The 115,343-nt window shown below is 71.9% G+C and carries 104 protein-coding genes (2 of these 104 only partly in view); 35 read left to right on the forward strand and 69 right to left on the reverse strand.

Going from position 1 to position 115,343, the window contains the following annotated elements:
- Together KZQ38_RS07335 and KZQ38_RS07340 are read right to left on the reverse strand one after the other, a co-directional pair.
- Positions 1-323 carry the beginning of a hypothetical protein gene (locus KZQ38_RS07335; RefSeq protein ID WP_308258290.1) on the reverse strand. The gene continues 568 nt to the left of window position 1, outside the view, so the window shows 323 of its 891 coding nt (coding positions 1-323); it begins with the start codon at positions 321-323; its stop codon lies beyond the left edge, outside the window.
- A 210-nt stretch (positions 324-533) separates the two neighbouring features.
- Positions 534-1,310 (reverse strand): alpha/beta fold hydrolase, encoded by a 777-nt coding sequence (locus KZQ38_RS07340; protein WP_219439876.1) that lies wholly within the window; start codon positions 1,308-1,310, stop codon positions 534-536.
- 206 nt (positions 1,311-1,516) lie between these two features.
- On the opposite strand from KZQ38_RS07340, the gene KZQ38_RS07345 reads away from it, so the two are divergent.
- The 3 genes from KZQ38_RS07345 to KZQ38_RS07355 all read left to right on the forward strand — a co-directional run bounded on the left by KZQ38_RS07345 (position 1,517) and on the right by KZQ38_RS07355 (position 9,568).
- A complete protein-coding gene (locus KZQ38_RS07345; RefSeq protein WP_219439877.1) occupies positions 1,517-3,796 on the forward strand; it encodes a Tex family protein in 2,280 nt (759 codons plus the stop codon).
- 1,113 nt (positions 3,797-4,909) lie between these two features.
- Positions 4,910-6,487 (forward strand): phytoene desaturase family protein, encoded by a 1,578-nt coding sequence (locus KZQ38_RS07350; protein ID WP_219439878.1) that lies wholly within the window; start codon positions 4,910-4,912, stop codon positions 6,485-6,487.
- 261 nt (positions 6,488-6,748) lie between these two features.
- Entirely contained in the window at positions 6,749-9,568 is a 2,820-nt protein-coding gene (locus KZQ38_RS07355) for an ATP-binding protein (RefSeq protein ID WP_219439879.1), read from the forward strand.
- Between the two features lie 43 nt (positions 9,569-9,611).
- Here the strand turns inward: KZQ38_RS07355 and KZQ38_RS07360 are convergent, their stop codons facing one another.
- Together KZQ38_RS07360 and KZQ38_RS07365 are read right to left on the reverse strand one after the other, a co-directional pair.
- The gene (locus KZQ38_RS07360) at positions 9,612-10,103 is read right to left on the reverse strand and encodes a LuxR C-terminal-related transcriptional regulator (protein WP_308258291.1); all 492 of its coding nucleotides are present in this window, start codon (positions 10,101-10,103) and stop codon (positions 9,612-9,614) included.
- 156 nt (positions 10,104-10,259) lie between these two features.
- Complete coding sequence (locus KZQ38_RS07365) at positions 10,260-10,727, reverse strand: GNAT family N-acetyltransferase (protein ID WP_308258292.1); 468 nt, start codon at positions 10,725-10,727, stop codon at positions 10,260-10,262.
- Between the two features lie 77 nt (positions 10,728-10,804).
- On the opposite strand from KZQ38_RS07365, the gene KZQ38_RS07370 reads away from it, so the two are divergent.
- Positions 10,805-11,590, forward strand: coding sequence for an enoyl-CoA hydratase/isomerase family protein (locus tag KZQ38_RS07370; protein WP_219439881.1), 786 nt, complete (start codon positions 10,805-10,807; stop codon positions 11,588-11,590).
- On the opposite strand, the gene KZQ38_RS07375 is transcribed toward KZQ38_RS07370, so the two are convergent.
- From KZQ38_RS07375 to KZQ38_RS07385, 3 genes are all read right to left on the reverse strand, one after another.
- Entirely contained in the window at positions 11,587-13,155 is a 1,569-nt protein-coding gene (locus KZQ38_RS07375; RefSeq protein ID WP_308258293.1) for a serine/threonine-protein kinase, read from the reverse strand. The genes KZQ38_RS07370 and KZQ38_RS07375 overlap by 4 nt on opposite strands.
- Positions 13,156-13,251: 96 nt before the next feature.
- Positions 13,252-15,294, reverse strand: a complete 2,043-nt coding sequence (locus tag KZQ38_RS36930) for a glycosyltransferase (RefSeq protein WP_219439883.1) — start codon at positions 15,292-15,294, stop codon at positions 13,252-13,254.
- A 2-nt stretch (positions 15,295-15,296) separates the two neighbouring features.
- On the reverse strand, positions 15,297-16,076 hold the full coding sequence (locus tag KZQ38_RS07385; RefSeq protein WP_219439884.1) for a WecB/TagA/CpsF family glycosyltransferase: 780 nt from the start codon (positions 16,074-16,076) through the stop codon (positions 15,297-15,299).
- Between the two features lie 107 nt (positions 16,077-16,183).
- Between KZQ38_RS07385 and KZQ38_RS07390 the strand changes: the two genes are divergently transcribed.
- The 3 genes from KZQ38_RS07390 to KZQ38_RS07400 all read left to right on the forward strand — a co-directional run bounded on the left by KZQ38_RS07390 (position 16,184) and on the right by KZQ38_RS07400 (position 18,944).
- Entirely contained in the window at positions 16,184-17,383 is a 1,200-nt protein-coding gene (locus tag KZQ38_RS07390) for an MFS transporter (RefSeq protein ID WP_219439885.1), read from the forward strand.
- 132 nt (positions 17,384-17,515) lie between these two features.
- Positions 17,516-18,097, forward strand: coding sequence for a hypothetical protein (locus KZQ38_RS07395; protein ID WP_219439886.1), 582 nt, complete (start codon positions 17,516-17,518; stop codon positions 18,095-18,097).
- Positions 18,098-18,107: 10 nt separating this feature from the next.
- The gene (locus tag KZQ38_RS07400; protein WP_219439887.1) at positions 18,108-18,944 is read left to right on the forward strand and encodes a transporter substrate-binding domain-containing protein; all 837 of its coding nucleotides are present in this window, start codon (positions 18,108-18,110) and stop codon (positions 18,942-18,944) included.
- Between the two features lie 9 nt (positions 18,945-18,953).
- Here KZQ38_RS07400 and KZQ38_RS07405 read toward each other — a convergent pair whose 3' ends face one another.
- Both KZQ38_RS07405 and KZQ38_RS07410 read right to left on the reverse strand, forming a co-directional pair.
- Complete coding sequence (locus tag KZQ38_RS07405; RefSeq protein ID WP_219439888.1) at positions 18,954-20,195, reverse strand: hypothetical protein; 1,242 nt, start codon at positions 20,193-20,195, stop codon at positions 18,954-18,956.
- Position 20,196: 1 nt separating this feature from the next.
- Entirely contained in the window at positions 20,197-21,048 is an 852-nt protein-coding gene (locus KZQ38_RS07410) for a glycosyltransferase (RefSeq protein WP_219439889.1), read from the reverse strand.
- A 96-nt stretch (positions 21,049-21,144) separates the two neighbouring features.
- Between KZQ38_RS07410 and KZQ38_RS07415 the strand changes: the two genes are divergently transcribed.
- The 5 genes from KZQ38_RS07415 (at position 21,145) to KZQ38_RS07435 (ending at position 26,260) form a co-directional block, all read left to right on the forward strand.
- On the forward strand, positions 21,145-22,194 hold the full coding sequence (locus KZQ38_RS07415; protein WP_219439890.1) for a glycosyltransferase family 2 protein: 1,050 nt from the start codon (positions 21,145-21,147) through the stop codon (positions 22,192-22,194).
- Positions 22,191-23,618, forward strand: coding sequence for a lipopolysaccharide biosynthesis protein (locus KZQ38_RS07420; RefSeq protein WP_219439891.1), 1,428 nt, complete (start codon positions 22,191-22,193; stop codon positions 23,616-23,618). Before KZQ38_RS07415 ends, KZQ38_RS07420 begins: the two co-directional genes overlap by 4 nt.
- Positions 23,615-24,826, forward strand: coding sequence for a rhamnosyltransferase WsaF family glycosyltransferase (locus KZQ38_RS07425; protein WP_219439892.1), 1,212 nt, complete (start codon positions 23,615-23,617; stop codon positions 24,824-24,826). Before KZQ38_RS07420 ends, KZQ38_RS07425 begins: the two co-directional genes overlap by 4 nt.
- A 256-nt stretch (positions 24,827-25,082) precedes the next feature.
- Complete coding sequence (locus KZQ38_RS07430) at positions 25,083-25,874, forward strand: DddA-like double-stranded DNA deaminase toxin (protein ID WP_308258294.1); 792 nt, start codon at positions 25,083-25,085, stop codon at positions 25,872-25,874.
- Complete coding sequence (locus KZQ38_RS07435; protein WP_219439893.1) at positions 25,844-26,260, forward strand: Imm1 family immunity protein; 417 nt, start codon at positions 25,844-25,846, stop codon at positions 26,258-26,260. Before KZQ38_RS07430 ends, KZQ38_RS07435 begins: the two co-directional genes overlap by 31 nt.
- Positions 26,261-26,347: 87 nt before the next feature.
- On the opposite strand, the gene KZQ38_RS07440 is transcribed toward KZQ38_RS07435, so the two are convergent.
- A complete protein-coding gene (locus KZQ38_RS07440) occupies positions 26,348-27,202 on the reverse strand; it encodes a TolB family protein (RefSeq protein ID WP_308258295.1) in 855 nt (284 codons plus the stop codon).
- Positions 27,203-27,387: 185 nt separating this feature from the next.
- Here KZQ38_RS07440 and KZQ38_RS07445 point away from each other — a divergent pair, with 185 nt between their 5' ends.
- Both KZQ38_RS07445 and KZQ38_RS07450 read left to right on the forward strand, forming a co-directional pair.
- Entirely contained in the window at positions 27,388-28,332 is a 945-nt protein-coding gene (locus KZQ38_RS07445; protein WP_219439895.1) for a hypothetical protein, read from the forward strand.
- Positions 28,329-29,660: an O-antigen ligase family protein gene (locus KZQ38_RS07450; protein WP_219439896.1), complete on the forward strand. Its 1,332-nt coding sequence runs from the start codon at positions 28,329-28,331 to the stop codon at positions 29,658-29,660. The genes KZQ38_RS07445 and KZQ38_RS07450 overlap by 4 nt, the downstream gene beginning before the upstream one ends.
- 3 nt (positions 29,661-29,663) lie before the next feature.
- Here KZQ38_RS07450 and KZQ38_RS07455 read toward each other — a convergent pair whose 3' ends face one another.
- The 12 genes from KZQ38_RS07455 to KZQ38_RS07510 form a co-directional block, all read right to left on the reverse strand.
- Positions 29,664-30,224: an acyltransferase gene (locus KZQ38_RS07455; RefSeq protein ID WP_219439897.1), complete on the reverse strand. Its 561-nt coding sequence runs from the start codon at positions 30,222-30,224 to the stop codon at positions 29,664-29,666.
- Positions 30,221-31,315 carry a DegT/DnrJ/EryC1/StrS family aminotransferase gene (locus KZQ38_RS07460; protein WP_219439898.1) on the reverse strand — a complete coding sequence of 365 codons (1,095 nt, stop codon included), beginning with the start codon at positions 31,313-31,315 and terminating at the stop codon, positions 30,221-30,223. Before KZQ38_RS07460 ends, KZQ38_RS07455 begins: the two co-directional genes overlap by 4 nt.
- Complete coding sequence (locus KZQ38_RS07465; RefSeq protein ID WP_219439899.1) at positions 31,312-31,959, reverse strand: NeuD/PglB/VioB family sugar acetyltransferase; 648 nt, start codon at positions 31,957-31,959, stop codon at positions 31,312-31,314. Before KZQ38_RS07465 ends, KZQ38_RS07460 begins: the two co-directional genes overlap by 4 nt.
- Before the next feature lie 43 nt (positions 31,960-32,002).
- On the reverse strand, positions 32,003-36,823 hold the full coding sequence (locus tag KZQ38_RS07470) for a DUF4082 domain-containing protein (RefSeq protein ID WP_219439900.1): 4,821 nt from the start codon (positions 36,821-36,823) through the stop codon (positions 32,003-32,005).
- Positions 36,824-37,139: 316 nt separating this feature from the next.
- Positions 37,140-38,255: a DegT/DnrJ/EryC1/StrS family aminotransferase gene (locus KZQ38_RS07475; protein ID WP_219439901.1), complete on the reverse strand. Its 1,116-nt coding sequence runs from the start codon at positions 38,253-38,255 to the stop codon at positions 37,140-37,142.
- Positions 38,252-39,247: an NAD-dependent epimerase/dehydratase family protein gene (locus KZQ38_RS07480; protein WP_219439902.1), complete on the reverse strand. Its 996-nt coding sequence runs from the start codon at positions 39,245-39,247 to the stop codon at positions 38,252-38,254. Before KZQ38_RS07480 ends, KZQ38_RS07475 begins: the two co-directional genes overlap by 4 nt.
- The gene (gene rfbC, locus KZQ38_RS07485; RefSeq protein WP_219439903.1) at positions 39,244-39,846 is read right to left on the reverse strand and encodes a dTDP-4-dehydrorhamnose 3,5-epimerase; all 603 of its coding nucleotides are present in this window, start codon (positions 39,844-39,846) and stop codon (positions 39,244-39,246) included. Before rfbC ends, KZQ38_RS07480 begins: the two co-directional genes overlap by 4 nt.
- The gene (locus KZQ38_RS07490; protein WP_257900955.1) at positions 39,843-40,916 is read right to left on the reverse strand and encodes a Gfo/Idh/MocA family protein; all 1,074 of its coding nucleotides are present in this window, start codon (positions 40,914-40,916) and stop codon (positions 39,843-39,845) included. Before KZQ38_RS07490 ends, rfbC begins: the two co-directional genes overlap by 4 nt.
- 154 nt (positions 40,917-41,070) lie before the next feature.
- Positions 41,071-42,519, reverse strand: a complete 1,449-nt coding sequence (locus tag KZQ38_RS07495; RefSeq protein WP_219439904.1) for a sugar transferase — start codon at positions 42,517-42,519, stop codon at positions 41,071-41,073.
- Positions 42,520-43,225: 706 nt separating this feature from the next.
- Positions 43,226-43,459: an RNA-binding S4 domain-containing protein gene (locus KZQ38_RS07500; RefSeq protein ID WP_219439905.1), complete on the reverse strand. Its 234-nt coding sequence runs from the start codon at positions 43,457-43,459 to the stop codon at positions 43,226-43,228.
- A gap of 7 nt (positions 43,460-43,466) precedes the next feature.
- Positions 43,467-44,006 carry a G/U mismatch-specific DNA glycosylase gene (gene mug / locus KZQ38_RS07505; protein WP_219439906.1) on the reverse strand — a complete coding sequence of 180 codons (540 nt, stop codon included), beginning with the start codon at positions 44,004-44,006 and terminating at the stop codon, positions 43,467-43,469.
- 104 nt (positions 44,007-44,110) lie between these two features.
- Entirely contained in the window at positions 44,111-44,764 is a 654-nt protein-coding gene (locus tag KZQ38_RS07510; protein ID WP_219439907.1) for a hypothetical protein, read from the reverse strand.
- 367 nt (positions 44,765-45,131) lie between these two features.
- On the opposite strand from KZQ38_RS07510, the gene KZQ38_RS07515 reads away from it, so the two are divergent.
- From KZQ38_RS07515 to KZQ38_RS07535, 5 genes are all read left to right on the forward strand, one after another.
- Positions 45,132-45,860 (forward strand): response regulator transcription factor, encoded by a 729-nt coding sequence (locus KZQ38_RS07515; RefSeq protein WP_219439908.1) that lies wholly within the window; start codon positions 45,132-45,134, stop codon positions 45,858-45,860.
- Positions 45,838-47,256: a sensor histidine kinase gene (locus KZQ38_RS07520; protein ID WP_219439909.1), complete on the forward strand. Its 1,419-nt coding sequence runs from the start codon at positions 45,838-45,840 to the stop codon at positions 47,254-47,256. The genes KZQ38_RS07515 and KZQ38_RS07520 overlap by 23 nt, the downstream gene beginning before the upstream one ends.
- Positions 47,257-47,320: 64 nt before the next feature.
- On the forward strand, positions 47,321-49,063 hold the full coding sequence (locus tag KZQ38_RS07525; protein WP_219439910.1) for an ArnT family glycosyltransferase: 1,743 nt from the start codon (positions 47,321-47,323) through the stop codon (positions 49,061-49,063).
- 38 nt (positions 49,064-49,101) lie between these two features.
- On the forward strand, positions 49,102-50,292 hold the full coding sequence (locus KZQ38_RS07530; RefSeq protein ID WP_219439911.1) for a bifunctional glycosyltransferase family 2/GtrA family protein: 1,191 nt from the start codon (positions 49,102-49,104) through the stop codon (positions 50,290-50,292).
- A complete protein-coding gene (locus KZQ38_RS07535) occupies positions 50,289-52,013 on the forward strand; it encodes an ArnT family glycosyltransferase (RefSeq protein ID WP_219439912.1) in 1,725 nt (574 codons plus the stop codon). Before KZQ38_RS07530 ends, KZQ38_RS07535 begins: the two co-directional genes overlap by 4 nt.
- Here KZQ38_RS07535 and KZQ38_RS07540 read toward each other — a convergent pair.
- From KZQ38_RS07540 to KZQ38_RS07560, 5 genes are all read right to left on the reverse strand, one after another.
- Positions 52,006-52,800: an SGNH/GDSL hydrolase family protein gene (locus KZQ38_RS07540; RefSeq protein ID WP_308258297.1), complete on the reverse strand. Its 795-nt coding sequence runs from the start codon at positions 52,798-52,800 to the stop codon at positions 52,006-52,008. The genes KZQ38_RS07535 and KZQ38_RS07540 overlap by 8 nt on opposite strands.
- Positions 52,801-52,851: 51 nt before the next feature.
- Positions 52,852-54,051: a hypothetical protein gene (locus KZQ38_RS07545; protein WP_219439913.1), complete on the reverse strand. Its 1,200-nt coding sequence runs from the start codon at positions 54,049-54,051 to the stop codon at positions 52,852-52,854.
- A 146-nt stretch (positions 54,052-54,197) separates the two neighbouring features.
- A complete protein-coding gene (locus KZQ38_RS07550; protein WP_219440385.1) occupies positions 54,198-55,139 on the reverse strand; it encodes a DUF389 domain-containing protein in 942 nt (313 codons plus the stop codon).
- 9 nt (positions 55,140-55,148) lie between these two features.
- Complete coding sequence (gene aspS / locus KZQ38_RS07555) at positions 55,149-56,930, reverse strand: aspartate--tRNA ligase (protein WP_219439914.1); 1,782 nt, start codon at positions 56,928-56,930, stop codon at positions 55,149-55,151.
- 510 nt (positions 56,931-57,440) lie between these two features.
- Positions 57,441-58,631, reverse strand: coding sequence for a S8 family peptidase (locus KZQ38_RS07560; RefSeq protein WP_219439915.1), 1,191 nt, complete (start codon positions 58,629-58,631; stop codon positions 57,441-57,443).
- A 238-nt stretch (positions 58,632-58,869) separates the two neighbouring features.
- Here KZQ38_RS07560 and KZQ38_RS07565 point away from each other — a divergent pair, with 238 nt between their 5' ends.
- On the forward strand, positions 58,870-59,340 hold the full coding sequence (locus KZQ38_RS07565; RefSeq protein ID WP_219439916.1) for a GNAT family N-acetyltransferase: 471 nt from the start codon (positions 58,870-58,872) through the stop codon (positions 59,338-59,340).
- On the opposite strand, the gene KZQ38_RS07570 is transcribed toward KZQ38_RS07565, so the two are convergent.
- From KZQ38_RS07570 to KZQ38_RS07580, 3 genes are all read right to left on the reverse strand, one after another.
- Complete coding sequence (locus KZQ38_RS07570; RefSeq protein WP_219439917.1) at positions 59,319-60,443, reverse strand: S8 family peptidase; 1,125 nt, start codon at positions 60,441-60,443, stop codon at positions 59,319-59,321. The genes KZQ38_RS07565 and KZQ38_RS07570 overlap by 22 nt on opposite strands.
- Positions 60,444-60,498: 55 nt before the next feature.
- Positions 60,499-61,626, reverse strand: a complete 1,128-nt coding sequence (locus KZQ38_RS07575; protein ID WP_219439918.1) for a S8 family peptidase — start codon at positions 61,624-61,626, stop codon at positions 60,499-60,501.
- A 65-nt stretch (positions 61,627-61,691) separates the two neighbouring features.
- The gene (locus KZQ38_RS07580; protein WP_219439919.1) at positions 61,692-62,861 is read right to left on the reverse strand and encodes a S8 family peptidase; all 1,170 of its coding nucleotides are present in this window, start codon (positions 62,859-62,861) and stop codon (positions 61,692-61,694) included.
- 342 nt (positions 62,862-63,203) lie between these two features.
- On the opposite strand from KZQ38_RS07580, the gene KZQ38_RS07585 reads away from it, so the two are divergent.
- Positions 63,204-64,166: a hypothetical protein gene (locus KZQ38_RS07585; RefSeq protein ID WP_219439920.1), complete on the forward strand. Its 963-nt coding sequence runs from the start codon at positions 63,204-63,206 to the stop codon at positions 64,164-64,166.
- Positions 64,167-64,710: 544 nt separating this feature from the next.
- Here the strand turns inward: KZQ38_RS07585 and KZQ38_RS07590 are convergent.
- From KZQ38_RS07590 to KZQ38_RS07605, 4 genes are all read right to left on the reverse strand, one after another.
- The gene (locus KZQ38_RS07590; RefSeq protein ID WP_219439921.1) at positions 64,711-65,454 is read right to left on the reverse strand and encodes a TIGR03084 family metal-binding protein; all 744 of its coding nucleotides are present in this window, start codon (positions 65,452-65,454) and stop codon (positions 64,711-64,713) included.
- A gap of 76 nt (positions 65,455-65,530) precedes the next feature.
- Positions 65,531-65,932, reverse strand: coding sequence for a nuclear transport factor 2 family protein (locus tag KZQ38_RS07595; protein WP_219439922.1), 402 nt, complete (start codon positions 65,930-65,932; stop codon positions 65,531-65,533).
- Between the two features lie 179 nt (positions 65,933-66,111).
- Positions 66,112-68,013 carry an intein-containing Rv2578c family radical SAM protein gene (locus tag KZQ38_RS07600; protein ID WP_219439923.1) on the reverse strand — a complete coding sequence of 634 codons (1,902 nt, stop codon included), beginning with the start codon at positions 68,011-68,013 and terminating at the stop codon, positions 66,112-66,114.
- Between the two features lie 91 nt (positions 68,014-68,104).
- Complete coding sequence (locus KZQ38_RS07605; protein ID WP_257901078.1) at positions 68,105-68,731, reverse strand: nitroreductase family protein; 627 nt, start codon at positions 68,729-68,731, stop codon at positions 68,105-68,107.
- A gap of 316 nt (positions 68,732-69,047) precedes the next feature.
- On the opposite strand from KZQ38_RS07605, the gene KZQ38_RS07610 reads away from it, so the two are divergent.
- The 3 genes from KZQ38_RS07610 (at position 69,048) to KZQ38_RS07620 (ending at position 72,028) form a co-directional block, all read left to right on the forward strand.
- The gene (locus KZQ38_RS07610; RefSeq protein WP_219439925.1) at positions 69,048-69,647 is read left to right on the forward strand and encodes a hypothetical protein; all 600 of its coding nucleotides are present in this window, start codon (positions 69,048-69,050) and stop codon (positions 69,645-69,647) included.
- 67 nt (positions 69,648-69,714) lie between these two features.
- Positions 69,715-71,157, forward strand: a complete 1,443-nt coding sequence (locus KZQ38_RS07615) for a YibE/F family protein (RefSeq protein WP_219439926.1) — start codon at positions 69,715-69,717, stop codon at positions 71,155-71,157.
- A gap of 7 nt (positions 71,158-71,164) precedes the next feature.
- Positions 71,165-72,028, forward strand: coding sequence for a spermidine synthase (locus KZQ38_RS07620; protein WP_219439927.1), 864 nt, complete (start codon positions 71,165-71,167; stop codon positions 72,026-72,028).
- A gap of 12 nt (positions 72,029-72,040) precedes the next feature.
- Here KZQ38_RS07620 and KZQ38_RS07625 read toward each other — a convergent pair whose 3' ends face one another.
- The 3 genes from KZQ38_RS07625 to KZQ38_RS07635 are packed head-to-tail and all read right to left on the reverse strand — an operon-like array spanning position 72,041 to position 74,630.
- Complete coding sequence (locus tag KZQ38_RS07625; RefSeq protein ID WP_219439928.1) at positions 72,041-72,667, reverse strand: hypothetical protein; 627 nt, start codon at positions 72,665-72,667, stop codon at positions 72,041-72,043.
- Positions 72,664-73,926, reverse strand: a complete 1,263-nt coding sequence (gene hisS, locus KZQ38_RS07630; protein ID WP_219439929.1) for a histidine--tRNA ligase — start codon at positions 73,924-73,926, stop codon at positions 72,664-72,666. Before hisS ends, KZQ38_RS07625 begins: the two co-directional genes overlap by 4 nt.
- Positions 73,927-73,931: 5 nt before the next feature.
- Positions 73,932-74,630 (reverse strand): MBL fold metallo-hydrolase, encoded by a 699-nt coding sequence (locus tag KZQ38_RS07635; protein WP_219439930.1) that lies wholly within the window; start codon positions 74,628-74,630, stop codon positions 73,932-73,934.
- Positions 74,631-74,775: 145 nt separating this feature from the next.
- On the opposite strand from KZQ38_RS07635, the gene KZQ38_RS07640 reads away from it, so the two are divergent.
- Positions 74,776-75,639 (forward strand): peptidylprolyl isomerase, encoded by an 864-nt coding sequence (locus tag KZQ38_RS07640; protein ID WP_219439931.1) that lies wholly within the window; start codon positions 74,776-74,778, stop codon positions 75,637-75,639.
- Between the two features lie 63 nt (positions 75,640-75,702).
- Here the strand turns inward: KZQ38_RS07640 and KZQ38_RS07645 are convergent, their stop codons facing one another.
- From KZQ38_RS07645 to KZQ38_RS07670, 6 genes are all read right to left on the reverse strand, one after another.
- Positions 75,703-76,929, reverse strand: coding sequence for a cytochrome P450 (locus KZQ38_RS07645; protein ID WP_219439932.1), 1,227 nt, complete (start codon positions 76,927-76,929; stop codon positions 75,703-75,705).
- 28 nt (positions 76,930-76,957) lie between these two features.
- Entirely contained in the window at positions 76,958-77,782 is an 825-nt protein-coding gene (locus KZQ38_RS07650) for an ABC transporter permease (RefSeq protein ID WP_219439933.1), read from the reverse strand.
- On the reverse strand, positions 77,782-78,738 hold the full coding sequence (locus tag KZQ38_RS07655; RefSeq protein ID WP_219439934.1) for an ATP-binding cassette domain-containing protein: 957 nt from the start codon (positions 78,736-78,738) through the stop codon (positions 77,782-77,784). The genes KZQ38_RS07650 and KZQ38_RS07655 overlap by 1 nt, the downstream gene beginning before the upstream one ends.
- Positions 78,739-78,758: 20 nt before the next feature.
- A complete protein-coding gene (locus KZQ38_RS07660) occupies positions 78,759-79,601 on the reverse strand; it encodes a DUF4097 family beta strand repeat-containing protein (protein WP_219439935.1) in 843 nt (280 codons plus the stop codon).
- Positions 79,602-79,674: 73 nt separating this feature from the next.
- On the reverse strand, positions 79,675-80,181 hold the full coding sequence (locus tag KZQ38_RS07665; RefSeq protein ID WP_219439936.1) for a YlcI/YnfO family protein: 507 nt from the start codon (positions 80,179-80,181) through the stop codon (positions 79,675-79,677).
- A 79-nt stretch (positions 80,182-80,260) separates the two neighbouring features.
- On the reverse strand, positions 80,261-81,589 hold the full coding sequence (locus KZQ38_RS07670) for a helix-turn-helix domain-containing protein (RefSeq protein WP_504739553.1): 1,329 nt from the start codon (positions 81,587-81,589) through the stop codon (positions 80,261-80,263).
- On the opposite strand from KZQ38_RS07670, the gene KZQ38_RS07675 reads away from it, so the two are divergent.
- Positions 81,546-82,385: a tetratricopeptide repeat protein gene (locus KZQ38_RS07675; RefSeq protein ID WP_219439938.1), complete on the forward strand. Its 840-nt coding sequence runs from the start codon at positions 81,546-81,548 to the stop codon at positions 82,383-82,385. The genes KZQ38_RS07670 and KZQ38_RS07675 overlap by 44 nt on opposite strands.
- A 458-nt stretch (positions 82,386-82,843) precedes the next feature.
- Here KZQ38_RS07675 and KZQ38_RS07680 read toward each other — a convergent pair whose 3' ends face one another.
- The 8 genes from KZQ38_RS07680 to ruvC form a co-directional block, all read right to left on the reverse strand.
- Positions 82,844-85,144 (reverse strand): RelA/SpoT family protein, encoded by a 2,301-nt coding sequence (locus KZQ38_RS07680; protein ID WP_219439939.1) that lies wholly within the window; start codon positions 85,142-85,144, stop codon positions 82,844-82,846.
- 380 nt (positions 85,145-85,524) lie between these two features.
- A complete protein-coding gene (locus tag KZQ38_RS07685) occupies positions 85,525-86,043 on the reverse strand; it encodes an adenine phosphoribosyltransferase (RefSeq protein ID WP_219439940.1) in 519 nt (172 codons plus the stop codon).
- On the reverse strand, positions 86,040-87,218 hold the full coding sequence (secF, locus tag KZQ38_RS07690; RefSeq protein WP_219439941.1) for a protein translocase subunit SecF: 1,179 nt from the start codon (positions 87,216-87,218) through the stop codon (positions 86,040-86,042). Before secF ends, KZQ38_RS07685 begins: the two co-directional genes overlap by 4 nt.
- 3 nt (positions 87,219-87,221) lie before the next feature.
- Positions 87,222-89,039, reverse strand: coding sequence for a protein translocase subunit SecD (gene secD / locus KZQ38_RS07695; protein ID WP_219439942.1), 1,818 nt, complete (start codon positions 89,037-89,039; stop codon positions 87,222-87,224).
- Positions 89,040-89,558: 519 nt separating this feature from the next.
- The gene (yajC, locus tag KZQ38_RS07700; RefSeq protein ID WP_219440386.1) at positions 89,559-89,915 is read right to left on the reverse strand and encodes a preprotein translocase subunit YajC; all 357 of its coding nucleotides are present in this window, start codon (positions 89,913-89,915) and stop codon (positions 89,559-89,561) included.
- A 105-nt stretch (positions 89,916-90,020) separates the two neighbouring features.
- Positions 90,021-91,064, reverse strand: coding sequence for a Holliday junction branch migration DNA helicase RuvB (gene ruvB / locus KZQ38_RS07705; RefSeq protein ID WP_308258298.1), 1,044 nt, complete (start codon positions 91,062-91,064; stop codon positions 90,021-90,023).
- Positions 91,061-91,651 (reverse strand): Holliday junction branch migration protein RuvA, encoded by a 591-nt coding sequence (gene ruvA, locus KZQ38_RS07710; RefSeq protein WP_219439943.1) that lies wholly within the window; start codon positions 91,649-91,651, stop codon positions 91,061-91,063. Before ruvA ends, ruvB begins: the two co-directional genes overlap by 4 nt.
- Positions 91,648-92,229, reverse strand: coding sequence for a crossover junction endodeoxyribonuclease RuvC (gene ruvC, locus KZQ38_RS07715; protein ID WP_219439944.1), 582 nt, complete (start codon positions 92,227-92,229; stop codon positions 91,648-91,650). The genes ruvA and ruvC overlap by 4 nt, the downstream gene beginning before the upstream one ends.
- A gap of 181 nt (positions 92,230-92,410) precedes the next feature.
- On the opposite strand from ruvC, the gene KZQ38_RS07720 reads away from it, so the two are divergent.
- Both KZQ38_RS07720 and KZQ38_RS07725 read left to right on the forward strand, forming a co-directional pair.
- Positions 92,411-93,934: a GGDEF domain-containing protein gene (locus KZQ38_RS07720; protein ID WP_219439945.1), complete on the forward strand. Its 1,524-nt coding sequence runs from the start codon at positions 92,411-92,413 to the stop codon at positions 93,932-93,934.
- Complete coding sequence (locus KZQ38_RS07725; RefSeq protein ID WP_219439946.1) at positions 93,931-94,377, forward strand: cupin domain-containing protein; 447 nt, start codon at positions 93,931-93,933, stop codon at positions 94,375-94,377. Before KZQ38_RS07720 ends, KZQ38_RS07725 begins: the two co-directional genes overlap by 4 nt.
- Positions 94,378-94,381: 4 nt before the next feature.
- Here KZQ38_RS07725 and fgd read toward each other — a convergent pair whose 3' ends face one another.
- Positions 94,382-95,386 (reverse strand): glucose-6-phosphate dehydrogenase (coenzyme-F420), encoded by a 1,005-nt coding sequence (gene fgd, locus KZQ38_RS07730; RefSeq protein ID WP_219439947.1) that lies wholly within the window; start codon positions 95,384-95,386, stop codon positions 94,382-94,384.
- Between the two features lie 70 nt (positions 95,387-95,456).
- The gene (locus KZQ38_RS07735) at positions 95,457-95,945 is read right to left on the reverse strand and encodes a DinB family protein (protein WP_219439948.1); all 489 of its coding nucleotides are present in this window, start codon (positions 95,943-95,945) and stop codon (positions 95,457-95,459) included.
- A 116-nt stretch (positions 95,946-96,061) separates the two neighbouring features.
- Here KZQ38_RS07735 and KZQ38_RS07740 point away from each other — a divergent pair, with 116 nt between their 5' ends.
- Positions 96,062-97,084, forward strand: coding sequence for an ATP-dependent DNA ligase (locus KZQ38_RS07740; RefSeq protein ID WP_219439949.1), 1,023 nt, complete (start codon positions 96,062-96,064; stop codon positions 97,082-97,084).
- Between the two features lie 53 nt (positions 97,085-97,137).
- On the forward strand, positions 97,138-97,896 hold the full coding sequence (locus KZQ38_RS07745) for an NAD(P)H-binding protein (protein ID WP_219439950.1): 759 nt from the start codon (positions 97,138-97,140) through the stop codon (positions 97,894-97,896).
- Between the two features lie 87 nt (positions 97,897-97,983).
- Here KZQ38_RS07745 and KZQ38_RS07750 read toward each other — a convergent pair whose 3' ends face one another.
- The 3 genes from KZQ38_RS07750 to KZQ38_RS07760 form a co-directional block, all read right to left on the reverse strand.
- Positions 97,984-98,193: a hypothetical protein gene (locus KZQ38_RS07750; protein WP_219439951.1), complete on the reverse strand. Its 210-nt coding sequence runs from the start codon at positions 98,191-98,193 to the stop codon at positions 97,984-97,986.
- A 121-nt stretch (positions 98,194-98,314) separates the two neighbouring features.
- Positions 98,315-98,929, reverse strand: a complete 615-nt coding sequence (locus tag KZQ38_RS07755; RefSeq protein ID WP_219439952.1) for a uracil-DNA glycosylase — start codon at positions 98,927-98,929, stop codon at positions 98,315-98,317.
- A gap of 101 nt (positions 98,930-99,030) precedes the next feature.
- Positions 99,031-99,783 (reverse strand): DUF427 domain-containing protein, encoded by a 753-nt coding sequence (locus KZQ38_RS07760; protein WP_219439953.1) that lies wholly within the window; start codon positions 99,781-99,783, stop codon positions 99,031-99,033.
- 133 nt (positions 99,784-99,916) lie between these two features.
- Between KZQ38_RS07760 and KZQ38_RS07765 the strand changes: the two genes are divergently transcribed.
- Positions 99,917-100,342 (forward strand): nuclear transport factor 2 family protein, encoded by a 426-nt coding sequence (locus KZQ38_RS07765; RefSeq protein WP_308258299.1) that lies wholly within the window; start codon positions 99,917-99,919, stop codon positions 100,340-100,342.
- Here the strand turns inward: KZQ38_RS07765 and KZQ38_RS07770 are convergent, their stop codons facing one another.
- The 9 genes from KZQ38_RS07770 to KZQ38_RS07810 all read right to left on the reverse strand — a co-directional run bounded on the left by KZQ38_RS07770 (position 100,343) and on the right by KZQ38_RS07810 (position 109,328).
- Complete coding sequence (locus KZQ38_RS07770) at positions 100,343-101,455, reverse strand: DUF418 domain-containing protein (RefSeq protein WP_257900960.1); 1,113 nt, start codon at positions 101,453-101,455, stop codon at positions 100,343-100,345.
- Between the two features lie 207 nt (positions 101,456-101,662).
- Entirely contained in the window at positions 101,663-102,871 is a 1,209-nt protein-coding gene (locus KZQ38_RS07775; RefSeq protein WP_219439955.1) for a DUF6923 family protein, read from the reverse strand.
- Positions 102,868-103,626, reverse strand: coding sequence for a bestrophin-like domain (locus tag KZQ38_RS07780; RefSeq protein WP_219439956.1), 759 nt, complete (start codon positions 103,624-103,626; stop codon positions 102,868-102,870). Before KZQ38_RS07780 ends, KZQ38_RS07775 begins: the two co-directional genes overlap by 4 nt.
- Before the next feature lie 265 nt (positions 103,627-103,891).
- The gene (locus KZQ38_RS07785; protein ID WP_219439957.1) at positions 103,892-104,989 is read right to left on the reverse strand and encodes a hypothetical protein; all 1,098 of its coding nucleotides are present in this window, start codon (positions 104,987-104,989) and stop codon (positions 103,892-103,894) included.
- The gene (locus tag KZQ38_RS07790; protein ID WP_219439958.1) at positions 104,986-105,306 is read right to left on the reverse strand and encodes a hypothetical protein; all 321 of its coding nucleotides are present in this window, start codon (positions 105,304-105,306) and stop codon (positions 104,986-104,988) included. Before KZQ38_RS07790 ends, KZQ38_RS07785 begins: the two co-directional genes overlap by 4 nt.
- Positions 105,303-106,079, reverse strand: a complete 777-nt coding sequence (locus tag KZQ38_RS07795; protein ID WP_219439959.1) for a hypothetical protein — start codon at positions 106,077-106,079, stop codon at positions 105,303-105,305. The genes KZQ38_RS07790 and KZQ38_RS07795 overlap by 4 nt, the downstream gene beginning before the upstream one ends.
- Complete coding sequence (locus KZQ38_RS07800; protein ID WP_219439960.1) at positions 106,076-107,098, reverse strand: hypothetical protein; 1,023 nt, start codon at positions 107,096-107,098, stop codon at positions 106,076-106,078. Before KZQ38_RS07800 ends, KZQ38_RS07795 begins: the two co-directional genes overlap by 4 nt.
- Before the next feature lie 74 nt (positions 107,099-107,172).
- Positions 107,173-107,811 carry a response regulator gene (locus KZQ38_RS07805; RefSeq protein WP_219439961.1) on the reverse strand — a complete coding sequence of 213 codons (639 nt, stop codon included), beginning with the start codon at positions 107,809-107,811 and terminating at the stop codon, positions 107,173-107,175.
- Positions 107,799-109,328: a sensor histidine kinase gene (locus KZQ38_RS07810; protein ID WP_219439962.1), complete on the reverse strand. Its 1,530-nt coding sequence runs from the start codon at positions 109,326-109,328 to the stop codon at positions 107,799-107,801. Before KZQ38_RS07810 ends, KZQ38_RS07805 begins: the two co-directional genes overlap by 13 nt.
- A 141-nt stretch (positions 109,329-109,469) precedes the next feature.
- Here KZQ38_RS07810 and KZQ38_RS07815 point away from each other — a divergent pair, with 141 nt between their 5' ends.
- The 4 genes from KZQ38_RS07815 to KZQ38_RS36940 all read left to right on the forward strand — a co-directional run bounded on the left by KZQ38_RS07815 (position 109,470) and on the right by KZQ38_RS36940 (position 112,494).
- A complete protein-coding gene (locus tag KZQ38_RS07815; RefSeq protein WP_219439963.1) occupies positions 109,470-110,411 on the forward strand; it encodes a helix-turn-helix domain-containing protein in 942 nt (313 codons plus the stop codon).
- Between the two features lie 32 nt (positions 110,412-110,443).
- A complete protein-coding gene (locus tag KZQ38_RS07820) occupies positions 110,444-111,010 on the forward strand; it encodes a TetR/AcrR family transcriptional regulator (protein ID WP_308258300.1) in 567 nt (188 codons plus the stop codon).
- 86 nt (positions 111,011-111,096) lie between these two features.
- Positions 111,097-111,846, forward strand: coding sequence for a phosphotransferase (locus KZQ38_RS36935; RefSeq protein WP_219439965.1), 750 nt, complete (start codon positions 111,097-111,099; stop codon positions 111,844-111,846).
- 33 nt (positions 111,847-111,879) lie between these two features.
- Positions 111,880-112,494: a pentapeptide repeat-containing protein gene (locus tag KZQ38_RS36940; protein ID WP_219439966.1), complete on the forward strand. Its 615-nt coding sequence runs from the start codon at positions 111,880-111,882 to the stop codon at positions 112,492-112,494.
- 3 nt (positions 112,495-112,497) lie between these two features.
- On the opposite strand, the gene KZQ38_RS07835 is transcribed toward KZQ38_RS36940, so the two are convergent.
- The 4 genes from KZQ38_RS07835 to KZQ38_RS07850 form a co-directional block, all read right to left on the reverse strand.
- Positions 112,498-112,974: an EF-hand domain-containing protein gene (locus tag KZQ38_RS07835; protein WP_219439967.1), complete on the reverse strand. Its 477-nt coding sequence runs from the start codon at positions 112,972-112,974 to the stop codon at positions 112,498-112,500.
- Between the two features lie 77 nt (positions 112,975-113,051).
- Positions 113,052-114,359 (reverse strand): ABC transporter permease, encoded by a 1,308-nt coding sequence (locus KZQ38_RS07840; RefSeq protein WP_308258301.1) that lies wholly within the window; start codon positions 114,357-114,359, stop codon positions 113,052-113,054.
- Entirely contained in the window at positions 114,356-115,054 is a 699-nt protein-coding gene (locus tag KZQ38_RS07845) for an ABC transporter ATP-binding protein (protein ID WP_219439968.1), read from the reverse strand. Before KZQ38_RS07845 ends, KZQ38_RS07840 begins: the two co-directional genes overlap by 4 nt.
- Positions 115,051-115,343, reverse strand: the 3' portion of a protein-coding gene (locus tag KZQ38_RS07850; RefSeq protein ID WP_257900961.1) for an efflux RND transporter periplasmic adaptor subunit. The gene runs 592 nt beyond the window's last position; the window shows 293 of its 885 coding nt (coding positions 593-885); its start codon lies off the right edge, out of view — the gene reads right to left on this strand; its stop codon occupies positions 115,051-115,053. Before KZQ38_RS07850 ends, KZQ38_RS07845 begins: the two co-directional genes overlap by 4 nt.

Consider the following 115,343-nt stretch of genomic DNA (forward strand, 5'->3'; position numbering starts at 1 on the left):
TCGTTCTCGTGCGTGAACTGCCCGAACGGGTCGGGGAAGTCCACCCAGTCCCGCGGGTGGTAGAAGCTGTAGGTGATGAACCAGTGGGTCGACGTCTCCACCACCGAGTAGTACGCGGCCCCGGTCAGGCGGGACGGGTCGTCGTCCTGGTTCTCCCAGTTGTTCGACGTGTTCCACTCGCCGTCGAAGTCCACAGTGGACAGGTAGTCGGCGTCGTGGTCGGAGGAGTCGGTGTCCTGGTGGTGGATCGGCGCCCAGTGGAACGCCAGCGCGGCGTCCTCGGTGGCCGATGCGGGTGCGGCCGTCAGCACTGCCAGCGACACGGCCGCGCACAGGACCGCACCCGCTTTCCGTAACGGGGATGACATGCTTCGCCTTTCGTCGGGAACGTGGCCCATCGGGACCACGCGAGACCCTGTGGCGGAGCACCGGTCGGCACAAGCGGTTCGCGTGATGAGCAACCAAATCGGCATGTGCCGAGGACCTTCGGCAACCCGGCTCGACGCGGACCGCCGAAGCGGGTACGGCCGCGATCAGACCGCCGGGAACATGCGGGCCATGCCGGGAGGCGGCGTGAACGGCCGCCACTGCCCGACGGGCTGCGCGAGCCGGTCCGCCACGACCCACCACACGGTCGCGTTGTGGCCGTACCCGAGGTGGCTGGACGTGACGGCCACGTTCTCCCGGTGCGCGGCCGGCTCCTCCACGCAGGTCCGCCACGCCACGATGCCGTCGGACTTCGAGTAGACCGACGTCGCGGGCACCGGGAACGGCGGCCGGGTGTGCTCCGGCGGCGGCATCCCCGCACCCGCCACGTAGAACCGGGCCAGCAGGCGGTACACGGGGTTGACGCGCGTCTGCCGCAGGTCGGTCATCGCGTACGGGCTGCCCAGCGTGACGACCAGGCGCACCAGCTCCGGCATCTCACGCGCCAGCTCCCGGGCGAAGATGCCGCCCAGGCTCCAGCCCACCAGGCTCACCGGCCCGGCGGCGGCCAGGTCCCGCAGCAGGACGCGCATCCCGCGCACCGCGTCGACGGACGGGCCGATGTTGCGCCCGAGCCCCCAGCCGTGCACGTCGTACCCCAGGCCGACGAGGAACCTGCGCAGCAGCCCCGTGGTCCCGTCGCCACCGCCGAGACCCGGTAGCACCAGCACGGTGTGCCCATCACCGCTCGGCGCGGCCCGCAGCAGGGAGCGCGCGGCGGCGAACTGCCCGATGTCGACCACCGCGCGGGTCGGTTCGGTGAGGTACCAGAGCAGGCTCGGCGCGTGCCGGTCCGGCGGTGGGATGTCCGGTAACGCCGACATGACCCTCCCCCGGCTCGTCGGTGAGCGCCCTCGTTCCCATGATGTTTCCCGGGAGGCGGATGCGCCACCCCCGGGCGGGACACGGCTTGCCACCAGGTGTGACGAACGGCCCAACGCGTTCACCCGAACGGCGGGGACGACGCGCGACCCGCCCATATCCGCCCCTGCACCCCCGCACGGGGCGCTTGCGGGCAGAATGGCCGACCGTGACCACAGCCATCCACCAGAGGATCGCCGAAGAGCTGGGCGTGCGTGCCGGACAGGTCAGTGCCGCCGTCGATCTGCTCGACGGGGGCTCGACCGTGCCGTTCATCGCCCGCTACCGCAAGGAGGCGACCGGCGCGCTGGACGACGCCCAGTTGCGCGCGCTGGAAGAGCGGCTTGGCTACCTGCGGGAGCTGGAGGAGCGGCGGACCGCCGTGCTGGACTCCATCCGGTCGCAGGGCAAGCTGGACGACGCCCTGGAAACCGCGATCCTGGCCGCCGACTCCAAGGCCCGCCTCGAAGACCTCTACCTCCCGTACAAGCCGAAGCGGCGCACCAAGGCGCAGATCGCCCGCGAGCAGGGCCTCGAACCGCTCGCCGACGCGTTGCTCGGCGACCCGTCGCTGGACCCGCGCGAGACGGCCGCCGCGTACGTCACCGAGGAGGTCGCGGACGTCGCCGCGGCGCTCCAGGGCGCGCGGGCCGTCCTGGTCGAGCGGTTCGGCGAGGACGGCGACCTGATCGGCGAGCTGCGCGAGCGGATGTGGGCGCAGGGTCGCGTGGCGTCGAAGGTCCGCGAGGGCAAGGAGCAGGACGGCGCGAAGTTCGCCGACTACTTCGACTTCTCCGAGCCGTTCGGGAAGCTGCCGTCGCACCGCATCCTCGCGTTGTTCCGGGGCGAGAAGGAGGAGGTGCTGGACCTCCAGTTCGACCCGGCCGACGAGGACGAGCCGACCGGTTACGAGGCGCGCATCGCCGCCCGCTTCGGCGTGGACGACCGGGGCCGCCCGGCGGACCGCTGGCTCGCCGACACCGTGCGCTGGGCGTGGCGCACCCGCATCCTCGTGCACCTGGGCATCGACCTGCGTGCCCGGCTGCGGCAGTTCGCCGAGGACGAGGCGGTCCGCGTGTTCGCCTCCAACCTGCGCGACCTGCTGCTGGCCGCGCCCGCGGGCACCCGCGCCACGATGGGCCTCGACCCCGGTTTCCGCACCGGCGTGAAGGTGGCCGTGGTCGACGCGACCGGCAAGGTCGTCGCGACCGACACGATCTTCCCGCACGTGCCCGCGAACCGCTGGGCCGAGTCGATCGCCAAGCTGGCGGCGCTGGCGCGGGCGCACGACGTGGAGCTGATCGCGATCGGCAACGGCACCGCGTCGCGCGAGACCGACAAGCTGGCGGCCGAACTGCTGCGCGAGCACCCGGACCTCAAGCTCACCAAGGTCGTCGTGTCCGAGGCGGGCGCGTCGGTGTACTCGGCGTCGGCGTTCGCGTCGGCCGAGCTGCCGGGCATGGACGTGTCGCTGCGCGGCGCGGTGTCCATCGCCCGCCGCCTCCAGGACCCGCTGGCGGAGCTGGTGAAGATCGACCCGAAGTCGATCGGCGTCGGCCAGTACCAGCACGACCTGTCCGAGACGAAGCTGTCGCGCTCGCTGGACGCCGTGGTCGAGGACTGCGTGAACGCGGTGGGCGTCGACCTGAACACCGCCTCCGTGCCGCTGCTGACCCGGGTGTCCGGCATCACCGCCGGGCTCGCCGAGAACATCGTGCAGCACCGCGACTCCAACGGCCCGTTCCGCACCCGCACGGCGCTCAAGGCCGTGCCCCGCCTGGGGCCCAAGGCGTTCGAGCAGTGCGCGGGCTTCCTGCGCATCCCGAACGGCGACGACCCGCTGGACGCGTCCGCCGTGCACCCCGAGGCGTACCCGGTGGTGCGGCGCATCCAGCAGCACGCAGCGGCCGAGCTGATCGGCAACACGGCGGTGCTGAAGTCGTTGCGCCCGCAGGACTTCGTGGACGACAAGTTCGGCCTGCCCACCGTGACGGACATTTTGCGGGAGCTGGAGAAGCCGGGCCGCGACCCGCGACCGGCGTTCAAGACGGCGACGTTCGCGGACGGCGTGGAGAAGATCGCGGACCTCAAGCCGGGCATGGTGTTGGAGGGCGTGGTGACGAACGTGGCGGCGTTCGGCGCGTTCGTCGACATCGGCGTGCACCAGGACGGTCTGGTGCACATCTCGGCGTTGTCGGAGAACTACGTCAAGGACCCGCGGGACGTGGTGAAGTCCGGTGACGTGGTGCGGGTGAAGGTGTTGGAGGTCGACATCGCGCGCAAGCGGATCGGCCTGACGCTGCGGTTGCGGGACGAGCCGGGGCGCAAGGCGCCGCAGCAGCAGCGGGACCAGCAACGCGGCCGAGCGAACCGCCCCCAGCGCCAGGAACGCCCGCCCGCCAACAACGCGATGGCCGAAGCCCTGCGCCGCGCGGGCCTCGGGAAGTAGCTGCCGCCTTCCGCGCCTCGCCGCTTCGGCGAGGCGCGGAAGGCGGAGTGCGGACGGTGTGCGCCCGTGACCTGACGGATTATGAGTCCGCCGCTCCGACCAGCCGGGCTACCCGCCTCTCGCCAAGTGACGTTGCCGCCTTCCGCGCCTTCCAGGTTGCCCACTTCGAGCGGGCGAAAGGCGCGGGACGTCGGCGCTCGAACCGGGCGACGGCGCGCTGCGGCGTCGGACTTCCTCCGTCGCTCGGGTCGTGCACGGCGTGCACGCCCCCGGCAGCCCCGGCGTGCTCAGCGCTGACGGCGTCCTCAGCGCTCACGGCACCCCTTGCCCTCCGGCGCACTCGGTACCCCCGGCGACGGCCATGCCGGATTCGCCTACCCACCCGCTTGATCCGCTCGAACCCCAGGGGACCTGGAGGCCGGCGATTATCTTTCAGGGAGCCTGCCTGATAGATCTGCGGTTATCCATCAAAGACCACCCCCGCTCCACATCGGCGCGACCTGGCCACAGCGGCCTGGGAACTCGGTACCAGGCGCACGCCCGCCGGGGCGGGAAGCAGCTCCCGCGGCCTTCCCGATTGCTCTTTTGGGGCGGCAGGGAAGGCGCGGTGCTCGCGCGGCACGCAGCGCTCGCCCGGCCCGGCACCGGGGGGAAGCGCCGGCACTCGGACCTGGTGGCGGCGCACCGCGGCGTCGGCCCCCCTGCCCCGCCTGGTCGCACACGGCGTGCACGCCCCCGGCGGCCCCGGCGCGCTCAGTGCCCCCGGCGTACTCGGCGCTCCCGGCGACCTCTGCCCCCGGCACCCTCTGCCCCTCGGCGCTCCCGGCGGCTGCCATGCCGGATTCGTCTTCCCGCCCGCTTGATCCGCTCGAACCCCAGGAGACCTGGAGGCCGGCGATTATCTTTCAGGGAGCCTGCCTGATAGATCTGCGGTTATCCATCAAAGACGGCCTCCACCCCACATCGGCGCGACCACTCGCAACCCGGCCACCCGGCGGGGCGGCGGCCGGGGTTCTCGGCTGTCCGTCCACACTGGACCGGCGGTTCGGGGTCGGCATCCGAGGTCGGCCGGCGTACCGTGGCGCGTACCGGACGTGGAGCCGAGGGGGCCTCGTGGATGACGTGGACGCGGTGGTGGTCGGTGCCGGCCCGAACGGGCTGGTCGCCGCGAACCTGCTGGCCGACGCGGGCTGGGAGGTGCTGGTCCTGGAGGCCGCGCCGGAGCCCGGTGGCGCGGTGCGCACCGCCGAGCTGACCGCACCGGGCTTCCGCAACGACCTGTTCAGCGCGTTCTACCCGCTCGGCGCGGCGTCGCCGGTGCTCGCCGGGCTCGACCTCGCGCGCCACGGGCTGCGTTGGCGGCACGCGCCCGAGGTGCTCGCCCACGTGCTGCCGGACGACCGGGCGGTGCTGCTGTCACGCGACGTCGACCGGACGGCGGCGTCCGTCGAGTCGTTCGGCACCGGTGACGGCGCGGTGTGGCAGGCGCAGTACGCGCTCTGGCAACGCGTCCGCGACCACCTGCTGGAGGCGTTGCTGCGCCCGTTCCCGCCGGTGCGGGCGGGCGCGGGGCTGGCGGGCGCGCTGGGCTCGGCCGACCTGCTGCGGCTCGCGCGGGCGGCGGTGCAGCCGGTGCGGGCGTTCGGCGGCGAGCGGTTCACGGGTGCGGGTGGGCCGCTGCTGCTGGCGGGCAACGCGATGCACACCGACCTCGGCCCGGACGACGCCGGCGGCGCGGCGTTCGGCTGGCTGCTGTCCATGCTGGGGCAGGACGTGGGGTTTCCGGTGCCGGAGGGCGGCGCGGGCGAGTTGACCGGCGCGCTGGTGCGGCGGCTCCGCGGTCGGGTCGAGTGCGGCCGGCCGGTGGGGCGGGTCGTGGTGGCGAACGGGCGCGCGCTGGGGGTGCGGGACGCGGCGGGTGGTTTCGTGCGGGCACGCAAGGCGGTGCTGGCCGACGTGCCCGCGCCCGCCCTGTACCTCGACCTGGTCGGCCCGGCGCACCTGCCCGCGCGGCTGGTCGCCGACCTCGCGCGCGTCCACTGGGACGACGCCACGGTGAAGGTGGACTGGGCGTTGTCCGGACCGATCCCGTGGACGGCGGCGCAGGCGCGCGGCGCGGGGACCGTCCACCTGGGCGGCGACCTGAACGGACTGTCGGCCACCCGCGCGGAGATCGCGGCCGGGAAGCTGCCGCGCACCCCGTTCCTCCTCCTCGGCCAGATGACCACGGCCGATCCGACGCGGTCGCCGGAGGGCACCGAGTCGGCGTGGGCGTACACGCACGTGCCGCGTGGCGAGAAGTGGTCGGCGGACCGCGTGCGGCGGCGTGCCGACCGCGTCGAACAGCTCGTCGAGCAGCACGCGCCGGGCTTCCGCGCGCTGATCACCGGTCGCGTGGTGCAGGGACCGGCCGAACTGGAGTCCCGGAACCAGAGCCTGGTGGGCGGATCGGTCAACAACGGCACCGCCGCCCTCCACCAGCAACTGGTGTTCCGGCCCGTACCGGGCCTCGGCCGGGCGGACACCCCGGTGGACCGGCTGTTCCTGGCGGGCGCGGCGGCGCACCCCGGCGGTGGCGTGCACGGCGCGGCGGGTGCGAACGCGGCGCGGGCCGCGTTGGCGCGCAACGGTTTGGCGGGCGACGCCTACCGCCTCGCGGTGCGCGGGCTGCACCACCTGCTGTACCGCTGACACGAGCCGCCGGGCACGCGGCACTCGGCACGCGACCCGCCGTCGCCTAGTGTTGTGACCTGTCCCACGTCCCCGGACCGCCGCGCGACCATCCGCACCGCGCGCGGGGAAATGAGGTCTCGGCATGTGCTCCGCACCGCTTCTCGACATCCCGTCCACCCCCACCGGCACCCGGGACAACGCGCCCGGCACCGCGAACGCCCGACCCTCGCCCCTCGCCCGGCGCAGGCCCGAACCCGGGAGCGCGCCGGGCGTCACCGCATGACGCCGCGGCGCACCAGCTCACCCGTGCTGGTCGGCCGGGGTGACGAGTTGGCCGCGCTGATCGGCGCGGTCGGCGCGCAGCCCTCCGTGGCACTCGTCGCCGGTGAGGCGGGCGTCGGCAAGAGCCGCCTGGTGCGGGAGTTGCTGCGCCGGCCCGAGATCGCCCCGCTGCGCGTGCTGACCGGCTTCTGCCAGCCGCTGCGCGAGCCCTTCCCCTACGGCGCGGTGCTGGACGCGTTGCGCACGGTCGGCGGGCTGCTCGGCCGGGTGCCCCTGAGCCCGGTGACCGGGGTGCTCCGGCCGCTGCTGCCGGAGATCGCCGACAAGCTCCCCGAACCACCGCCGCGCCCGGAGGACCCGAGGCACGAGCGGCACCACCTGTTCCGCGCGGTGCGCGAGGTGTGCGCCGCGCTCGGACCCGCGCTGCTGGTGGTGGAGGACCTGCACTGGGCCGACGACGGCTGCCGCCACCTGCTGCGGTTCCTGATGGCCGACCCGCCGCCGAACCTCACCGTGCTGGTCACCTACCGGCGCGAGGACGCACCCGGCGGCATGGCGCTGGGCTCCGCGTACCGCCCGCCCGCGGGCGTCACCGGCGTGGTGGTGGAGCTGTCGCCGCTGGACGTGGAGCAGGTGCACGACCTGGCGGCGGCGATCCTCGAAGGGGTGGCCGGGGTCCCGGCGGAGTTCGCGGCGCGGCTGCACGAGCGCACCGCGGGCATCCCGTTCGTGGTGGAGGAGGTGTTGCGGTCGCTGCGCGACCCGGACTGGCGGCTGCCGGACGAGGTGGAGGTGCCCGCGCTGCTGCGTGACGCCATGGCGGAACGGCTGGACCGGCTGCCCGTGACGGGTCGGCGCATCGCGCAAGCGGCGGCCGTGCTGGAGGTCCCGGCCTCGGCCGACCTGCTGGCCGAGGTGGGCGGCGTGGCGCCGGACCGCGCTCGGTCGGCCCTGACGCACGCCCTGCACAGCGGCGTGCTGCACGAGGCGGCCGGGATGCGGTACGGGTTCCGGCACGCGTTGGCGCAGCAGGCCGTGTACGACACGCTGACCGGCCCGGAGCGGCAGAACCTGCACCTGCGCGCGTTGCGCGCGTTGCGGAACGTCGTGCCGCGCCCCCACGTGCGGCTCGCCGAGCACAGCCGCCACGCGGGCCTGGCGGCGGACTGGTTGCGGCACGGCGAGGCCGCCGCGGACCGCGCGCTGGAGGTCGGCGACCCGTCCACCGCGACCCGCCTCTACCGCCGGCTGCTGGACGAGGCGTCGCTGACGCCCGCCGACGTGGACCGGCTCGCGGTGAAGCTGGGACGGGTCGCGCGCGGCGGCCTCGACCAGCACGACCCGCGCACCACGCTGGAGCGCCTGCTGGACGACCGGCGGCTGTCCCGGTCGGCACGCGGCGAGGTGCGGATGAACCTCGGCTTCCTGCTGATCCGGCAGTTCGAGAGCACCGACCAGGCCCGCGCGGTGCTGGCGCGGGCGGTGGACGAGCTGGCCGACCGGCCCGACCTCGCGATGCGCGCGCGGGCCGTGTTGGGGCAGCCGTTCATCGGTGACACGCCGGTCGACGAGCACCTGCGGTGGATGCGCGTGGTCGACTCGTACCTGGAGTCCTGCGAGCAGCCCGAGGTCCGGTACTCCCTGCTGGCCAACGAACTGGGTTCCCGGCTGTCGATCGGCGACCCGGCGGTGGTGGCCGAGTTGGGCCGCCTGCCCACCGCGGCGAACGACGTGGAGACGCGGCGGCACCTGGCACGCGCCCACTGCAACGTCGCCGACGCGGCCATGCTGGTCGGCCACTTCGCACCGGCCCGCGAGTTCCTGGCCAAGGGCCTGCGGTTGACCGTCGGCGCGGGGGTGCCGTTCACCGCGAGCACCGGCCAGTCCACGCGCATCCACCTGGACTGGTACTCCGGCGACTGGGGCACGCTGGCGGCGCGGGCCGGCCGGCTGCTGGAGGAGTACCGCGAGCTGCTGCCGGTGGCCAGCGAGATCTCCCTGGTGCTGGGCTGCCTGGCGGTGACGCGGGGCGACTGGGACGGCGCGGAGCGGCTGCTGGCGGACAGCGGCGTGCGGTCCGTGGAGAACTCGATCACGCCGATCGCGCTCGGCGGTTTCGCGGCGCTGTGCCGCCTGTGGCGTGAGCGCGGCGATCCGGCCCGCGCCTGCGCGGAGGCCGACCGCGGGCTGGACCTGTTGCGCCGCAAGGGCGTGTGGGCGTGGGCTGGTGAGCTGGCGCCGGCCGCCGCCGACGCGTACTGCGTGGCGGGCCGGGTGGACGACGCGGTGGCGCTGGTGGCGGAGCTGGCGGCGGGCATCGCCGACCGGGACGCGCCGCTGGCGCGGGTGGCGTTGGCGATGTGCCGTGCGCTGGTCGCGGCGGCGCGGGGCGAGGACGCGGTGCGCCGGTTCCGGGAGGCGCGGCGCGCGGCGGACGGGCTCGGGCTCGCCTACTACTCGGCGGTGCTGTCCGAGCGGATCGCGCGGTGCGGGCTGGGCTCGGGTGACGAGTCGGCCGCGGCGGCGCTCGGCGAGGTGGCCGACCGGTTCGACGTGCTCGGCGCGAGCCGGGACGCGGCCCGCTGCCGGCACCTGGTGCGTGGCGCGGGGGTGGCGGTCCCGTCACGGCGCGGGCGGCGCGGCTACGGCAACGCGCTGTCACCACGCGAGCAGGACGTGGCACGCCTGCTCGCGCGGGGCCGCACCAACCGGGAGATCGCCGACGTGCTGTTCCTGTCACCGCGGACGGTCGAGCAGCACGTGGCCCGCGTCCTGCGGAAGCTCGGTGTCGCGTCACGCGCCGAGCTGCGCCCGTGACCGGTGGCGCGCGGGTGGGCGACCGCCCGCGCGCCACCGGCGGCTACAGGTAGGACCGCTGGCCCCACGGCATGGCGGCGGCCAACTGGGCCCGCCGGCCGATGTCGAGCTTGCGGTAGATGCGCGTGATGTGCAGCTCGACCGCCCGCGTCGACACCGAGAAGTGCTCGGCGATCTGGCGGTTGGTCATGCCCTCCAGCATCATCAGCGCGATGCGGTGCTCGTGCGGCGTCAGCGGCTCCCGGGCACGGGCGTCGGCGCTCTGCCCGTCACGCGGCCGGACCATGCCCGGCACGCGCTCGCCCTCCGGCACGCCCAGCAGCACGTGCCACTGGCGGATGCGCACCTCGGCGATCGCCTGCGACCGCACGTAGGGGTCACCGCGGACCAGGTCGCGTGCCGCGGCCTCGTCGGCGACCTGGCAGATCAGCAGCACCCCGGAGCCGTCCGCCCAGGGTCCCGTGCCGACCAGCACGCCCTGCTCGGCGAGCGGGCGCCAGTATTCGCGATGCGCCAGATGAATGGATCTACGCACCTGCCGCGCATCACGAAATGTCAACTCAACGGCGAAAGCCACTGGACTGATCCCCATTTCATATCCGCGGCCGACTTTCGCCACACACTCAACTGGGGGCGTTATTCACTGTCAAGTGGGAGAGGTCACACGGCTGATGCCGAAACCTGATAGCTCCTATAGCCGCTTCTCGAACCAGTGGTCCGCATAGCGGTCGCTGTTGAAGGGTGGTACCTCACGGTAACCGTGCCGGGCGTACAGCGCGCGGGCTTCGACCAGGTCAGCGCGGGTGTCCAGCCGAATGGCGGAAGCACCAACTGAGACGGCGGCCTCCTCGACCGCCGCCAGGAGCGCTGCTCCGCCACCCGTCCCGCGTGCGTCCGAATGGACGAACAGCCGTTTCAGCTCGGCGGTTTCCGAGGTCACCAGGCGGAACCCCGCGCAGCCCGCCGGCACGCCCGCCAACGCGCCCACGAAGAACGCCCGGAGGTCGTCGGTCGGGTCGTCGGCGATCGCCTGATCCACCTCGGCCGGGGTCGCCGGGCGGCCGTGGTAGCGGCCGATGATGTCCGTCAGGTAGGTGCGGACGAGTCGACGCGCCACCGGGCCGTCCGGTGGTGCGGGCTGAACGGTCCAAGTCGTCACATGCGCAATTCTCAACCCGATTGGTCCGTTCGGACACCTGGTTTTCACCATTCCGGACGCGTGTAAAGTCCACGCCCGTGGCAGCGCAACAGGTCCGCGTCGAGCGGGACGCGGCGGGTCTGGCCGTGCTCACCGTCGACGCTCCCCCGTTGAACCTCTACACCGCCGAGTTGCAGGACCTGCTGGACGCCGCGATCGGCGACCTGGAGGACCGGCCCGCCCGCGCCCTGCTGGTGCGTGCCGAGGGCCGGGTGGTCAGCGGCGGCGTGGACGTCAACCTGTTCGCCGCGCAGCCGACCCGGACGCGGGCCAAGGCGTTGTTCGACCAGATGCTGGACCTGCCGGACCGGGTGGCGGCGCTGCCGTTCCCCACCGTGTTCGCCGCGCACGGGCTGTGCCTGACGTGGGCGTTCGAGGTGGCCGTGGCGTGCGACGTCCTGCTGGCCGCCGAACGGGCGACGTTCGGCCTGGTGGAGAAGGTCATCGGGCTCACGCCCGCCGCGGGCGGCACGCAGCGGATCGCCGCACGTGCCGGGGTCGGCCGGGCCAAGGAGCTGGTGATGACCGGCGACCGCTACGACGCGGTGACGCTGGAGCGGTGGAACGTGGTGAACCGCGTGCTGCCCGACGAGGGCTTCGACGACGCGGCGCTGCGGTTCGCGCAGGACCTCGCGAGCGGGCCGACGATGGCGCACGCGGCCACCAAGCAGGTGTTGGAGCACTACGAGCGCGGCGGTGTCGCCGAGGCCAACGAGCACGTCGCGGCGATCGCGGCGGACCTGTTCGAGACCGAGGACCTCCGGCACGGCGTGCGGTCGTTCCTGGCCGACGGACCCGGCCACGCCGTGTTCAACGGCCGCTAGCGGGCGTCGTAGGCGTCGGGCGCGTACCAGGCGAGCGCGGACCGGATCTCCGCCACGTCGCGCTCGCGCCGCTTGCGGTAGCGCTCGTGGGAGATCGGGTAGACCCGCAGGTTCCCCTTGTGGTTGCGGAAGCTGCCGCGGCCCAGGGTCTTCGGGGTCTGGGCGGCGCTGACCAGCCGCACCACCACCCACGGGTGGGCCGCCGAGCCCTCGACCTTGACCCGGGAGACGGCGTACCAGGGCAGCCGCCGCTGCTCGCCGTCACCGGACACGGTCATCCCGTCCGGCCCGATGTCGAGGGTCAGCGGCGGGCGGGTGGCGCCCGCCAGCAGGCGGATCGCGAGCAGGGCGAACAGCAGGAACGCGAGGCCCGCCGCGACCCGCACGCCGGTCTGCGCGCCGGACGTCGCGTTCGCGACCGCGCCCGACACCACCGCGGCGGCGCCGTGCGCGGTGGCCCAGGCCAGCCCGACCAGGCGGGAGGTCCGGTACCGCACGCCGGTCCTGCGCGCCGGCGGCGTGTAGGGCTTGATCGCCGGCGGCACCTGGCTCGACGCGGCCTGGACCCGGGTCGGCTTCGGCGGCACCCGGTCCGGCGCGGACGGCGGGTCCTCCACCAGCACCCGCGTCGGCGGCTTCTCCGCACGGGTCGGCGGCTTGTCCGGCAGCACCCGCGTGGGCGGCTTCGCGGGCAGCTCGCGCAACTCGGTGTGCCGCTGCTCGACCAGCGTGCGCACCTGCGCGGGCAGCCACGACGGCTCGTGGGACGGCGGGCCGATCAGCTCCAGCAGCCGGGCGGGCGTCGGGCGGTGCGCCGGTTCGCGCACCAGGCACGGCACGATCAACGGCACCAGGCCCGGCGGCACGCGGGACAGGTCCGGTTCCTGGTGCACGACCCGGTAGACCAGCGCGGACGTCGCGCCCTCGCCGAACGGCCCGGCGCCGGTCGCCGCGTACACCAGCACCGACCCGAGCGCGAACACGTCGCTCTGCGGCGTGATCGCCGAGCCGACGACCTGCTCCGGCGACAGGTAGCCGGGCGTGCCGAACACGATGCCCGCCTCGGTCAACGCCGAGTGCTCCAGGGCGCGGGCGACGCCGAAGTCGATGACGCGCGGGCCGTCGTTGGCCAGCAGCACGTTGGACGGCTTGAGGTCGCGGTGCACCAGGCCCGCGCCGTGGATCGCCACCAGCGCCTCGGCCAGGCCCGCCGCGAGCCGCCGCACGGCGCGCTCCGGCAGCGGCCCGTAGTCGTGCACGGCCTGCTGGAGCGTCGGGCCCACCACGTACTCGGTGGCCATCCACGGCCGCTCGGCGTCCGGGTCCGCGCCGACCACGGTGGCCGTCCAGAAGCCGCCGACCGACCGGGCCATCTCGACCTCGCGGCGGAACCGCTCGCGGAACTGCGGGTTGTCGGCCAGCTCGGCACGCGCGACCTTGACCGCTACGGGGCGACCACCGGGCGAACGGGCGAGGTACACCGAGCCCATCGCCCCGCGGCCCAGGGCGGCGAGCAGCGTGTAGTCGCCGATCCGCGCAGGGGCGTTCGGGGGCAGTGGCTGCACGCCCCCCACACTAGATGCGCGCGCGGCCCCGGTCCGCCGGGTGTGCGAGGTCGTGACGCCGCACGCGGCCACAACCCGCGCGCACCGTGGGCGAACTCACCCTTCCGCCAACGCCACCAGCTCCGCCGCGCGGGACCGCCACGAGTACCGCGCCACCGACGCGCGCAACGCCGACGCGGGCCGCAACCCGCCTTCGGCGAGCGTCACGCGGACCGCCTCCACGAACTCGGCGGCCCCGGACGCCGCACGCACCCGGTCCCGGTAGGCGGCCAGCTCGGCGAAGTCGGTGCTCACCACGGGCAGGCCGAGCGCCAGGTACTCCTTGAGCTTGATCGGGTTGGAGTGCTTGATCCAGTTGTTGTCCTGCCACGGCATGATCGCCACGTCGAACGCCGAGCCGTAGGCGGGTATCGCGTCGTAGGGCCGGAAACCCAGCCAGTGGACGTTCGGGAGCCGGTCGAACCGACCCATCGGGTGCGTGGCGTCGCCGATCAGCACCAGCGACGCGGCGGGCAGCTCGACCGCGAGCCGCTCCAGCAGGTCGAAGTCGACCACGAAGTCGTCCAGCGCGCCGAAGAAGCCGATCCGCGGGCCGTCGACGGCGCGGATGTCGTCCGGCCACTGGTCCTCCGCGCGGGCGGTGAAGTGGTCCACGTCCACGCCGTGGTCGAGGAAGTGCGCGCGGTCGCCCGTGCGGTGCCGTTCCTCGTCCATCAGGGCGTGGCTGACGTAGACGACGTGGTCGGCGTGCGTCAGCAGCTCGTGCTCCAGCGCCTCGATGGCCGTGCGGTCGGCTTCCGGGAAGTCCGAGTGCCGGTCCGAGCGGTTGAACACCAGGCTGCGCTTGCGCATCGGCGCGACGACGTCCCACGCGGTCGGGATGGTGACCATGATCACGGGCGCCTTGATCCGCAGCGCCCGCGCGACGAGGCGGACCTGCGTGCGCACCAGGACGGCGTTGACCTTGCGCAGCAACGGCGATCCGTAGAACGGCAGCGGCAGCGGCGACATCACGTAGAAGTTCGGCAGCGGACGCCGCACGAACTTCGCCACGCTGCGCAGCTTGCGCAGGACGCGCCGCGCCACGTGGGTGCTGTTGCCGGGCGTCGGCATCCGCATCCCGATGCTGTTGACCACCAGCACCTTCCGGCGCTCGGCGACCGACCGCATGAGCTGGAAGTCCGAGTGCGCCCGGTTGTGGTACCACCAGTCCTGGGCGGAGAAGCAGATCCACCCGGGACCGCCGCCGGCGCCGGGCCGCGCGGGCCAGCGCCGCCACCGCAGCAGGTCGCCGATCGCCCGGCGGTGCTTGGCCTCCCGCGGCACGCGCAGCAGCTCGTTCAGCAGCACCGCCAACCACATCGCGATCGCGGCGAACCGGCCACGCCGCTCGCGGACCAGGCGGACGCGGTTGGTGGTGGCCATCGACCACAGGACGGGTGACGTGGACTGCTCGCCGCCCAGGTGGACGGCGCGGGCACGCGGCTCGTAGCGGACGGCGAAACCCCGGTCGCCCGCGCGGAGCATGTACTCGGTCTCCTCCGAGTACAGGAAGTACCGCTCCTCCAGGGCGCCGGTCGCGGCGCGGCACGTGCGGGACACCAGCCAGGCAGCGCCGGTGACCCAGTCCGCCGTGCCCGCCGAGGCGTAGGCACGCGGGTCGACGACGAGTTCGCCGAGCGCCGCGGACCGGCCCGCGCGCGTGCCGCCGAGCACGGCTTCACCCAGTGCCCGCAACGGGTTCGGCGCGCGACGCAGCGAGAGGTGCGGTTCGCCGTCGGCGCCGCGCAGGTTCGGCGCGACGATGCCGGTGCCGGGCCGGGCGAGCGCGGCGCGCAACGCGAGCACCGCGTCCGGCGCCAGGCGGATGTCCGGGTTGAGCACCAGCACGTCGTGGTCCGGCGCGGCGGCGAACCCGGCGTTCACGCCCGCCGCGAAACCGTCGTTCGTGGACCGCGCCACGATCCGCGCGTCGGGCGCGACCCTGGCCACGACGTCCACGGTGTCGTCCGTCGACGCGTTGTCCACCACGATCACCTCGGCGTCCGGCACGGGTTCCAAGGCGACCGCGACGGACCTCAGGCACTCCTCGATCACGTCGGCGCTGTGGTAGGTCACGATGACCACGGCAAGCGGCACGGTCACTTCTCCCGGCTGAAGCGGATGCGGACGGCGTCGGACAGCAGGCGGAACGCGAACGGCAGGTCGTCGCGCAGGTAGCGCTTCGCGAGCCGGCGGGGCTCCAGGGCGAGGCGGTGCAGCCACTCCGCACCCATCTTCTGCACCACGCCCGAGGCGCGGCGGAACTCGCCCGCCGCCATCGGGATGCCCGCGCCGCAGCCGAGGTGCCAGGCGGCGGGCAGTTCGGCGCGCAGCAACCGGATCAGCTTCTCCTGCCGGGGGAATCCGAGGCCGACCAGCACCAGGTCCGGTTCGGTCGCCACCGCGCGCGCGACGGTCTCGGCGGTCGCCGCCTCGTCCGCGTCGAACCCGAACGGCGGCGAGTCCACACCCGCCACGCGCAAACCCGGGAACCGCGCCCGCAACGCGTCCGCCGCCTTCTCCGGCGTGCCGGGCTTCCCGCCGAGCAGGTACACCGAGCGGCCTTCCCGCGCGGCGGCGCCGGACAGCGTGAACACCAGCGACGCGCCGGTGACCCGTTCCGGCAGCGGCACACCCGCGATGCGACCCGCCCACACCACCGGCATCCCGTCGGCGACCACCAGCTCCGATTCCGCGATCAACGCGGCGAGGCCGGGTTCCCGGGTGGCGGCGCGGACGATGTCCACGTTGGCGGTGACGATCGCGCCGCCCTCGCCCCGCCGCCAGGCCGCGACGACGTGGTCGGCGACCCCGGTTTCGCGGACGGACCACACGTCGACGGCACCCACCCGGACCACGGGCGGTGGGATCTGCGGCATAACCGCGTCATCGGGTTGCGCGGCGTCGCCGTTACCGGCCGGCGGTGTGATCGACAACGCGAGCGCCCCTCGGGTAACGACGACCGGCCCCACCCGATAACGAGGGCATGTACGTCGCGTCCGCCCGGCCGACCGAGCGGGTCAAGGGCAAGGTCCCGGGCACCGTGATCGCGTTGGGCACGGTAAGCCTCCTCACCGACATCTCCGCCGAGATGATCACCGCGTTCATGCCCGTGTACCTGTTGTTCACGCTCCAGATGGGCTACGCGCAATTCGGTGTCCTGGATGGCCTGTACACGGGTGCGACGGCGGTGCTCCGGCTCGTCGGCGGGCACCTGTCCGACCGCACCCACCGGCACAAGGCGGTCGCGGCCGTCGGCTACGGGCTGTCCGCCGTGACCAAGCTGGTGTTCCCGGCGGTCGGGGCGAACGCGTTCGGCATCGGCGCGGCGATGGCCGCCGACCGGGCGGGCAAGGGCTTGCGCACCGCGCCCCGCGACGCCCTGATCTCCCTGGCCACTCCCCCGGACCGGCTCGGCGCGGCGTTCGGCCTGCACCGCGCCATGGACACGGTCGGCGCGCTGCTCGGCCCGCTGGTGACGTTCCTGCTGCTGTACCAGGTGGGCATCGTCGCCGGGCCGGTGTTCGTGGTCAGCGCGTGCTTCGCCGTCATCGGGCTGATCGTGCTGGTGGCCTTCGTCCGGGAGAACCGCGCCGAGAAGCGCCCGGGACCCAAGCCCTCCGTGCGCGCCGGGTTGGCGCTGTTGAAGGAGGCGGGTTACCGGAAGGTGGCGCTCGCGGCGGCCGTGCTGGGCCTGGCCACGCTGTCCGACGCGTTCGTGTTCATCCTGGTGCAGAAGGCGACCGACGTGCCGCAGGCGGCGCTGCCGCTGATGCCGCTGGGCACCGCACTGGTGTTCCTGGCCGCCGCCGCGCCCGTCGGGCGGCTCGCGGACCGGGTCGGCCGGTGGTGGGTCTTCCTCGGCGGCCACGTGCTGCTGCTCGCGGTGTACGTGCTGCTCCTCGCGCCCGGCAGCGGTTACTTCGGCATGGGCGCGGCACTGCTGCTGCACGGCCTGTTCTACGCCGCGACGGACGGCGTGCTGTCGGCACGCGTGAGCACGCTGGTGCCCGAGTCGTTGCGCGCGTCGGGCCTGTCCGTGGTCCAGACGGGGCAGGCCCTCACCCGCCTGGTCTCCTCGGTCGGCTTCGGCTTCCTGCTCCAGTTCGCGGCGTTCGGCACGGCCGTCTACACCGCCATCGGGGCACTGGTGGTGGCGGTCGTGCTGGCTTGGCGAATGTCCTGAGGCGGGGGCCTCCCAAGCTATATCGTGGTCGCTTCACAGCGGAGCGATTCGGAGCCTCCATTGAAGCGTCCGTGGTGGGTCAGACAACTGTTATGGGCGGTCCCGCTGCTGCTCGGCGTATCGGGGTTCGTCGTGTGGTTGCTGTTGTTGGGCAACAAGGGCCAGGGCATCGCCGACGCGGTGTCGTTGCTGGTCGGCACGGCCTCGCTGGTCGTGACCCTGCTCGGCCTCCAGCACTCCGCCGTCCGCAAGGGTGCGGAGAGGCCGCGCAAACCACTGCCGCGGTGGGTGTTCGCCGCGGTCGGCGTCGCGGTCGGCGCGATCGCCGGCGCGTTCTTCTGGTTCCTGGTCGTGAAACCGGACGTGCCGGTCACCGACCTGGTCGACATCGGCAACGGCGACCGGATGGCCGACGGGGAGCAGGCCAGTTTCCGGGTGCCGGGCCTGCCGCCCGAGCGGCGGTACCTGTTCTTCGTCCCGACGCTGGTGAACCACGACTCCGTCGGTGACTGCGTAGGCGCGGCGCGGCTGTCCGTGACGCTGGTCCGCGACGGCCGCAAGGACGCGGTCCGCGAGGACCTGCTGCCCAACCGGGAGATCCGCCTGGACCTCGACGGCACCGCCCGGGAGGCGCGGGTGCTGATCGCCTTGGCCATGCCCGACCCCGCCTGCGTGGTGGACCTCGACGTCACCGAAGCCGTGCTCTACAACTGAGGAGACCAGGATGTCCCGCCGAGTTCCCGCCGTGCTCGCCGCGGTGGTCCTGCTGGCCGCGTGCCAGGGCCCGATCAACCCGTCGCCGACGTCCACGGGCCGCAGCGCGCTGATCCGCTCGGTCAACGTCGGCGTCGGCACCGACATCCCCGGCCTGGCCGTGCTGAACCCGGACACGCACGAGCGGCGCGGGTTCGACGTGGACCTGTACCGGTGGCTGGCCAACAACACCGAGCCGAAGTTCGAGCCGGTCGAGGTGGACGTGCTCATCCCGGACCGGGTCAACGAGCTGGCACTGGGCCGCGTGCAGATGCTGGTGCACACGTTCTCGATCACCGACCAGCGACGCGGCAAGATCGGGTTCGCCGGTCCCTACCTGGTGACCCAGCAGGGCATCATGGTCCGCGCGGGCGACGAGCGCATCAAGACCATCGACGACCTGACCGGGAAGACGGTGTGCAGCCAGGCGGGCAGCACGTCCTACGAGCAGCTCACCAGCGGGGCGCTGAAGGGCAAGGTGACCACGACCAGCGAGGTCGGCACCCGCCAGTGCGTGGACCGGCTGCTGCGGCAGGAGGTGGACGCCGCGTCCACCGACGAGATCATCCTGCGCGGCTTCGCCCACCAGACGCCGGGCCTCAAGGTGCTGGACCTGACGTTCGGCACGCAGGAGCGCTACGGCGTCGGCCTGCCCAAGGGCGACCGGGCGCTGTGCGAGCGGATCACCGAGGGCATCAAGGAGTTCATCACCAACGGCGCGTGGGACCAGTTCTTCCGCTCCAACTTCGGTGATCTCCCCGTCGAGGGGCACAAGCCGAACCCGTACCGGCTCGACCCGTGCCCGTAGCCGACGTGGTCAGAACCGGTACACGTGCACCTGGTACGGGCCGAACGCGTCGACGATCCGGCCGTTCTCGATGGGCACGGTCCGGTTCTCGTCCACCACCACGGCCGTTCCGGAGCGCACCGGCACGGTGATCTCGACCCGGGCGGCGCCGCTGCGGGGCAGCGCGGTGTTGCCGTCGGTCTGCGCGAGCACCCAACGCGCGCCCTCGGCCTGCTTGTGCAGCACGGACACCGGGACGTCGTGGTCGCTCCTCGCCGTCACGCCCGGCAGGCTCGCCGCGTTCAACACGGGGGCGAGCGACGTCAACCGCGCGTTCACGGCCTTCACCCGCTCGGTGATCTCCGGCCTGGTCAGCACGCTGGAGTATTCACCCCTGCCCTCCGGGTAGAAGCTGTGCGCGAAGTAGTTGATGCCGGTCGCCCCGTGCAGGACGGTGTTCCACACCGCGGACTCCAGTTGGTCCGGCGTGATGGTCTCGCCCTTGTCGTGGGGGTGCCCCGTCTCCACGAACCCGTACAGCGGTTTGTCCGGGCCGCACCACTTCCGCATCACGTCGAGGACCTCGCCGTAGCTGAACGCACCGACCCGGTCACCGCGGTCCGGGTGCGTCCACCCGTAGTAGTCGGCGGACGCGATGTCCGCGGCGGCGCAGTACGTGCGCATGTCCTCTTCGTACGACTTCTCGATGTGGCCGTACCCGACGCCGCCGCCGGGGGTCCCCATCCACACGCCGAAGTTCAGGTACGTCGGCCGGGTCGGGTCCTGGGCCCGCGTCCGGTCCGCCTTGGCCAGGATCGCGGACGGCTGCATGTCCGGGTGGAACACGTCACCGTAGACCTTGTTCATGTCCGGCTCGTCCGCCACGAGGTAGCCCACGTAGTTGCGCGCGTGCTCGGTGTCCCGCAGCACGTCGTCCACGCGCTTGGCGTCCACGTACACCCGCCAGCCGGTCTCGACCAGCCCTTCCCGCCGCAGGTACCACCACTCGTCCTCCCACAGCCCGAGGCCGGCGCCGATGCCGATCGCCGGGTAGGCCGTCCCGAGCTTCACGCCGTTCTCGACCGAGGACGGGTCCTGCATCCAGACGTTGATCGGGAACACGTTCGGGTCGCCGGTGGGGTTGGGGCCGTTGGGCCACTTGCGGTACTGCTCCACCACCGGAGCGGGCACGGGCGCGGGCGGCGGCTCGGCCTCCGCCGTGCACGCGGCGGTGAGCAGGACGAGGACCGGCAGGAACCGGGGTCGGGACACGTCAGCCCGCCCGACCGCGTGCCGCGATGATCCGCTTGGCCCGCTCGAAGCCGTCCGCGCCGAGCACCCTCAGCGCCGCGGTCTTCGCCAGGTACCGGGCGCCGTCACGCGCGACGCGCTTCGGGTGGCCGACGTACCGGTCCCGCGCCAGCACCCGCCGGTCCGGTTCGGCCACGTCGTCCAGCGCGTCGCCGAACAACGCGCGGTACGGCGCGGGCGACACCAGCCGGCCACGCGTGCGGTTGCTGACGTTGCCGCCGTGCACCACCTGGAGCCAGCCCGGCGCGCCACCCAGCGACACCCACCGGCCGTGCCGGTGCAGCCGGTTGTGCCAGTCGGCCCAGCAGGTGACCGGGTCGTCCCAGGGCTCCCGCATGGACGCGAACGCGTTGTCCTTGTCGTGGTGCGCGTACACCCCGGTGGGACTCTTGACCAGGCCGTTGGCCAGGTAGAGCGCCGTGCGGCCACCGGTCGGGCGGTCCGCCTGGAGCCGGGCGACGAAATCGGCGGCGAGCGCGTCGTCGTTGTCCAGGTTGCTGGTGATCAGCCCGTCGCCCTTGACCGGGAACAGCTTCCCGATGTCCTCCAGCAGCTCGTCGCGGCTGACCTGCTCGCGGAACACCGGCGTGTAGGCGTCGCCGTGCGAGGCGATCCGGTCCTTGAGCCACTGGGGGCTCTCCGGGTCGAAGTAGATGATCCACCGGTAGTTCGCGGACGTCTGCGCGCGCACCGACGGCAGGCAGTACCGCTCGAACAACCCGACGCGCTCGGTCAACCAGCCCTCACGTGCCCGCACGACGCTCTCGGCCCCGACGGACGGCAGGTTGAAGCGCGTCAGAATGACGTGGTCCATCACGTCCCCTTCCCGTTGTCCCGTACATCGGGATCGCGCGGTCATCGTTATCCGATCGCCTGCTAACGCTCCGTCGCGGGGACCGATGTGTAGGACGTGACTGAAGCCCCGACACGACCTACGGTCGACGTCGTCATCCCGTGCTACAACTACGCGCGCTTCCTCCGCGCCTGTGTGCGCAGCGTGCTCGACCAACCGGGCGTGGACGTCCGGGTGCTCATCATCGACGACACGTCGACCGACGAGACGCCCGAGGTGATGGCCGAACTCACCGAGGACCCCCGGGTCGAGGGCCGCCGGCACGAGGTGAACCAGGGGCACATCGCCACCTACAACGAGGGTTTGCTGGAGTGGGCGAAGGCCGACTACACGGTCCTGCTGTCCGCGGACGACCTGCTCGCCCCGGGCTCGCTCGCCCGCGCGGCGGAGGTGTTCGAGGCCAACCCGAACGTCGGCATGGTGTACGGGCGCGTCGTGTACTACTCCGACCACGACGACCTGCCCTCGGTGGTGACGCCGCCCGCCGGCCACACCGTCTGGTCCGGTGTGGACTGGATCGAGAACCGCTGCCGCACCGGGCAGAACGTGTTGTCGTCACCGGAAGCCGTGGTCCGCACGTCGGTGCAGCAGCAGGTCGGCGGCTACCGCCCGGACCTGCCGCACGCGGGCGACCTGGAGATGTGGATGCGCATCGCCGCCGTCTCCGACATCGGCTACGTGCGCGGCAAGCCCGCTGCCTTCTACCGCGTGCACCAGCAGAGCATGTTCCGCACGCAGTTCTCCTCGGTCTTCGCCGACCTGGAGCAGCGGCGGGCGGTGTTCGAGCGGTTCTTCGCCGAGCACCCCGACCTGCCGCCACGCCTCAAGCACCTGGCCGACCGGTCCATCGCGAAGGACGCGTTGTGGCGTGCCGTTCGCGCGTACGACCGGGACAAGCTCGCGGAGATCCCCACCGAGGAGCTGGTGGCGTTCGCCCGCGCGGTCTACGCGCACACCGAGCACCTGCCCGAGTACCGGGCGCTGCGGCGGCGCAAGGCGCTGGGCCCCAAGCTGTGCAGCCGCACCCAGCTGTTCGTCGGCGCGCACCTCGCCAAGCGCGGCCGCGGCCTGGTCGGCAAGCAGGTCTGGAAGTGGCGCGGCCAGTGACCACCCTGGAGGGCGAGGTCACGCGGGCGATCCGGTGGAGCGCGGTCAACAGCCTGGTGCAGCGGGTCTCGCAGGTCGGCGTCGGCGTCCTGCTCGCGCGCCTCATCGCGCCCGAGCAGTTCGGCGTCTTCGCCGTGGCCCTCGTCGTGCTCAACATCGTGCTCAGCGTCAGCGAGATGGGCGTGAGCGTCGCCCTCGTGCGCACCGACGAGCCGGTCGAGGAGATCGCGCCGACCGTCACCACCCTGTCCGTGCTGTCCGGCTGCCTGCTGTGCCTGGTGTGCGTGGTGGGCGCGCCGTGGTTCGCCGACACCATGGGCACCCCGCAGGCGACCGGCGTCATCCAGCTCATGTCGGTGGCGCTGGTGATCGCGGGCGCGTCAGCGGTGCCGGGCGCGTTGCTGCAACGGGAGTTCCGCCAGGACCACAAGTTCGCGGCGGACACCTCGGCGTTCGTCGTGGGCACCGCGGTCGTCGTCGTGCTGGCCCTCCTCGGCTTCGGCGCGTGGAGCCTCGCGTGGTCGAGGATCGCCACGAACCTCACGGCCGCGGTGGTCATGTTCGCCTTCACCAAGGAGCGCTACCGCCCCGGCTTCAACCCGGCCAGGGCCCGCGAGGTGCTGGCCTTCGGCCTGCCGCTGGCGGGCGCGTCGCTGCTGGTGTTCGGCGTCCTCAACGTGGACGGCATCATCGTCGGCAGCCTCCTCGGCACCGTTCCGCTGGGGTACTACCTGCTGGCGACGAACCTGGCGAACTGGCCGGTGGGCGCGTTCTCCCAGCCGGTGCGCAGCGTGTCGCTGGTGGCGTTCTCGAAGGTGCGCGACGACCCGGACCTGTTCCGGCGGACGTTCGCCCGCGCGCTCGGCCTGCTCGCCCTGTTCACCGTCCCGGCCTGCGTCCTGCTGGCGTCCCTCGCGGACCCGTTGGTGCGCACCGTGTACGGGGACCGGTGGGCTCCCGCCGCCGCCGCGCTCGCCGCCCTGGTGCTGCTGGGGGCCATGCGCGTGGCGCTCGAACTGGGCTACGACTACCTGGCCGGCGCGGGCCGGTCGAGAGCGATCCTGGTGATCCACGTCATCTGGCTGGCGGCGCTGGCGCCCCTGCTGGCGCTCGGCGCGCACCTGGACGGCATCCGCGGCGTCGCGCTCGCGCAGAGCTTCGTGGTGCTGGTCTTCATCGTGCCCGCCTACCTCGTCGCGTTCCGGCCGTACGGCTTGCGGGCGCGTGCCCTGGGTGCGGCCGTGGCCCGACCGGTGGCGGGCGGCGCGGCGATGGTCGCCGTCGCCTTGGCCGTGCAGTGGTTCGTGACGGACCCGTTGTGGCGCTTGGTCATCGGCGGCGCGTTGTCACTGGCGGCCTACACCGCCGTCGTCTTCCCCCTCCGCCACGAGGCGCTGGGGCTGCTGCGAAGGGGTCGGCGTTGAGCGCATTCCAGCGGCGCGCGCACCAGGTGTCGCGCATCGTCCGCGAGCAGGGCGTCAAGCACCTGGGCGCACGGGCCCTGCGGCACGCGGCGAAACGCCTGGGCGCGGAGGCCGAGGTGTTCCCGGTGCGCCTGGAGGACGTGCGGGCGGCCGACCTCACCCGTCCCAGGCCGCCTGCTCATGCCCTCCCGGTCCCACCGGACGGTTCGTTGACGGTGAACTGGATCAGCACCCCGCCGGCACCCAACTCCGGCGGCCACACCACGATGTTCCGGCTCATCCAGCACCTGGAGCGATCGGGCCACACCTGCCGGCTGTACCTGTACGACGTGTACGGCAGTCGCGCGGTCGACCACGAGCCGGTGATCCGCGCCGCCTACCCCGGTTTCCGCGGCGAGGTGCGGGACGTGACCGCCGGCATGGCCGACGCGCACGCCGTCTTCGCCACCGCTTGGATGACCGCCTACCCCGCGTTCAACGACCCGTGCGCCGGCAAGCGGTTCTACCTGGTGCAGGACTACGAGCCGTGGTTCTTCCCGGTGGGCGGGCTGTCGGCGCTGGCCGAGAACACCTACCGGATGGGCTTCCACGGCTTCACCGCGGGCCGTTTCCTGGCGGAGAAGCTGCACGCGGACCTCGGGATGTCCGCCGACTGGTTCGACTTCGGCTGCGACACCGAGCGCTACCACCTCCAGGAAGGCGCGAAGCGCGACGGGGTGGTCTTCTACGCGCGCCGCCTGGCACCACGCCGAGCCATCGAGGTCGGCCTGCTGGCACTGGAGGTCTTCGCCGAGCGGCACCCCGACATCAAGATCCACACCTACGGCGAGAAGATCGGCTCGATCGGCAGGAACCACATCGACCACGGCTTGGTTAAGCCGGACCAGCTCAACACCATCTACAACCGCTGCTACGCGGGCCTGACGCTGTCGATGACCAACGTTTCCCTGGTGCCGCACGAAATGCTGGCGGCGGGCTGCATCCCCGTGGTGAACGAGGCGGAGCACAACCGAGTCGTCCTGGACAACCCCCATGTCCGCTACGCGCCCCCCACCCCCCACGACCTGGCCCGCGCACTGTCCGACGTGGTAACCGCACCGAACCACGCGACAACCGCCAAAACAGCGGCAACCAGCGTAACCACCAGGTCCTGGGACACCGCGGGCCACAAACTGGAGAAGGTACTCAGACAGCACCTAAACGCCTAGCTCCACACCGCCACCCTGCTGCGTGTCATCCCCGTATGGCGGCTCGGGTAACCTGGGCCGACCTGCACTCGCTGGTCAGCGTGTCCTGTGACGACCAGGGGTGGCCTGGTGTCGCGGGTAGCGGCCGGGCGGTGATCCCACGGGAACACGGGTTGGCCGCTGTTGTCACTACTAGCACAACGCAACACGCCATCCTACGGGCGTCGCTGTCTGATCACCCATCGTGACACTGTGACGCCATGGGAGAGGGGGCGGTGTGGTGTCGGTCGGGGGTGTGATCGCGCGGATTCAGGCAGCGTGCGCAAAAGGCGAGCAAGCACGGACGGCACTGGAACGGGCAGAAGACCTGGCCGGGGCAGCCCACGCCATGTTGGCCCGCGCCTTGGAAGGCTCGACTCACCTGGAGTCCGAGGTGGCCGCGATGCTGTCGCAGTTGACGCAAGTGGCGGACGGGTGCAAGGGGTACCTGTGGCCGCTGCTCAACGAGGCCATCAGAGCCGCTGAGGGCTACGCGGACCGCTTGACGGCCCAGGGCACGCCGACACCGGGGCTGGACGCCCGACAACCGGCACAACCGCCCCAACGACCCCCGGCCCACCAGTCCGAACCCGACGACCCGCCCGAGCGGATCGAACAGCTACGGCGCGAGCTGCCCCCGCCGGTCGTGCCCAGTACCGGGCAGAGGACTCACGGCCGGTGGATAGGCCCGGACGGCCAGGCCCGACCGATCACCAGCGGGAAGGACGCGCGATCGGACCTGGCCGAACGACAGTTGGCGGCGAAAGGACTGCCCAGCCGAACCCTCCGTTCCGGTGACGTTGAAATGAAACTGGCCGCAGACATGGCCGCGAACGGGATCAAACACGCAACCGTGGTGATCAACCACGTCCCGTGCAAAGGCCGGATGAACTGTGACACCCTCGTTCCGATCCTTCTCCCCGAGGGGGCCACACTGACGGTGTACGGCATCAACGCCAACGGGACACGCACCCGCGTCCGCTACAGAGGAGCACAGCCGTGGTGGACCTGGAACTCTGGTACGACCTAGAAAGCGACGAACCCACCATCGTCCGCGACCCGGCCGAGTTGGACGCCGCCCTGGACATCGTGGCCGGTTGGCCCGGTCGGATCATCGTGGACGTGTACGTGGCCGCGAATCCCGCGCGTGCGGTGTTCAACGTCGGTGTTCACGGTGAGGCCGGGCGCGGTGCGCTCTACTACTCGGGCGACGGTGGCGCGTGGTTCAGCCAGGGCGCTCCCGGCCCGGACCGGAGTCCGGTCGAAACAATCCTGTACTACTACATGAATTCGGACACCGAATACCCGGCCGATTCCGAAATCCCGCTGGACGTGGTGCGCCGGGCCGCCCACGAGTACATGACCACGGGTGGGAACCGGCCCACCGTCACCGACTGGCAGGTACGCCGGCCATGACCACCCCGGCCCGTCCCGAACAACGACACGCAGCCCGCTTGTAACGTCATCCTTGGCGGTCTGCCGAGCGAGCGTCGTTTTCCATCCTCACACCGGCGACGGCGAAGCAGCATCCGGGATCAGCAGCGCAGCCGCCGCCGACCCGTCCACCGGCACCACGTGGATCGCCGACAGCTTCGACCCCTTGGGCACCGCGGCGAACGCGATCCGCTGGTCGTCCAACCACGTGGCCTGGTCGTCGACTCCCGCCGTGCCCGGCAGTCGCCGCTCCTCCCCCGTCTTCAGGTCGAGCACCGCGAGATCCCACGGCCCCAACCGCCCGATCCGCTTCTTGTAGGCGATCTTCGTGCCGTCCGGTGACAGCGACGGGCACTCCGCGTCACGCCGCAACGACGTCAGCTTCCGGTCCACCAGGTCGCCCTTGACCAGCCACGTGTACCCGCCGGACGCCAGGGTGGCGTAGAACGTCCGGTCGTCCGAGGCAACGGTCAGGCCCCAGTAGTTCACGTCCTGTGCCGTGTGGACCTTCCCCTCGACCTCGGCCGTGAAGCCCTCCAGGGACTCCACGTCCTCCCCCGTCCTCAGGTCCAGGAACCCCGTGCGGGTGGAGAACCCGCCGGGCACCAGGTACGAGTCGCCGGTGACGAACGACGTCCACGACACGACCTGACCCGACGACGAGACCTTCGCCCGGCTGGGCACGCCCGGCAGGGGCACCTTCCGCACCTCGCCACCGCGGGTCACCTCGGCGGCGTACGTCGGCCCGGGTCCGGCGAGCTTGAGGCACACCGTCGTCCCGGCCGCGCGGTACACCCGCTGGCACGTCAGATCGGTCCCGCTGCGGGCTTCCGGGGCCGCCAGCGCGGCCTGCTCGACCCGGCTGCGGCCGTCGGCCAGCTCCACGAACATCAGATCCGCCCCGGCCGCCGCCACGGGGGCCACCGGTTGATCTCGAACGACCGACGCCACATACACCACACCGGCCGCGACGACCAGTACGATGGCACCGATGGCGAGCGCGACGCGCCGCGAGCCCAAAGTCCATCACCACCTGTAACGACAAGGCGCAAGTCGGCCGATTTCAGAGTAACAACACCTGCTCGGGGTGAACGTGGATCGGGGAGCGGATGGATTTCTGGGGCGCCGTGCGGACGCTGCGGAGGCGCTGGTACATCGCCGTTCCGTCAGCTCTGGTCGCCGTCGCGGTGGCTGCGGGCATCTTCCTGTCGATCCCGACCCGGTACCAGTCGACGGGCGTGATGGTGCTGACCACGCCGGCGGCGGGTGGCACGTTCTCGCAGAAGGTCACGCCCGAAGAGGCGGTGAAGATCAACCCTTTACTCGCCTTCGACGCCAGCCTGTCGACCACGTCCCAGATCCTGGCGCAGATCCTGGCCGACCCGAAGACCCGCGAGCAGCTCGGCATCACCAAGGACTCACCGCAGAACTACACGGCGACCGGTGGTGGGCAGAACGGCCCGTTCCTGTTCGTGACCGGTGACAGCGACTCGCCGGCGGCGGCCGAGAAGATGGTCACCACGGTCATGGAGTTCGCGGCGAAGCAGCTCGACGACCAGCAGCGCAAGCTCAAGGCGCCCGAGTCGACGTTCATCACGTCCCAGGTGATCGTCAACCCCACCGAGGCCGAGGCGCAGATCGGGGGCAAGGTCCGGTACGCGGGCGCGGCGTTCGTGCTGCTGTTGTTGCTCACCACCGCGGCGACCTTCGGGACCGACAGCATCGCGAACCACTTGAAGCGGCGCTCCTCCGGCCGCGCGCAGGCCACCGGCGACCCACAACCCACGGCCGGCGACCAACGCGCACAGCCCAAGGCCAACGAACAACGCGCACAGCCCACAGCCGGCGAGCAACGCGCACAGCCCACCGCCAGTGAACAAACGGTGAAGGTCCAACCCAAGCAACCCACCGCCAGCGAACGCACCGTGAAGATCGCGGTGCCCCTCCGGAACGGCCAACCTCCCCAGAACGGCCAACCGGTCCCGCCGAACAACGCGCCGCGCGCCACCACCCCCCACAAACCCACCTGGCCGAGCAGCGAAGACAGACGTTGACCGAACGGCTCAGGACGAAACAGCGGGCGGATGGCGCGACCCTGGTCTGCGTCTACCTGCTGGCGCTGCTGATCATCCCGGCACGCCTGGTCCTCTCGTTCGTGCCGATGACGTTGCCACCCGCGCTGGTGGTCGCCCTGCTGCTGGGCGTCCTGTGGCTGGCGACGCAGATGGTCGACACGCTCGGCATGGGCAAGGGCCGCAACATCGTCCGCACGGCGGTGGCCCTCTACCTGGCCTCGCACCTCGCGACGTACGGCGTCGCGACCCGCCGCTGGCTCCCGATCGACGAGCTGACGGTCGCCGATTCGAGCATCATCCGGATCGTCGCCTCCCTCAGCGTGGCGGTCTTCATCTGCGACGCGGTGCGGACGAGGGAGCGCTTGGACAAGGTCCTCAAGCTGATCCTCACGTGCTCGGCGGTGATCGCCTTCGTCGGCTTGACGCAGTTCGGCCTGGGCATCGACCTGGCGGGGTACGTCAGCCTCCCGGGCCTCCGCGCGCAGGAGAACGGCTACGCGGTGATGGAGACGCGATCGATCTTCCGCCGGCCGACCGGCACCACGAACCACCCCATCGAGTTCGGCCTGATCTGCGCGATGGCCGTGCCGCTCGGCACGCACTACGTGTTCAAGGCGCGGGACGAGGGGACGCCGCACGTCCGGTGGCTGGTCTGCCTGGCCCTGGTGGGCCTGGGCGCGATGACCGCGCTGTCCCGGACCGCGATCCTGGGCATGGTGGTGGCCGGTGTGGTCATGATCATCACGTTGCCGCGCAAGCGCAAGGTCACCGCGCTGGTGGTGGGTGGCGGGTTCTTCCTCGGCGCGAGCCTGGTGGTGCCGGGCTTGTTCGGCACGTTGCGCGGCATGTTCTCCAACATCGAGGACGACCCGAGCGTGAAGGCCCGCACCGCGGACTACGCGGCGGCGGGTGAGCAGATCGACCAGAACCCGCTGTTGGGCCGGGGGTTCGGGACGTTCCTGCCGACGAAGTACACGATCCTGGACAACCAGTTCCTGCTGACGCTGATCGAGAACGGCTACCTCGGCCTGTTCGCCCTGATCGGCATGTTCCTGGCGGCGGGTTTCGCGGTGGTGCGGGTCCGGATGATCAGCCGGGACGACCACCTCCGGGGTTTGGCGGCGTGCGTCCTGTCGGCGGTTCTCGCGGGTGGTATCGCGGCGATCACGTTCGACCTGCTCGGCTTCAGCGTGGCTACCGGCATGGTGTTCGCGATGATCGGGCTCTCGGGGGCGATGTTGCGGATCGCGCGGCTTGAAGCCGCGCAAACCCGACAAAACGCGAAAAGCGCGGAAGGCACGGGCTGACACTCACCCCGCGGCCACCAACCCCTTGTCCCCCTCCACGTACCGCTCCCCACACCCCGAACACACCAACGCGTCGTCCAACCGCTGACCACAAGAGCACACCCACCCCTTGTGCCGCGCGGGGTTCCCGGCGACGAACGAGTGCGCCACGACGTCCTTGGTCACCACCGACCCGGCCGCGGCGAACGCGTACTCCCCGATCTCGACCCCGCACACGACCACCGTCCCGGCCCCCAACGACGCGCCCCGCCGCACCACGGTGGACAACAACTCGTCCCCACCACGACGAATGGCCGCCCGAGGCCGCAGATCGTTGGTGAACAACACGTTCGGCCCGAGGAACACCTCGTCCTCGCACACCACCCCGTCGAACACGAGCGTGCCGTTCTTCACGGTGACCCGGTCCCCGAGCACCGCCTTGCCCTCCACGAACGCGTTGTCGCAGATGTTGCAGTCACGTCCGACACGCGCGCCGGGCAGCACGTGCGCGAAAGCCCACACGCGCGTGCCGTCGCCGACGTCGTCGCTCTCGCACAACCCCTTGGGGTGGACGAACACGCTCACCGAACCGCCTCCACCAACGCCGTCACGACCCGCTCCTGCTGCGCTGCCGTGATCTCGGGGAACAGCGGCAGCGAGATGATCTCGTCGGCGAGACCCTCGCTCACCGGGAAATCGCCCTCGGCGTGCCCCAGGGACACGAACGCATCGGTGAGGTGCACCGGCGTCGGGTAGTGGACACCCGCACCGATCCCGGCCTCGTGCAACGCCTTGAGCACGCGGTCCCGGTCGGGCACGCGCACCACGTACAGGTGCCACACCGGCAGGTTCCCCGCCAGCACCACCGGGGTGGCTACGCCGGCCACGCCGGACAGCAGCTCGGTGTACCGCGTGGCAGCCGCGCGCCGCTGCTCGTTCCACCCTTCGAGGCGACGCAGCTTCGCCGACAGCACCACGGCCTGGAGGGTGTCCAACCGGCTGTTGAACCCGACCACGGTGTGCTCGTACTTGCGCGGCGATCCGTGCTCGCGCAACAGCCTCACCGTCGCGGCCAGCTCGTCCGACCGCGTCAGCACGGCGCCGCCGTCGCCGTACGCGCCCAGGTTCTTCCCGGGGTAGAAGCTGGTCGCCGCGATGTCGCCGAGCCCGCCGACGGCCACGCCGTGCCGCCGCGCGCCCTGGGCCTGCGCCGCGTCCTCCACGACCGGCACGCCGAACGACCGCAGCTCCTCGACGGGCGCGGCCTGCCCGTACAGGTGGACGGGCAGGATCGCCCTGGTGCGCGGGGTGATCGCGTCGGCCACCAGGGTCGGGTCGATCAGCCCGGTCTCGGCGACGCAGTCGACCAGGACCGGCGTCGCACCGGCCCGCACGACGGCTTCGGCGGTGGCGATGAACGTGTTGGCGGGCAGCACGCACTCGTCACCGGGGCCGATGTCCAGCGCCCGCAACGCCAGTTCGACGGCGTCGGTGCCGTTGCCGACGCCGACGCAGTGCGGGACCTCCTGGTAGGCGGCGAACGCCGCCTCGAACTCGGCGACCTGCCTGCCGTTGATGAACGCCGTCGTCTTGAGCACCTCGGCCCACCCGTCGGCGACTTCCTCGGCGACCTGCGCGTGTTGCGCACGCAGGTCGACCAGCGGGACCTCGTTCACGAACCGCTCCCCTCTCGCAGTCGTCGGGCGGGGACCCCCGCCCAGACCTCACCCGCGGGCACGTCCGTGAGCACCACCGAGCCCATGCCCACGACCGCCCCCGCGCCGATCGCCACGCCTTCCCGGACCGCGGAACCCTGTCCGAGGTAGGCGCTTTCCCCGACGCGCACCGCACCGCCCAGCGACGCGCGGCCGGCGAACGTGACACCGTCGCCGACCTCGTCGTCGTGGGTGATCAGCACGTGCGGCATCGCGACGACGTGCGCCCCCAAGCGCAGCGGCGTCGTCACGACGACCCCGGCGAGCAGGACCGTGCCCGGTCCCACCGCGCTGCCCGGCGGCACGGACGCCGCCGGGTGCACGACGGTGGCCCACCGGTCATCCGGCAGGCCCAGCCGCCGCACCACGTTCATCCGGCCGAGGGGCCGCCGCGCGCTGGCGACGCACACCAGCACCGCGGCGTCGGGCATGTCGTGCACCAGCTCCGAACCGCCGAGCACGGGCAGGCCGTCGAGGTCCGCGCCGTGCCGGGTCGGGTCGTCGTCCAACGCGCCCAGCGGGTGCCACTCCGGCAGGAGGCGGACGGCGGCCAGCACTTCACGTGCCAGCCCTCCGCCACCGACCAACAACAACGGCCGTGTCACGCTTCCCCGCTCTCTCTGCTCCACGAACCGGTCCGTGCCCCGGTCACCCCGTCGAGAACACCACGTCGACCCAGTAGTGGTTGCCCTGGTAACTGTTGTCCGGGAATCCCGACCCGGTCCGGTAGAGACCGTTCAGCGCACCCTCCGCGGTGGCAGGCGCGGCCAACACCTCCGACGCGACGCCGTATCCCGCGAAGTACCCGTGGTTCACGGCGTAGTGCCCGTTGGGCGCGGTGTAGGACGCGACGTACGACGTCCCGGCGGTGACCGCCAACGGCGAGGCGAACGTCAGGGTCTGCCACCCGGACGCCGTCTCGTCGCTGAACGTCCCGGTCTTGAGCGCGACCCCACCCGCGGACCACACCGTTCCGGTGTGGGTGCCGGTGTTCCCGTTGCCCTTGTAGAACTTCACCCCGGTGATGAACCCGTCCACCGCGGGCGTGAACCGCACGCCCAACTCGTACGGACCGCTGTCGTCCGCCGACGGCACCGTGGGCACGGTCGCCGAGCTGAACAACGAGCACGGGCACGTCGTCGCCCCGGCCGCGGTGAACGACCACGTCAGCGGCGTCGCCATGATGTTGCCGCCGGTGTCGGCGGCCCGCACCCGCACCGTGTACTTGGTGGACGGGGCGAACGGCGCGGCCGGTGTCCACACCACCGTCTGCTGGTCCGGCGAGCGGGTCAGCGTGCCGTCGAGCGTCGCGCCACCCGGGTCGGCGACCGAGAACACCGTGTTGGTCAGGTCGACCGGCTCGTCGAACGTCGCGGTGACCGGTGTGGTCGGCGGGACGTCGACCGCGTCCGTCAGCGGCGTGTGGCCGGTGCTGACGGGCGGCGTCGTGTCGCTGTTGGGCGTGTAGAGCACGTCGACCCAGTAGTTGTTGCCCTGGTGCGACGTGGTCGGGAACCCGCCGCCGGTCTGGTACACGCCGTTCGGGTTGCCCTCGCCGGTCCGCGGCGCGGTCAGCGGCGGCGCGTCGACGCCGGTGGCCTGGAAGTAGCCGTGGTCGATCGAGTAGTGCCCGTTGGGCGCGAAGTACGACGCCGTGTAGGTCAGGCCGGGCGCGACGGTCACGGGTGTGGCGAACGTCAGGGTCTGCCACCCCGACGCCGTTTCACCGGTGAACGTGCCGGTGGCGAGTCGGACACCGGCGGAGGACCACAGCGACCCGGTGTGCGTGCCGGTGTTGCCCTCGCCCTTGTAGAACCGGATGCCGGTGATCTGCCCGCTCTGCGTGGGGCTGAAGCGGACACCCAGTTCGTACGCACCGCCGTCGTCCGCCGACGTCACCGTCGGCACGGTCGCCGAGCTGAACAGCGAGCACGGGCAGGACGCGTTGGTGGACGTGGTGAACGACCACGTCGCCGTGGACGTCATCGCGTTGCCGTTGACGTCGGCCACCAACGCGCTCGCCGTGTACCGGGTGTTCGGTTTCAAGGCGCCGGACGGGGTCCAGGTCAGCGTCTTCTGGTCACCGGACAGGGACACCGCGCCGGTCAGCCTGGCGCCGCCCGGGTCGGTCAGCGAGACCTGCGCGGAAGCCGGGTCCACCGGTTCGGAGAACCCGAGCGCCAACGACGAGTTCAACCCCACGTTGGTGGCGTCCGCGTTCGGCGTGCGGGTGTTCAGCGTCGGCGGCGTCGTGTCGCCGTTGAGCCCGTTGCGGTACACCACGTCGACCCAGTAGTTCGCGGCGTTGAAGGACGCGTTCGGGAACCCGCCGCCCGCGCCGTACCGGTAGAGCCCGTTCGGCCCGTCCGCGCCGTTCGACAACGCGCGGATCGCGCCGTAACTGGCGCTCTGCCCGTCGAAGTAGCCCGGTGTCACGGCGTAGTGGCCGTTCGGCGCGTAGTACGACACCACGTACGTCGTGTTCGCCTGGACGACGACCGGTGAGGGGAACGTCAGGGTCTGCCAACCGGATGCCGTCTCACCGGTGAACGTGCCGGTCGCCAGCAGCAGGCCGTTGGACGACCACAGCGAACCCTTGTGCGTGCCGGTGTTGCCCGCGCCCTTGTAGAACCGGACGCCGAGCACTTCACCCTTGCCGTTGAACCGGACCTTGGTGCCGACCTCGACGGGGTTGGCGTCGTTCGCGCTCGGCTCGGCGGGCACCGCGAAGTCGTCCCACACCGTGCAGGGGCACGTGGCGGGCCGGTTCGAGCCCGTGGTGAACGTCCAGTTGTACAACGCGGTCTGGTTGCCCGCCGCGTCCTTGACCCGCAACGAGGCGGTGTACGCCGTGCCCGCGGCCAACGCCGCGTTCGGCGTGAACCGCACGGTCTTGCCGTCACCGGTCACCGATGGCGTGCCCGCGACCGCGATCCCGCCGGGGCCGCGCACGGTGAACTGGACCGAACCGGGGTTGACGGCCTCGTCGTAGGTCGCGCTGACCGCCGGCGTGAGGGCGACGCTCGACGCGCCGGCCAACGGGTTGGTGCTCACCAGCTCCGGTGCGCGCGTGTCGGGGCCGGGGTCCGGCGCCCACACCACGTCCACCCAGTAGTTGCTGTCCTCCGCGCCGGGTCGGTCGGGGAAGCCCGCGCCCGAGCGGAACACGCCGTTGGGACCGTCCACACCGGTTTGCAGGGCCGTCAGCGGTTCCAGGTACTTGGACCGGCGGCTGAAGTATTCGGTGTCGGCCGAGAAGTGTCCGGTGGGTGACAGGTAGGACACGACGTAGGTGGTGTTGGCCGACACCGCGACGGGCACGGGGAACAGCAGTGTCTGCCAGCCGGACGCCGTCTCGTTGGTGAACGTGCCGGTCGCCAGTTGCTGGCCGGTCGAGGTCCAGAGCGTGCCGGTGTGCGTGCCGGAGTTGTTGGGCCCCTTGTAGAAGCGGACGCCACGCACGTACCCGTCGGTGTTCGCCCGCCACTTCACGCCCAGCTCCAACGCGGAGCCGTCGAGGATGTCGAGGTTCTTCGGGGTGTCGCCGTCGGTCCAGATGCCGCACGGGCAGGTTCGCGTCGCCACGCCGGGGGACGCCGAGACGGGCGTGGACAGGTTCAGCGAGTCGTCCACCGCGCGGACCCGCAGTTGCGCCGGACCGGACTGCGGCGGCGTGTACGTGTAGCTCCACGACGTCTGCCCGGCCTGCCACACCGCGGGGTGCCAGCGCACGCCGCCGTCGGTCGACACCTCGACCCCGGTCACCTGTCCGCTGTCGGTCACGGTGCCGGAGAACGTGTAGGGCTGACCGACCGACGAGAGGGCCGGGACGTTCGTGTAGGTCACGGTGGGCGGCGTCTTGTCGGTGATCCCGGCGGCCTGCACCAGACCCGGCATCAAGGACGCGGCCTGGACACCCATGTCGGCCAGCAGGTTCACCGTCGCCTGCTGCATCCGGATATCGGACGTCGGCGTGTTGGTCAGGAACGCGTGCTCATCGTCCAAACCCCACGCCCACTGCACCGTGCCCGCACCGAACACCAATGAGCCCGACGGGTACTTGTAGTAGGTGATGGCGTGGGTCTTGGTGTCGGGCGTGTAGTAGTCGCCGTGGTTTTGGAGCACGTACGGACCGTCGAGCATGGCGACCGTCGTGCGGGAGAACTGACCGACGCCCGCGGGCTGGTAGCCGTTGTCCTCCACCGAGTTCCACTCGTAGCCGAGGGTGCCGGGCTGGAAGGTGTACGTGCTGCCCGCGGCCATGCTCTGCAACGACGTGTGCCGCCACAACCGCATCCTCCCGTACGCCGCCGGAACCTGAAGCGAATCGTCCCGACGACCGTTCACCGTGAAGATGTTGCCCAACAACGCGTTCTCCGGCCGACCACCATCCTGCGGCGGGCTGTACCGCGGATCACGCCACGTACCCGTCCAATCCGCCAGACCGTCGTTCTGCGTGCCCTTCGTCTCCTTGAAGCACGCCACCGTCCGCCAATCCGTCCGCGACGGATCGATGCTCTTCTCCCACCGCGTCTTCCAGAAGACCTCGTTACCCGTCAGGAACGCCAAGTGCACACCCGCGTCCCGCGCCGCCTCCACGTTCGCCCGCTGCTCGTTCGACCAATACTCGTCATGACCCACCGCCATGAAGACCTGGTGGTTTTTGATCAGGTGCCCACGCCGCGCGCTGTCCACATCCGTCGTGTAACTCAGGTCGTACCCATTGCGCTCCAGGAACCGCAACATCGGGTACTCCGCGTTGAAGATGAAGTTCTCATCCCCGTCCCCACCCGTGTACGGCCGGTTGTAACTCACCTTGTACGCCTGACCACCCTGACCAGGCCCATCACCGAAGTACAACGAGTTCCCGCCGTACCGGTTGTACGCCACCCACGTCGCATCCGACGTCTGGAAGAAAATCTTGGACCGGCTGGTGTCGTCGCGGACCACGAAGACGATCTCGTTGCGGAGCCCGTTGTCGTTGCGGGTGACGCGGGCGTAGTAGATGCCGGACACCGCGTCGGCCGGGACGTCCCAGGTGACCGACACGGCCCAGTTGCCGCAGTCGATCAACGCGGACGGCGTGTCACGCAGGCACGGCGGCTGGTTCTGCGGCGTGTGGCGGGAAACCGAGCCGACCTGGCGCGCGCCGACACCGCCGTACCAGCCGAGCCGGAAGATGTCGAGCGTGTACGACGAGGCGTTGGTGAGCATCTTGAACGCCACCTGGCCACCGGGGGTGGCGCTGATGTCCGTGGTGTAGCCCAGGATCGAGTCGTCGCGTGACGACACCTGCCAGTCCGGGGTCCCCGGTTTCGTGTTCTCGCACAACACCTTGTTGACGACCGGAGCGTCACACGGCGCGGCGTTCGCGACCGTGGCGGTGAGGACGACAAGGGGGGTGACGCAACCGGTCACCACCAACACCGCGCACAAGCCCCTGACCAGACGTCTTACCGGCGACGTCATCGACCACTCAACTCCTCGAACGCACTCCGTAGTGCGGCCAGCACTACTCCCCGTAGTGCAACCTTATTGCTCCGATCGTCGCCTGAACTCATTAAGCCGTTACGACAGCACGGATCTCATTTGGATGACATTACCGAAGCACCATCCCGTAGGTGACTCTGCGTGATCACGACGGGCATGGTGATACCCGGTGGCCGGGATCTGCTCCCGGCCACCGGGGGGATGACGGTGCGATGTGGCCGCTGGGTGCGCGGTTTCGCGGTGTGTGGCTTCTCGGTGTGTGGCTTCTCGGTGTGTGCTTTCTTGCTGGACGCTCTTAAGCGGTGGCCTCGTCGAGCGCCGCGACGACCTGGTCCTGCTCCTCGTCGGTCAGCCCCACGAAGTGCGGGAGGAGGATGTGGTCGGCCGCCACCCGCTCGGTCACCGGCAGCGAGGGCGTCGCGTCGCCCGCGTGGTACACGGGTTCCAGGTGGCACGCCGTGATGCGCCGAGTGGCGACACCGCGCTGCGCCATCGCGTTCATCACGTCGATCCGCTCGTGCTTCGGCAACCGCACCAGGTACGACTGGTACACGTGCCCGAACCCGGCCGGCTCGTGCGGCCGGATCACGGCCTCGTTGCCCGCCAGCAGCTCGTCGTACCGGGCCGCCAGGGCGCGGCGCGTCTTCACGACGTGGTCCAGCTTGCCCAGCTGCACCACGCCCACCGCGGCCTGGATGTCGGTCATCTTGTAGTTGAAGCCGACCTCGTCGTAGCTCTCCGCGATCACCGCGGTGGAGGTGTGCCGGGCCAGCGTGGAGATCGACGCCGCGTGCGCGCGCAACGCCTTCAGCTTCGCCGCCACCTCGGCGTCGTCCGTGGTGACCACGCCGCCCTCACCGGTGGTGAGGATCTTGCGCGCGTCGAAGGAGAACACGGTGATGTCGCTGATCGTGCCCAGCCGCACGCCGTCGATGGTCGCGCCGTACGCGGGCGCGGCGTCCTCCACCAGGTGCAGGCCGTGGGCGCGGGCGATCTCCCGCAGCGCGGGCAGGTCCGCGGGCAGGCCGATCTGCGACGCGGGCATGATGGCCCTGGTGCGCGGGGTGATCAGCCGTTCCACGTGCGCCGGGTCGATGTTGTAGGTGCGCTCGTCGATGTCGGCGAACACCGGCGTGGCACCGGTGTAGCGGATCGAGTTCGGCGTCGCGATGAACGTGAACGACGGGCAGATCACCTCGTCGCCGGGTCCGATGCCGAGCGCCGCGAGCGCCAGGTGCAGGCCGGTCGTCGCGCTGTTCACGCTCACCGCGTGCCGCGCGCCCACCTGCTCGGCCACCAGCTCCTCGAACTTCGCCGCGCGGGGGCCGACCGAGAGCCACCCGGACAGCACCGCCTCGGCGGCGGCGTCGGCCTCTTCCCGGCCGACGTACAAGCGGGTGATCGGGATCATGCCTTCGCTCCTCGCAGGTTCGGGTTGCCGGCGGCGGTTTCCACGCGCCACCACTCGACCAGGTTCTTCAGCCCCTCGTGCAGCGGAACGGTGGCCTCGAACCCGAGCTTGGCGCGGGCCGCCGCGGTGCTCGCGAGCCGGCGCGGCACCGCGTTCACCTTGCGCTCCGGGCCGTGCTCCGGCCGCAGGTCGGTGCGCCCCATGACCTCCAGCAGCGCGTCGGCGAGCTGCGCGAGGCTGGTCTCGACACCGGAGGCGACGTTGAACACCTCGTCGGTCGCGTCGGACTTCGCGGCCAGCACGTTCGCGCGGGCGATGTCCGAGATGTAGACGAAGTCCATGGTCTGGCTGCCGTCGCCGAGGATCAGCGGCGGCGTGCCCGCGGCGATCCGCTCCATCCAGCGCACCAGGACCTCGGTGTAGACGCCGAAGACGTCCATCCGGGGGCCGTACACGTTGAAGTACCGCAGGCCCACGTAGTCCAGGCCGTACATCTCGTTGAAGCTGCGCAGCAGGCCCTCGTTGTAGACCTTCGCCGCGCCGTACAGCGTGCGGTTCGCGTAGGCGTGGTGGTTCTCCTCGGTGGGGAACACCTCGGCCAGGCCGTACACGGACGCGGAGGACGCCGCGACCACCTTCGTCACGTTGGCCTGGACCGCCGCCTCCAGCACGTTGAACGTGCCGGTCGCCAGCACGTCGTGGGCCAGCCGCGGCTCCTCGGCGCACTGCGTGATGCGGATGGCCGCCTGGTGGAACACCAGGTCCACACCGTCCATCGTGGACTTGACGGCCGCGAGGTCGCGCAGGTCGCCCTCGACGAACCGCACCTTGCCCGCGGCGAGCGGCCCGGCCAGGTTCTCCACCCGGCCGCGCACGAGGTTGTCCAGCACGACGATCTCGCCGACGCCCTCGTCGAGCAGCTGGTCGGCGATGGTCGAGCCGATCAGGCCCGCGCCGCCGGTGATCAGGACACGTGCGTCACGCAGGTTCACGCTGATTCTCCGTAGTGGAAAGCCGGGTCGGACAGGTAGTCGGCCAAGCTCGGGTTCGCGCTGTCCTTCGCCGACAGCGTGGGTTCCGCGATCGGCCACGGCACGTTCACGTCCGGGTCGTTCCACGCCAGCAGCCCCTCGGCGGCCGGGTTGTGGAAGCCGGTGGTCTTGTACTGCACCTCGGCCACGTCGGAGAGCACCGCGAAGCCGTGCGCGAACTCCGGGCCCATCAGCAGCTGGGTGCGGTTCTCGGCGGACAGCTCGATGCCGTACCACCGGCCGAACGTCGGCGAGCCGACCCGCAGGTCCACGACGACGTCCCAGATCGCGCCGACCGTGCAGCGGACCAGCCGGTGCTGCGGCGCCAGGCCGGTCTGGAAGTGGAAGCCGCGCAGCACGCCCCGCGACGAGCGCGAGTGGTTGTCCTGCACGAAGTCCAGGTGCAGGCCGTGCTGCTCCCAGCGGCGCTTGCTGTACGACTCGAAGAAGAAGCCGCGCTCGTCCTCGAACCACTCCGGCTGGATCACGAACACGCCTTCGATGCCGGTCGGCGTGACCGTCATGTCCATGCCCTGCTTCGGGGTCGATACCCCAGTCATGCAACCGCCTCTTCCAGTTCCGCCGGACGAACGTCCCGCACCGTGACAAACTCGCCGCCGGCGGCCAAGCTCGCCGACGCCGCCTCCAGGATCGCCAGCACCCGCAGCCCCGACCAGCCGTCGGTGAGCGGTGCCCGCTTCTCGCCGATCGACGCGGCGAACTCGGCCATGACGCCGCGCAGGGCTTCCCGCTCGGGCAGTGCGGGCGCCACCGTGTCGCCGCGCCGGTAGGACACGATCGCCTGCGTGCGTGCCTCGTCGCCCTCGATCAGGTCCGCGCCGCGGTCGTGCACCGACAGCCGCTGCACCACGTTCAGGTCGTCCCAGACGACGGTGCGCCGCGAGCCGCCCACGATCATGGTGCGGATCTTGGTCGGCGACAGCCAGTTCACGTGCACGTGCGCCAGCACGCCGTCGGACAGCTCCAGCGTCAGGTGCCCGATGCACGCCCGGCCCGCGCCGATCGGGTCCGACCCGTGCGCGGACACCCTGGTCACCCGCACGCCGTCCGGCAGGATCGCGTCGAAGATCGACAGGTCGTGCGGCGCGAGGTCCCAGAACACGTCCACGTCCGGCTGGACCAGTCCCAGGTTCACCCGCACGGAGTCCAGGTACTGCACGGAGCCGATCTCGCCGCCGCGCACCAGCGCACGCAGGTGCTGCACCGTCGGCGTGTAGACGAAGGTGTGGTCGAGCATCAGCGTCAACCCGCGCGACTCGGCCTCCGCCACCAGCTCCCGCCCGGCTTCGTAGCCCGCCGCGAGCGGCTTCTCCACCAGCACGTGCTTGCCGGCGCGCAACGCCGCCAGGGCGACCGGGAGGTGGGTGGCGGCGGGTGTCGCGATGGCGACCGCGTCGACCTCCGGGTCCGCCAGGACCTCCTCCAGGTCGCCGGAGACCCGCACCGTCGAGTAGTCGCCGAGCACCCGGCGTGCGCGCTCGGTGTCCAGGTCGCACAGGTAGCGCAGCTTCAGGCCGGGGGTGGCCTGGGCGTTGCGCACCAGGTTCGGCCCCCAGTAGCCGGCGCCGATGACGGCGATGCCGATCGGCTGGTCCATCTCGCTCCTCATGTCGGTAAGCCTTTTGGTCGCCGTGTCGGTGTGCCTCATGGCCGCTGCGCCGGGTGGCTCCTCGGCCGTTGTGTCGGCCGGCTGATCTGTACGGGTAGGCCCCATGGCCGCTGCGTCGGGTGGCTGATCTTTGGCCTCTAGTTCGGACCCCACCTCAGTACGCCCCCTGGCCGCCGAAGACGGCGCGGAAGGTCTTCCACAGGATCAACGCGTCCAAGGCCAGCGACCAGTCCTCGACGTAGCGCAGGTCCAGCCGCACGGATTCCTCCCACGACAGGTCGCTGCGCCCCGACACCTGCCACAACCCGGTCAACCCCGGCTTGACCATCAGGCGGCGGCGCACGTCGGGGGCGTACTTCGCGCTCTCCTCCGGCAGCGGCGGGCGCGGGCCGACCAGCGACATAGAGCCCGCGAGCACGTTGAAGAGCTGCGGCAGCTCGTCCACCGAGTAACGCCGCAGCACCCGGCCCACCGGGGTGACCCGGGGGTCGCGCTTCATCTTGAACAACACCCCCGCGCCCTCGTTCACCGATTCGAGCCGGGCTCGCAGGTTGTCCGCGTTGGTGACCATGGTGCGGAACTTGAGGATGGTGAACGGCTTGCCGCCCTTGCCGACCCGCCGCTGCTTGTAGAGCACCGGCCCCCTGGTGTCGACCATGATCGCCACCGCCGCCGCCAGCAGCACCGGTGCGAGCAGGCAGACCAGCAGGAACGACCCCACCTTGTCCACCAACGCCTTGACCACCCGGCGGAACCCGGTGAACGACGGTTCGCTCACCCGGAGCAACGGCATCCCGAGCACTCCCGTCACGTGCAGCCGCGGTCCGGCGAAGTCCATGAGGGCGGGAGCGACGACCATCTCCGTGCCGGTGCCCTCCAGGTCCCAGGCGAGCTGCTGGAGGCGGCGCGGCGTCCAGTACGTGTCCGGCGTGACCGCGACGATCCGGTAGCCGCCCCGGCGGACCTGCTCGGCCAGTTCACCGAACCGTCCCACGACCGGGATGCCGTCCAGCTCGACGCCGATCTCCGCGCGGCCGTCCACAGTGCACACCGCGTCCACCCGCCAGCCCAGGTGCGGTGCGCGGCGGGTCCGGCTGATCAGGTCCTTGACGGTGTCCACGTTGCCCGCCGCCAGCACCGGCAGCAGGCACCTGCCCTCGCCACGCGCCCGGTGCAGCGGGCGGCGCAACGCGTACCGGACGGGGAAGGCCACCAGCGCGACCGCGGGCCCGACCACGAACACCCACAGCCGCGCGCCGGGCATACCGGCCGCCAGAGCGCCCAGGCCCAGCGCGACGACCGAGCCGAACAGGCCCCGGCCCAGGCGGCGGAACTCCTCCGCGCCCTGGCCGAGCACCGCGGTGTGCCAGACGCGGTTGAGCGCCAGCGATCCCACGACCACGGCGACCGTCACCGCTTCCAGCACGAGCAGGGGCAGCGGGCCGTAGCCGATGTGGTTCGCGGAGAGGATCGCACCGGCCAGCAGCACCACCAGCACGGTGCACAGCACGTCGGCGGCCATGACGCCGTAGCGGTAGGCCGGTTCCCAGGAGCTGACGGTGGGCTGGGTGGGGCGAGAGGTGGTCTGTGTCGTGTTCTGCATGTGGGTTGAGCTGTGAGAGCTTGGCGTGGCGGCTGACCCAGCGACGAGTCGCGTGGGTTGGACCTGCTCGCTCATCACTGTGCTCCCCCGGATCGGCGGACGTGCAACATCGCAGGGCATCCCGCGCGTGGTGTGGTGGAGAAAGCGCTGTCGGCGCACATTCTTCGCGCCTCGGCAAACCGTGATTCGTCCTGCCGGGGCGGCGCGTTACACACGCGCGAACCGCTTGTCGTGGCGGGAAAGCGGAGGTCGCTCGGGTCGGCACGGTGGAGCGTCGTGAGGTGACCTGGGGTTACCGCACGAGTAACCGGGAAAAGCCCTGCAAGTTACCGGTGGAGGTCGTCCACAGTGTCCGGAGGTGCGCCGCGTGCTCCCGGATCGTGGGACGACGTGCGGGGTGGAGAGGATCATCGGGTTTGGAACGGCCGGCGTTACAGGTCCATTCCGATTGAAGTCGAATTGGGTGCGCGGCGGTCCACAAAGGGCTGCGCGCGGGTGTCCGGAGTGGGCAGGAGGTGACGCGCCATCACCCATTCAAGGGGTGGGTGCGGCTATTTGGCGCAACGGGCCGCCCACTCGTGGCCGGAGGTCGGCCGAATGATTTGGCGGCGGGTGTGGAGTGACGGGATTCACGTCGGTCGGAGGTGTTCGACGCGGTGTTGAAGGGCGGGATCGGACCCGGGGTCCGGCGTGGTGAGGAGAGCGGTCAACGCTGAGCAGGAGGAGAAGTGATCAAGCGCGCCTTGTCGTCGCCGATGGCGACGACGTCGCCGTGGTGCAGCTGCGCGCCGCGGCGCGACTCGACGCGCCCGTTGACCGTGACCTCGCCGTCCTCCACGAGTTCGCGCGCGTGCGCGCCGTTCTCCGCCAGACCGGCCAGCTTGAGGAACTGGCCGAGCCTGATCATGTCGTCGGAGATCTCCACCTCGCGGATGCGCATCCCCACATCATCGCGCAGGGGGTGCGGGTGGGCCGAGCGGTGGGGTGTTGACCACCGTGTCGTGCAGTTCCCCGAACAACGCGGTCAGGTCATCCAGCTGGTAGTGCGCGTTGAGGCCGCTCGGGTTGGGCAACAACCACAACCGCGACTCGGCGATCCGCTCGGGCTGGGGACCGACCCGCGCCTTCGGCCGGCTGAACGCGGTGCGGTAGGCGGAGATGCCGACCACCGCCACCACCTTCGGCCGGTACGTGGCGGCGGTCTCCGCGAGGACCACCGCACCGGCCCGCAGTTCTGCCGCCGACAGCTCGTCGGCTCGGGAGGTGGGGCGTGGTGCGAGGTTCGTGATGCCGAGGTTGTGGGTGAGCAGTTCCGCCTGCTCCGCCGGTTTCAGCTGTCGGGGGGTGAAGCCTGAGCGGTGCAGCGCGGGCCAGAAGCGGTTTCCCGGGCGTGCGAAGTGGTGGCCTTGAGAGGCGGACAGAAGGCCCGGGTTGATGCCGCAGAAGAGGACGTCCAGGTTGGGGGCGATCACGTCGGGGAGGATCATCGGATGATCACCTGGGGGTCTTGGGTGTGGTTCATTGGTGGACAGTTGTAGCGCGTTGCCGGCGCTCCCCGCGTTCCTGCCCATCCTGGGCGGTGGTTAAACCCCTACCTGTTTCCCCGGTCCTGGTCTGCGTCACCCCGGCCCTGGCTTGCCCCTTCGCGGTCCTGCCCTTGGCCCGCTCCTTCGCGGTCCTGGTCTACCTCTTCCCGACCTTGGCCCGCCCCTTCGCGGTTCTGGCCTGCGTCGCCTCGGCCTTGGCCTGACCCTTCGCGGTTTTGGTCTGTGTCACCCCGACCTTGCCCCGCACCACCCGGGCGCGACCCCCCTTTTATTACGGACGTCGCGACACCCTCGTTGTTGGCCACGAGCATCACGGAGTCGCCCTTTGCCACGCTGCCCAAGCCCGTGGTCTTGCTGTTGACCTGGTACGTGCGGGTGTAGCCGTCGGTGCTTTTGAGCGTGATGGAAGAGTCGGTGACCTCGGTGATCTCGCCGTTCTGGAACTGGCCGTGAGCGGTGTCGCCGAAAGGCCCCGGACCCATGATCATCATGCCGCCACCGCCCCGTGGGCCGGTCATGCCCATCTGGGCCGCGTCGGAGTTGCCGGCTGCGTAGATGACCCCGCCGCCCACGGCGGCGATGCCCACCGCGACCGCGATCGCCGCCAGCGTCTTGCGCTTGGACCAGCGGTTGTTCTTGTCGGTTTCAGGGGCTTCCTGCGCCTCGCCCCAGGTCGGGGTCTCGGGATCGGTCGTCATGTGACCCACGGTGGCCCGGCTTGCTGTGAGACGGCTGTGTTGTGAGTGGGAGAGGGCTGTGGGTGAAAAACGACGCTCGCCGCTTGGCAGACCACCAAGAAGAACATTCAAGAGCGCCGTCGTGTTCTCCCCGTATGGCCTGGTCGGAGACAACCACCCTCGTTCCCTGGGCGCAAGCGAAAAGCGTGCTTGCGCCCAGGGAACGAGCGCGGTTCGCTGGCGCGCAGGCCATACGGGGAGAACACGACGGGGGGACTGGTGTGTGCGGCTGCACTGCACTGGAGGTGGGCGGTGGGGGTGGGGAGTTCACAGGTGGTGCACAGGGTTGGCACAGGAAAAGTTCAACCTTGGGTTGCAGGGTTTGGCTATGGGTGCGGTTCCTTCTCCTGAGCTTCGGCGGGCCGACGGTAGTGCGGTTCGGGTGCTTGTCGTGGATGACGAGTCCACTTTGGCCGAGTTGATGTCGATGGCTCTGCGGATGGAGAAGTGGGAGGTCCGGACCGCGTTGGACGGGTCTTCGGCGGTTCGGGTGGCGCGTCGGTTCCGGCCCGATGTGGTGGTGCTGGACGTCATGCTGCCCGATTTCGACGGGCTTGAGGTGCTTCGGCGGCTGCGGGCCGGGGTGCCCGGGTTGCCGGTTCTCTTCCTGACCGCCAAGGATGCCGTGGAGGACCGGATCGCCGGGCTGACCGCCGGTGGGGACGACTACGTCACCAAGCCGTTCTCCTTGGAGGAAGTCGTGTTGCGGCTGCGGGCGTTGTTGCGGCGCACGGGGATCGCCGAGGCTTCCGCCGGGTCGGAGCTGGTGGTCGGGGACCTGGTGCTGGACGAGGACACGCGGGAGGTGCGGCGGGGCGGGGTGGCGGTTGAGCTGACGGCCACGGAGTTCGAGTTGCTGCGCTTCCTGATGCGGAACCCCCGGCGGGTGTTGAGCAAGGCCCGGATCCTGGACCGGGTGTGGAGCTACGACTTCGGGGGGCAGGCGAACATCGTCGAGCTGTACATCTCCTACCTGCGCAAGAAGATCGACGCCGGGCGGTCGCCGATGATTCACACGATGCGGGGCGCGGGGTATGTCCTCAAGCCTGCACCCTAAGCGGTGGTCGTTGCGGGTCCGGTTGATCGTTGAGCAGGTCGTGCTCATTTCGATCGTGTGCGCGGGGATCGGGGTCGTGACGGTGTTCGCGTTGCGTGACTTCCAGGTTCATCGGCTGGACGAGCAGCTCTACGAGGTGTCCGGTCGGGTGGCGCCGCCGCTGCCCGGGATGCGCATCAACCCGTTGGACCGGCCCGGGTTCGGGCCGGGCACGTTGGTCGTGTTCTTCCGGGGCTCGGGTGTCGACGGCGCGCGCATCCGGCCCGGCGGCGGCGATCCCGAGGACCTGCCGTCCGGTGATGTCGACGCGCTCGCGGCCGTGCCCACCGACGCCGTCCCGCGCAGCGTGGACCTGGGCCGCGAACTCGGCGACTACCGGGTCCTGGCGGTGAAGACGCCCGACGGCAGCGTGGTCACGGGGTTGCCGCTGGCCGAGGTGAACTCCGCGGTGCTGCGGATGGGGTTCATCGTGGGCGGTGTGGCGTTGGCCGGGGTGGTAGCGGTTTCGGTGGCGGGCGCGTTGATCATTCGGAAGACGCTGCGCCCGTTGGAAAGGGTTGCCGCCACGGCGGGGAGGGTGGCCGAGCTGCCCCTCCACCGGGGGGAGGTCGCCCTGGCTGAGCGGGTGCCCGCCGTCGACACCGATCCGGATACCGAGGTGGGGCAGGTCGGGTTGGCGTTGAACCGGATGCTCGACCACGTCGGCGACGCGTTGGCCGCCCGGCACAGCAGTGAGACGCGGGTGCGGCAGTTCGTGGCCGACGCCAGTCACGAGCTGCGGACCCCGCTGGCGGCCATCCGGGGGTACGCCGAGCTGACCCGGCGGCGCGGAGGGGACGTGCCGGCGGAGGTCGCGCACGCCGTGCGGCGCGTCGAGTCCGAGGCCGTCCGGATGACGTCGCTGGTGGAGGACCTGCTGTTGCTGGCCCGGTTGGACGCGGGGCGGCCCTTGGCGCGGGAACCGGTCGACCTGTCGCGGGTCGTCGTGGACTGCGTGAGCGACGCCCGGATCGCCGGGCCGGACCACGACTGGAAGCTGGACCTGCCACCGGAACCGGTGGTCGTGGTGGGTGACGAGCACAAGTTGCGACAGGTGTTGGTGAACCTGCTGTCCAACGCCCGGGTGCACACGCCCGCGGGTACGACGGTGACTACGACGTTGCGGGTGGGTGGCGGTGACGGCTTGTTGGAGGTTGCCGACGACGGGCCGGGAGTTCCTGCCGGGTTGGCGGTGTTCGAGCGGTTCTCGCGGGGGGACACCTCGCGGTCGCGGGCGGCGGGTGGCACGGGGTTGGGGTTGTCCATCGTCGCGGCCGTGGTGGCGGCGCACCGGGGGGAAGTGGGGTTGGTGAGGCGGTCCGGGCGGACCGCGTTCACGGTGCGGCTGCCGGGATAGGCGCACAGGCCGGGCACAGGTCGGGCACAAGGCGCACCCGGGTGTGGGCGGTTGGCTGCGGCACATGCGAGCGCGACTCCTCCTCCTGCTGCTGTTGACCGCTACGGCGGTCCTCTACCTCTGGCGGCTCGGTGATTCCGGGTGGGCCAACGCCTACTACTCCGCCGCCGCCCAGGCCGGTGCGCAGAGCTGGTCGGCCTGGTTCTTCGGGGCCACCGACCCGGCCGGCTCGATCACCGTCGACAAGACGCCCGCGTCGGTGTGGGTGATGGGGCTGTCCGTTCGGCTGTTCGGCCTTTCGCCGTGGGCTGTGCTGGTGCCGCAGGCGGTCGAGGGCGTGTTGGCCGTGTGGTTGCTGCACCTCGCCGTGAAACGGGTCGCCGGTTTCGCGGCCGGGTTGATCGCGGGTGTCGTGCTGGCGTTGACGCCGGTGGCGGTGTTGATGTTCCGGTTCAACAACCCCGATGCGTTGCTCGTGTTGTTGTTGGTGGCGGGTGCGTACTGCACGGTGCGGGCCGTCGAAGTCGCGTCGTGGCGGTGGTTGGCGCTCGCGGGGGTGGCCGTGGGGTTCGGCTTCCTCACCAAGATGGGGCAGGCCCTGCTGGTGCTGCCGGTGTTCGGGCTGGTGTACCTGGTGGCCGCGCCGGCTGCTTGGTCGCGGAAGGTGTGGCATTCGGGGATCGCGTTGGCGGTCGTGGTGGTGGCGGGTGGGTGGTGGGTGCTCGCGGTCGAGTTGACGCCTGCCGGCAGCCGGCCGCACATCGGTGGGTCGCAGGGCGACAGCGTGCTGGAACTCGCCCTCGGCTACAACGGGTTGGGCCGCCTGACCGGTGAGGAGATCGGCAGCGTCGGCGGTGGCAACGGGTGGGGCGTCACCGGGTGGAACCGGTTGCTGGGCGCGGAGATGGGCGGTCAGATCGCCTGGCTGCTGCCGACCGCCCTGGTGTTGCTGGCCGCCGGGTTCCGGGCGGCCGGAGGGCGGGGGGAACGGGTCGGGCTCGCGTTGTGGGGAGGGTGGTTGGTCGTCACCGGGGCCGTGTTCAGCTACATGAGCGGCATCATCCACTCGTACTACACGGTGGCGCTCGCTCCGGCGATCGGCGCCGTCATCGGTATCGGCGCGGTGGCGTTGTGGCGACGGCGGCAGGACCCGGTCGCGGCGGCCGCGCTCGCCGGGGCGCTCGCGGTGACGGCGTTGCAGTGCTACCTGCTGTTGCTGGGCTGGTCGACCGCCCTGGCGGTGGCGGTGCTGGTGCTGGGCCTGCTCGGCGCGGTGGGGTTGTTCCTCGCCGCCGCCGCGCCTGCCGCGCTGGTGGTGCCGGTGGCAATGGTGGCCGCGCTGGTGGGACCCGGCGCGTACTCGGTCGCCACCGCCGCCACGCCGCACTCCGGCGCGATCCCGAGCGCCGGGCCGCGCGTCGGTTTCGTCGGCTTCACCGGCGGGTTGCTGAGCGCACCCGAACCGGGACCCGCGCTGGTGGAGCTGTTGCGGGAGAACAGCGGCCGGTACCGGTGGGCCGCCGCCGCGGTCGGGTCGAACAACGCGGCCGGCTACCAGCTCGGCAGCGGGGCGCCGGTGATGGCCGTCGGCGGGTTCAACGGGACCGACCCCGCGCCGACGTTGGCCGAGTTCCGGTCGTACGTCGACAGTGGACAGGTCCACTGGTTCGTCGGCGGCGCCGGAATGCCCGCAGAGACGGGCAGCGACGCGGCGGAGCGGATCGTGGCGTGGGTCCGGGAGAACTTCACACCGGTCGAAGTGGACGGCGTCGAGGTCTACGACCTCACAGCAGGCGCACAGCGGTGACACACGTGCCGCCCAGCCGGGAACCCGACGCTGGCGCCATGCCACTCGCGACGTTGACCACCGCGCTGGACGTGGTGGTCCCCGTTTACAACGAAGAACGCGACCTCGCGCCGTGCGTGCGGAAGCTGCACGCGGACCTGACCGGGACGTTCCCCTACCGGTTCCGGATCACCATCGCCGACAACGCCAGCACCGACCGGACCCGGGAGGTCGCCGAAGCACTCGCCGCCGAGTACCCCGAGGTGGTCTCGGTGCACCTGCCGGACAAGGGGCGCGGGCGGGCGCTGTCGGCGGTGTGGTCGGCGTCCGACGCGCAAGTCCTGGCGTACATGGACGTCGACCTGTCGACGGACCTCGCCGCGCTCGCCCCGCTGGTCGCGCCGCTGCTCTCCGGCCACTCCGACGTGGCGATCGGCAGCCGCCTGGCGCGGGGCGCGCGGGTGGTGCGCGGGCCGCGCCGCGAGTTCATCTCGCGCTGCTACAACCTGATCCTGCGCGGCGCGCTGGCCGCCCGGTTCTCCGACGCCCAGTGCGGGTTCAAGGCCATCCGCGCGGACGTGGCACGCCGGCTGCTCCCCCACGTCGAGGACACCGGGTGGTTCTTCGACACCGAGCTGCTGGTGCTCGCGGAGAGGGCCGGCGCGCGCATCCACGAGGTGCCCGTGGACTGGGTGGACGACCCGGACAGCCGGGTGGACGTCGTGGCCACGGCGATCGCCGACCTCAAGGGCGTGGCGAGGGTGGCGCGCGGCCTGCTGACCGGGCGCATCCCGATCGCCGAGCTGCGTGCGCAGCTCGGCCGCGCACCGCTGGAACCCGCGACGCCCGGCGTGCCGGAGGGCTTGTTCCGCCAGCTCGTGCGGTTCGCGGCGGTCGGTGTGGCCAGCACGCTGGCGTACCTGCTGCTGTTCGTGGTGCTGCGGGGCGGGTTGGGCGCGCAGGGCGCGAACCTGGTGGCGCTCCTGGTGACCGCGATCGCGAACACGGCGGCGAACCGCCGCTTCACGTTCGGCGTGCGCGGAGGGCGGCACATCGGCCGCCACCAGTTCGAAGGGCTCGTCGTGTTCGCGTTGGGACTCGCGCTGACCAGCGGCTCGCTCGCCCTGCTGCACCGGTTCGGCGGCACGGCCGAAGTGGTCACCGTCGTGGGCGCGAACCTGCTCGCCACCGTCCTGCGGTTCCTGTTGCTGCGCAACTGGGTCTTCCGGAACACGGGGGCCGGCTCATGACCGCGATCACCGCACCGCGCCGGTCGTGGGCACTGGTCGCCCTGCTCGCCGGCACCGCCGCGCTGTACCTGTGGGGCCTCGCCGATTCCGGCTGGGGCAACACCTACTACGCCGCCGCCACCCAGGCGGGCGCGGAGAGCTGGACGGCGTGGCTGTTCGGCGGGCTCGACGCGGGCGGCGTGATCACGGTCGACAAACCACCCGCGGCGTTGTGGGTGACCGGGTTGGCCGCCCGGGTCTTCGGCTTCTCGTCGTGGACGGTGCTGGGGCCGCAGGCGGTCGAGGGCGTGTTGGCCGTGTGGTTGCTGCACCTCGCCGTGAAACGGGTCGCCGGTTTCGCGGCCGGGTTGATCGCGGGTGTCGTGCTGGCGTTGACGCCGGTGGCGGTGTTGATGTTCCGGTTCAACCTGCCGGACGCGTTGCTGGTGTTGTTGTTGGTGGCGGGTGCGTACTGCACGGTGCGGGCCGTTGAAGTCGCGTCGTGGCGGTGGTTGGCGCTCGCGGGGGTGGCCGTGGGGTTCGGCTTCCTCACCAAGATGGGGCAGGCGTTGCTCGTGCTGCCCGCGTTCGCCGTCGCCTACCTGGTGGCGGCCCCGGCTCCACTCGGCAGGCGGGTGCTGCACCTGATGTGCGCGGGACTCGCGGTCGTGGTGTCGGCGGGGTGGTTCATCGCGTTGGTGGAGTGGTGGCCGGCCGGGTCGCGGCCCTACATCGGTGGCTCGGCGAACGACTCGCTGTGGCAGCTCGCCATGGGCTACAACGGGCTCGGCCGGATCTTCGGCGGCGGGAGGGGTATCGCGGTCGGCACCGGCAACGTCGGGTTCGGCGGCGCGACGGGGGTCGACCGGCTGTTCGGCGCGAGCATGGGCGCGGAGGTGTCGTGGCTGCTCCCGGCCGCCGTCGTCGGTCTTGTCGCCGGGCTGTGGTTCACCAGGCACGCGCCGCGCACCGACCGCACGCGTGCCGCGCTCCTGCTATGGGGCCTGTGGGTGCTGGGCAACGGCCTGGTGTTCAGCTTCATGACCGGCATCACGCACCCGTACTACACGGTGGTCGTCGCGCCCGGCGTGGCCGCGATCGTGGCCATCGCGGGCCGCGAGATGTGGCGCGGGCGGGCGCACCTGCCGGTGCGGGTGGCACTGGCCGTGCTGGTCGGGGCCGCCGGGTTCTGGGGTTTCGCGTTGCTCGCCCGGTTCCCCGACTGGGCGCCGTGGTTGCGGTGGGCGGTGCTCGTGCTCACCGTCCTGGTCACCACGGCGGTCGTGATGGGCGCGCGGCGCACGGCCGCCCTCGCCGCGGGCACGGCGCTGCTGTCGTCGGCGGCGTTCGGCGTCGCCACCGCGGCAACCCCCCACGGCGGGTCCATCCCGATGTCCGGCCCGGAGAGCTACCGGGCCGACCCGGTGGGCGAGCCGGGCACGCCGGACGAGTTGGTCGCACTGCTCAAGGCCACCACGGGCACGTGGGCCGCCGCCACCGAGAGCGCGCAGGGCGCGGCGGGGCTGGCGCTGGCCAGCGGCAAGGCCGTGATCGGCATCGGCGGCTGGAGCGGCGGCGACCCCGCGCCCACGCTGGAGCAGTTCCAGCGGTACGTGCGGGACGGCCGGATCGGCTACTACGTCGCCGGGCGCGGCATGGGCGGCGGCGACATCGCCGACTGGGTCGCCGACAACTTCCCGGCGACGGAGGTCGGCGGCACGACCGTCCACCGGCTCAGCTGACCCGCTGGGCGGGGTGGTTCGCCTCGGTAGCGGACCGCCCCGTCCACGACCGGTACAGCACGGTCGCGGCGAGCGGCAGGAAATCCCGACCCCGCCGCCACAGCCAGGGGACGCCCTTGAACACCAGCCACGCCGCGTGGTGCGCGGGTGTGATCCGGATGCCGCCCGTGCACACCAGGCTCACCGGTCGCACCACCTCGCAGCCCTGCTCCGCCAACCGGTCCGCGAACGCCCGCGCGAGCCGGCGGTGCCCCAGCTCGGACGGGTGCAACCGGTCCACCGCCCACGTGCCCAGGTCGTACGCGCCGTCGAGCAGGTCCAGGTCGACGCACGCCACGCCGTGCCGCCGCACGACCACGTCGATCACCTCGTTCAGCTCGGCGATGCGTGCCGACAACGCCCGCCGCAGCGCGCCCGGCAGCCGGAACACGCGGCTGTGGTCGTGGAACCGCACCGTCACCACCGCCGCGCCCGCCGCGACCAGCCCGCCCACGACGGCGTCCAGGTCCTCGTGCAGCCGGACCGGGTCGAAGTCCGCGCGCAGCGTGTCGTTCATGCCGACCAGGAGCACCGCCGCGTCCGGGCACGCCGCCAGCGCCCGCGGGAGCTGTTCGAACCGCACCGACGCGACCCGCGCGCCGGTGACCGACGGGTTCAGGTAGCGCGCTCCCGGGAAGGACGCCGCGAGCAGCGGGCCGACCCCGCGCCACCCGCCGGGCACCGGGTCGCCGACACCGACCGTGGTCGAGTCGCCCAGGACCACCAGGCTTCGCACCGCTTTGGCCACGCGACGACCATCGCGCAGCGACGTGTCCACCCGGGAACAGGCGGCGGAACGCTACCGGAATGCCGGGTACAGCGGCAGTTCCGCGACCTCCGGCCCGTACCGGGCCACCAGCGCCGAGACCACCGCGTCGGCGTGCGCGGCGACCGGCGCCACGCCCAGCGCCGCCGCGTCCGCCCGCAACCGCACCCACCGCGCGGTGAGGATCGTCGCGCGGGGCGGCGAGTCGACCGGGCGGTGCGTCGACGGCAGGCCCGAGTCCAGGCCGGGCAGGCCGCGCCAGGTGCCGAGCCACACCCACAGCAGCTGCGACTCCAGCAGGCGCGGCAGGAACACGTCGTCGTCGTCCAGGTCCGGCCACACCGAGGCGACCTCGGCCCGCCACGCCGCCACCATCGCCTCGGACATCCCGGCGGGCAGCCCGTACGCGCACCAGCACGACGGGAACGGCACCCGCAGGCACGCCGCGTCGAACGCGATGTCCCGCACGCAGCCGCCCTCGAAGTCCAGGAACCGCACGCCCCGGCTGGTGACCAGGTGGTTGTCCGGGCAGGACGTGGACGGGCTGAACGCACGCCGCCGGGACGTGGTGAACCCGCGCACCGCCCGCTCGGCGAACTCCCGCACGGCCGTCGGCGTCTCGACCCCCAGCACGTCGCGCAGCAGGCCCGACAGCCCGGCGAGCGCCGTGTGGACGTCCACCGCGATCGGGTCGGCGCAGCACTGGCTGCCCTGCCGCCGCATCAGGGCGTCGAAGTCGGCGTCCCGGCCCGCGGTGGTGGCGTGCAGGCGGCCCATCGCGTGTGCCCACGACAGCAGGCCGCGCTCGGCGACGCGGGCGTCCGAGCCGAGCAGCTTCTCCGCGAGCCGCGGCGCCAGGCCCAGGTCCTCCAGCACGACCAGGCGCTCACCGCTGTCCTGCGCGACCAGCTCCGGGGTGAGGCGGTCCTCGCCGGGCAGCGCGGTGAGGAGCTGGTGGGACACCGCCTCGTGCGCGAACGGGTCCCGGTCGGCGACGGCCGACGGGTAGCGCTTCACGACCAGGGTGCGGGGCAGCGCGAACGGTGTGGCGGCGACGCGCACCCGCGCGACGACCGACCGGCCCGCACCGCCGAGGCGCACCGGGTCGGCGAGCCGCACCGCCGCGCCGAAGCGCCCGCTGAGGACCGATTCGGCGGCGGCGAGGGTGGCGAGCAGGTCGGAGTCGTCCGCGTCCGCGACGTCCGCCGGGTCGGCGGTGATCTCCACGCTCATCCCCTCCGACCCTACCCCGGTGGCCACCGTCCTGACAGAACCCGTCCGGGCACCGTGACGGTAGTGCCCACGCGCGGGGTCGAACCACCTCTTGTCGATACTGCAACCAACCAGGTCCACCGGCGCGACCTCCCACCTGGTGGGAGTCAGCCGCGGGACAGGGGACGCGCCGGCGCCCTGGTCCGGCCGCGCCGCTTGCGCAGCGCGAGCACCAGCGCCGCGGCCACGACGATACCGGTGAGGTTCACGGCGAGCTGGAGCGCGGACTGGCCGCAGATGGCCCACTCGCCGAGCACGGCGGCGATCGCCGCGTAGCCGGCGGCGGGCACCGTCGTCACCGAGATGAACACGCCGACCAGCGCCGCGGACTTCGCCGACGTCATGGACAACATCCCCGCCGCCCCCGCGAGCAGCGCGACGATCAGCGAGAACGGCCCGACCTGGAACACGAAGTCCACCTCGTGCGCGGCCAGCACCATGTCGCGGTCGAACAGGCCCGTGTAGGAGCCGAGCACCGCGGCGCCGAACGTGATCAGCATGGCGAGCGGGAAACCGGCGGCGAGCGCGAGGCCGGCCCGCCGCACCAGGTCCCACCGCCGCAGCACGACACCGACCGCGACGGCCGCCAGCGGGCCGAACTCGGGTCCCACGACCATCGCGCCGACGATGGTGACCGGCGAGTTCGTCACCACGCCCACCGCCGCCAGGAGGCACGCGATGGTGAGGAACCCGAGGAACGTGGCGTTGAGCCGCGACTCCTCGCCGGTCCGGGAGATCAGCTCCTCCCAGACGACCGCGTCCGCCGCCTCGCCGGGCGCGGCCTCCTCCGCCCGGTCGGCGGCGTCGGACAACGCCGTGTCGATCTGCTCCAGCGTCACGCCGCCCGCGTGGTCGACACCCAGGTCGCACAGGGCGTCGACCACCTCGTCCGCGGCCTCCCGCGCGACGTCGGCCTCCACCACGTCACCGGCGGGGTCGACCGCCGCGCCGCGCAGGACCACGACGTGCGTCGTGCCGGGGTGCTCCTTCAGCGCGGCCAGCACCCGGTCGGTGAGGTCGACCGGGCACACGGCACGCAGGTGGAGCATCGGCACCGCCTACGCCTGCGGCTTGGCGACCTGTGGCTTGGCGTCCACACCGGCCTCCTTGCGCTGCTGCGCCGTGATCGGCGCGGGCGCGGCGGTGAGCGGGTCGTAGCCGCCGCCCGACTTCGGGAACGCGATGACCTCGCGGATCGAGTCCGCGCCCGACAGCAGCATGGTGATCCGGTCCCAGCCGAACGCGATGCCGCCGTGCGGCGGCGCGCCGTACTTGAACGCCTCCAGCAGGAAGCCGAACTTCTCCTGCGCCTCGTCGGCGCCCAGGCCCATGATCTCGAAGACCTTCTGCTGGACGTCCGCGCGGTGGATTCGGATCGAGCCGCCGCCGATCTCGTTGCCGTTGCAGACGATGTCGTAGGCGTAGGCAAGGGCGTTGCCGGGGTCGGTGTCGAACTTGTCGATCCACTCGGCGTTCGGCGAGGTGAACGCGTGGTGCAGCGCGGTCCACTGGCCGGAGCCCACCGCCACGTCGTCGCCGATCTTGTCCACGGCCTCGAACATGGGCGCGTCCACCACCCACACGAACGACCAGGCGCCCTCCTGGACCAGGCCGGTCCGGTGGGCGATCTCCACCCGCGCCGCGCCGAGCAGCGCCCGCGCGGAGTCCGGCTCGCCCGCGCCGAAGAACACGCAGTCACCCGGCCGCGCGCCGACGGCCTCCGCGAGACCCTCCCGCTCGGCGTCGGAGAGGTTCTTCGCGACCGGACCGCCGAGCGTGCCGTCCTCGTTCACCAGCACGTACGCCAGGCCACGCGCACCGCGCTGCTTGGCCCACTCCTGCCAGGCGTCGAGCGTGCGCCGCGGCTGGTCCGCGCCGCCCGGCATCACGACCGCGCCCACGTAGGACGCCTGGAACACCCGGAACGGGGTTTCCCGGAAGAACTCGGTGAGGTCGGTCAGCTCCAGCCCGAACCGCAGGTCCGGCTTGTCGGTGCCGTACCGGGCCATCGCCTCGGCGTAGGTCATGCGGCGGATCGGCAGCTCGATCTCGTGGCCCGCCAGCTCGCGCCAGAGCCCGGCCAGGATGCGCTCCGCGAGCGCGATCACGTCGTCCTGCTCGACGAAGCTCATCTCGATGTCGAGCTGCGTGAACTCGGGCTGCCGGTCGGCGCGGAAGTCCTCGTCCCGGTAGCAGCGGGCGATCTGGTAGTACCGCTCCAGGCCGCCGACCATCAGGAGCTGCTTGAACAGCTGCGGCGACTGCGGCAACGCGTACCAGGAGCCGGGGCGCAGGCGGGCGGGCACCAGGAAGTCACGCGCGCCCTCCGGGGTCGACCGGGTCAGCGTGGGGGTCTCCACCTCCACGAAGCGCTCGGCGTGCAGCACCTCGCGGGCGATCCGGTTGGCCTCGCTGCGCAGCCGCATGGCGCGGGCCGGGCCGGAGCGGCGCAGGTCCAGGTAGCGGTGCTTGAGCCGGGCCTCCTCGCCGACCTCCAGGTGCTCGTCGAGCTGGAACGGCAGCGGCGCGGCCTCGTTCAGCACCTCCAGCTCGGAGGCGTACACCTCGATGTCGCCGGTCGGCAGCTCGGGGTTCTCGCTGCCCTCGGGGCGACGGTGCACCTCGCCCACGACGCGGACCACGAACTCGGCACGCAGCCGGTGGGCGCGCTCGGCCATCTCGCCCTCGCGGAACACGACCTGCGCGACCCCGGAGGCGTCCCGGAGGTCGATGAAGATCACGCCGCCGTGATCGCGCCTGCGGGCCACCCACCCGGTCAGGGTGACGGACTGCCCGGCGTGCTCGGCGCGGAGCGTCCCGGCCTCGTGCGTGCGCATCACGGGTACTGCACTCCTCTGGGTCGGATAGCTGAAGGGCGACTCGCCGTCAAGGCTAGCCAACGGTCCCCCGGAACCCGCCACCAGGTTTCCCGCGCGTGCCGCCCACCCACGTGCCGACGTGCCCGCCGACCCGCGGCGGCGGGTGGGCGCGGGGTCGGGGGTCGCTCGCGCGGGGGTGTGGCCGCGGTTCGCCCGGCGCGACGACGGCCGGAAGGAGGCGGCGGGCGAGCGGGGCGGGCGGTGGCGCGAGGCGGTGGCCGCGGTTCGCCTGACGCGACGACTGCCGGGAGGCGGCGGGGCGCTCGCGCGGCGGGCGGCCGGTGGCGGGTGCCGGGCGGCGAGCGAGACGTGGTGGCGGGGGCGGCGGGGCCGTGGGCGGGCGGGGCGGTCTCGGGCCGGGAGTACCGCGCGGGTGCCCGGCGGTTCGCCGAGCGGCCCCTCGGGCGAGGTTGGGCAGCGGAACAGCGGAACGCCGCCTCCCGGTGGGAGGCGGCGTTCACGTGTTCACCGTCAGGCGCTCGGCGCCAGGTACAGCAGGCGGTTCGGGGAGCCCGAACCCGGGTTGGTGACCTTGCTCGGCGTGGCCTGGCCGGTCAGGTACGAGGCGACCTGGGCCGGGGTGGCGGAGCGGTTGTTCTGGAGGTAGCGCGCCGCCGCGCCCGCCACGTGCGGGGTCGCCATCGACGTGCCGGAGATGGAGTTGGTCGCGGAGTCGCTGGTGTTCCAGGACGACGTGATCCCCGAGCCCGGCGCGAAGATGTCCAGCACCGAACCGTAGTTCGAGTAGCTGGCACGGGCGTCGTTGCGCTCGGTCGCGCCGACCGTGATGGCCTCGGTGACGCGCGCGGGCGAGGTGCTGCCCGCGTTGGTGTTGCTGTTGCCGGCGGCGATGGCGTACGTGACGCCCGCCTGGATGGACCTGCGGACCGCGTTGTCGATCGTGGTGGACGCGCCGCCGCCGAGGCTGAGGTTCGCCACCGCCGGCTTGACGTGGTTCTTGGTCACCCAGTCGATACCCGCGACGACACCGGCCGTGCTGCCCGAGCCGTTGTTGTCGAGGACGCGCACCGCGTGGATGGTGGCGTCCTTCGCGACGCCGTACTGGCTGCCCGCGATGGTGCCCGCCACGTGGGTGCCGTGGCCGTGGCCGTCCTGCGCCACGCTGTCGTTGTCCACGGCGTCGAAGCCGTTCTTGGCCTTGCCGCCGAACGTGGAGTGGCTGATGCGAACACCGGTGTCCACGACGTAGACGTTCACGCCGGAACCGGTGGAGGTGTAGCTGTACGCGTTGTCGAGCGGCAGGTTCTTCTGGTCGATCCGGTCCAGGCCCCACGACGGCGGGTTGCTCTGGGTCGTCTCGACGTGGAACACCTGGTCCTGCTCGACGTACTCGACGGCCGGGTTCGCGGCCAGCTTGCGCGCCGCGGACTCGGGCAGCGACACGGTGAAACCGTTGAGCGCGTTGCTGAACACGCGGTCGACCTGGCCGCCGTAACGGGCGGCCAGCGAGTCGGCGGACGCCGTCGACCCGTCCTTCAGCTTGACGATGAAGCTGTTCTCGACCTTCTCGGCCGCGTCGGCGGCGCGGATCTCGCCTTCGGCGGCCTGGGCGGGGGTAGCCAACAGGGTGGACGCGGCGGCCGCGACGATCGTCGTCGCACCCACGCCGGCCAGGAACCGGACCTGTCGTGACTGTCGCATCAAGTATCCGTTCTCGAAGCGATGACCTCCACGCCGACACCCACCGGGACATGCGCAGGGAGTGGGAGTGACGCTGGGCCACCATGCCCTCGCTGACAGTTACCAACTGAAGCAGTCCGGCGTCACGAGGGAAAGTGTGAAAGATTGCCAGTTATCACGGGAGCGTCAAGAAGAGCGCGGACCTGCGCTTTCCCGCATCTCGAAAGCCGTGGTACAACCCGGGCGCTACCGTCCCGGCATGCGCTTGGCACCGGTCAACGAGGACAACTACCGAGCCGTGATCGAACTCGAAGTCCACGAGGAGCAGCGGCGTTTCGTCGCCACCAACCTCAAATCCATCGCGGACGCGTGGATTCACCGGCCGCACATGGAACCGCTCGCCCTCTACTCCGGCGACGACCTGGTCGGCTTCACCCTCCTGCGCCGCAACCGGCCGGACGACCTGCACGTCGTCCGCTTCATGATCGACCGACGGGTGCAGAACCGCGGCCTGGGACGGAAAGGTCTGGCCGCCATCGCGGCGCTCGCACGTGCCGAAGGCCGCCGCACGTTGAGCCTGCGCCTCGTGCCCGGCAACGCCGTCGCACACGGCCTCTACAAGGCGTTCGGGTTCGTGGAGACCGGTGAGACGGCGGGTGACGAGATCGTGATGAGGCACGACCTCGCCCCCGCCGGGCCGCCCGCGGGTTACCGCGACGGCGACCAGTAGAGCAGGGCGCCCCACGACAGCGGTGTCGCCTCACGCACCAGTTCGGTCTGCACCTGCGCGGGCGTCGCCGCGCGGTTGCGCTGCAAGTACCGCAGCGCCACACCGGAGACGAAGCCCGTGGACATCGACGTGCCCGAGATCGTGTTCGTGGCGGTGTCGCTGGTGTGCCACGCGGACGTGATGTTCTGACCCGGGGCGTACAGGTCGACCACCTTGCCCCAGTTGGAGAACGGCGTCCGGGTGTCGGTGTTGGTGGCCGCGCCGGAGGTGATCGCCTCGACCACCCGCGCCGGCGAGGCGTTCACCGCGTCGGTGTTGCTGCCGCCCGCCGTCACCGACGCGGTCACGCCCGACGCGATCAACCGGCGCACCGCGTCGTCGATGGCCGTGGAGACGCCGCCACCGAGGCTGAGGTTGGCCACGGCGGGCTTCTTCGCGTGGGTGGTCACCCAGTCGATGCCCGCGACGACGCCGGACGTGCTGCCCGAGCCGTTGTTGTCGAGGACGCGCACGCCGCACACCGCGGCCTGCTTCGCCACGCCGTAGGTCCGGCCCGCGATCAAGGCGGCGACGTGCGTGCCGTGCCCGTGCCCGTCCTGGGCGACGTCGTCCTTGTCGACGGCGTCCCAACCGTTGCAGGCACGGCCGCCGAACTCCTCGTGCGTGACCCGGATGCCCGTGTCGAGCACGTACGCCGTGGTACCGCTACCGGTGGTGGTGTAGCTGTACTTGGTGTCCAGCGGCAGCTTCCGCTGGTCGATGCGGTCCAAGCCCCACGGCGCGTTGTTCTGCGTCGAGAACGCCCGCACGACCTGGTCCTGCTCCACGTACTCGACGTCCGGGTCGGCGGCCAGCCGCCGCGCCGCCCGGTCGGTCAGCTTCGCCGAGAACCCGTGGAACGCACCGGAGTACACCCGGTCCACGCCGGCGATTCGCGACGTCACGGCGGGCACCGCGGCGGTGTCCTTCAACTTCACCAGGTAGCTGCCGGGCACCGCCGACGCCGATCCGGCGTGCCGCACCACGCCCTCCGCCTGGGCGGGGGTCGACAGCGCGCCGACGGCCAGGACGGCGACGCCCAGTCCGGTCAACAGCTTGCGCATGAGTGATTTCCTTTGCAGGGAGGTGAACCGGGGCGAGCACCCCGGTTTCGAGCGGTCACCGGTCCGGCGACCAGTACAGGAGCCGGCCCCAGGACAGGGGGGTCGCTTCGCGGACGAGTTCCGCGTGCACCTGAGCGGGGCTCGCCGTCGGGTTGAACTGGAGGTAACGCGCGGCCACGCCGGACACGAAGCCCGTGGACACCGACGTGCCGCTCAACGTGTTCGTGGCGGTGTCGCTGGTGTGCCACGCCGCCGTGATGCCGACGCCCGGCGCGAACAGGTCGACGCCCGTTCCGTAGTTGGAGAACGACGCACGTGCGTCGGTCTGGGTGGACGACCCCGCCACCAACGCCTCGCCGACCCTCGCGGGCGAGGTGTTGACGGTGCCGCTGCCACTGCTGCCCGCGGCCGCGGAAACGCCCACGCCGGATGCGATCAACCCGCGCACGGCGTTGTCCAGCGCCGTGGATTGCGCGCCACCGAGGCTGAAGTTCGCCACCGCGGGCTTCGCGGCGTTGCGCGTCACCCAGTCGACACCGGCGATGACGGTCGAGATGGTGCCGCTGCCACGCGGGTCGAGCACCCGGACCGCACCGACCCGTGCGCCTTTGGCCGCGCCGTGCACCTTCCCCGCGATCACACCCGCGACGTGCGTGCCGTGGCCGTTCTCGTCGGGGGCCGTGGTGTCGTGGTCCACCGCGTCCCACGCGTAGAACGCCCGCCCGCCGAACTCCTCGTGCGTGATGCGGATACCGGTGTCGATCACGTACACCGTGGTGCGGTCACCGGTTGACGTGTAGCGGTAGGTCCCGTTGAGCGGCAACCCGCGCTGGTCGATCCGGTCCGGACCCCACGGCGCGTCGGGCTGCGTGACCGGACTCGCCGTGACGTACTGGTCCTGCTCCACGTACTCCACGTCCGGGTGCGCCGCCAATCGCCGCGCCGCCCGGTCGGACAACCGCACCGAGAACCCGTGGAACGCCCCGGTGTAGACGTGCTCCACCCCGGCGAACCGGGCCGACAGGGCGCGGGCGGCGCCCGCGTCCCGCACCTTCACCACGTAGCTCCCGGGCACCGCCGACGCCGAGCCGGCGTGCCGGACCACGCCCTCCGCCCAAGCCGGTGTGGCCGCGACCGCGCCGAGCAGCGCGGCGGCGACCAGGCCGGGTAACAGTCTGCGCATCGCTTCCCTCCGCTGGAACGGGAGAACCCCGGCGCGGGTCGCGCCGGGGTTCCACGGGGGCCGGGTCAGGACGTCGGGGCCCAGTAGAGGAGTCGGTTCGGGGAACCCGAACCGGGGTTGGTCACCTTGCCGGTGGTGGCCGCCCGCACGATCGCGGCCTCGGCGTCGGCCGGGCTCGCCGCCCGCGCGCCCTGGAGGTAGCGCGCGACGACGCCGACCACGTGCGGGGTCGCCATCGACGTGCCGGAGATCGTGTTCGTGGCCGTGTCGCTGGTGTTCCACGCGGAGGTGATGGACGTGCCCGGCGCGAACACGTCGACCACGGCGCCGAAGTTGGAGAAGCTGGACCGGGAATCGTTGTTCGCCGTCGAACCGACGGTGATCGCCTCGGTCACCCGCGCGGGCGAGTAGTTGGCGGCGTTGGCGTTGTCGTTGCCCGCCGCCACGCCGTAGGTCACGCCCGCCGCGATGGACCTGCGCACCGCGCTGTCCAGCGTGGAGGACGTGCCACCGCCGAGGCTCATGTTCGCGACGGCGGGCTTGACGTGGTTCTTGGTCACCCAGTCGATACCCGCGACGACACCGGCCGTGGTGCCCGAGCCCCGGTTGTCGAGCACGCGCACCGCGTGGATCGTGGCGTACTTGGCGACGCCGTGGTTCGTGCCGCCGATGGTGCCGGCCACGTGGGTGCCGTGGCCGTGGCCGTCCTGCGCCACGTTGTCGTTGTCCACGGCGTCGAAGCCGTTCTTCGCGCGTCCGCCGAAGTCCTGGTGGCTGATGCGCACGCCCGTGTCGATGACGTAGACGTTCACCCCCGAGCCGGTCGAGTTGTACGTGTACGCCCGGTCCAGGGGAAGATCGCGCTGGTCAACGCGGTCTAAGCCCCACGACGGCGGGTTGTTCTGGGTCGTCGCGAGGCGCACCACCTGGTTCTGCTCGACGTAGTCGACCTCCGGTGCCGCCGCGAGGCGCTTCGCCGCGCGCTCGGACAACGTGACCGAGAACCCATTCAACGCTGTGGAGAAAATGCGGTCGACGCGCCCGTCGAAGCGCGCGGCGAGCGAGTCGGGGCGCACCGCGGAGAAATCCTTCAGCTTCACCAGGTAGCTGTTCGGGATCGCCTCGGGCGTCCCGGCGGACAGGATGACGCCCTCCGCCGCCGAAGCGGGCGGGTGCACCAGCGCGAGGGCCGTCGCACCGGCGGTGACCCCGATCAGCAGAGCAGGCTTGCGCATGTGTGCTCCGTTCTTCGCAGGGAACGGCCGCAGGCACCCGCACGCGGCAGGAGCGGGACCGCGGACCGCGCGGGGCGTGTGCTCGACGTCACCCCACGTCTTCGAGGCTATGGTGCGGTTCGGGCACCTGGAAGCGGCCGGACGTCCCACCAGCGCTGGGACGATCGCGCGGCGGCCCCCTTCACACCGGTGCTGTTAATGAGAATTCAAACATTCCACGGCCGACCGGATTTTGCCCGCCGATTCGGTTAAATTCACGTTGGGAAACCCGATCGGCTGTACCGTCGGGTGGATTTCGCACGATAACGTCGCTCGCCTTGTCCTCGGGAGAACGGAGCGAAGATGCCTACGCCAGTCGTCGGACCGGAATCGCGGGTACGCGATCCCCGACGCAACGACGCAGCAGCGGACCCCTTCGCGGTCGCATTGCGCTCGGCGATCCGGGCGAAAGGGTTGAGCCTGGAGCGCATCCAGCACAAGCTGCGGTCACGCGGCGTGGCGGTGAGCATCGCCGCGTTGAGCTATTGGCAGTCGGGCCGACGCCGTCCGGAACGCCCCGACTCACTGGCCGCGGTCGGGCACCTCGAAGAGATCCTGGACGTCGGCGAGGGCGGTTTGAGCACCCTGCTGGGCCCGCCCCGGCCGCGGGGCAAGGCCAGGCCCAGGACGCGCCCCGGCGGTGCGAACGGGTGGGCGCGGGCGGGCGACTACGAGACCATGGCCGAGCTGCTGGCCGACGTCGACACCAGCATCGACCGCGACGTGACCCGGCTCAGCCTGCGTGACCAGGTGGAGCTGGCGATGGACGGCAGCACCCGCCGGGTGCGGTCCCGGCAGGTCCTGCGTGCCGAGCGCACGGGCGTCGACCGCGTGCTGCTGGGTTACGACACCCGGCTGCCCGGCGACCCGCTGCCGGTGATCGGCACGCTGCGCTCGTGCAGACTGGGGCGGGTGTCCGCCGACCCGCGCAACGGTCTGATGATCGCCGAACTGCTGTTCGACCGGCCGCTGCGCAGGGGGGAGCGCACCGCCGTGGAGTACGAGCTGATCCACGTGGCACCACACCACCCGGCTTACGACAACTCGCACTCGCGCCGGTTCCGGCACCCGGTTCGGGAGTACGTGCTGGAAGTCCGGTACGACTCGCGGTGCCGACCCGTGCGCTGCGAGCAGTTCACCTCCGACCTGGCCGGCGACGAACCCGCCGACGTCCGCGAAACCCCGGTGGACACCTGGGGTTACGCGTACGCCGTGGCGCTGGACTTCGGTCCCGGCGTGGTCGGCCTCCGCTGGCAGTGGACCTGACACCCGGCCCGGCAACCCCGACGCGTGCCGCGGAACCACCCCGCGGCTGATCCGCGGGGTGCCGAGATCCGTACTCGGTTCACCGCCGTGCGTCCGGAAATCCCGGTCCACCGCCTCATCCGCCGCGTACTCGGCCATGTCGGCCGCTTCCGGTCCTCTCCGACGTCGTGGGGAGCCGGCTCCTTCCGAGTTCGGCAGCCGGTGCGCGGCGGGCCCTGCCGTGAACGACGCCGTCCCGCTTGGGGTTGAGCCCGGCGAACAGCTGGGCCAACCCGGCGTCCGCGCTTCCGGTCGCGTGGTGGTTTCGCATTCCCACCGCGTTTTTCGGGTTCACGATGCGGGATTCCGCCGCCTCAGCCGTGGGTTCGTCCGACGATTCCCAACAGGCGGACCGCACATCGGCGGATGCCATCGCCGACGAACCCGCACCCGTGCCGGGAAAAAGTCCGCGGGGGCCGCGCTCGGCGGTTCGCGACCAGTCCGCGCACCGCCGACCGGTCCAACGCGCCGGCCGGTTCGGCCCGGCCGGGAGTCGCCGGAGGGATCAGGTCCTCTCCCGCCCGGATCCGGGCGGGCCCGCGAACGCCTGCGCGATCGGCAACCAGGCCCGCGCCACGTCGCCCGCCGCGGTCACGGCCAGGTCGTCGCGGTGCCTGCGCTGCACGGCGAGCAGGCAGAAGTCCAGTGCCGGCCCGGTCAACCGGTTCGCCGCGTCCTCCGGGCCCCACACCCAACGCTCGCCGGCGGGGCCGGTCAGCTCGACCCGCACCGGCTCGCGCGGCACGGGCAGGCGGTTGACCAGGAACGCGTAACCGAAGGCACGCACCGCGATGTGCGCGACGTGCTTGAGGCGGGCGGTGGGTGCGCGGACCACGCCGAGCGCGTCGGCCACGTCCTGACCGTGCGCCCACGTCTCCATCAGGCGCGCCGTCGCCATGGACGTGGGGCTCATCGGCGGGCCGAACCACGGCAGCCGCACGCCGGCGGGCACCGCGAGCAATGCGCGCTCCAGGGCGTCCCGGCTCGCACGCCACCCGGCGAGCGTCACGGGTTCTTCGGCACCCCGGTCCACGACGTCCGCCGGCGCGGTCCCGAAGCGCTCGGCGAACGCCGCCGGGTCGGTCGCGGCGAGCGCCGCGACGTGGTCGGTCCAGCGCAGGTGGCTGATCTGGTGGGCGATGGTCCAGCCGACGGCGGGTGTCGGGCGTGACCAGTCCGGCAGCGGCGCCACCAGGTCGTCCAGCGCCGCGCTCTCGGCACGCAGGTCGCGCAGGACCTCCGTGATCACCGGACGACCTCCGCCGCCCCCGTCGGTCTCCACGCGGCGGAGTGTTCCGGGCCGTCAGCGCACGGTCAAGACCGGCTCACCACCCGCCCTGCACCATGGTCTGGAACAGCCACTGCCCGTCCTTCTTCACCAGCAGGTCCCCGTATCGCACGTTCTGGGTGAACTCGCCGACCGTGATGGTGGCGTCGGTGATCACGAACACCAGGTTGGCGTTGACGAACACGGGCGTGCGAACGGATTCCATCTGCACGTCGCCGTCGCCCAACTGGGCGGCCATGTCGGTCAGGAACCGCGCCCGGTCCCACGATTCGGCCGACCCGTCGGTCACCGCGTTGACCGGGAACAACGCCATCCCGGCCATCGCCTCCACGTCCTTCGCCTCGGCCAGCGCGTCCCAGCGCGCGAACCACTCCAGGACGCCCAGCACGTCCTCGTCGGTCGGTACGAACCCAGCCCCTGAACCCGGCACAGCACTCATGTCGTACATTGTACCGTACGTGGTACGGTAGAGGTGAATGCGCAGCTCAGGGGCCATGCCGCCAGCCGAACCGCACTTGTCCGCTCACGGGTCCGCCGCCACCGCGCGCCTGCCACCCCTCCCCCGGTCGCCCGTGCACGCTCCGCACTCGCCGGTCCGCGGATCGCGGCCGGGCGGCGCTACAGCAGGGTCAACTGCTCCTGGTCCACCTCCGACCGGTCGGGTGCGCCCGCCGGCAGGCTGCCCGCCGGCCACCCGCCCGCCGCGTCACCGGGCACGCCGACCGCGTCCCGCAGCCCGCTCACCGCCAACCCGTGCCGCCGCAACAACGGCCGCACCCTGGCCGCCAACCACCGCCGGTACCGGGGGTCGACGTACGCGCCACGCGCGTACAGCCGCCGGTACCCGTCCACCAGGTCCGGCCGCTCACGCACCAGCCACCGCCCGAACCACTCCCGCGCGCCGGGCCGCAGGTGCAGCGGCAGGACGGTGACGCCCGTCGCGCCCGCCGCCGCGATCTCCGCCAGCAACGCGTCCAACTGCTCCGCCCCGTCGGTCAGGCCGGGCAGCACGGGCGCGATGAACACACCGCACGGCAACCCCGCCTCGCGCACCTTCCGCACCAGTTCCAACCGCGCCTGCGGGCTCGGCGTGCCGGGTTCCAGGCCCGCCTGCAACTCCCGGTCCAGCAGGGCGATCGACACGCCGACACCCACCGGGACGTCCACCGACCGCAGCAGCGGGATGTCGCGTGCCAGCACGGTTCCCTTGGTCAGCACGGAGAACGGGGTGCCGGAGTCCGCCAACGCCCGGATGATCCCCGGCATCAACGCGTACCGGCCCTCCGCGCGCTGGTACGGGTCGGTGTTGGTGCCCAGCGCCACGTGCTCCCGCCGCCACCGCGGCGACTTCAGCTGCGTGGCCAGCACCTCGGGCGCGTTGACCTTCACCACCACCTGCGCGTCGAAGTCGCGCCCCGCGTCCAGGTCCAGGTACGTGTGCGTGTTGCGGGCGAAGCAGTTGTGGCTCACGAGGCCGTTCGCCACGAAGTCGCCGGTGCCGGTGGTGATGTCGTACAGGGTCCGCGTCACGCCCAGCGACTCCACCGACACGACGGCCGGCCCTCCGCTCCGCGGCACCGGCAGCCCCTCCACCGCGTTGCCGCGCGACACCGCGGGGCCGACCAGGTGCAGGAACCGCAGCCGGTCCGCGAGGCCGCCGGTGACGCGCACCCCGCGCACCTCCACGGCGTGCCCGATCCGCAGGCGTGCCAACGCCACCACGGCCGCGTCGAACACGGCACCGTCCGAACTGGACAGCACCAGCTCGCCACCGGTCACCGTGCCGCGGGAGTCGAACAGCCCCGCCAGGAAGCCCTTCGACCAGTCGTCGTCCGGCGCGGTCGGCCACGCGACCAGGTCGCCGTCCCGGGGAATGCGGCCCGCGCCGTAGTCCCGCGCCCGCGCCAGCACGTCGGGATCACCCGGCAGGCCACCCCGCACCACGCCCCACAGGTAACCCGTGCGGTAGGAGTCGTTCACGGTCGGCGGCGCGGCGAAGCGGCCCGTGCCGACCAGCCGCGTGCCCTTGCCGAGGAACGGCCGCTCCTCGAAGTCGGCGCACCGGCCCGGCGTGACGTGCCGCCACCCGTCCTGCGCGAGGAACCGGTGGTCACCGCTCGCGACGACCCGCGTGCCGTCCTCCAGCGTCACCCGGTACGCGGGCTTGACCGTCGTCCAGTGCGCCTTCACCCGGGTCGAGACGTACCGCCCCTCGAACGTGCCGAAGACCTCTTCGCCCACGGACAGCTCGGCGATCGGCTTCGTCCGCCCGTTCGCGAGCAGCACGGGCGTGTCACCGGCCAGGCAGTAGGTGCAGCCGTGCGTGCAGCCCCGGTACGGGTTCACCGTCCAGCGGAACGGCATCCGGTCGCCGGGCACCTCGTTCAGGACGGACTTCGCGCGCACCTCGTGGAACACGACGTCGGCGAAGTCCGGCGCGCGCACGCTGCGCACCAGCCCCGGCAACCCCGGCAGCGCCTGCTGCGGGTCCGCCCCGTCCTTCTGCCCGTCCCATCGCATACCCACATTCGAACACGCGTTCGAACTGCCGTCAAACGGCCTACCCGGACGTGCGCCCGACCGTCCTCAGTGGACGCTCGGGCGCACCGCCTCACACCGTGACCAGGACCTGGTCCAGCGACTTGCGGACCAGGTTGGGCACCACGCAGTCGTCGGCCGGGTAGCCGATCGGGATCACGGCGAACGCCTTCTCGTTGCGCGGCCGGTTCAGCACCTCGCCGAGGAACCTCATCGGCGACGGCGTGTGCGTCAACGCGGCCAGGCCGGACAGGTGCAACGCGGTCAGCAGCATCCCGACCGCGATGCCGACCGACTCGTCCACGTAGTAGTGCTTGCGGCTGGTGCCGTCGGACTCCAGGTAGTACCGCTGCTGGAACACGACGACCAGTTCGGGCGCATCGGTGAGGTGCGGCTTCACGTCGTCCGTGCCGAGCGGGCGCAGCGCGCCCAGCCACTCGTCGCCGAGCCGCCCGCCGTAGGAGATCCGCTCCTCCTCCTCGGCGGCGTCGCGGATCGCCTTGCGCACGGCGGGGTCCACGACGCGGACGAACGTCCACGGCTGCTGGTGCGCGCCGCTGGGGGCGGTCGACGCGACGGCGATGGCGTCCAGCACGGCCTGCGTCGGCACCGGGTCGGACGAGAACATCCGCACGGTCCGCCGCTCGTCCATGCGGGCACGCAGTTCGGCCGCGGTGCGCAGGGACTGGTCGGCCGGCATCCGCGCGGGCCGGTAGGGCACGGGGTCGAAGTCCTGCCCATGGATGGGGGTCCAAGTGGTCACGCCAGGGACTGTGGCACCGCCACCCGCACGGGCAAAGGTCTGCACCCGAAATTCGCACCGAAGTGTCCGGATAGCGAACACCACGGTCGTCACCCCGCGTGATCGACCTGTGACCTGAGCCCTCGCAACCCGCGGCACCCGTCCGGCATCTCTTGTTGTGGGCGCGGCGGGGACCGCGCCCACAGGGGGAAGCAGTCGCGATTCAGTCCGAACAGGACGTTTATTCGGGCTGCCCGGGAACAGGGGGAAAGACATGCGCAACGCGATGAAGGCGACGCTCTTGGCGGCGGCGATGGGTGTCGCGCTGGTGGGCTGCACCACGGTCGACGCGCCGCAGGCGGCCACCACCGCGGTGACGACCACCGCGGTGACGACCACCGCGGTGACGACCACCTCGGCTGTCGAACCGGCCACGCCGGAGACGCGGGACGTGCGTGAACCCGCTCCGGTCGCCGAGCCGGTCGCGCCGGTGGGGCGGGTGCTGGACCGCGGCGGGTTCGGCGCGATCCGGTTCGGCATGTCCGCCGAGCAGCTCGTCGCGACCGGTCTCACCAGCGGTACCGACGGGCCGACCGGCGGCGAGTGCGACCTGTACCGGCTGCGGTCCGGTGAGGGCGGCGTGTGGGTGGCGAAGAACAGCGGGGTGGCGTCGATCATCCTGGAAGGTGACGGGCGGACGGAGGACGGCGTCGGCATCGGCTCCACCGAGGCCGAGGTGCGTGCCGCGTACCCGACGCTCCGCGACGGGATCAACTGGGACGCCGTGTACTTCGACGGCACCGCTTACGGGTTCCTCAACTACCCGGTGACGTCGGTGCTCGTGTTCCAGGCCGGACAGCCCTGCCACAACTGAACCGGGTGGCGCGCCCCCGCTCCGGGGGCGCGCTCCGCTCCGTGACCGGTTCGCCCGATCGGGCAGGATGTGCGCCGTGCAAGCCAAGGACCTGATCGCCGCGCACGGCCACGGGCACGGACACGGCCCCGCCGCACCCGCCTCCGCTCCGGTCCGCAGACTGCTGCTCGTCCTGCTCGTCCCGCTGGTGCTCGCCACGGTCGTGGGCGCGTTGCTGCTCTACCCGTTCGGCCACGACCAGCGCACGGGCGCCGAGGCGGGCCTGGCCCAGGTCCCGGTGCGCGGCGACGTGACGGCCGTGGCGCGGAGCGGCTGCGGGCCGGACGGCGGGCAGGCCGGTCAGACCGGCTGCGTGCTGGTCACCGTGCGGATGACGGACGGCGGCGCGGCGGGGCGCGACATCCACATCCCGGTGCCCGACGAACCCACCTCGCCGTCGTTCTCGGTCGGCGACGCGGTGGTGCTGTCGTTCAGCGGCGGCGACCCGACGTCCAGCCAGTCCTACCAGCTCGCGGACTTCCAGCGCGGCGTGCCGTTGCTGTTGCTGGCGGTGCTGTTCGTGGCGGCCGTGCTGCTGCTCGGCCGGTGGCAGGGGCTCGCCTCGCTGGGCGCGCTGGCGCTGAGCTTCGTGGTGCTGGTGCTGTTCGTGCTGCCCGCGATCCTCGCCGGCGAAGACCCGTTGGCGGTCGCCGTCGTCGGGGCCGGGCTGATCATGTTCGTGGTGCTGTACCTGACGCACGGCGTGTCCGCGCGGACGTCCACCGCCGTGCTCGGGACGTTGGTGAGCCTGGCCCTGATCGGCGTGCTGGGCGTGGCGTTCTCGGCGTTCGGCAAGCTCACCGGGTTGGACCAGGACACGGCGAACCTCGTGTCCCTGCTCGGCCACGGCATCGACACCCGCGGCCTGCTGCTCGCCGGCGCCGTCATCGGCGCGCTCGGCGTGCTGGACGACGTGACCGTCACGCAGACCAGTGCGGTCTGGGAACTGCGTCGCGCCAACCCGGCGCTGGGCTTCCGCGAGCTGTACGCCGCCGGGTCGCGGATCGGGCGCGACCACCTGTCGTCCGTGGTGAACACCCTCGTGATGGCGTACGCGGGCGCGGCGCTGCCGCTGCTGCTGGCGTTCGCGCTGTCCGGGCGCGGCCTGGGCGAGATCCTCACCGCGCAGCAGGTGGCGCAGGAGGTGGTGCGCACCCTGGTGGGCAGCATCGGCCTGGTGGCGGCGGTGCCGGTGACCACCGCCCTGGCCGCCTTCGTGGCCACCCGAGAACCCGCGCCGACCGACCCCGGACCGAAGCCCGAACCCGAACCCGCGGCCGAGCCCGAGCCGGAGCCGGAACCCGAACCGGGTCCCCCGGCACGCATCACCGGCGACCTGCGCACCGGCTACGACCCGGCCAAGGGACCATGGGAACGCCCGGCGACGCAGCGCGCACCGAGGCCCCGCGCCGCCCACCGGCCTGACGCGCCGGCCGACCGGCGGCGGCACCCGCGCGTCCCACCGGGATAATCGAACCGTGGGACGCACCCGGAAGACCGACCAGACCATCACCAGGGAGGTCGACTCCGGCATCGCGGAACTCGTGCCCGACCCGGACGTGCCGCGTGCGTGGACCCTCCGCCTCAACGGCACCCCGCAGTCGCACGTGGACCTGGACGACCCGCGTCACCTGGAGTTCGAGTACGTCCGGCGGCTCGGGCACGTGGCCGACCTGATCGCGCCCGACGACGAACCGGTGCGCGCCCTGCACCTGGGTGGCGGCGCGTTGTCGCTGCCCCGGTACGTCGCCGACACCCGACCCCGGTCGTCCCAGCAGGTCGTGGAGATCGACGCGGCCCTGATCGACCTGGTCCGCGGGCACCTGCCGCTGGACCGGACGTGGCGGGTGAAGATCCGGCAGGGCGACGCCCGCGAGGTGTTGTCGAAGGCGCCGGAGGACACGTTCGACCTGGTGGTGACGGACGTGTTCGCGGGCGCGCGGACACCGGCGCACCTGACGTCGGTCGAGTTCGTGGCGCTGGCCGCGCGGGTGCTGCGTGGCGGTGGCGTGTACGCGGCGAACATCGGCGACGGCGGCGGGCTCGGGTTCGCCAAGGCCCAGGCGGCGACGGTGCGCGCGGTGTTCCGGCACGTGTGCGTGGTCGCCGAGCCCGCCGTGTTCCGGGGACGCCGGTTCGGCAACTTCGTGCTGCTCGGCTCGCACACCGACCTGCCGCTGGCGGAACTGGTGCGGCGCACCGCGGGCGACCCGTTCCCGGGCCGGGTGGAGCACGGCGACGCGCTGGTCCGGTTCATCGGCGGCGCGCCGCCCACCACCGACGAGACCGCCACCCAGTCGCCGTCACCGCCGAAGGGCACGTGGGGCCTGTCCAGCGACTGACGGCCGAACCGGTCAGTCCAGCGTCGCCACGAACCGGGAGATCGCGTCCGGGTTGAGCTTCTGCGCGAGCCGCCCGGTGGGCGCGAGCGAACCGAGCTGGTACAGCGGCCGGTCCGCCGCCGCGAGGCCACGCGCCTCCGCCCGCAGCTGCGCCACCAGCAGGTCCGAGAACACCAGCCCGACCGCGTCACCGCGCCCGGCCAGCACGTCCGCGAGCTTGCGCAGCCCGAACACGCCCTGCTCCCGGCCACCGGTGCCGGCGTAGATGGCGAGGGCCAGGTTGATCGCCTTGCCCCCGCCACGCACGAAGAGACCCACGGTGCGGCTGCCACGCATGTCCGTCACCAGCAGGTCGAGCTGGTCGGCGGCGTGCAGGTCGACCGAGCGGGTGCCGAAGGCGCGCACGGACAGCACGCGCCCCTCCAGCCACACCCGCCGCCGCGCCTCCGACCACGCGAGCAGCAACAGCGGCAACGCCACGACCGCCGCCGCCACCAGGCCCGCCGTGCGGCCCGCGAGCAGACCCAGCAACCCGCCGAACGCCGCCGCCACCAGCAGCGCGCCGATGCCGACCGTCCGGGCGCGCTTGCGCACCGCGGCCGGGTCCAGCAGGTCGAGTGGGATCCGCTCCTCGCTCACCGGCCCAACGCCTCCCGCACCGAGGTCACCACGTCCGCCAGCGGCACCTCGCGCTGGTCGCCGGAGGCCAGCTCCTTGAGCTGCACGACACCCGCCTCGATGTCCCGCTCGCCGAGCACCAGGGCGAACCGCGCGCCGGACCGGTCGGCGCCCTTCATCGCGCCCTTCAGGCCCTTGCCGCCGTACGCGAGGTCGAACCGCACGCCGGCCGCGCGCAGCGCCGCCGACAACGCGACCAGCTTCGACTTCGCGGCGTCGCCGAGCGGCACGCCGTACACGTCGCAACGCGTCACGTCGCCCGGCAGCACGCCCTCGACCTGGCACGCCAGCAGCGACCGGTCCACGCCCAACCCGAAGCCGACGCCGGACAGCGGCTGCCCGCCCAGCTGCTCCATCAGGCCGTCGTACCGCCCGCCGCCGCCGATCGCGGACTGCGCGCCCAGCCCGTCGTGGACGAACTCGAAGCACGTCTTGGTGTAGTAGTCGAGGCCGCGCACCATCCGCGGGTTCTCCACGTACTTCACGCCCAGGTCGGCCAGGTAGTCCTTGACCCGCGCGTAGTGCTCGCGCGAGGAGTCCGACAGGTGGTCGCGCAGCAGCGGCGCGCCCGCCACCATGGCCCGCACCTCGGGCCGCTTGTCGTCCAGCACGCGCAGCGGGTTGATCTCCGCCCGGCGACGCGTCTCGTCGTCCAGCGGCAGCCCGGCGAGGAACGCCTGGAGCACCTCGCGGTAGGCGGGGCGGTCGGAGGAGTCGCCGAGCGTGGTCAGCTCCAGCCGGTAGCCGGACAGGCCCATCCGCCGGAACGCCTCGTCGGCGATGGCGATGACCTCGGCGTCCAGCGCCGGGTCGTCCACCCCGATCGCCTCCACGCCGACCTGGTGGAACTGCCGGTACCGACCGGCCTGCGGCTGCTCGGCGCGGAAGAACTGGCCCGCGTACGCGAGCTTCAGCGGCAGCTGACCCTTGTCCAGGCCGTGCTCGATGACGGCCCGCATGACGCCCGCCGTGCCCTCGGGGCGCAGCGTGATGGACCGGCCACCCCGGTCCGTGAACGTGTACATCTCCTTGGTGACGACGTCGGTCGACTCGCCGACGCCCCGCGCGAACAACGCGGTGTCCTCGAAGACGGGCAGCTCGATGTAGCCGTACCCGGCGCGGCGCGCCGAGTCCACGAGGGTGTCGCGGACCGCCAGGAACGTGGCGGAGGCAGGCGGGTAGTAGTCGGGAACGCCCTTGGGGGCGGAGAACGCGGTCACGGTGTCTACAGTCCTCGATGCGGTGCGGCGGGCGCGTCGTCGCCCAGTTCCAGCAGGAACGGGTTGCTGACCCGCTCACGGCCGATGGTGGTGGTCGGTCCGTGGCCGGGCAGGACCACCGTGTCGTCGTGCAGCGTCAGCACCTTCGTGCGCAGTGACGCCAGCATGGCGCGGTGGTCGCCGCCCGGCAGGTCGGTGCGTCCGATGGAGCCGGCGAAGAGGGTGTCGCCGGACAGCACGAGCCGCCCGCCCTCCTCGGTGCCGGCGCGGAACATCACCGACCCGCCGGTATGGCCCGGTGTGTGGTCGACGGTCAGCCGCAACCCGGCCAGGTCGAGTTCGACCCGGTCGGTCAGCTCCCGCACCTCGCGCGGCTCGCGCATCTCCAGGTCGCCGCCGAAGAACGACCGCGACTCGGCGCTGATGCCCCGCATCGGGTCGGACAGCAGGACCCGGTCCTCGGGGTGGATCCACGCGGGGACGTCGTTGCCGTCGCAGACCGGTGCGACGGAGAACGTGTGGTCGAAGTGGCCGTGCGTGAGCAGCACGGCGACCGGCGACAGCCGGTGCTCCCGCAGCGTCCGCGCCAGCGGCTCGGTCGCGTCCTGGCCGGGGTCGACCACCACGCACGGGCCGCCCGCCTCGGCCGCGAGCACGAAGCAGTTCGCCTGGAGGGCGCCGGTGGGGAAACCGAGCACCAGCACGCGGACACCTCTCGTCGGCAACGGAATGGCAACGGATGCCTGTGGACCTCACCTACCAGCCTATCCGCCTGACGCCAGCCATATACGAGGCCCCTAGACTGCTCACCGATCGTCGCCGATCGACGCGAGAACAGGGAGGTTGCAGGTGCCGACCAACGTGCAGCGCCGCGAGCAGGCCAAGCGGAAGCTGGAGCGCCAGATCGTCCGCCGGGCGGAGCGCGCTAAGCGGCGCCGGATCGTCGCCGTCGTCCTCACGGCCGCCCTGGTCGTGGTGGTCGCGGGCGGCGTGTACTTCCTGACCACGGTCGACTTCGGCAGCGGGGACGACAACGCGGCGGCGAGCAGCACCACGCCGCCGCCGATCCAGATCCCGTCCGAGGTCAAGGCCCTGCCGAAGCGCCCGACCCCGCTGGCCGACCCCGCGAGCTGCGAGTACCGGCAGGGCAAGGAGCCGGCCGCCAAGGAGGGCACCAAGGCCCCCGAGGCGAGCGGCGTCCCGGCGAACGGCACCGTCGCGGCCACCATCAAGGCCAACATCGGCGACCTGCACCTGACGCTGGACCGCTCCCTGGCCCCGTGCACGGTGAACAGCTTCGTCAGCCTCGCCCAGCAGGGCTACTACAACGGCACGACCTGCCACCGCATCGGCACCCAGGGCCTCCAGATGCTCCAGTGCGGCGACCCGACCGGCTCCGGCAGCGGCGGCCCCGGCTACGCGTTCGACAACGAGACGTGGCCCGAGCTGACCTACGGCCGCGGCTACCTCGCGATGGCCAACGCCGGCCTGGACCAGGAGACCCAGAAGGGCACCAACGGCAGCCAGTTCTTCATCGTCTACGGCGACGCCCAGCTGTCCCCGGACTACACGGTCTTCGGGAGCCTGGACGAAACGGGCCTCAAGCTCATCGACGAGGTGGCCCGCGGTGGTCACGACGGCTCCTTCGACCCGTCCCCCGGTGGCGGCAAGCCGAACAAGGAAGTGAAGTTCGAGTCCGTGACGGTCGCCTGACCACCGACTCGACCACAGGGCCGCGGACGTCGTCCGCGGCCCTTTCGCCGTCCGGGGCAGCTCCTAGGCGGCCGTGTCCGTCCAGGTGACCGGCAGCTCGTGCACGCCGTAGATGTTCATGTCGGTCCGCAGCTTCACGTCGCCCGCCGGGACGGCCAGCGCCAGGTCCGGGAAGCGGCGCAGCAGGCCGGTGAACCCGGCTCGCATCTCGATGCGGGCCAACTGCTGGCCGAGGCACTGGTGGATGCCGTGGCCGAACGCCAGGTGACCACGTGCCTTGCGGTGGATGTCCAGCGCGTCGGGGTCCTCGAAGCGCCTCGGGTCCCGGTTGGCGGCCAGCAGTGAGACGATCACGGTGGAGCCCTCGGGGATGGTCTCGCCGCCCAGCTCGATGTCCTCCGCGGCGTAGCGGAAGAAGATGTCGCCGACGGACAGGTAGCGCATGAGTTCTTCCACGGCCGCGGGCATCAGCTCCGGGTCGGCACGCAGCTCGGACAGCTGCTCCGGGTGCTCCAGGAGCGCGAACGTGCCCAGCCCCAGCATGTTCGCCGTGGTCTCGTGGCCCGCGAGCAGCAGCAGGAACGCGATGCCCGTCAGCTCCTCGATGCTCAGGTCCTCGTTGCCGGCCAGGTCGGAGAGCATGTCCTCGCCGGGCTCGGCGCGCTTGCGCGTGACCAGTTCCGCCAGGTACCCGGACAGCTCGCTGTACGCGGCCATCTTGTCCTCTAACGTGATGTCCTTCTGCATCATCTTGGCGGAGTTGACCTGGAAGTTGTCCCGGTCCTCGTAGGGGACGCCGAGCAGCTCGCAGATCACCAGCGAGGGCACCGGCAACGCGAACTCCGCCACCAGGTCGACCGGCGGGGCGAGGTGCGCCAGGTGGTCGAGCTGCCGCTCGACGATCTCGGTGATGCGTTCCTCGAGCTGCTTCATGCGCTTCACGGTGAACGCGCCGGTGTGCATCCGGCGCAGCCGGGTGTGGTCCGGCGGGTCCATGGCGACGAACAGGCCCGGCACCACCGGGGAGGGCTCGGTCATGACCGGCATCCCGGGCGTCTCGTACGGCATGTGCAGGACGCCGAGGTCCTGGCGGGAGCTGAACCGCGTGTCCGCCAGGAGCTGCCGGACCTCCTCGTAGCCGGTGACCAGCCAGCCCTTGTGGCCGTCCGGGAACACCATGGGGCTGACCGGGCGGGCGGCACGCAGCCGGGTGATCTCGCGGGGCGGGTCGAAGGGACCCGCGTTGCGCTCCATGGGCAGGCCGTGCGGGACGGGGACTTCTTCACTCATCGGATCTCCTTGGTTCCTTCGGTCGCCCTCAGCGGGCGGATTCACGGTTGAACAGCCGCTTCGACCAGAGGTAGCCACCCAGCGCGACGGCGGCGCACCAGGCGAGCGCGATCCAGGCGCTGTTCCCGACCGGCTGGTCCATCAGCAGGCCGCGCAGGGTCTCGATGATCGGCGTGAACGGCTGGTAGTCGGCGAACCAGCGCAACGCGGCCGGCATGGACTCGGTGGGCACGAAGCCGCTGCTGATGAACGGCAGCAGGGTCAACGGCATGGGCATGTTGCTCGCGGTCTCGACGCTGTTGCTGACCTGGCCGAGCGCGACGGACAACCAGATGAGGGCGAAGCTCACCGCCAGCAGGAAACCGGCCACGGCCAGCCAGTCGCCCAGCCCGGCGGCGGGGCGGAAGCCCACCAGCAGGGCCACGCCGATCACGATGGCCAGGCTGAACACCGCCTGGATCAGGCTGCCCAGCACGTGCCCGGTCAGCACCGAGACGCGGGCGATGTGCATCGTGCGGAACCGGGCGATGATGCCCTCGGTCATGTCCATCGCGATCGTGACCGCGGTGCCCTGCACGACGGCCGTCACGGTCATCAGGATGATCGCGGGCGCCACGTAGTTGACGTACGCGGCACGTCCGCCCGTCGTGCCGGCCGGCGTCGCACCGCCGAGCCCTGCGCCGAGCGTGCCGCCGAACACGTAGACGAACAGCAGCAGGAAGACGACGGGCATCCCGATGAGCAGCACGGTCATCGACGGGTACCGCAGGAGGCGCTTGAGGTTGCGGCGCAACATCGTCGCCGAGTCCCGCAGCGGGAAGGTGCGGAGGGAGTGGGTGGTCGGGGTGCTCATCAGGCGGTTACCTTCTCGTGGGCGGGGTTGCCGGTGAGGGCGAGGAAGACGTCGTCCAGGTCGGGGGTGTGCACGGACAGCTCGTCGACCTCGATGGCGCGGTCGTCGAGCCGGTCGATGAGGGTCTTCAGCGCACGCATGCTGCCGTCGCTGGGCACGCGCAGGACGAGCGCGTCGTTGTCGCGCGAAGGCTGGTCCAGCACGCGCAGCGCCTCGTCGACACCCCTCGAGTCGACGAACCGCAGGCGGACGTGCCCACCGGGGATGCGGCGCTTCAGCTCCTCCGCGGTGCCCTCGGCGACCACCCGGCCGTGGTCCAGGACCGCGATGCGGTCGGCCAGCTCGTCGGCCTCCTCCAGGTACTGCGTGGTCAGGAAGATCGTGACGCCGCTCGCCACCAGGCCCCGGACGACCTCCCACATGCCGCGGCGGCTGCGCGGGTCCAGCCCGGTGGTCGGCTCGTCCAGGAAGATCACCTGCGGGTTGCCGACCAGGGTCATCGCCAGGTCGAGCCGCCGCCGCATACCGCCGGAGTAGGTGGACGCCGGCTTCTTGGCCGCCTCGGTCAGGTCGAACTGCTCCAGCAGCTCGGCGGCACGCCGCCGACCCGCCCGCCGGTCCAGGTGGTTGAGGTTGGCCATCAGCAGCAGGTTCTCCGTGCCGGTGAGCAGGTTGTCGACCGCGGAGAACTGGCCGGTGACGCCGATCGCGGCACGCACCGCGTCGGGTTCGCGGGTGACGTCGTGCCCGGCGACCCGGATGTCGCCCGCGTCGGCGGAGACCAGGGTGGACAGGATCTTGACCGTGGTGGTCTTCCCGGCGCCGTTCGCGCCGAGCAGCGAGAAGACCGTGCCGCGGGCCACGTTCAGGTCGAGACCGTTGAGCACCACGTGGTCGCCGAAGGACTTCCGCAGTCCGGTCACGGTGATCGCCGACCGGGATGGGTTGGTGGGCATGGTTCCTCTTTCGGATCGGGTCAGGCGCGGTGGACGGTGATGTCGCCGTGGGAGGTGCGCCCGCGCACCTGGACGGTCTCGGTGGCGTCTTCGGGGCTGGCCGTGTTCTCCAGCCGGTTGTGCAGGTGCCCGAAGCTGGTGTTCAGCTCCAGCCAGGCCGCGGTGCCCTCGGCGATGCCGACCTCCAGGTCGCCCGTGCCGGACGCGAGCACCACCGAACCGCGGACGACCTCGCCGAGGCGGATGGCGCCGTTGGACGTCTTCACGTCGACGTCGGCGGTGGCCCGTTCGACCTCGATGTCCCCGTTGGCCGCCCGGACCCGGAGGTCGCCGGTGACGGTGTCGATCAGCGTCGCGCCGTTGGAGTTCTTGACCACCGCGGTGCCGTCGACGCGGCCGATCCGGACCTTGCCGGTGCCGGTCGACGCCTCGAGGCCGCCTTCGACGTCCTCGACGGTGATGTGACCGACCGTCTGCACGCGCAGCGGACCGGTGCGCTCGAACGAGAAGTTGCCGACGGAGATCTTGACGCGGCACTCCCCGAGCCGCCCGGTCGCCCGGAAGTCGGCCGCCTGGGCGTCGGCGGACACCCGTGAGCCGCTGGGCAGCTCAATGTGCACGTCGACCGACCGGGACTTGTTGGAGAAGTCGAACATGCGCGGCTTCGGGCCGGTCACCCGGAGCACGCCGTTGGCGTGGTCGACCCGGACCTGCCGGGCCACCGCCACGTCGGACTCGTCGTTCTCGTCGGTCGGGCGGACGTCGACCGCGGTCGTGGTGCGGTCACTCGCGGTGAACCGCACGTTGCCGACGCTCAGGTCGAGCGTCACGGAGATCGGTTCGGGCGTTTCGTATTCAGGCATGGCTGTCCCCACAAGATGAGTCGGTGAGCCGTCCGTGCAGGTCAGGACGGTGAGGTGAAGAGGAGGGCGGCGGTCAGCGAACCCAGCCGGTGAAGCGCTGCTTGGTGCGCGCGCTCCGGTCCGGCGGCTCGGGGCGCTGCTCGCCCCCGGTCCGCTGCAACGCCGCGGCTGCCGCCCGGACCAGCCAGGCGTTGACCGAGCGCCCCTCCTTGGCAGCGGCCTCCTCGACCGCCGCCTTGAGCTGCTCGGGCAACCGCACGTTGATCCGCGCGGCGGGGCCGTCCTCCGAGATGACCGGCACCCCCTCCGCCGCTGCCGGCTCGGCGGCGGGTTCGGCGGGGGGTGTGCTGACGACGAAGTCCGGATCCCGCCCGCGCAGGCGCAGTTCCACCGAGCCCGGGGCGATCTCCCGGGTGATCTCGTCGGCCGCGGCGGAGAGCGCGTCGAGCAGCGTCATCCGGATCGCCGATTCGAGCGAGCCGGTCAGGCGCTCGACCAGCGCACGCGACTCGTCACCACCGGCTTCGGCGAGCGTGGCGAACTCCCGGCCGAGGTTGCTCACATACGTGGTCAAGTCCATGGCACCACTTTGGCACACACATGGCACAGACACAAGTCAGGATGGCTCAACACTCGTGCCAGAACCGGGAAATCGCAGGTCAGACGATGGTGCCACCGGTGGTGCCACGCATCCGCTGACGCAGTGACGCCAGCGCCGCGGCGGAGCGCGCGGAGCGGACATCACCCAGCACGGCAGCAGCCTGATCCGCCAGGGCACGCGCCTCGTCCAGCCGACCGGTGCGCGCGTAGAGGTCGGCGAGTCCGATCATGCGCCCGGCCCGCGCCCGTGAGCGTTCGGTGCCCAGCCGTGGGAGCAGGTCCTCCAGCCGTCGGATCGCCTCCCCGTGCTCCCCCGCCGCGGCGAGCGACCGGGTGATGATCGAGTCGAGGTGGGCGTCGGTGACGAAACTCAGCCACGTCGGCGTTTCGCCGCCTTTCGCGGCAAGCGCTTCCGACTTGGCGATGTGCCGCAGCGCCTGACGCTTGTCACCGCTCCGCGCGAGGTGCCGACCCAGCACGCCGTGCAGGTTCGCGCGCTCGGGCCCGCACACCCGGTTGTCCGCGAGCGCGGACTCCACGAGCTTCGCCGCGTCACCCGGGTGGTCGTCACCGACCTGCGCCGCCATGTCGAGCACCACGTGGGCACGCAGGTCCGGATCGCCCCCGGCGTCCGCCGTGCGCAGCGCCAGCGTGAACAACCGGCGCGCGGCGTAGCCGTGCCCGGAGTCGAACTGCGTCCAGGCCGCCCGATCCGCAAGCGCCCCGACCGCCGCCGACAACGCGATTCGGGTGTCCTCGCGCATCGGTGCGTCCAGCAGGCTCACCGCCCAGCGCAACGCCCCACTGGACACATCAGCGGCAACACCGCCGCCGTAGCGGAGGTCCATCGCGGTGTAGACCGCCGTGGCGTGCCGAACCGCCGCCACTTCGGACCGTCCGACCCCGCCGGGTGCGCCGGCGGACGTGAGCCCGTCCAGCAGCCGGGCCACCGGCTCCGGCGTGTGCGCTCCGGCGAGTACAGCGGCAACCGCCGCCAGCAACTCCCGTCTGTTCACATCCTCACCCAGCCCTCGCGCGTCCAACACGCGTTCGTAGGCGGCCACCAGCCCAGACGTCGCAGTCCGCTGCCCGTTCTCAACCATACCCAGCAGTGACTTGCTGTAGTGGGTCCGTCGCGCCATGTCCGCAAGACTCATACCTGCTGCCACACGGGCCGCACGCAGGGCTCTTGCGGTCTCCGACATGACGCCCGACTCCCCGGGACTGTGGACGGCTGTGGACGAGTCATTGATTCCGGCAACGCTCAGCATCCGAGAGGCTACTCCCTGAGCACACCGCAGGTTGATCCGAAGGGCTCGGAAGCACCGGGAGGAAGCGGCCACCATGAGGCGACCGATCGACGTCCTTGCCGACGTTCGACTACGCATGATCAAGGGAGAGGTCGGCGAAGCCGCCGACGCGTTGGCTGCCCTGTGGGCGCTTCTCGCGAGAGGAGACAGGGGCATCGACGTTGCCAAACTGCACAGCGTCAGCATCGAACTGGCCGACCGATTCCCGTTGGCAGAACCCGTTTCAATGCTCATGCACCACGCCACGGTTGCCTACGCACAGCTGGGCGATTTCCTCGCCGCCACCTCGACGGCGGCGCGGATGGTGTCGGTCTGGCGGGCGACATGTCAGGCAGACCCGACCGGCGACGCCTTGATCCGACACGCCCACGCACTCGACACGCTCGCCGCTGTGTACCGCGCACGTGGGATGCCCGACGAAGTCACCGGTTGCCTGGTCGAACTGATCGAGTGGCACTTCATCGGCGACAACCGCGTCGGCGTCGCTTGGGCGGTTCGAGAGCTGGGCACTCTGGCACTCCTCGCCGACGACCTGGACAACGCTGCCCACAAGTTCGCTCGATCGGATGAAATCTATGCCGAAGAGGGCGACGCCGCCGAACTCCGCCGGGAGCGGGCAGAATGCCACGTCCTGATGGGCAGGCTGGCATACCGGCAAGGCAACACCACAGCCGCCCTGCACTGGTTCGGCGCAGCCCTCGAACACCTCGCAGAGGACACCGCCGCAGAGGTCCGGGCGTTCATGCGAGCAGCAGAAGCCGGGATACCCCAACCACCGTCGAAACTGCTGCCGATCGGTGAGTTCGGACAACCGATCTGGACGGCACCCCCAACCTCCCGCAACTGCACCAAAACCCCGATCACGACTTCCTGAGCCGACACACCAGCGGCTCGGCTGCACGGCGCTGCCTGCTGCGCGTCATCCGCTGACCGGGGCACGCTGTACGACGCGATCACCACGGCCGCGTTCGCTAGTTCCAGCCCGGTTGCCACTCGATCCCGGTCGGCCGCGCGCGGTTCCGCAGCGATGCCGGACCCCTTGCTGATGCAGGCTTCGGGTGCGTCGGGACCGGAGTAGCAGAGGACAGAACAGATACCCCGCGCATTAGCGGCTACGCCGCACACCAAACCCCGCTGCGTGTCATCCCCGTATGGCCTGCGCGCCAGCGAACCGCGCTCGTTCCCAGGACGCAAACACGCTTTTCGTTTGCGTCCTGGGAACGAGGGTGGTTGTCTTGACCAGGCCATACGGGGATGACACGCAGCCTGCTCTTGATGTCATCCTTGGCGGTCTGCCTGTCCGGCGAGGACGCTTTTAATCCAATAGAAGACTCAAGAAGCAGACGTCACCCGGTACACGTCGTAAACACCTTCCACACTGCGCACAGCCTTCAACACGTGCCCCAAGTGCTTGGGATCCCCCATCTCGAACGAGAACCGGCTGACCGCCACCCGATCCCGCGACGTCGTCACCGAAGCCGACAAGATGTTGACCTTCTCATCGGCCAACACCTTGGTCACATCGGACAACAACCGGTGCCGGTCCAACGCCTCCACCTGTATCGCCACCAAGAACACGGACGACGACGAAGGAGCCCACTCGACGTCCAACAACCGCTCAGGCGTTTTCAGCAGCTCATCCGCGTTGGTGCAGTCCGTGCGGTGCACGGACACGCCACCACCGCGCGTGACGAACCCCAGGATGTCATCCCCCGGCACCGGCGTGCAGCACCGCGCGAGCTTCACCCACACGTCGGCCGCGTCCTTGACGATGACCCCGGCGTCGCCGGTGACGCGGCGCCGCGCGACCGTGGACGGCGTGGAGCGCTCCGCCAGCTCGTCCTCGGCGTGCTCGACCCCGCCCAACTGCGCGACCAACCGCTGCACCACGTGCCGGGCCGACGTGTGGCCCTCGCCGACGGCCGCGTACAGCGCGGACACGTCCGGGTAGTGCAGTTCCTTCGACAGGGCGCCCATCGAGTCCGCGGACACCAGGCGCTGCAAGGGCAGCCCGACCCGCCGGACCTCCTTCGCGATGGCGTCCTTGCCGATCTCGATGGCTTCTTCCTTGCGCTCCTTCGCGAACCACTGCTTGATCTTGGCCTTGGCCCGCGGCGAGGCGGCGAACGACAGCCAGTCCCGGGACGGACCGGCGCCCTCGGCCTTGGACGTGAATATCTCCACGACCTCGCCGTTCTCGAGCTTCCGCTCCAGCGCGACCAGCCGCCCGTTCACCCGCGCGCCGATGCACCGGTGCCCGACCTCCGTGTGCACGGCGTACGCGAAGTCGACCGGCGTGGAACCCGTCGGCAACGTCACCACGTCGCCCTTCGGCGTGAAGACGAAGATCTCGCGCGCCGCGAGGTCGAACCGCAGCGACTCCAGGAACTCGCCGGGGTCGGCGGCCTCGCGCTGCCAGTCGAGGAGCTGGCGCATCCACGCCATCTCGTCCACCTCGACGCCCTTGCCGCTGTGCGTGCCGCGGGTCTCCTTGTACCGCCAGTGCGCGGCGATGCCGTACTCGGCCGTGCGGTGCATGTCGTAGGTGCGGATCTGCACCTCCAACGGCTTGCCGTCCGGTCCGATCACGGTCGTGTGCAACGACTGGTACACACCGAACCGCGGCTGCGCGATGTAGTCCTTGAACCGGCCGGGCATCGGCTGCCACAACGCGTGCACGACGCCCATCGCGGCGTAGCAGTCGCGTACCTCGTCGACCTGTATGCGCACGCCCACCAGGTCGTGGATGTCGTCGAAATCGCGACCACGCACGATCATCTTCTGGTGGATCGAGTAGTAGTGCTTGGGCCTGCCCTCGACCTTCGCCGTTATCCGGGCGGCCTCCAGCTGCCCGGCCAGCTCGTTGATCACACCGCTGAGGTACGTGTCGCGGGACGGCGCGCGGTTGGCCACCAGCCGCACGATCTCGTCGTACTTCTTGGGCTGGAGGATGGCGAACGCCAGGTCCTCCAGCTCCCACTTCACGGTCGCCATGCCGAGGCGGTGCGCGAGCGGGGCCAGCACCTCCAGGGTCTCGCGTGCCTTGCGGGCCTGCTTCTCGGGCGGCAGGAAGCGCATGGTGCGCATGTTGTGCAGCCGGTCGGCCAGCTTGATGACCAGGACCCGCGGGTCCTTCGCCATCGCGATGACCATCTTGCGGATCGTCTCCGCCTCGGCCGCCGCGCCCAGCTTGACCTTGTCCAGCTTCGTCACGCCGTCGACCAGCAGGGCGACCTCGTTGCCGAAGTCCTCCCGCAACTGGTCCAGCGAGTAGTCGGTGTCCTCCACCGTGTCGTGCAGCAGGGCCGCCACGAGGGTGGTGGTGTCCATGCCCAGCTCGGCCAGGATCGTGGCCACGGCGAGCGGGTGCGTGATGTACGGGTCACCCGACTTCCGCCGCTGCGGGCGGTGCTTCTCCTCGGCCACGTCGTAGGCGTGTTGGAGGAGGGCGAGGTCCGCCTTGGGGTGCAGGTCCCGGTGTACCGCGGCCAGGGGTTCGAGGACCTGCTTCACCGGGGCCGCCCGCTGGGCGGTGATCCGGCGGGCCAGGCGGGCACGCACACGACGGGTGGCCGACGGCGGCCGTGCCGGCACGGGTTGCGTCGTCGCTGCGGGTTCGGTGTCCTGGCTCAACCGCGCTCCTCGGGGCGTTGCGCCTAGGGCGGGGGGACCCTAGGAATCGAGGATAGCTCCGTGTGGCGGGGAGGCTGGGATGTCAGCCGATGAGCGGCGCAGTTCACACGGTGAGTTGCATGTGAAAAGTTCTGCTCAGGGGTAGGGCCAAGCACGGGGGCTCTGGGTTAAAAGACTGCGCTCGCCGCGCGGCAGGCCGCCAAGGATGACGTTGAGGGCTGCGTGTCATCCCCGTATGGCCTGGTCAAGACAACCACCCTTGGTCAGGGAGGGCAAGCGAAAAGCGTGCTTGCCCTCCCTGACCAAGCGCGGTTCGCTGGCGCGCAGGCCATACGGGGATGACACGCAGCGGGGCTTGGTGTGTGCGGGCTGTGCCCTGGTCAGATCGACAAGAGTGCGTTTACGGAGCGGCCTGGTAGGCGGTCTCGGCCGGCCAGGTCGGTGATCTCCAGCAGGACCGCGATGCCGGTTACCACGCCGCCCGCGCGTTCCACCAGGGTGCACGCCGCCGCCGCGGTGCCGCCGGTTGCCAGCACGTCGTCCACGACCACCACCTGCTGACCGGGGCTGATGGAGCCGGCCGGCAGTTCGAGGGTCGCGGTGCCGTACTCCAGGTCGTAGGAAACCCGGTGGGCCACCGCGGGCAGCTTGCCCGGCTTGCGGAGCGGGACGACGCCGTAGCGCCAGCCGTAGCCGAGGGCCGCGCCCAGCAGGAAGCCGCGGGACTCGATCGCGGCTACCAGCTGGGTGTCCGGGTGGATCTTGTCCTGGAGGGCGTCCACCACGGCGCGCAGGGCGTCCGGGTCGGCCAGGACGGGCGTGAGGTCCCGGAAGACGACCCCCGGTTGGGGGAAGTCCGGGACCTCACGCAACAGCCCCAGGGCCCGGTCCAGCTTCAACGGTGCTTCTTGCCGGTCGGGCGCCTGCGCGCGTCCGACGCCTTGCCGGTGCGGGCCGGGACGCCGGACGCCGCGGTCAGCGCCTTCTCCCGCCGCAGCTCGGCCTGCACCGCCTCGTCGTCGGTCGACTCGACGATGTCGCCACCGGACACCACCTCGCCACCCGACTTGCGCGCCAGGTTGTCGCGGCGCGCCCGGACGCGGGCCGCCTGCGCCTGGTAGCGCGGGTCGCGCATCTTCAGGTCCACGGCCACGGGGGTCGCGATGTAGATGGACGACAGGGCGCCGATGGCCATACCGGTCAGCTGCACCAGGGCGAGGTCCTTCAACGTGCCGACGCCGAGCAGGCCGACGCCGATCGCCAGCAGGCCCAGCACGGGCAGCAGGGCGATGAGCGAGGTGTTGATGGACCGCATCAGGGTCTGGTTGACCGCCAGGTTGGCCGCCTCGGCGTAGGTGCGCCTGGTGAGGCCGAGCAGTCCTCTGGTGTTCTCCTTGACCTTGTCGAACACGACGACTGTGTCGTACAGCGAGAAGCCCAGGATCGTCAGCAGGCCGATGACGGTCGCGGGCGAGACCTCGAAGCCGACGAGCGAGTAGATGCCCGCCGTGATGATCACGTCGTGCAGCACGGCGACGAGCGCCGCGACGGCCATCGACCACTCGAAGTACAGCGCCAGGAAGATCGCCACGGCCAGGAAGAACACGCCGAGCGCGATCAACGCCTTGGTGGTGATCTCACCGCCCCAGGACGCGGACACGGCGCTGTCGCTGATGTTGTCGATGCCGCCGTTGGGCTTCAGGTCGTTGTTGAGACCGTTCTTCAGCTCGGTGATCTTGGCGGTGTCGAGCGTCTCCGACCGGATCTGGATGGTCGCGGCCTGGCCGGTGCCGACGACCTGGATCGACGTCGGCTCCTCGTTGAGGGCCTTGGTGAAGCTGTCCTTCACCGCCTCGCTGGAGATCTCGCCGGACGCGCTCTGCGCCGACATCTGGATCCGCGTGCCGCCCGTGAAGTCGATGCCGAGGTTGAAGCCCCGGAACACGATCGACCCGATGCAGACCAGCAGGATCAGGCCGAACAGCACGTACCAGCGCTTGCGCTTGCCGACGATGTCGAACGCGCCGTTGCCGACGTACAGGCGGTGGAACACGTTGCCCTTGGACTGCGCCATGGGTCAGACCTCCTTCACGGCGGCGCTCTTGCCGGCCGCGGCGGCGCGGTCTCGGGCGCCTTCCTGGACGGCCCCACCGAGACCGGACAGCTTCGGGCCGGACAGGGACTTCGACTTGGAGACCAGCGCGACCAGCGGGTGCGTGACCAGGAAGACCACGATGAGGTCGAGGATGGTCGACATGCCGAGGGTGAACGCGAAGCCCTTGACCTGGCCGACCGCGATCACGTACAGGATGGCCGAGGCGAGGAAGCTGACCGCGTCCGCCGAGAGGATGGTGCGGCGCGACCGGACCCAGGCGCGCGGCACGGCCGAGCGGAACGTCCGGCCCTCGCGAACCTCGTCTTTCAGCCGTTCGAAGAAGACGACGAACGAGTCCGCCGTGATACCGATGGCGACGATGAAACCGGCGATGCCCGCCAGGTCGAGGGTGAACCCGATCATCCGGCCGAGCAGGACCAGCACCGCGTACACCACGACGCCGGACAGGATCAGCGACAGGATCGTCAGCAGGCCCAGCAGCCGGTAGTAGAACAGGCAGTACACGAACACCAGGATCAGGCCGATGCCGCCCGCGATGAGGCCCGCCTCCAGCGAGGCGAGGCCGAGCGTCGCGGACACGGTCTCCGCCTCGGACGCCTCGAACGACAGCGGCAGCGAGCCGTACTTCAGCACGTTCGCGAGGCCGTCGGCGTCCTTCTGGGTGAACTGGCCGGAGATCTGGGTGTTGCCGCCCAGGATCGGCTCGTTGATGTTCGGCGCGGACACGACCTGGCTGTCCAGCACGACCGCGACCTGCTGCGACACGTTCGCCGAGGTGAACTTGCCCCACTTGTCGCCGCCCTCGCTCTTGAAGGTGAGGTTGACGATGAAGCCCGCGCCCTGCGGGTCGGTGCCCGAGGTGGCGTTGCTGATGTCCTCACCGGTGAGCCGGGAGTACAGGGTGAAGTCGTCGTCCTTGACGCTGCCGTCCTTCGGCGGGGTCACCGGCGCGAGGACGTACTTGAACTCGTTCTTCTGGTCGCACGTCAGCAGCGGCAGCGCCGGGTCGTCGTTGCCCAGCAGCGGGTCCTTCTGCGGGCAGGTGAAGGCGGTGAGCGCCTGCGACACGGTCTGCGCGTCGAGCGTCGTCAGCGACGGGTCCTGCCGGCAGGTCTTGGACTCGTGGATCGCGTCCTCGGGCTTCTCGCCGTACTCGCCGGCGAACACCTTGCGGCAGTCGACCTCGGGCTTGGCCGGCGCGGACGTCGTCGTGGCGGGCGTCGTCCCGGACGCGGGCGGCGTCGTGGTCGTCGGCTGGGCCGCCAGCGCCGGGGCCGGGCGGCCCTGGGCGGTGGTGGGCGCGACGGCCGTCTCGGTGCCGCCGGCGGCCGTCGTGGTCGGCGCGGCCGAACCCGACGTGGGCGCGGCCGAACCGGTCGTCGGCGCGGGCTGCGCGTTCGGCTGCGGCTGGCCGACGACCTTGCGGAAGTTCAGCTTGGCCGTCTGGCCGAGGCGCTTCGCGTTTTCGCCGTCCGTGCCGGGGACCGTGATCACCAGGTTGGTGCCGTCGCGGAGCACCTCGGCACCGCTGACGCCGAGGCCGTTCACGCGGGTCTGGATCAACTCGCGCGCCTGGTTCAGCGCCTGGTCCGTGGGCGTCTCCCCGTCCGGCGCGCGCGCGGTGAGCGTCACCCGCGTGCCACCCTGGAGGTCGATGCCGAGCTTGGGCGTCGCTTTGCCGTTCCCGGTGAAGAACACCAAGGAGTACAGCGCGACCACGATGAGGACAAACGCGCCCAGGTACTTCATGGGGCGGATTTGCCCGGCCGGAGGTGCCACGGTCCGTCCGTCTCCTAGAACTCCGAAGATGCTGTCGAACGCCGCCGCGTCCGCGGGCCGCAGGTCAGGGGGCCCACAGATCAGGGCAGCGCTTGCCCGCCCGGCACTGCCCTGCCGGGTGATTGCGCAGCGTACCCCGCACCGCGTGAGTTGTCTGTCACCGGTTCCGCCATGGCCCCGAAGCCGCGTACCCCGCAACCCGGCGGACATAATCCGTCCACCAGGCGGTCAATACCCGCCGATCGGCGTTCACACTTGACCACGCGTTCGGTGACGTGCAATTCAACCGGAACAATTCCGCCGCCGTGCGAGTGGTGTCGCTGATCGGGGCGGGCGGTGTCGCTGATCGGGGCGGGCGGTGTCGCTGATCAGGAACGGCCGGGCCGCGACTGCCGAACGCGCGGGTCATGGCCACGCGGCCCGTCGTGTCGCGTGGCGGATTCCCGCCGGACGAAAACGGGGTCGCGCCACGTGAAGTGGAGCGACCCCGTTCCCACGCCGGAAACGCGCCGGCGGGAGTTACTTCTTGGTGTCCTGCTGCACCGGCTTGTCGTCGGCGACCGCGGGAGTCACGTCGGCGACGTCGTCCACCACGACGTCCTCGACCTCTTCGACCTCGTCCGCGACCTTCTCGCGGATCGCCTGGCGCAGCCACGTGGTGACCACGCCGTCCGCGATCTCCAGGTCGATCGTGGTGTCGTCGCTCGCGTCGGCGACGGTCGCGTACAGCCCGGAGGTGGTCATCACCCGGTCGCCCTGCTCAAGCGAGTTGAGCAGCGCCTGCTGCTCGGCGACCGCCTTCTTCTGCTTGCGCGCGCTGAGGAACAGCGGCACGGCCAGCAGCACGAGCAGCAGCGGGAACATCAAGGAAGACAGGTTGCCCATCATTCTCCGATCAACCGGGCGCGCGGGACATGGTGTGCCCGGAACGTCCGGATTTCTGGGGTGCCGCCGCCGATTGTGCCAGGTCAGCCATCCGGGTCAGTCGCCGGCGTCGTCGAACAGCGTGCGGTTGGCCTCGCCGGGGGCCTTGGCGGGCGGCTGGAGACCGAGGTGCAGCCACGCGGTGGCGGTCGCGACCCGGCCTCGCGGCGTCCTGGCCAACATACCGGCCCGGACGAGGTACGGCTCGCAGACCTCCTCGACCGTGGTCGGCTCCTCCCCCACCGCGACGGCCAGCGTGGACACGCCGACCGGTCCACCGCCGAACGACCGGACCAGCGCGCCGAGCACCGCCCGGTCCAGCCGGTCCAGGCCCAGTTCGTCCACGTCGTAGACGGCCAGGGCGTCCCGCGCGACGTCCCGGGTGACCGCGCCGTCGGCACGCACCTCGGCGAAGTCGCGCACCCGGCGCAGCAGCCGGTTCGCGATGCGGGGCGTGCCGCGCGACCGGCCCGCGATCTCCCGCGCGCCGTCCTCGCGCAGGTCCACCCCGAGGATGCGCGCCGAGCGCCGGATGATCAGCTCCAGCTCCTCCGGCGCGTAGAACTCCATGTGGCCGGTGAAGCCGAACCGGTCGCGCAGCGGACCGGTCAGCGCGCCGGACCGGGTGGTGGCCCCGACCAGCGTGAACGGCGCGATGTCCAGCGGGATGCTGGTCGCACCCGGCCCCTTGCCGACTACCACGTCGACCCGGAAGTCCTCCATCGCCAGGTACAGCATCTCCTCGGCGGGCCGGGCCATCCGGTGGATCTCGTCGATGAACAGCACGTCGCCCTCGACCAGGTTGGACAGCATCGCGGCGAGGTCGCCCGCGCGCTCCAGCGCCGGACCGGACGTGATGCGCAGCGACGCGCCCAGCTCGGCGGCGATGATCATGGCGAGGCTGGTCTTGCCGAGGCCGGGCGGCCCGGACAGCAGCACGTGGTCGGGTGGCGCGCCGCGCCGCAACGCGCCGTGCAGCACCAGCTCCAGCTGCTCGCGGACCTTCGGCTGCCCGACGAACTCCTGGAGGTCCTTCGGCCGCAGCGTCGACTCGACGTCCCGCTCGGCCGGGTCGGGCAACGGGTCGAGTGGTTCGCTCACCGCTTGCGCCCCAGCGCGGCCAACGCCCGGCGCAGGACCTCGGACGTGCCCAGCGCGCCGTCTTCGGCGAGCACCGCGTCCACGGCCTGCTCGGCCTGCTTGGCGGCGAACCCGAGGCCGAGCAACGCCTCCGCGACCTGCGTGCGGACCCGGCCCGCGGTGTCGCCGGCCGTGGGCGCGGCGGGCAGCTGCCCGACCTTGTCCCGCAGCTCGATGATCAGGCGCTCCGCGCCCTTGCGGCCGATGCCGGGCACCTGGGTGAGCACGGTGATGTTGCCGTCCGCCAGCGCGGCGCGCAGCTTGTCCGGCTCCAGCACGGCGAGGGTCGCCAGCGCGAGCCGCGGCCCGATCCCGGACACCGTCTGGAGCAGGCCGAACAGCTCGCGGGACTCGGCGTCGGCGAACCCGAACAGGGTCAGCGAGTCCTCCCGCACCACCAGCGAGGTGGCCAGCGCGATCTCCTCGCCGCGGCGCAGCGTGGCCAGCGTGGCGGGCGTGGCCTGCACGGCGAAGCCGACACCGCCGACCTCCACCACGACGTGGTCGAGCCCGATGGACAGCACCTGCCCGCGAAGCGACGAGATCACCTGGACTTACCTCCGGTCGTGCGTGCACTGGCCTCGGCAAGTCTCGCGCGGTGCGTCCGGGCGAGTTCGGCCGCCCTCGCCCGCGCCTCCTCCAGGCGCGACCGCATGGGCGCGCGCCACAGGTGGCAGATGGCCAGCGCCAGGGCGTCCGCCGCGTCGGCGGGCTTCGGCGCGGTGCGCAGCCCGAGCAGCTTGGTCACCATCGCGGTCACCTGCGCCTTGTCCGCCCGGCCGGAACCGGTGACGGCGGCCTTGACCTCGCTGGGCGTGTGGAACACCACGGGCAGGTCGCGGCGAGCGGCGGCGAGCGCGACCACGCCACCGGCCTGCGCGGTGCCCATCGCGGTGCGCACGTTGTACTGGCTGAACACCCGCTCCACGGCCACCACCTGCGGCTCATGGCGGTCCAGCCACTCCTCGACCGCGTTGGACAGCAGCAGCAACCGCACCGCGAGGTCGGCGTCCACGGGGGTGCGCACGACGTCCACCGCGACCGGGCGCACGGTGCGCCCCGGGCCGCCGTCGACCACCCCGAACCCGCACCGGGTCAGGCCCGGGTCGACTCCGAACACACGCACGCCTCAGGCCCCCTACCCACGACCACGAACACCAGTTCGAACCGTACCCGGTGATCGTGGGCGTTCCCGTACCGACACGCGCCGGTGACCTACGGATACCCTCAGGTCGACACAGCGTTACCGGGTCATTACAGTGACTCGGTCCACTGATCGACTCCAGTCGCGGCATAGGCGGGGTGCCATGACCCTGAGACGGTTCAGCCTCATCGCGGCTGCCGTCTGCGCCCTGCTGGCCGTGCTGGTCGTGGTCGTGCTGTCCGGGCTGCTGGACCGCCAGACGGCCGTGGCGGTGGACAAGTTCACCCAGCTCGCGGGCGCCGCGGCGGCGATGGTCTGCTACTGGCGCGCGGGCCTGCGCCGCCAGGGCACGGCCCGCCGCTGGCGGCTGTGGATGGCCGCCGCGATGGCGAGCCTCGTGGTGGGGCTGGGCACGTGGACGTGGGGCCGGGTCTTCCTCGGCGTGCCGCTGCCGTCCACGACGGTCGCGCCGCTGGGCTTCATCCTGGTACCGGTGCTGGTGCTGTGCGCGGTGCTGGTCCTCGGGCACGGCGCGGCGGGCTCGCTGCCCAACCACCGCAGCCGGCTGGTGATCGTGCTGGACGGACTGATCGTGGTCGGCTCGCTGTTCGTGCTCACCTGGGTGTCGCTGCTGGAGTCGATGGTGCGCGCGTGGGCCGCGTCCGGCCCCGGTTTCGCCACCGTGGTGGCGCACCCGGCGGCGTACCTGGTCATGCTCGTGGTGCTGCTGGTGTCCTCGTGGTCGCACCGGTCGGTGCGCCAGTTGCCGATGCTGTTCGTGGCGCTCGCCGGCCTGGGCCAGTCGGCGTCCGGCTGGGTGTTCGCCTACCTGGTCAGCAAGGGCGTGACGGACGTGCCGGTGGCGGCGGACATCGGGTTCATGGTGTGCCCCGGCCTGTACTTCCTGTCCTCGATCGCGCCGAGCGGCCCCGGCCGGGAGCGGTCGGCGTCCGGCCGGCTGCGCGCGGGCGAGATGCTGCACATCCTGGTGCCGTACCTGCCGATGCTGGTCACCGGCCTGTTCATCGTGGTGGGCACGGCGACCGGCGTGCGGCTGAACCCGTTCGAGATCTACGTGGGCCTGGGCGTCGTGCTGCTGGTGATCGCCCGGCAGCTGTTCACGCTGATCGACAACGTGCGGCTGCTGGAGCAGCTGCGGGACAGCCGGGAGCGGCTGCGGCACCAGGCGTACCACGACCCGCTGACCGGGGTGGCGAACCGCGTGCTGTTCCGGGAGCGCCTGACCGGCGCGCTGGACGGCGGTGATCCGCTGGTCGTGTTGTTCATCGACGTGGACGGGTTCAAGGACGTCAACGACAACTACGGCCACGCGGAGGGCGACGAGGTGCTGCGGATCGTCGCGCAGCGGCTCCAGCACTGCGTGCGCCCGCAGGACACGGTGGCCCGGCTGGGCGGCGACGAGTTCGGCGTGCTGGTCGACGGCTACCCCGCGCCGCCGGACGAGATCGGCAGGCGCGTGCTGGAGGCCATGTCCGCGCCGCTGCGCACGGCGGCGGGCGAGCACCGCATCCGGGGCAGCGTCGGCATCGCGCACCGCGCCGCGGCCGGGCCGGAGCTGAGCGCGGACGACCTGCTGGGCAGCGCGGACGCGGCGATGTACACGGCGAAGCGGCTGGGCAAGGGCCTGGTCGTGGTGCACGGATCGGTGGAGGCGGAGCTGTCGTGACCCCGGACGAGGTGATCCGGGCCCTGGGCCTGGTGGAGCTGCCGGTGGAGGGCGGCCACTTCGGGCAGTCGTGGCGCTCCGCCGAGGCGTCCGCGATCTACTACCTGCTCCGGGCGGGCGAGTTCTCCGGGCTGCACCGGCTGGCGAACCTGGAGATCTACGCGTGGCACGCGGGCGCGCCGCTGCGGATGCTGCTGCTGCACCCGGGCGGCGTGGTGACCGAGCCGGTGCTCGGCCCGGACCTCGCCGCCGGACAGCGGCCCCAGGTGGTCGTGGAGCCGGGCGTGTGGCAGGCGTCCGAACCGGACGGCGCGTGGTCCCTGGTGGGCACGGTCGTCGTGCCGCCGTACACGGACGACGCGGTGCGGTTCGGCGAGGCCGGCGAACTCGTCGCGCGCTACCCGGAGCACGCGGAGCGCATCCGCCGGCTCGCCCGGTGCTGACCCCTCAGCCCAGCTCGCGCAGCAGCGGCACGACGTCCGCGGCGAACTGGGTGAGGAACCGCTCCTGGTCGTGGCCGGGGCCGTGGAACACCAGGTGGTTGAGGCCCGCGTCCAGGTAGGGCTTGATCTGCCGGACCGCCTCCTCCGGGTCGGAGGCCACGATCCAGCGCTTGGCGACCTGCTCGATGGGCAGCTCGTCGGCCAGCCGCTCCATCTCCTCCGCGCTGTCCACGCTGTGCTTCTGCTCGGGCGTCAGCGACAGCGGCGCCCAGAACCGGGTGTTCGCCAGGGCCGCGTCCGGGTCGCGGTCGTAGGACAGCTTGATCTCGATCATCCGGTCCAGCTCGGCCAGGTCGCGCCCGGCGGCCTCCGCGCCGGCGGCCACGGCGGGCAGCAGCTGCTCGGTGTACAGCTCCATGCCCTTGCCGGAGGTGCAGATGAACCCGTCGCCCGCGCGGCCCGCGTACTTGGCGACGGTCGGGCCGCCGGCCGCGACGTACACCGGCACCGGCTGCTCCGGCCGGTCGTAGATGCGGGCGTTGACCAGCTTGTAGAACTCTCCGTCGAAGTCGACCGAGTCCTTGGTCCACAGCTCCCGGATCAGCCGCACGGCCTCGCGCAGCCGGGCGAAGCGCTCCTTGAACTCCGGCCACTCGCGGCCGGACACGGCGATCTCGTTGAGCGCTTCGCCGGTGCCGACGCCGAGCAGCACGCGACCCGGGTACAGCAGCGCCGCGGTGGCGAACGCCTGCGCGATCACCGCCGGGTTGTAGCGGAACGTCGGCGTCAGCACGCTGGTGCCGAGCTGCACGCGGCTGGTCCGCTCCCCCACGGCGGCCAGCCAGGACAGGGCGAACGGCGCGTGCCCGCCCTCGTGCCGCCAGGGCAGGAAGTGGTCGGACACGGTGACGCTGTCCAGGCCCACCTCCTCGGCGCGCACGGCGTACTCGACCAGGTCACGCGGCCCGAACTGCTCCGCGGACGCCTTGTAGCCGATCTTCAACCCCATTGCCGCTCCCTCGTGGCCGATCCCCTTTCCGCACTCTACGAGAACGCGCGGGTCCGGCGGTGGCGGCAGCTCACCCCATGGTCTTCTGCCCGTCGATGGTCTCGCGGATGATGTCGGCGTGCCCCGAGTGCTGCGCGGTCTCGGCGATCAGGTGCAGCAGCACGTGCCGCACGCTCCACGACGCGCCCGGCTCGAACCAGGGCGCCGGGGGCAGCGGGTGCTCGGCGTCCAGGTCGAGGTCCGCGACGGCCTCCTCCGTGTGGCGGGCGGTCGCGGCGTAGGCGGCGAGCAGGCCCTCCAGGGTCTCGCCCTCGTGCATCCGGAAGTCGCTGACCCAGTCGCCCTTCCCGCTCGCCATCGCGTCCGCGCCGCCGACGGCGAACCGCACCCAGTCCTCCTCGGTCTCCCGGACGTGCTTGATCAGGCCGCCCAGGCACAACGCGCTCGCGGTGGGCGTGGCCGCGGCCTGCTCGTCGGTCAGCCCGCGCACGGTGTAGCGCAGGAACTCGCGGTGCCGGGCCAGGACGGTCAGCAGGTCGGTGCGTTCGGCGGTGCTCATCGGGGTGCCTTCGTTCTCTCGTCGGGTCTGGGACGAGCCTAGATCGCATCGCGGACAGGTCCGGTCCTGATTGCTCCGGACGAGTGCGGGCCGCGGTTCCGGCTTACGCTCGGCCCGTGGACCTGCCCGTGCTGCCGCCGGTGCGCCCGATGCTCGCCAAGGCCGTGCCTTCGGTGCCGCGTGGCGAGGGCCTGGTCTACGAGCCGAAGTGGGACGGGTTCCGGTGCGTGGTGTTCCGCGCGGGTCCGGAACTCGAACTGGGCTCCCGCAACGACCGCCCGCTCACCCGCTACTTCCCGGAGCTGGTGGCGGTGCTCGCGCGGGGGCTGCCGGAGCGGTGCGTGGTGGACGGCGAGATCGTCCTGGTCACCGCCGGGGGGCTGAGCTTCGACCTGCTCCAGCTGCGCCTGCACCCGGCGGCGTCGCGGGTGCGCGTGCTGGCCGCCGGGACGCCCGCGTCGTACGTGGCGTTCGACCTGCTCGCCCTCGGCGACCGCGACCTGACCGGCGAGCCGTTCGGCGAACGCCGCCGCCTGCTGGCGAGCGTGCTGGGCGACGTGCCGGGACTGCACCTGACGCCCGCCACGGACGACCCGGACGTGGCACAGGACTGGTTCACCCGGTTCGAGGGCGCGGGGTTCGACGGTGTGGTGGCCAAGCGCACCGACCTGCCGTACATGCCGGACAAGCGGGTGATGTGGAAGGTCAAGCACGAGCGGACGGCGGACTGCGTGGTCGCGGGTTACCGGTCGCACAAGGACGGCGAGGGCGTCGGGTCGCTGCTGCTCGGCCTGTACGACGACGGCGTGCTCCGGCAGGTCGGCGTGGCCAGCGGGTTCAGCGCGGCCCGGCGGCGGGAGCTGGTGGCCGAGCTGGCGCCGTACCGGGGCGTGGTCGACCACCCGTGGGCGGAGCACGGCGGCGGCCAGAGCCGGTGGGCCCCCGGCAAGGTGCTCACCTGGGAGCCGCTGCGGCCGGAGCTGGTCGCGGAGGTGCGTTACGAGCACGTGCGGGGGATGCGGTTCCGGCACATCGCGCGCCTGGTCCGGTTCCGGCCCGACCGGACGCCGGAGTCGTGCACCTACCAGCAGCTCGAAGAGGTGCCGCCGGTCGAGCTGGCGACGATCTTCGGCCGCTGACTCCGCCGAAATCTCCAAGCCCCGGTGGTTCGTTCGGCACCATGCTCACCGGCATGTACCTGATCACCGGCGCGACCGGCACCACCGGCGGACTCGTCCGCGAACTCCTGCTCGCCCGGGGCGAGGCCGTGCGCGGCATGACCCGACGTCCCACCCGGCCCGACGACGTGCACGGCGACTACGCGGACCCGGCGTCCCTTGTCGGGGCGTTGGACGGCGTGAAGGCCGTGTACCTGGTCACCGCGACGATGAACGCGGACCACGACCTCGCCCTGCTGGCCGCCGCACGTGAGGCGGGCGTGCGGCGGATCGTGCGGCTGTCCGCCATCGCCACCGGTGAGCGGTGGGAGGGCGAGGTGATCGCGCCGTGGCACCTGGCGGCCGACGAGGCCGTGCGGGACAGCGGCCTGGGGTGGACCGTGCTGCGGCCGTCGGCGTTCGCCACGAACCTGCTGCGCGACCCCGTGGTGAACCTGACGGGCGACACGCGGCAGGGCGTGATCGACCCGCGGGACGTGGCCGCCGTGGCGGTGGCCGCGTTGACCACCGACGACCACGACGGGCAGGTGTACGACCTCACCGGTCCGGAGGTGTTGAGCGTGCCCGAGCAGGCCGCCGTGCTGGGTGAGGTGCGTGGCCGGCCGGTGCCCGTGGTGGACGCCGACCCGGACGCGGTGGACGCCCGGTGGCGTGCCGGGTTGAGGTGGGCGTTGGCCGGGCGCAACGCGGTCGTGACGGACCACGTGTCCCGCGCCCTGGGCCGCCCGCCGACGACGTTCCGGCAGTGGGCGGAGGAGGTTGGCCGGTGGTAGCCCGGCGTCGGCCGCCGCGGGGTCGTGCCGGTGTCGGGCGGTCCCGGGGCGGCTCGGGACGGGGTCGCCCGGTGCGTGGCGGGGCCCTCAGGCGGCCAGGGCCGCTCGGCCCGCGGCGGTGAGGCGTGCCGGGCCGCCCGCTCCGGCGATCAGGCCGGCGCGGGTCAGGCGTGAGCCCGCGAACTGGTCGCAGCAGCCGATACCGTCGACCAGCAGCGTGCCGCCCTCGAACGCGCAGCGGCCCGCCTCGACGGCACGCAGCACCGCCCGGTCGCGGTGGGTGAGCGGAGTGGTCATGGCACGCGAACTCCCGTCCTTCGGGTGCTCTTTTCACCCGAACGACGCAAGCCTGCCGAAGGCGGGCCGCAGCGCGCGCCGCCAACGGCGCGGCGCACCCGACTCCGTGCACTACCCGCCGCTACTTGATGGCCTCCGCCGCCTGCCGGAACGCCTCCACCAGCTGCGGCCACCGCGTGGCGCGGTCGCGGTTGATGGAGTGCGGCGCGGGGTGGGGCGCGTTGAACACCTTCAACCCGTAACCACGCCCGGAGAGGTTCCAGCCGGTGCCGGCGGGCGTGCCGAGCACGACCACCGCCTTGAGTTCCTTGAGGATGCGCAGCAGCTCCACCAGGTACGGCACCGCGGCACGCAGGTCGGCGGGCGTCGGGGCGTGCCCCTTGAGGTACCAGGGGACGATGTTCCAGCTCAGGCACGCGCTCCGGGCCAGCCCCGACTCCTTCAGCGCGGTGAACGTGTTGACCGCGGTCGGGTCCTCGTTGTCCAGGGAGTGGAGGCCGGACGCCGCGCGCCCGGTCTCCGGGCCCGGCGACTCCAGCAGCAGCAGGACCTTGGACTTCACGCCGCCGCTCGCCGGGTCGAACAGCGGGACGTCCGCCTTGCGCTCACCCGCGACCTTCTGCGCGAACTCGGTGAGGGGCTTCATGTCCGGGGTCTGGAGGAGGGCCTTCTTCCGGGCGACGAGACGGGGGTCGCGGTGGCCTTTGGGTGACGCCGGGAACACGTTGGTGGGCACCAGGCGACTTTCCACCGGAAGGGTCACGGCCGACCATCCTCCGTCCGGGCGGATCAGGTCGTCGCGGAGCGTTCCCACCCCGCGACGACCGGCGCCACGCCTCAGCCGAAGTTGGTGCGCGGGCGCTCCTCGCGCTCGCCGTCCACGTAGATGTCGACCTTCTCGTTGTAGAACGACACCAGCCCGGCGATCCGCTGGCTCTCCGGCAACGGCGTGCGGTAACCCCACACGACGTTCTCGTGCACCTCTCCCCCGACCTCCACCGACCAGTATTCGGCCGTCCCCTTGTACGGGCAGCTCGTGCGCAGCTCGGTGGACCGCAGCAGGTCCTGCCGCACGTCGGTCGGCGGCAGGTAGTACCGCGCGGGCAGGCCGGTCTCGAACAGGATCACCGGCCGCGTCGACTCGGCCACCGTCACGCCGCCCACCTCGACCCGGATGTGCCTGCTGCTGGGCAGCGCGTCGACCCGCGTGTACGGGTCGCGCGGGTGCACGTAGACCCGCTCGTCCTCCTCGAACCACTCGTCGAGGGCGTCCCACTCCAGCCGCACCAGGCCGCGCAACGCCTCCAGCGGCGAGTCCGGGTAACGCAGCCCGGCGCCCGCCGCGACCGCGTCGCCGACCCGCACGTCCAGCACCTCGCCGTCGCCCCGGCTCGGCGAGCGCCGCGACTCGCCGGTGGCCGCGAGGTCGGCCACCACGTCCCCAGCGGGGAAGTAGTACGTCGGGTAGTACGGCTTCTCCCACACCAGCACGGGCCGCACCGTGTCCACGACCAGCGCGCCCGCCAAGTAGGCCCGCACCCTCTTGATCCCCGTCTCGACCCGCACCCGTCCGCGTTCCGCAGCAGTCATGCCCACGACGCTACGCGGCGACGCCGGCGAGCGGCAGCCCACCGCATCCGTCCACAGTGGACGGAGCAGTCATGCCGATCGGCTATCACCGCGGTTATTGGACGGCCGCCCGCCACGCTGGTTGGGTGGCCGCGTGACCGCTGAACCGCACCCCAACGTGGCGTTGATCCACCGCTTCTACCAGGCGTACGGCGGCGACGACGTGGCCGCGCTGGCGGAGTTCTTCGCCGACGACATCCGGTGGACCATCCCCGGCCACCACCCGCTGGCCGGCACGAAGGTCGGCGCCGAGGAGGTGCTGGCGTTCTTCGGCCAGCTCGCGAAGGCGGGGTTCAAGGCGGAGCCGATCTTCCTGGCCGCCGACGGCGACTGGGTGGTCGACCTGCACCGCGGGTGGAGCACCGACCCCGAGGGCCTGGACGTCACGTGGGCGCTGGCGTTCCGCATCCGGGACGGCCGGATCGCGGAGGCGATCAACTTCTCGGCGGACCAGCACGCGGCCGACGCGTACTTCTGGGCGAAGTACCCGCTGGCCGCCGTGCCGGACCGCCTCGCGTGATCAGACGGCCGCCGGGCGTCGTTGCGGCGCCCGGTAGGCCCAGTTCCACAGCGTTTCCACCGGTCCGCGTTCGTGCCTGCCCATCCACCAGGACGCGCCGAGCACCAGCAACGTGGACACCACGAGCCACATGGCGGCGGTGAACCACACGCCGAGGTGCCCGAACCGCCCGGTCAGGTCGAGGCCCCACCGGTAGCACAGCACGGACGCCACGAGGTTCTGCGCGATGTAGCAGGTGAGCGCGGACCGCCCGACCGCCGTCACGCCGCGCCGCAGCGGCCCGGCCTCGGCACGCATCCGGTGGACCAGCGCGGTGATCGCGCCGAGCAGCCCGAACGCCACCAGCGGCGCGCAGACGTAGCGGTCCACGGCGAACCACCCGCTGCCCGCGAGCGCGGTCAGCACGTTCAGCGGCAGGCCGAGCCCGAGACCCCACGCCATCAGCCGTCGTTGGACGCGTCGCCCGTGCGGTGAGTCCTCCAGCGCGCCGCCGCGCAGCAGCATCGCGCCGGCGAGGAACAGTACGGTGCTCAACGGCAGCACGAACACCGCTTCCAGGCGGAACACGACGAAGTTGTCGAGCCGCGAACCGACGTGCGCGAGCCACGAGGACGTGTCGATCACCAGTCCGCCGTCGGTCGAGGCGTTGCCGGTCATCAGCCCCAGCGTCACCACGCCGACGAGCGCGGTGTGCAGCACCGCCGCCCCGACCAGCCAGCCCCACCGCGTCCGGTCACCGCGCCCCACGAGGTACGCCACGAGCACGGACACCAACGCGTAGAACATCAGCACGTCGAACTCGAAGATCAGGATGAAGTGCAGGAGCCCTTCGAACAACAGCAACGCCGACCGCCACAGGTACCAGCCGGGCCAGCGCAGGCCGCGCCGCACCGCGGACCGGTGCTGGACGGCGAGCCCGATGCCGAACAGGATGCTGAGCAGGGCGAGGAACTTGCCGTTGCTGAGCATCCGGAGCAGCGCCTCGCCGGTCCCCGACGCGCCGGTGAGGAAACCACCCGGCCCGGCCGGGTCGGTGAAGATCCAGATGTTGGTGCCGAGCGTGCCCAGGATCGCCACGCCACGCAGCACGTCCAGGGCCGTGATCCGACTCAATGTCCCCCCTCGGGTGTGATCGCACCCGAAGCTAGGGCCGGCTACCCGGTCCGCGAGTCGGCCGATGGTCGCCGCGGGGTCCGCACTTCGGAGGACACCGAGGTCGGTGGTGCGGTCGACACGCCCCTCGCGGCGGGCGGGAGCGGCGGAGCCGGGGCGGCGCGGAACGGGGTGGGGCGGCCCGGCGCGGCGGCTCCGCCTCGGGGATCAGCGGCGGCGGGCGTGCATCCTGGCCATCGCGCCGGCGGCGAGGATCAGGATTATCGCCACCAGGCTCCACCGGCGTTGGTCGCGCACGGTGCGGTGCCTGCTCGCCACCGCCTTGGCACGTGCCTCGGGCAACCGCATCCGCGTGCTCGGCCGCGTCGGGTCCTGGGTCGAGTCCCGGGTCGGTTCCGGCGTCGGCGCCGGTTGCGGCGGGGCCGCGGGTGGCACGCCCGGCGGCGGGATCCGACCGGGCACGGGTGGCACGGCCGGTAGCCGCGGGTCGTCCGGGGGCGGTGGGTCCCGGGTGGGCGGCTGGTCGGACGTCGGGGGTGCCGGGGGCTCCGAGGTGGGCGGCTCCGAGGTGGGCGGCTCCGACGTCGGCGGCTCGGGCGCGGGTGGCTCCGACGTGGGTGGTCGGGGTGTCGGCGGTTCGGACGTCGGCGGGTCCGGGGTCGGCGGTGTGGTCGGGTCGGGTGGCACGGGCGGCACGGAGAGGCAGCCCGCGGCGTCCGACGTGTGCAACCGCGCGCCGACGGACACCTCCGCCACCCCGCCGCTGCCGTCCAGCGCGACCCGGTACAACACGCTCCGGCCGTCGACGTCGTTGTTCGTCGCGTACAACGCGCCGTCCCGGCCGAACACGGCCGCGCCGTACGTGGAACCACCGGGCAGCCGCCCCGCGTCGGCCACCCGCCGCACCCGGCCGCTGCCGGGGTCGATGCTCACCACGTGGGCGTGGCCGTGACCGGACGTCGCCACCCCGTACAGCAGGCCGTCCGCCGGGTTCACGTCGAAGTCGTCCACGGCGATCGACTCGCCGTGCGACCACAACGCGGTCTTGTCCACGATCTCCAGGTACCGCCCGCTCGCCGGGTCGACGTCCACCGCCAGCAGCAGGTGCCCGACCCGCACCAGCAGCCGCTCGCCGACCACCGCGCCCGCCGTGCCGTGCCGCAGCAGCACGGACGGGTGCGACACCACGTCCAGCCGCTTCCCGGAGCTGTCCAGGACGACCACCCGCCCGTCGGCCCCCACGCCGTACACCTTGTCCTGCGGCGCGGAGTACCCGATCGCGTTGATCCGCTCGTCCAGCGCGCCCAGCGACGCCCGCTCGCCGGAGGGCAGTTTCACCGCCAGCACCTCGGACGGGCCGGGCTGACCCGCCTCGACCTGGATGGTCGAGCACACGAGGGCCAGGGCTTCGATCATCCGAACCGCTCAAGGGCCGACTGGAAGGCGTGCGGCCCGATCTCCGCGCCGCCGCCGTAGGGGTTCTGGAGCTGGTACGTCGCGTACAGCAGCAACGTGATCGTGGCCGCGAGGGTGGCGACGATCAGCACGTGCGTGCGCATCAGCGGACCGCCGAACAGCAGCGGCAGGCCGATGGTCAGCACCGAGCCGATCACCAGGACGAACCACACCACCGCGCTGACCCCGCCGTCGGCGGCCTCCAGCCGCGTCTGCCGGGCCTGGTACACCTGCCAGAGCTGGTTCGCCGCCTCCTTCTTGCGGTCCACCTGCCACTCGTCGGTCGCGGGCGCGTCGGACACCACGCGGCGGATGCGGTCGAGCTGCGACCACCCGTCGGTCTCGACCTTGTCGTGCGCGGCCATCTTCGGCCACTCCTCGTCGACGACGGTGCGCGCGTAGTCGCGGGACAGCCGGCGGACCTCCTCGCCGGTGCCCGGGGACAAGGCGTCGGCCGCCCAGGTCGCCGCGACCAGCCCGTCGGCCTCCTTGTACGCGGCGGAGTCGGCGTTGTTCACGGTGTCGAACAACGAGATCAGCACGAAGGCGATCAACACCGCGTGCAGGCCGCCGACGATGGTGAACACCTGCCCGGCGGCCTCGTTGTTGGCCGCGCGGCCTTCCTCCGGGCCGTACTTCCGGATGAGGTACGCCAGCACGGCGGCGGCCACCGCGGCGCCGCCCACCCACAGGAGTCCTGTGGTGTAAACGCTCATCGAGTCGAGGTCCTCTCACCACCGCATGAATTCCACAGACGCGCGAATTCACCGCTTCCGAAAAGGTAGTGAGCGGTGCGGTCCGGCAACAAGACCGTTCATCCGTGTGCCAGGGAACGCCAAGCCGACAGGTGAAATATCGCCCTGATCGAAGGACACCCATCCGAGCGAATCCGCGCGAATGCGGTCCTGTACCGCCGGTCGGGCGAGCGGCTTGGCCCGACCGTGTCCGCCGGCTTCACCATTCCGGTGACCATCCGTCGTGTTACCCGGCGAACAGCAGCGCCAGCCCTCCCGCCGTGTAGCCGACCATGAGCAGCAGCAGCGGGACCTGCCCCGTCAGGTGCCGCTCGGGCGGCAGCAGCCGCAGCGAGCGGTCGTGCGCGGCGACCACGGCCACGAGGTGTCCCGCGAGCACGGCCACGACCTGCACGCAGGCCACGGTCACCGGACCGGCGAGGGTGGTGTCCGGCACGTGGTCGGTCCGGCCGAGCAGCAACGCCACCGCCCGCTGCCCCTCCACCACCAGCAGCGAGTAGTAGTGCGCCACCACGTAACCGGCGATGATCGGCAGCAGCGTGGGCGCCAGCGCGCCGCCGAACGCCCGGCACGCCAGCAGGTAGCCACCCGCGACCAGACCGACCGCGGCGACCAGGCCCACCCACTGCGGCACCGGGGACAACCGCGCCCACGCGGGCGTCGAGCCGATGCTGTCGAACGCCGTGGAGCCCAGGCACACCGCCGCCACGGCCACCAGGCCGGGCCGGACGGGCACCGCGGCCAGCGCCCGGAACGGGTTGCCGCGCACCGGGGACAACGCGCCCAGCAACGTCGAGTACACCTCGAACCCGTCCGCCCGCTCGAACCACACCGGCCCGAACACCACGCCGCCCGCCACGCCCAGCACCGCGTACCCGACCAGGAACCACGGCAGCGCACCGGGTTCCACCAGCTCCACCCACGTGAAGACGAGCAGGCCCGCCGCGGCGGGCCAGTGGCCGAGCCGCTCCGGGTACGGCCGGCTCAGCGACCACCGCGCGGCCAGGCGCAACGGGTTCACCACCCGCCACACCGGGCCGAACAGCACCGACGCCACCGCCACCCCCACCCAGAACAACACGAACACCAGGTGCGGCCAGGCGTTCGCCGGCACGAACGGCAACGCGAGCAGGACCAGGACCCGCAACGGCCACCACTCGCGTGGCGGACCCGCCGGCCGCGGGGTGAACCGGGGTTGTCGCCACAGCACGCCCAACGCGAGGAACGACGCCAGCAACGCCACCGCCGCGCCCTGGAGCACGAGGTCCAGCGGCAGCGGCAGGTCGTGGCGCTCGCCGACGCCGTGCGCGAGGACCGCCGTCACCGCACCACCAACTGCACCAGCAGCGTGTCCGGGTGCGCCTCGACGTCGAACGTGCCGGTCTCGTCGGCGACGAACGCCAGCACGGCGGGCTTGTCCGGCTCCGCCTTGGCCAGCACGTCGAACCCGTGCACGTGGACGTCGACGGGTTTGCCGCTGGACACGGTGAGTTCAACGGACTGACCGCGCACGACGTCGACCCGGTGCGGCGACGGCTCGTCCGCGGACAACGCCAGCTCCAGCGGTCCGGGCGGCGCGGCGGGCGGGGACGAGCACGCCGCCACCACGAGCGGCAACACACACAGCAGGACTCTGATCACCGGGCGATTTCCTTCCTCATGAACGAGAACCCGCCGGCGGCGAGGCCCAGCCCGCCGCCGAGGGTCAGCGCGACCAGCCACCGGTCCAGGTCGGCCGGACCGGCGAACGGGAGTTGCGAGAAGCGGAAGCTGTCGAAGTCCGGGATGCCCGCCACGACCAGCATCGCGCCGACGACGGCCGCGACGAACGCCGCCGCGGGTTTGCCGCGTGCCGCCGCGACGACGGCGACGACGGCGAGCGGCCAGCACACCAGCCCGACCCCGCTCGCGCCCGCCAGCAGCGGCACGAACGGCTCACCGGTCACGGCGAGCGTCGACCCCGCGGCGTGCGCGACGTTGCCCGCCGTCACCACCAGCACCCCGGCAGCGAGCAACCCCTTGGCGCGCTTCAACTGGAACGCGGCGACCGCTATGCCCAGGGTGGCCGCCAACCACCACAGCGGGTTCGGTCCGGGCGTCACGTCGACCCGCCCGCGCACCACCGCCGGGCCGAGCGGCACCTCCCACTCGGGCGCGGTGGTGCGGTCGTCGCGGAACCGCCACACCTCGCCCGGCCGCACGGTGCGGCCGGCGACCTCCAGCGGCACGGGCCCGTCGTTGCGGATCTCCAACTGCGCGCCGTGGTTGACCATCCGCGCGGTCACGCCGGGCAACGGCGGCTCCACCCCGGTCACGGTGCTGAGGTGGTCCTGCGGTGTCAGGCCGCCGGCGTGCGCGTGCGCGGGTGGCGCCGCGCCGAGCAGGAGCACCAGCACCAGCAGCAACACCCTCACCGGCGCGTCGGCACGAGCACCACCGCGAGCAGCAGCCCGTGCAGCGCGGCGACCAGCGGCGCGCCGGTCCACATCTCGGTGACGCTCGGCAACGCGCCCGCCCCGATCCCCGCCGCCGCGAAGAAGAGCACCCACGTCGCCAGCGGTGCGGTGAACGCGAACACCCGGTACTCGCGCAACCGCTCCTCGGACGGCCGCAACCACCACAGCAGCACGTCGACCACCACACCGGACAACACGAAAGCCGCCGCCGTGCCCAGGTTCTCGTAGTTGGCGACGGCGGTGCTGAGCAGCGCCACGACGACCTGGAGCAGCGTGGCGACGCCGATCGGCAGGCGGAACCGCCGCGCCGCCAGCAGCAGCGGCGCGAGCAGCACCAGGTTGGTGATGGTGATGGCGGCGGCGAGCCGGTTCGCCGCGGCCGAGCCGCCTTGGGCCTTGTCGAAGCTGAACGACCGCAACACGCCCTGCGGCCCGTAGACGGTCGCATCGGCGTACTGCACGAACAACAAAACCAACGCGGTGCTGAAGGACAACGCCAGCGCCGCCGGCAGGAACCGCCGCAGCGACGGGGCGACGACCGCGCGGTCCGACCACAACGCCCGCAGCGGCGTCGTGAGGATGACGATCATCGACGTGATGAGGCCGAGGTGGGTCGGGCTGTAGAGGATGTCGATGCCCTGCTCGATGCCGATGAACGTGTGCCACAGGTAGTCGCCGAACCCGCACACCGCGAACACCGGCAGCGCCAGCACCGCGAGCCCGTACCCCTCGGGCACCGCGGCGAGGCCGCGCCTGCCCTCCTGCACGTTGCGCCACACCACCCACAGGACCCACGCGGCCGTCGCCGCGAACCCCGAGTAGAAGACCGCGTGCCACGGCGTGAAGAACGTCTCCAGCTCGGGCACGTTCGAATGCGCCCAGGCGTCGAGGAACAGCCCCAGCGAGAACCACGTGCCGAGCAGCACGGTGACGAGGTCCGTGCGGTACGAAGCCCTGATCCGCTCCTGTTGCACCATGCGGACGAGGTTCCCGGTCCGGTCGCCCGCGCCGGAACCGTGCCACCACCCGCTCGTGGTGCGGTTAACCGCACCTATCCGTTGAGGTAACGCAGGACGGCCAGGACGCGGCGGTGGTCGTGCGGGCTCGCGGACAGGCCGAGCTTGGTGAAGATGCCGGTGCAGTGCTTCTCCACGGTGCGCTCGGCGATGTGCAGCCGCGACGCGATGGCCTGGTTGGTGCGGCCCTCCGCCATCAGCGCGAGCACCGCCCGCTCCCGCTCGGTCAGCCGGTCGTCGCCGCCACGCCGCCTGCCGATCAGCCGGGCCACCACCGCCGGGTCGAACGCCGAGCCGCCGGCGCCGACGCGGCGGACCGCGGCGGTGAACTCGGCCAGGTCGGACACCCGGTCCTTGAGCAGGTAGCCCACGCCGTCCGCGCCCTCGTCCAGCAGTTCCGCCGCGTAGCTGACCTGGACGTACTGGGACAGCACCAGCACGCCCGTCGCCGGGTACCGGCGACGCAGCGACACCGCGGCGCGCAGCCCCTCGTCGGTGCGCGTCGGCGGCATCCGGATGTCCACCAGCGCGACCTCCGGCCGGTACCGGTCGACCGCCGCCACCAGGCCGTCCGCGTCCGGCACGGCCGCCGCCACCGCGAAACCCGCCTCGGTCAGCAGGCGGGCCAGCCCCTCCCGCAGCAGCGTCGAGTCCTCCGCGATCACGACCCGCACGGCAGCACCACCCGCACACTCGTCCCCTCGCCCGGCACGCTGAGCACCGCCAGCGAACCCCCCGTCGCCGCCACGCGGTCGGCCAGGCCGCGCAGCCCGGAGCCACGCGCGTCCGCGCCGCCGCGCCCGTCGTCGTCCACCCGCACCTCCAGGGTGCCGGCGCGGGTCGTGACGACGACCCGCGCGCGAGTGGCCCCGGCGTGCTTCGTCACGTTCGCCAACGCCTCCGCCACCACGTAGTACGCCGCCGTCTCCACCTGCGGCGGCACCGGTCCGGCCAGCTCCACCACCGGTTCCGCCGCCGGGTCGGCGAGCGCCGCCAGCTCGCGCACCGCGCCGTGCAGCCCGCGTTCGGCCAGCACCGGCGGCAGGATGCCGTGGCACACCGCCCGCACGTCCTCGATGGTCGCGAGCACGGCGGACTTGGCCTCGCCCACCAGGTCCCGCGCGCGCTCCGGCGGCAGCGCCTCCGCCAGCCCGAGCGTCATCGCCACCGACAGCAGCCGCTGCTGCACGCCGTCGTGCAGGTCGCGCTCCAACCGCCGCCGCTCCGCCTCCGCCGCGCGCACCAGCCGGGCACGCGACTCGTCGAGCTGCCGCAGCCGGGCACGCAGCTCCGCGGTCAGCCGCTCGTTGTCCAGCGCCAGCGCGACCGCCGCGCACGCCGCGTCCACGAGTTCCACGTCCAGCCCGGGGTCGTGCAGCAGCAGGGCGACCGGTGACCCGCCGCGGTCCACGCGGGTCTGCACCCGGGAACCGTCCGCCACCACGGGCGCGCCGGACGCGTCCACGTACCGCTGCTGCGACGCCACCCAGTACCCCACGCGCAGCCCGGGATCGCGCAACGTCGCCGCCAACGCCTCGCGCACACCCGCCCGCGGCCCCTGCCCGTTGAGGCGCACCACCAGGTCCGCCACCCCACCCCGGTCCACCCGGCGGCGCAACAGGCCCGCGAGGTAGGCGAGCGGGATGCCGGTGAGGGCGAGCATCAACGCCACCACGGGCGGGTTCAACCCGGCCCGCTCGACCGGCCGCCACGCCGCGAACACCAGCACCGCCACCACGGACGCGCCCAGCATCGCGGTCAGGGTGCGCCGCTGCGCCAGGCTGCTGCACGTCCAGCGGTGCAGTTGCAACCCGAGCATGGCCGACCCGATCGCCACCGTGAGCGGGGTTTCCGCGTCACGCACCACGTAGGCCCACTCCTCCCGCGACCGCGCCGCCGCCGTCACGAGCACCACCGCCGCGTACCCGGACAACACGACGGCGCGGCGCGGCGCGGTGAGCAGCCGCCCCGTCGGGAACGCCACCACCAGGTGCCCCAGCACCGCGGGCCACGACTTCGCCACCAGGTGGTGCGCGAACGCCGGGCCGTCCCACAGGCGGTCGACCGACCACAGCACGCCCGCCAGCACCAGCAGCAGGCCGATCCGGTTGCGCGGCTGGGCTTTGCGGCTGAACGCGCCCGCGGTCACGTACACCGCGCTCACCGCGAGGACCGCGGTCGTCAGCAGCATGGCGTCCAACGTAGCGGCCGGGCGGGTGCGGGCCGCAGCGCCGACCGCCGGCGGGGTTGACGCCCGTCCGGCCCCTTCGGTAACGATGGATCGGCGACGCCGCCGGGGGAAGCGGCGGGCGCACGCCGGGGGTGACGACGCGTGATCGAAGCCGAGTACCACACCGAGGACCTGCCGAAGGCCGAGCGGTTCGCGTTCTGGCGGCGCATCGCCGAGCGGTCCCTGGCGCCCATGGCGATGCGCTCGGACCAGGCCGCGGACTTCCGCGCCGACGCGCACTGCCTGGACTTCGGCGCGGTGCGCCTGGCCGAGGTGACGGTGCCGTCGCTGCGCACGGAGCGGACGCCCCGGCTGATCCGCCGCCACGACCCGGAGCGCTACTACCTGCTGCTGGACCGGGACGGCGGGTTCGGGGTCGCGCAGCACGGCCGCGAGGTGATGCTCGCGCCGGGCGAGATGACGCTCTACGACTCGTCGCGCCCGTTCCTGGGCTGGACCGGCGCGCGGCGTGGCGGCCGGGTGCTGCTCCAGTTCCCGAAGTCGTTGCTGTGCCTGCCACCGGCGCAGGTGGAGAAGGCGCTCGCCACGTGCCTGCCGGGCGACGCGGGTGTCGGCGCGTTGCTCGCCGGTTCGCTGCGCGAGCTGGCGGCGGGCGGCACGGGCGAGCACGCCACCCGCCTGGCGGGCATCTCGCTGGACCTGCTGGCCGCGTTGCTGGCGCGGCGGGTGGAAGCGCGGTTGCCGCCGGGCGCGCACGACAACGCGCTGGTGTCGCAGGTGCGGGTGTTCATCGACGGTCACCTGGCCGATCCCGGGCTGAGCCCGGCGGTGGTCGCCGCCGCGCACCACATCTCGACCCGGCACCTGCACCGGCTGTTCGCCGGCCAGGGTTCCGGTGTGGCGGCGTGGATACGCCGGCGTCGGCTGGAGCGCAGCCGCCACGACCTGACCGCGCGGCACGAGCCGGTGCACGTGGTGGCGGCCCGCTGGGGTTTCACCGACGCCGCCCACTTCAGCCGCCTGTTCCGCGACACCTACGGCATGTCGCCCACCGACTACCGGCAGACCTGGTGCACGGCTTGACACCGGCCGACTGTGAGTGATTGGTTAATCTCGTGCCAGCCGCCGAACGCCGCCTCTCCACCGCCGAAGAACGCCGGGAAACGGTGCTGCGCACCGCGCTCGGCACGTTCGGCGCGAAGGGCTACTTCGGCACGACCACCGGCGAGGTCGCGAAGGCCGCGGGCATCTCCCAGGCGTACGTGTACCGGCTGTTCCCCGACAAGGAAGCGTTGTTCCTGGCCGTGGTGGAGCGCTGCTTCACCCGCATCCGGGAGTGCTTTGGCGACGGTGTCGCGCGTGCGGAGGGCAGTTCGCCGGAAGCCGTCCTGGCCGCGATGAGCGACGTCTACGCGCGGCTCATCGCGCAGGACCAGGCCCTGTTGCTGGTGCAGATGCACGCCCAGTGCGCGGCCATCTCCGAACCCGCCGTGCGCGAGGTGCTGCAACGCGGTTACGCGCGGACCGTGGAGTACGTGCGTGGCGTGTCCGGCGCGGACGAGGCACGGGTGCAGGACTTCTTCGCCCGCGGGATGCTGTGCCACCTGGTGATGGCCGTGGACGCCACCGGGGTCGACGCGCCGTGGGCCCGCACCCTCGCCGCGGGCATCCGCCACTACTGACGGCGTCCCCCAGGTGAGTGACCGATCAGTCACGACACCCGCTAATTCGGTTCGCCGCCACCCGGACGTCCGCTAGCGTCGGGGCGGTGGACGAGGAGTGGTTCACCGGCGGCACCGCGGAGGTGGTGCGGATCGGGCCCACCGTGCGGCGGCCCGTGGGTCCGTGGAGCGAGGCCGTGCAGTGGCTGCTCGCCCGTCTCGCCGGCGCGCAGGTGCGCGGCGTGCCCCGCTGGCACGGCGTGGACGGCCAGGGCCGCGAGGTGCTGACGTTCCTGCCCGGCGCGACCGGCCCCGAGCACGCGCGGTCCGACCGCGCCGTGGTGAGCGCCGCGAAGCTCCTGCGCCGCGTGCACGACGCCACCGCCGATCTGCCCGGCGCCACCGCGCTCCGGTGGCGGCTCCCGGTCGTGGAACCGGTGGAGGTGGTGTGCCACGGCGATTTCGCGCCCTACAACTGCGTGTTCCAGGGCGGTGCGGCGACCGGCGTGTTCGACTTCGACGCCGCCCACCCCGGGCCGCGGTCCTGGGACCTGGCGCACGCGGTCTACCGGTTCGCACCCATGTCCACAGAGGACGCCCCACCCGTGGCGGAACAAGCCCGCCGGGCACGGCTGTTCCTCGACGCCTACGGCCGCACGCGTGGTGAACGGCGCGACGTCGTGGACGCCGTCGCGCCCCGCCTGCACGCCCTGGTCGACTTCATGCACGCCGCCGCGGCCGGCGGTGAGGCCGCCTTCGCCCGGCACATCGCCGAGGGCCACGCCGACCTCTACCGGCGGGACATCGCGCACCTCGTCGCCCACCGGGCGACCTGGGACCGCGTCGTGGTGGGGTGAGCCCGCACCGCTCCCGGGTGGAATAGTCCTCCCGTGGCCGAACGAAGAAGAGGCGTCCCGACGCCCAGCACCGACCGGACCGTCCGCGACCGGGACTGGACCACCAACGACATCACCGGCGAGCAGCACGAGCGCACCGAGTTCGTGGACGTCGACATGGCCGACCTCGCGAACCGGGGTTCCACGTTCACCGAGTGCGTGTTCCGGGGCGTGGAGTTCAACGCCTCCACGCACACCGAGGCGGCGTTCCTCAACTGCACGTTCATCCGGTGCGAGTTCTTCGACGCCGCGTTCACCGACTGCAAGCTGGTCGGCAGCATGTTCGACGGCGGCAGCTTCGACCTGCTCAAGGTCGTCGGCGGCGACTGGTCGTTCACCGGGATGCCGGGCCTGGACCTGCGTCGCGCCTCGTTCCGGGGAGTCCGGATGCAGGACGTCGACCTCACCGGCGCCCGCTGCCAGGGCGCCGAGTTCACTCACGTCGACCTGTCCGAGGCGTGGCTGCACAACGCCGACTTCAGCAAGGCCGACCTGCGCGGCTCCGACCTCACCGGCATCGACCCGACCGCGGTGAAGCTCGCCGGGGCCCGCATCGAACCCGACCAGGCGCTCACCATCGCCGTGGCGCTCGGGCTGCGCATCGGCTGACGGTCAACGGCCGTAGAGCCCGGACGGCGCGTCGTCGGCGAAGAAGGCCGTCACCAACCGCCCCACCGCCTCCGGCGGCAACCACGGCCCGTGCGGCTCCAGTGCCGCGCGGATCAGCGGAGCGTCACCGGGGTGCGCGCCCAGCGCGACGACGAACTCCACGACGTGCCCCGCGCCGCCCGACGCGCATTCCCGGAACGCCACCACGTCCGCCGCGCCCAGGCGACGCGCCAACTCCGCACCGCCCGCCGCGAAAGCCGCCCGCTCCACCTGCCGGTCCGCACCGCCGCTCGCGACCACGAACAGCCACACCATCTCGTAGGCGGTCCGCACCCGTTCCGCGGGTGCGGGCGGCACGCGGAACCGCCGCACCAGGCGCTCCGCCGTGCCCGTGAAATCCCGCCGCCGCACCACGCCGTCGTCGTTGGCGTCGAACAGGTCGAACCGCCGCGCGAGCTTCACGTGCAACCCGGCACCCATGAGCTGTCCCCTCCCCCGAGGGGACAGCATCGCACCCATGCCCGCGCCGGGCAGTCCGAGCCGATCCGGTTACCGCCTCACGCCCGCATCACCGTGGCGATCGGGATGCGCGCCGCGCGGATCGCGGGGATCAGGCCACCCAGGACGCCCGCCACCAGACCCGCCACGACACCCGCGACACCGGCCTGCCACGGGAACTCCACCCCGCTCAGCGACGGGTAGCGCGACCCGAACATGTCACCGCCCACGCGCAACGCCACCACACCCGCGCCGATCGCGGCCGCGGCCGTCAACAACCCGGTCAGCAACGTCTCCGCCAGCACGATGCCCGCCAGCAGCAGGCGTGGCGTGCCCACGGCCCGGCGCAACGCGAACTCCTCGATGCGCTCGCCCACCGTGGCCAGGCCGACGTTCAGGATGCCCGCGACACCGATCAGCAGCACCAGCGCCGCCATGCCGAGGAAGATCCACCGCATCAACGTCAACTGGGACGACATGCGCTCCAACGAGTTGATGGTGTTGAAGTGGATGCGGTCCTCCGGCGTGCCGCTCGCGACCAGCCGCGCCCGCAGCGTGTGCTCCACGTCCGTGGCACTCGGCGACAGCATCACCCGCAGCCCCGGTCCGCTGTCCCCGGAAGCCATGTCCCGCACCGGCAACCAGTTCCGCAGCTCGTCGGACCGCACGTACGCGGCGGGCATGAAGCCGCCGTCGTCCACCACGCCGACGATCTGCGGTGTGGCGTTCACGTCCGAACCCTGCACCCGCATCTCGGCGGGCACCCGGTACCGCTCGAACGCGTCGGCCGCCTTCTTGTTCAGCACCAGGCGCGGCGCGAGCGACGGCTCACCGCCGAAGTCCAGCCACTTGCCGGAACTCGGGCGGAACGGGCGGAACGCCCGGATGTCACCGGTCATGCCCACCAGTTCGAGCTGGATCGCCTGACCCTTGGGTGAACCCCGCGTGCCATCGTCGATCTCGTGGCAGCCGTTCTGGTCGCAGAACATCCGCGGCCCGTAACCGCCCGGCTGGTCCACCGGGCCGCCGCCCTCGTTGACCGGTTTCACGCCCGGCTCGCCGATGATCGCCGTCGCGTTGGTCAGCGCCACCGCGTCGGACCGGCCCGCCACGACCTCCAGGGTCGTCTCCACCGCCCCGCCCTCCGGGGGCAGGTAGAGCTGCCGGGTGCCGTCCTTGCCCTGCGACAGCTCGACGTCCTCCAGCATCGCGCGGTTCGCGATCTCCGAGCCCGCCTGCACCACCACCACCGCGAGCACGCCCATGAACAAGCTCACCATGGACAGGAACGTGCGCAGCTTCCGCGCGCGGATCCCCTGCCCGCCGATGATCACCGACGACCGCAGCCGCCCGGACAGCCGGATCACACGACCACCCGCTCCGGGGTCGGGCGCAGCAGGCCGTCGGACAACGTCAGCACGCGGCCCATCTTCGCCGCGTGGTGCCGGTCGTGCGTCACCAGCACCAGGCCGCAGCCCCGGTCCGTCGTGGCGCGCAACGCCTCCACCACCAGGTTGCCGGTCTCGGTGTCCAGCGCGCCGGTCGGCTCGTCCGCGAGCAGGATGCGTGGTTCCCGCACCAGGGCGCGCGCGATCGCCACGCGCTGCTGCTCGCCACCCGACAACCGCGGCGGCTTGTGCTTGGCGAGGTGCCCGATGCCGACCCGCTCCAGGGCGGCCAGCACCTTCGCGCGGCGCTTGCGGCGCGGCAGCCAGCCCTGGCCGTTCACCAGCGCCATGGCCACGTTCTGCGCGGCGGTGAGGTGCTTGAGGAGGAAGAACCGCTGGAACACGAACCCGAACTCGGCGCTGCGCAACGCCGCCGCCTTCCGCTCCGGGACGCGGGTGATGTCCCGGTCGCCCAGCAGGTACTCGCCGCCGTCCGGCCGGTCGAACAGGCCGATCACGCTGAGCAGCGTGCTCTTGCCCGACCCGGAGCGGCCGAGGATGGCCACGCTCTCACCGCTGTGCACGGCGAGGTCCACGCCGGCCAGGATGGTGCGGGGTTCCTGCTGACCCTTCAACGTCTTGGTGATCCCGGAGAGCCGGAGCAGCGGCGTCACTTCGACCCGCCCTCGGGGTTGCCCTGGCCCTCCGGCGCGCGCGGCAGGTTCGGACCGGGCACCGCCAGCGTCTCGTCGCCGGTCAGGCCCTCCTTGATCTCCACCACCTTGCCGTCGGTGAGACCCAGCACGACGTCCGTGGTCTGCCGCGCGCCGTCCGCGCCGAGCACGTCCACCTTGCCCTTGCCCTGCCCGCCGGCCACGGCCTCCACCGGGACCACGAGCGCGTTGGAGGCCGACGCCGTCACCACTTCGAGGGTGGCCGACGCGCCGTTGATCAGCTTCACGT

This window comes from Saccharothrix obliqua (assembly GCF_019375475.1).
Classification (GTDB): domain Bacteria; phylum Actinomycetota; class Actinomycetes; order Mycobacteriales; family Pseudonocardiaceae; genus Actinosynnema; species Actinosynnema obliqua.

Excerpts from the sequence above, each read along its gene's own strand:
- KZQ38_RS07470 (WP_219439900.1), bottom strand. The coding sequence starts at position 36,823 with ATGACGTCGCCGGTAAGACGTCTGGTCAGGGGCTTGTGCGCGGTGTTG.
- KZQ38_RS07400 (WP_219439887.1), top strand. The coding sequence starts at position 18,108 with ATGTCCCGCCGAGTTCCCGCCGTGCTCGCCGCGGTGGTCCTGCTGGCC.
- KZQ38_RS07665 (WP_219439936.1), bottom strand. The coding sequence starts at position 80,181 with ATGGACTTGACCACGTATGTGAGCAACCTCGGCCGGGAGTTCGCCACG.
- KZQ38_RS07585 (WP_219439920.1), top strand. The coding sequence starts at position 63,204 with ATGCCTACGCCAGTCGTCGGACCGGAATCGCGGGTACGCGATCCCCGA.
- mug (WP_219439906.1), bottom strand. The coding sequence starts at position 44,006 with ATGATCCTCCCCGACGTGATCGCCCCCAACCTGGACGTCCTCTTCTGC.
- KZQ38_RS07800 (WP_219439960.1), bottom strand. The coding sequence starts at position 107,098 with ATGGTGCAACAGGAGCGGATCAGGGCTTCGTACCGCACGGACCTCGTC.
- KZQ38_RS07810 (WP_219439962.1), bottom strand. The coding sequence starts at position 109,328 with ATGCTGCTGACGACCGCGGTCCTCGCGGTGAGCGCGGTGTACGTGACC.
- KZQ38_RS07600 (WP_219439923.1), bottom strand. The coding sequence starts at position 68,013 with ATGCGATGGGACGGGCAGAAGGACGGGGCGGACCCGCAGCAGGCGCTG.
- KZQ38_RS07535 (WP_219439912.1), top strand. The coding sequence starts at position 50,289 with ATGACCGCGATCACCGCACCGCGCCGGTCGTGGGCACTGGTCGCCCTG.
- KZQ38_RS07780 (WP_219439956.1), bottom strand. The coding sequence starts at position 103,626 with ATGAGCGTTTACACCACAGGACTCCTGTGGGTGGGCGGCGCCGCGGTG.
- KZQ38_RS07515 (WP_219439908.1), top strand. The coding sequence starts at position 45,132 with ATGGGTGCGGTTCCTTCTCCTGAGCTTCGGCGGGCCGACGGTAGTGCG.
- KZQ38_RS07615 (WP_219439926.1), top strand. The coding sequence starts at position 69,715 with ATGTGCGCCGTGCAAGCCAAGGACCTGATCGCCGCGCACGGCCACGGG.
- KZQ38_RS07355 (WP_219439879.1), top strand. The coding sequence starts at position 6,749 with ATGACGCCGCGGCGCACCAGCTCACCCGTGCTGGTCGGCCGGGGTGAC.
- fgd (WP_219439947.1), bottom strand. The coding sequence starts at position 95,386 with ATGGGGTTGAAGATCGGCTACAAGGCGTCCGCGGAGCAGTTCGGGCCG.
- KZQ38_RS07655 (WP_219439934.1), bottom strand. The coding sequence starts at position 78,738 with ATGCCCACCAACCCATCCCGGTCGGCGATCACCGTGACCGGACTGCGG.
- KZQ38_RS07650 (WP_219439933.1), bottom strand. The coding sequence starts at position 77,782 with ATGAGCACCCCGACCACCCACTCCCTCCGCACCTTCCCGCTGCGGGAC.
- KZQ38_RS07670 (WP_504739553.1), bottom strand. The coding sequence starts at position 81,589 with ATGCGTAGTCGAACGTCGGCAAGGACGTCGATCGGTCGCCTCATGGTG.
- KZQ38_RS07720 (WP_219439945.1), top strand. The coding sequence starts at position 92,411 with ATGACCCTGAGACGGTTCAGCCTCATCGCGGCTGCCGTCTGCGCCCTG.
- secF (WP_219439941.1), bottom strand. The coding sequence starts at position 87,218 with ATGGCGCAGTCCAAGGGCAACGTGTTCCACCGCCTGTACGTCGGCAAC.
- KZQ38_RS07490 (WP_257900955.1), bottom strand. The coding sequence starts at position 40,916 with ATGAGGAGCGAGATGGACCAGCCGATCGGCATCGCCGTCATCGGCGCC.
- KZQ38_RS07500 (WP_219439905.1), bottom strand. The coding sequence starts at position 43,459 with ATGCGCATCCGCGAGGTGGAGATCTCCGACGACATGATCAGGCTCGGC.
- KZQ38_RS07660 (WP_219439935.1), bottom strand. The coding sequence starts at position 79,601 with ATGCCTGAATACGAAACGCCCGAACCGATCTCCGTGACGCTCGACCTG.
- KZQ38_RS07750 (WP_219439951.1), bottom strand. The coding sequence starts at position 98,193 with ATGACCACTCCGCTCACCCACCGCGACCGGGCGGTGCTGCGTGCCGTC.
- KZQ38_RS07530 (WP_219439911.1), top strand. The coding sequence starts at position 49,102 with ATGCCACTCGCGACGTTGACCACCGCGCTGGACGTGGTGGTCCCCGTT.
- KZQ38_RS07445 (WP_219439895.1), top strand. The coding sequence starts at position 27,388 with ATGGATTTCTGGGGCGCCGTGCGGACGCTGCGGAGGCGCTGGTACATC.
- KZQ38_RS07645 (WP_219439932.1), bottom strand. The coding sequence starts at position 76,929 with ATGAGTGAAGAAGTCCCCGTCCCGCACGGCCTGCCCATGGAGCGCAAC.
- KZQ38_RS07410 (WP_219439889.1), bottom strand. The coding sequence starts at position 21,048 with ATGGACCACGTCATTCTGACGCGCTTCAACCTGCCGTCCGTCGGGGCC.
- KZQ38_RS07565 (WP_219439916.1), top strand. The coding sequence starts at position 58,870 with ATGCGCTTGGCACCGGTCAACGAGGACAACTACCGAGCCGTGATCGAA.
- KZQ38_RS07735 (WP_219439948.1), bottom strand. The coding sequence starts at position 95,945 with ATGAGCACCGCCGAACGCACCGACCTGCTGACCGTCCTGGCCCGGCAC.
- KZQ38_RS07580 (WP_219439919.1), bottom strand. The coding sequence starts at position 62,861 with ATGCGCAAGCCTGCTCTGCTGATCGGGGTCACCGCCGGTGCGACGGCC.
- KZQ38_RS07550 (WP_219440385.1), bottom strand. The coding sequence starts at position 55,139 with ATGCTCCACCTGCGTGCCGTGTGCCCGGTCGACCTCACCGACCGGGTG.
- KZQ38_RS07835 (WP_219439967.1), bottom strand. The coding sequence starts at position 112,974 with ATGGGTGCCGGGTTGCACGTGAAGCTCGCGCGGCGGTTCGACCTGTTC.
- KZQ38_RS07510 (WP_219439907.1), bottom strand. The coding sequence starts at position 44,764 with ATGACGACCGATCCCGAGACCCCGACCTGGGGCGAGGCGCAGGAAGCC.
- KZQ38_RS07340 (WP_219439876.1), bottom strand. The coding sequence starts at position 1,310 with ATGTCGGCGTTACCGGACATCCCACCGCCGGACCGGCACGCGCCGAGC.
- KZQ38_RS07520 (WP_219439909.1), top strand. The coding sequence starts at position 45,838 with ATGTCCTCAAGCCTGCACCCTAAGCGGTGGTCGTTGCGGGTCCGGTTG.
- KZQ38_RS07745 (WP_219439950.1), top strand. The coding sequence starts at position 97,138 with ATGTACCTGATCACCGGCGCGACCGGCACCACCGGCGGACTCGTCCGC.
- KZQ38_RS07390 (WP_219439885.1), top strand. The coding sequence starts at position 16,184 with ATGTACGTCGCGTCCGCCCGGCCGACCGAGCGGGTCAAGGGCAAGGTC.
- KZQ38_RS07495 (WP_219439904.1), bottom strand. The coding sequence starts at position 42,519 with ATGCAGAACACGACACAGACCACCTCTCGCCCCACCCAGCCCACCGTC.
- KZQ38_RS07525 (WP_219439910.1), top strand. The coding sequence starts at position 47,321 with ATGCGAGCGCGACTCCTCCTCCTGCTGCTGTTGACCGCTACGGCGGTC.
- KZQ38_RS07545 (WP_219439913.1), bottom strand. The coding sequence starts at position 54,051 with ATGAGCGTGGAGATCACCGCCGACCCGGCGGACGTCGCGGACGCGGAC.
- KZQ38_RS07575 (WP_219439918.1), bottom strand. The coding sequence starts at position 61,626 with ATGCGCAGACTGTTACCCGGCCTGGTCGCCGCCGCGCTGCTCGGCGCG.
- KZQ38_RS07560 (WP_219439915.1), bottom strand. The coding sequence starts at position 58,631 with ATGCGACAGTCACGACAGGTCCGGTTCCTGGCCGGCGTGGGTGCGACG.
- KZQ38_RS07605 (WP_257901078.1), bottom strand. The coding sequence starts at position 68,731 with ATGCCGGCCGACCAGTCCCTGCGCACCGCGGCCGAACTGCGTGCCCGC.
- KZQ38_RS07610 (WP_219439925.1), top strand. The coding sequence starts at position 69,048 with ATGCGCAACGCGATGAAGGCGACGCTCTTGGCGGCGGCGATGGGTGTC.
- KZQ38_RS07595 (WP_219439922.1), bottom strand. The coding sequence starts at position 65,932 with ATGAGTGCTGTGCCGGGTTCAGGGGCTGGGTTCGTACCGACCGACGAG.
- KZQ38_RS07760 (WP_219439953.1), bottom strand. The coding sequence starts at position 99,783 with ATGACTGCTGCGGAACGCGGACGGGTGCGGGTCGAGACGGGGATCAAG.
- KZQ38_RS07775 (WP_219439955.1), bottom strand. The coding sequence starts at position 102,871 with ATGATCGAAGCCCTGGCCCTCGTGTGCTCGACCATCCAGGTCGAGGCG.
- KZQ38_RS07675 (WP_219439938.1), top strand. The coding sequence starts at position 81,546 with ATGAGGCGACCGATCGACGTCCTTGCCGACGTTCGACTACGCATGATC.
- KZQ38_RS07475 (WP_219439901.1), bottom strand. The coding sequence starts at position 38,255 with ATGATCCCGATCACCCGCTTGTACGTCGGCCGGGAAGAGGCCGACGCC.
- KZQ38_RS07570 (WP_219439917.1), bottom strand. The coding sequence starts at position 60,443 with ATGCGCAAGCTGTTGACCGGACTGGGCGTCGCCGTCCTGGCCGTCGGC.
- rfbC (WP_219439903.1), bottom strand. The coding sequence starts at position 39,846 with ATGACTGGGGTATCGACCCCGAAGCAGGGCATGGACATGACGGTCACG.
- KZQ38_RS07385 (WP_219439884.1), bottom strand. The coding sequence starts at position 16,076 with ATGCCGCAGATCCCACCGCCCGTGGTCCGGGTGGGTGCCGTCGACGTG.